Annotated in this window: 102 protein-coding genes, 1 tRNA gene and 4 pseudogenes (1 of these 107 cut by a window edge); 55 read left to right on the top strand and 52 right to left on the bottom strand. The window is 71.4% G+C overall.

Going from position 1 to position 112,326, the window contains the following annotated elements:
• From tmk to ACFYOB_RS19705, 4 genes are all read left to right on the top strand, one after another.
• On the top strand, positions 1 to 887 hold the end of the coding sequence (gene tmk / locus ACFYOB_RS19720; protein WP_388561109.1) for a dTMP kinase. It extends 2,320 nt beyond the left edge of the window; 887 of the gene's 3,207 nt are visible here — the last part of the coding sequence; its start codon lies beyond the left edge, outside the window; the stop codon is at positions 885 to 887.
• Positions 888 to 969: 82 nt separating this feature from the next.
• Positions 970 to 2,181, top strand: coding sequence for a DNA polymerase III subunit delta' (locus ACFYOB_RS19715; protein ID WP_388561108.1), 1,212 nt, complete (start codon positions 970 to 972; stop codon positions 2,179 to 2,181).
• A 249-nt stretch (positions 2,182 to 2,430) separates the two neighbouring features.
• Positions 2,431 to 3,999, top strand: coding sequence for an alpha/beta hydrolase (locus ACFYOB_RS19710; protein ID WP_388561107.1), 1,569 nt, complete (start codon positions 2,431 to 2,433; stop codon positions 3,997 to 3,999).
• A 124-nt stretch (positions 4,000 to 4,123) separates the two neighbouring features.
• Positions 4,124 to 4,197: transfer RNA gene (locus ACFYOB_RS19705), tRNA-Thr, on the top strand.
• Between the two features lie 974 nt (positions 4,198 to 5,171).
• Here ACFYOB_RS19705 and ACFYOB_RS19700 read toward each other — a convergent pair.
• The 5 genes from ACFYOB_RS19700 to ACFYOB_RS19680 form a co-directional block, all read right to left on the bottom strand.
• Complete coding sequence (locus tag ACFYOB_RS19700) at positions 5,172 to 5,582, bottom strand: hypothetical protein (RefSeq protein WP_388561106.1); 411 nt, start codon at positions 5,580 to 5,582, stop codon at positions 5,172 to 5,174.
• A 307-nt stretch (positions 5,583 to 5,889) separates the two neighbouring features.
• Positions 5,890 to 7,974, bottom strand: coding sequence for a HesA/MoeB/ThiF family protein (locus ACFYOB_RS19695; RefSeq protein ID WP_388561105.1), 2,085 nt, complete (start codon positions 7,972 to 7,974; stop codon positions 5,890 to 5,892).
• 31 nt (positions 7,975 to 8,005) lie between these two features.
• Complete coding sequence (locus tag ACFYOB_RS19690) at positions 8,006 to 8,563, bottom strand: hypothetical protein (protein WP_388561104.1); 558 nt, start codon at positions 8,561 to 8,563, stop codon at positions 8,006 to 8,008.
• Positions 8,564 to 8,669: 106 nt separating this feature from the next.
• Positions 8,670 to 10,088: a serine/threonine-protein kinase gene (locus ACFYOB_RS19685; protein WP_388561103.1), complete on the bottom strand. Its 1,419-nt coding sequence runs from the start codon at positions 10,086 to 10,088 to the stop codon at positions 8,670 to 8,672.
• Between the two features lie 495 nt (positions 10,089 to 10,583).
• Positions 10,584 to 11,438 carry an immunity 49 family protein gene (locus tag ACFYOB_RS19680; RefSeq protein ID WP_388561102.1) on the bottom strand — a complete coding sequence of 285 codons (855 nt, stop codon included), beginning with the start codon at positions 11,436 to 11,438 and terminating at the stop codon, positions 10,584 to 10,586.
• Positions 11,439 to 11,934: 496 nt separating this feature from the next.
• On the opposite strand from ACFYOB_RS19680, the gene ACFYOB_RS19675 reads away from it, so the two are divergent.
• Positions 11,935 to 12,168: a hypothetical protein gene (locus tag ACFYOB_RS19675; protein WP_388561101.1), complete on the top strand. Its 234-nt coding sequence runs from the start codon at positions 11,935 to 11,937 to the stop codon at positions 12,166 to 12,168.
• 157 nt (positions 12,169 to 12,325) lie between these two features.
• On the opposite strand, the gene ACFYOB_RS19670 is transcribed toward ACFYOB_RS19675, so the two are convergent.
• The 12 genes and pseudogenes from ACFYOB_RS19670 to ACFYOB_RS19615 all read right to left on the bottom strand — a co-directional run.
• Positions 12,326 to 13,216 (bottom strand): immunity 49 family protein, encoded by an 891-nt coding sequence (locus ACFYOB_RS19670; RefSeq protein ID WP_388561100.1) that lies wholly within the window; start codon positions 13,214 to 13,216, stop codon positions 12,326 to 12,328.
• On the bottom strand, positions 13,213 to 14,064 hold the full coding sequence (locus tag ACFYOB_RS19665; protein WP_388561099.1) for an immunity 49 family protein: 852 nt from the start codon (positions 14,062 to 14,064) through the stop codon (positions 13,213 to 13,215). The genes ACFYOB_RS19670 and ACFYOB_RS19665 overlap by 4 nt, the downstream gene beginning before the upstream one ends.
• Positions 14,065 to 14,206: 142 nt before the next feature.
• Positions 14,207 to 14,989: an immunity 49 family protein gene (locus ACFYOB_RS19660; RefSeq protein ID WP_388561098.1), complete on the bottom strand. Its 783-nt coding sequence runs from the start codon at positions 14,987 to 14,989 to the stop codon at positions 14,207 to 14,209.
• An 80-nt stretch (positions 14,990 to 15,069) separates the two neighbouring features.
• On the bottom strand, positions 15,070 to 17,853 hold the full coding sequence (locus ACFYOB_RS19655) for a hypothetical protein (RefSeq protein ID WP_388561097.1): 2,784 nt from the start codon (positions 17,851 to 17,853) through the stop codon (positions 15,070 to 15,072).
• Positions 17,850 to 18,263, bottom strand: a complete 414-nt coding sequence (locus tag ACFYOB_RS19650; protein WP_388561096.1) for a DUF6507 family protein — start codon at positions 18,261 to 18,263, stop codon at positions 17,850 to 17,852. The genes ACFYOB_RS19655 and ACFYOB_RS19650 overlap by 4 nt, the downstream gene beginning before the upstream one ends.
• 92 nt (positions 18,264 to 18,355) lie before the next feature.
• Positions 18,356 to 18,667 (bottom strand): pore-forming ESAT-6 family protein, encoded by a 312-nt coding sequence (locus ACFYOB_RS19645; protein ID WP_388561095.1) that lies wholly within the window; start codon positions 18,665 to 18,667, stop codon positions 18,356 to 18,358.
• Positions 18,668 to 18,705: 38 nt separating this feature from the next.
• Entirely contained in the window at positions 18,706 to 19,038 is a 333-nt protein-coding gene (locus ACFYOB_RS19640) for a hypothetical protein (RefSeq protein ID WP_328926890.1), read from the bottom strand.
• 117 nt (positions 19,039 to 19,155) lie between these two features.
• Positions 19,156 to 20,574, bottom strand: coding sequence for a DUF6177 family protein (locus ACFYOB_RS19635; RefSeq protein WP_388561094.1), 1,419 nt, complete (start codon positions 20,572 to 20,574; stop codon positions 19,156 to 19,158).
• 16 nt (positions 20,575 to 20,590) lie between these two features.
• A complete protein-coding gene (gene eccCa / locus ACFYOB_RS19630; protein WP_388561093.1) occupies positions 20,591 to 24,565 on the bottom strand; it encodes a type VII secretion protein EccCa in 3,975 nt (1,324 codons plus the stop codon).
• A 55-nt stretch (positions 24,566 to 24,620) separates the two neighbouring features.
• Complete coding sequence (locus tag ACFYOB_RS19625; protein WP_388561092.1) at positions 24,621 to 25,865, bottom strand: MinD/ParA family protein; 1,245 nt, start codon at positions 25,863 to 25,865, stop codon at positions 24,621 to 24,623.
• A gap of 60 nt (positions 25,866 to 25,925) precedes the next feature.
• Positions 25,926 to 27,281 carry a type VII secretion integral membrane protein EccD gene (gene eccD / locus ACFYOB_RS19620; protein ID WP_388561091.1) on the bottom strand — a complete coding sequence of 452 codons (1,356 nt, stop codon included), beginning with the start codon at positions 27,279 to 27,281 and terminating at the stop codon, positions 25,926 to 25,928.
• A 201-nt stretch (positions 27,282 to 27,482) separates the two neighbouring features.
• A pseudogene (locus ACFYOB_RS19615) lies at positions 27,483 to 27,791 on the bottom strand (hypothetical protein); the annotation flags it as partial.
• A 300-nt stretch (positions 27,792 to 28,091) separates the two neighbouring features.
• Between ACFYOB_RS19615 and ACFYOB_RS19610 the strand changes: the two are divergent.
• The 6 genes and pseudogenes from ACFYOB_RS19610 (at position 28,092) to ACFYOB_RS19585 (ending at position 32,531) form a co-directional block, all read left to right on the top strand.
• A complete protein-coding gene (locus ACFYOB_RS19610; protein ID WP_388561090.1) occupies positions 28,092 to 28,412 on the top strand; it encodes an acyl carrier protein in 321 nt (106 codons plus the stop codon).
• Between the two features lies 1 nt (position 28,413).
• Positions 28,414 to 29,157 (top strand): annotated as a pseudogene (locus ACFYOB_RS19605) (polyketide synthase); the annotation flags it as partial.
• 8 nt (positions 29,158 to 29,165) lie between these two features.
• Positions 29,166 to 29,984, top strand: a pseudogene (locus ACFYOB_RS19600) (VlmB-like protein); the annotation flags it as partial.
• Entirely contained in the window at positions 29,981 to 30,991 is a 1,011-nt protein-coding gene (locus ACFYOB_RS19595; protein ID WP_388561089.1) for a beta-ketoacyl-ACP synthase III, read from the top strand. The pseudogene ACFYOB_RS19600 and the gene ACFYOB_RS19595, both read left to right, overlap by 4 nt.
• Before the next feature lie 80 nt (positions 30,992 to 31,071).
• On the top strand, positions 31,072 to 31,311 hold the full coding sequence (locus ACFYOB_RS19590) for an acyl carrier protein (RefSeq protein ID WP_388561088.1): 240 nt from the start codon (positions 31,072 to 31,074) through the stop codon (positions 31,309 to 31,311).
• On the top strand, positions 31,311 to 32,531 hold the full coding sequence (locus ACFYOB_RS19585; RefSeq protein WP_388561087.1) for a beta-ketoacyl-[acyl-carrier-protein] synthase family protein: 1,221 nt from the start codon (positions 31,311 to 31,313) through the stop codon (positions 32,529 to 32,531). Before ACFYOB_RS19590 ends, ACFYOB_RS19585 begins: the two co-directional genes overlap by 1 nt.
• A 14-nt stretch (positions 32,532 to 32,545) precedes the next feature.
• On the opposite strand, the gene ACFYOB_RS19580 is transcribed toward ACFYOB_RS19585, so the two are convergent.
• Positions 32,546 to 33,325, bottom strand: coding sequence for a BTAD domain-containing putative transcriptional regulator (locus tag ACFYOB_RS19580; RefSeq protein WP_388561086.1), 780 nt, complete (start codon positions 33,323 to 33,325; stop codon positions 32,546 to 32,548).
• A 511-nt stretch (positions 33,326 to 33,836) separates the two neighbouring features.
• On the opposite strand from ACFYOB_RS19580, the gene ACFYOB_RS19575 reads away from it, so the two are divergent.
• Positions 33,837 to 35,288 carry an MFS transporter gene (locus ACFYOB_RS19575; protein ID WP_388561085.1) on the top strand — a complete coding sequence of 484 codons (1,452 nt, stop codon included), beginning with the start codon at positions 33,837 to 33,839 and terminating at the stop codon, positions 35,286 to 35,288.
• A gap of 13 nt (positions 35,289 to 35,301) precedes the next feature.
• The gene (locus ACFYOB_RS19570) at positions 35,302 to 36,132 is read left to right on the top strand and encodes an alpha/beta fold hydrolase (RefSeq protein WP_388561084.1); all 831 of its coding nucleotides are present in this window, start codon (positions 35,302 to 35,304) and stop codon (positions 36,130 to 36,132) included.
• On the opposite strand, the gene ACFYOB_RS19565 is transcribed toward ACFYOB_RS19570, so the two are convergent.
• A complete protein-coding gene (locus tag ACFYOB_RS19565; protein WP_388561083.1) occupies positions 36,084 to 36,923 on the bottom strand; it encodes a helix-turn-helix domain-containing protein in 840 nt (279 codons plus the stop codon). The two genes, ACFYOB_RS19570 and ACFYOB_RS19565, sit on opposite strands and share 49 nt — an antisense overlap.
• 120 nt (positions 36,924 to 37,043) lie before the next feature.
• Here ACFYOB_RS19565 and ACFYOB_RS19560 point away from each other — a divergent pair, with 120 nt between their 5' ends.
• The 4 genes from ACFYOB_RS19560 to ACFYOB_RS19545 all read left to right on the top strand — a co-directional run bounded on the left by ACFYOB_RS19560 (position 37,044) and on the right by ACFYOB_RS19545 (position 40,757).
• Positions 37,044 to 38,264 (top strand): serine hydrolase domain-containing protein, encoded by a 1,221-nt coding sequence (locus tag ACFYOB_RS19560; protein ID WP_388561082.1) that lies wholly within the window; start codon positions 37,044 to 37,046, stop codon positions 38,262 to 38,264.
• Positions 38,265 to 38,345: 81 nt separating this feature from the next.
• A complete protein-coding gene (locus ACFYOB_RS19555; protein WP_388561081.1) occupies positions 38,346 to 38,828 on the top strand; it encodes a GNAT family N-acetyltransferase in 483 nt (160 codons plus the stop codon).
• An 85-nt stretch (positions 38,829 to 38,913) separates the two neighbouring features.
• The gene (locus ACFYOB_RS19550; protein ID WP_388561080.1) at positions 38,914 to 39,426 is read left to right on the top strand and encodes a SigE family RNA polymerase sigma factor; all 513 of its coding nucleotides are present in this window, start codon (positions 38,914 to 38,916) and stop codon (positions 39,424 to 39,426) included.
• Positions 39,427 to 39,482: 56 nt separating this feature from the next.
• Positions 39,483 to 40,757 carry a hypothetical protein gene (locus ACFYOB_RS19545; protein WP_388561079.1) on the top strand — a complete coding sequence of 425 codons (1,275 nt, stop codon included), beginning with the start codon at positions 39,483 to 39,485 and terminating at the stop codon, positions 40,755 to 40,757.
• Positions 40,758 to 40,766: 9 nt separating this feature from the next.
• Here the strand turns inward: ACFYOB_RS19545 and ACFYOB_RS19540 are convergent, their stop codons facing one another.
• Positions 40,767 to 42,452, bottom strand: coding sequence for a bifunctional 3'-5' exonuclease/DNA polymerase (locus tag ACFYOB_RS19540; RefSeq protein ID WP_388561078.1), 1,686 nt, complete (start codon positions 42,450 to 42,452; stop codon positions 40,767 to 40,769).
• Positions 42,453 to 42,547: 95 nt separating this feature from the next.
• Here ACFYOB_RS19540 and ACFYOB_RS19535 point away from each other — a divergent pair, with 95 nt between their 5' ends.
• Positions 42,548 to 43,102, top strand: a complete 555-nt coding sequence (locus ACFYOB_RS19535) for a hypothetical protein (RefSeq protein WP_388561077.1) — start codon at positions 42,548 to 42,550, stop codon at positions 43,100 to 43,102.
• Here the strand turns inward: ACFYOB_RS19535 and ACFYOB_RS19530 are convergent.
• Entirely contained in the window at positions 43,099 to 43,935 is an 837-nt protein-coding gene (locus ACFYOB_RS19530; protein WP_388561076.1) for an NAD(P)H-binding protein, read from the bottom strand. The two genes, ACFYOB_RS19535 and ACFYOB_RS19530, sit on opposite strands and share 4 nt — an antisense overlap.
• A gap of 81 nt (positions 43,936 to 44,016) precedes the next feature.
• Between ACFYOB_RS19530 and ACFYOB_RS19525 the strand changes: the two genes are divergently transcribed.
• The 4 genes from ACFYOB_RS19525 (at position 44,017) to ACFYOB_RS19510 (ending at position 48,057) form a co-directional block, all read left to right on the top strand.
• Positions 44,017 to 44,412 (top strand): winged helix-turn-helix transcriptional regulator, encoded by a 396-nt coding sequence (locus ACFYOB_RS19525; protein WP_388561075.1) that lies wholly within the window; start codon positions 44,017 to 44,019, stop codon positions 44,410 to 44,412.
• Positions 44,382 to 45,596, top strand: coding sequence for a DUF2786 domain-containing protein (locus ACFYOB_RS19520; protein WP_388561074.1), 1,215 nt, complete (start codon positions 44,382 to 44,384; stop codon positions 45,594 to 45,596). Before ACFYOB_RS19525 ends, ACFYOB_RS19520 begins: the two co-directional genes overlap by 31 nt.
• 49 nt (positions 45,597 to 45,645) lie before the next feature.
• Positions 45,646 to 47,691, top strand: coding sequence for an FUSC family protein (locus tag ACFYOB_RS19515; RefSeq protein ID WP_388561073.1), 2,046 nt, complete (start codon positions 45,646 to 45,648; stop codon positions 47,689 to 47,691).
• 120 nt (positions 47,692 to 47,811) lie between these two features.
• Entirely contained in the window at positions 47,812 to 48,057 is a 246-nt protein-coding gene (locus ACFYOB_RS19510) for a DUF397 domain-containing protein (protein WP_030656519.1), read from the top strand.
• Between the two features lie 115 nt (positions 48,058 to 48,172).
• Here the strand turns inward: ACFYOB_RS19510 and ACFYOB_RS19505 are convergent, their stop codons facing one another.
• The gene (locus ACFYOB_RS19505; protein WP_388561072.1) at positions 48,173 to 48,691 is read right to left on the bottom strand and encodes an ATP-binding protein; all 519 of its coding nucleotides are present in this window, start codon (positions 48,689 to 48,691) and stop codon (positions 48,173 to 48,175) included.
• A 341-nt stretch (positions 48,692 to 49,032) separates the two neighbouring features.
• On the opposite strand from ACFYOB_RS19505, the gene ACFYOB_RS19500 reads away from it, so the two are divergent.
• The 6 genes and pseudogenes from ACFYOB_RS19500 to ACFYOB_RS19475 all read left to right on the top strand — a co-directional run.
• Entirely contained in the window at positions 49,033 to 49,911 is an 879-nt protein-coding gene (locus ACFYOB_RS19500) for a helix-turn-helix domain-containing protein (RefSeq protein ID WP_388561071.1), read from the top strand.
• Between the two features lie 89 nt (positions 49,912 to 50,000).
• On the top strand, positions 50,001 to 51,458 hold the full coding sequence (locus tag ACFYOB_RS19495) for an aldehyde dehydrogenase family protein (protein ID WP_388561070.1): 1,458 nt from the start codon (positions 50,001 to 50,003) through the stop codon (positions 51,456 to 51,458).
• Between the two features lie 57 nt (positions 51,459 to 51,515).
• Complete coding sequence (mrdA, locus tag ACFYOB_RS19490; RefSeq protein ID WP_388561069.1) at positions 51,516 to 53,603, top strand: penicillin-binding protein 2; 2,088 nt, start codon at positions 51,516 to 51,518, stop codon at positions 53,601 to 53,603.
• 91 nt (positions 53,604 to 53,694) lie between these two features.
• Positions 53,695 to 54,207: a DinB family protein gene (locus ACFYOB_RS19485; RefSeq protein ID WP_388561068.1), complete on the top strand. Its 513-nt coding sequence runs from the start codon at positions 53,695 to 53,697 to the stop codon at positions 54,205 to 54,207.
• 84 nt (positions 54,208 to 54,291) lie between these two features.
• On the top strand, positions 54,292 to 55,050 hold the full coding sequence (locus tag ACFYOB_RS19480; RefSeq protein WP_388561067.1) for a MerR family transcriptional regulator: 759 nt from the start codon (positions 54,292 to 54,294) through the stop codon (positions 55,048 to 55,050).
• A 119-nt stretch (positions 55,051 to 55,169) separates the two neighbouring features.
• A pseudogene (locus tag ACFYOB_RS19475) lies at positions 55,170 to 55,817 on the top strand (DedA family protein); the annotation flags it as partial.
• 133 nt (positions 55,818 to 55,950) lie between these two features.
• Here the strand turns inward: ACFYOB_RS19475 and ACFYOB_RS19470 are convergent.
• A complete protein-coding gene (locus ACFYOB_RS19470) occupies positions 55,951 to 57,591 on the bottom strand; it encodes a threonine/serine exporter ThrE family protein (RefSeq protein ID WP_388561066.1) in 1,641 nt (546 codons plus the stop codon).
• Positions 57,592 to 57,781: 190 nt separating this feature from the next.
• The gene (locus tag ACFYOB_RS19465) at positions 57,782 to 58,276 is read right to left on the bottom strand and encodes an inorganic diphosphatase (protein ID WP_030031597.1); all 495 of its coding nucleotides are present in this window, start codon (positions 58,274 to 58,276) and stop codon (positions 57,782 to 57,784) included.
• A gap of 141 nt (positions 58,277 to 58,417) precedes the next feature.
• Between ACFYOB_RS19465 and dacB the strand changes: the two genes are divergently transcribed.
• The 8 genes from dacB (at position 58,418) to ACFYOB_RS19425 (ending at position 66,858) form a co-directional block, all read left to right on the top strand.
• Entirely contained in the window at positions 58,418 to 59,872 is a 1,455-nt protein-coding gene (dacB, locus tag ACFYOB_RS19460; protein WP_388561065.1) for a D-alanyl-D-alanine carboxypeptidase/D-alanyl-D-alanine-endopeptidase, read from the top strand.
• 38 nt (positions 59,873 to 59,910) lie between these two features.
• Positions 59,911 to 61,056, top strand: coding sequence for a zinc-dependent metalloprotease (locus ACFYOB_RS19455; protein ID WP_388561064.1), 1,146 nt, complete (start codon positions 59,911 to 59,913; stop codon positions 61,054 to 61,056).
• A 205-nt stretch (positions 61,057 to 61,261) separates the two neighbouring features.
• Positions 61,262 to 62,293 (top strand): tRNA lysidine(34) synthetase TilS, encoded by a 1,032-nt coding sequence (gene tilS, locus ACFYOB_RS19450; protein ID WP_388561063.1) that lies wholly within the window; start codon positions 61,262 to 61,264, stop codon positions 62,291 to 62,293.
• A gap of 65 nt (positions 62,294 to 62,358) precedes the next feature.
• On the top strand, positions 62,359 to 62,919 hold the full coding sequence (gene hpt, locus ACFYOB_RS19445) for a hypoxanthine phosphoribosyltransferase (protein ID WP_328926917.1): 561 nt from the start codon (positions 62,359 to 62,361) through the stop codon (positions 62,917 to 62,919).
• A 216-nt stretch (positions 62,920 to 63,135) separates the two neighbouring features.
• The gene (gene ftsH, locus ACFYOB_RS19440) at positions 63,136 to 65,172 is read left to right on the top strand and encodes an ATP-dependent zinc metalloprotease FtsH (protein ID WP_328926918.1); all 2,037 of its coding nucleotides are present in this window, start codon (positions 63,136 to 63,138) and stop codon (positions 65,170 to 65,172) included.
• A gap of 75 nt (positions 65,173 to 65,247) precedes the next feature.
• Positions 65,248 to 65,856, top strand: a complete 609-nt coding sequence (gene folE / locus ACFYOB_RS19435; protein ID WP_388561062.1) for a GTP cyclohydrolase I FolE — start codon at positions 65,248 to 65,250, stop codon at positions 65,854 to 65,856.
• Between the two features lie 127 nt (positions 65,857 to 65,983).
• Positions 65,984 to 66,274, top strand: a complete 291-nt coding sequence (locus tag ACFYOB_RS19430) for a hypothetical protein (RefSeq protein ID WP_388561061.1) — start codon at positions 65,984 to 65,986, stop codon at positions 66,272 to 66,274.
• Entirely contained in the window at positions 66,271 to 66,858 is a 588-nt protein-coding gene (locus ACFYOB_RS19425) for a hypothetical protein (RefSeq protein ID WP_388561060.1), read from the top strand. The genes ACFYOB_RS19430 and ACFYOB_RS19425 overlap by 4 nt, the downstream gene beginning before the upstream one ends.
• On the opposite strand, the gene ACFYOB_RS19420 is transcribed toward ACFYOB_RS19425, so the two are convergent.
• The 6 genes from ACFYOB_RS19420 to ACFYOB_RS19395 all read right to left on the bottom strand — a co-directional run bounded on the left by ACFYOB_RS19420 (position 66,855) and on the right by ACFYOB_RS19395 (position 71,774).
• Positions 66,855 to 67,343, bottom strand: coding sequence for a DUF3180 domain-containing protein (locus tag ACFYOB_RS19420; protein WP_388561059.1), 489 nt, complete (start codon positions 67,341 to 67,343; stop codon positions 66,855 to 66,857). The genes ACFYOB_RS19425 and ACFYOB_RS19420 overlap by 4 nt on opposite strands.
• 54 nt (positions 67,344 to 67,397) lie before the next feature.
• Positions 67,398 to 68,006, bottom strand: coding sequence for a 2-amino-4-hydroxy-6-hydroxymethyldihydropteridine diphosphokinase (folK, locus tag ACFYOB_RS19415; protein ID WP_388561058.1), 609 nt, complete (start codon positions 68,004 to 68,006; stop codon positions 67,398 to 67,400).
• On the bottom strand, positions 68,003 to 68,362 hold the full coding sequence (gene folB, locus ACFYOB_RS19410; RefSeq protein WP_030010912.1) for a dihydroneopterin aldolase: 360 nt from the start codon (positions 68,360 to 68,362) through the stop codon (positions 68,003 to 68,005). Before folB ends, folK begins: the two co-directional genes overlap by 4 nt.
• Before the next feature lie 131 nt (positions 68,363 to 68,493).
• Entirely contained in the window at positions 68,494 to 68,937 is a 444-nt protein-coding gene (locus ACFYOB_RS19405) for a nuclear transport factor 2 family protein (RefSeq protein ID WP_388561057.1), read from the bottom strand.
• 22 nt (positions 68,938 to 68,959) lie between these two features.
• A complete protein-coding gene (folP, locus tag ACFYOB_RS19400; RefSeq protein WP_388561056.1) occupies positions 68,960 to 69,832 on the bottom strand; it encodes a dihydropteroate synthase in 873 nt (290 codons plus the stop codon).
• 91 nt (positions 69,833 to 69,923) lie between these two features.
• The gene (locus tag ACFYOB_RS19395) at positions 69,924 to 71,774 is read right to left on the bottom strand and encodes a phosphatidylglycerol lysyltransferase domain-containing protein (protein ID WP_388561055.1); all 1,851 of its coding nucleotides are present in this window, start codon (positions 71,772 to 71,774) and stop codon (positions 69,924 to 69,926) included.
• Between the two features lie 152 nt (positions 71,775 to 71,926).
• Here ACFYOB_RS19395 and ACFYOB_RS19390 point away from each other — a divergent pair, with 152 nt between their 5' ends.
• Entirely contained in the window at positions 71,927 to 73,036 is a 1,110-nt protein-coding gene (locus ACFYOB_RS19390; RefSeq protein ID WP_388561054.1) for an alpha/beta hydrolase, read from the top strand.
• Positions 73,037 to 73,084: 48 nt separating this feature from the next.
• Here ACFYOB_RS19390 and ACFYOB_RS19385 read toward each other — a convergent pair whose 3' ends face one another.
• Entirely contained in the window at positions 73,085 to 74,053 is a 969-nt protein-coding gene (locus ACFYOB_RS19385; protein ID WP_388561053.1) for an ABC transporter ATP-binding protein, read from the bottom strand.
• 142 nt (positions 74,054 to 74,195) lie between these two features.
• On the opposite strand from ACFYOB_RS19385, the gene ACFYOB_RS19380 reads away from it, so the two are divergent.
• From ACFYOB_RS19380 to ACFYOB_RS19365, 4 genes are all read left to right on the top strand, one after another.
• On the top strand, positions 74,196 to 74,897 hold the full coding sequence (locus ACFYOB_RS19380) for an ABC transporter permease (protein WP_328926928.1): 702 nt from the start codon (positions 74,196 to 74,198) through the stop codon (positions 74,895 to 74,897).
• A gap of 4 nt (positions 74,898 to 74,901) precedes the next feature.
• On the top strand, positions 74,902 to 75,573 hold the full coding sequence (locus ACFYOB_RS19375; RefSeq protein WP_388561052.1) for an ABC transporter permease: 672 nt from the start codon (positions 74,902 to 74,904) through the stop codon (positions 75,571 to 75,573).
• A gap of 32 nt (positions 75,574 to 75,605) precedes the next feature.
• On the top strand, positions 75,606 to 76,595 hold the full coding sequence (locus ACFYOB_RS19370; RefSeq protein ID WP_388561051.1) for an ABC transporter substrate-binding protein: 990 nt from the start codon (positions 75,606 to 75,608) through the stop codon (positions 76,593 to 76,595).
• A gap of 99 nt (positions 76,596 to 76,694) precedes the next feature.
• The gene (locus ACFYOB_RS19365; protein WP_388561050.1) at positions 76,695 to 77,654 is read left to right on the top strand and encodes a hypothetical protein; all 960 of its coding nucleotides are present in this window, start codon (positions 76,695 to 76,697) and stop codon (positions 77,652 to 77,654) included.
• A gap of 29 nt (positions 77,655 to 77,683) precedes the next feature.
• Here the strand turns inward: ACFYOB_RS19365 and ACFYOB_RS19360 are convergent, their stop codons facing one another.
• Entirely contained in the window at positions 77,684 to 78,274 is a 591-nt protein-coding gene (locus ACFYOB_RS19360; protein WP_388561049.1) for a TetR/AcrR family transcriptional regulator, read from the bottom strand.
• Positions 78,275 to 78,390: 116 nt separating this feature from the next.
• Between ACFYOB_RS19360 and ACFYOB_RS19355 the strand changes: the two genes are divergently transcribed.
• Positions 78,391 to 79,272 carry an NAD(P)-dependent oxidoreductase gene (locus ACFYOB_RS19355; protein WP_388561048.1) on the top strand — a complete coding sequence of 294 codons (882 nt, stop codon included), beginning with the start codon at positions 78,391 to 78,393 and terminating at the stop codon, positions 79,270 to 79,272.
• Between the two features lie 21 nt (positions 79,273 to 79,293).
• Here ACFYOB_RS19355 and ACFYOB_RS19350 read toward each other — a convergent pair whose 3' ends face one another.
• The 4 genes from ACFYOB_RS19350 to ACFYOB_RS19335 all read right to left on the bottom strand — a co-directional run bounded on the left by ACFYOB_RS19350 (position 79,294) and on the right by ACFYOB_RS19335 (position 81,974).
• Positions 79,294 to 79,629 carry a hypothetical protein gene (locus ACFYOB_RS19350; protein WP_388561047.1) on the bottom strand — a complete coding sequence of 112 codons (336 nt, stop codon included), beginning with the start codon at positions 79,627 to 79,629 and terminating at the stop codon, positions 79,294 to 79,296.
• A 70-nt stretch (positions 79,630 to 79,699) separates the two neighbouring features.
• On the bottom strand, positions 79,700 to 79,915 hold the full coding sequence (locus ACFYOB_RS19345) for a hypothetical protein (protein ID WP_388561046.1): 216 nt from the start codon (positions 79,913 to 79,915) through the stop codon (positions 79,700 to 79,702).
• Between the two features lie 39 nt (positions 79,916 to 79,954).
• Complete coding sequence (locus ACFYOB_RS19340; protein WP_388561045.1) at positions 79,955 to 80,812, bottom strand: arylamine N-acetyltransferase; 858 nt, start codon at positions 80,810 to 80,812, stop codon at positions 79,955 to 79,957.
• A 19-nt stretch (positions 80,813 to 80,831) separates the two neighbouring features.
• Positions 80,832 to 81,974, bottom strand: coding sequence for an NADH-quinone oxidoreductase subunit D (locus tag ACFYOB_RS19335; RefSeq protein ID WP_362394797.1), 1,143 nt, complete (start codon positions 81,972 to 81,974; stop codon positions 80,832 to 80,834).
• A 31-nt stretch (positions 81,975 to 82,005) separates the two neighbouring features.
• Here ACFYOB_RS19335 and ACFYOB_RS19330 point away from each other — a divergent pair, with 31 nt between their 5' ends.
• The gene (locus tag ACFYOB_RS19330) at positions 82,006 to 82,497 is read left to right on the top strand and encodes a PH domain-containing protein (protein WP_388561044.1); all 492 of its coding nucleotides are present in this window, start codon (positions 82,006 to 82,008) and stop codon (positions 82,495 to 82,497) included.
• Positions 82,494 to 83,888 carry a PH domain-containing protein gene (locus tag ACFYOB_RS19325; RefSeq protein ID WP_388561043.1) on the top strand — a complete coding sequence of 465 codons (1,395 nt, stop codon included), beginning with the start codon at positions 82,494 to 82,496 and terminating at the stop codon, positions 83,886 to 83,888. Before ACFYOB_RS19330 ends, ACFYOB_RS19325 begins: the two co-directional genes overlap by 4 nt.
• Positions 83,889 to 83,965: 77 nt before the next feature.
• On the opposite strand, the gene ACFYOB_RS19320 is transcribed toward ACFYOB_RS19325, so the two are convergent.
• Together ACFYOB_RS19320 and ACFYOB_RS19315 are read right to left on the bottom strand one after the other, a co-directional pair.
• The gene (locus ACFYOB_RS19320; protein ID WP_328926938.1) at positions 83,966 to 84,643 is read right to left on the bottom strand and encodes a response regulator transcription factor; all 678 of its coding nucleotides are present in this window, start codon (positions 84,641 to 84,643) and stop codon (positions 83,966 to 83,968) included.
• 17 nt (positions 84,644 to 84,660) lie between these two features.
• Positions 84,661 to 85,860 (bottom strand): sensor histidine kinase, encoded by a 1,200-nt coding sequence (locus ACFYOB_RS19315; RefSeq protein ID WP_388561042.1) that lies wholly within the window; start codon positions 85,858 to 85,860, stop codon positions 84,661 to 84,663.
• Positions 85,861 to 85,967: 107 nt separating this feature from the next.
• On the opposite strand from ACFYOB_RS19315, the gene ACFYOB_RS19310 reads away from it, so the two are divergent.
• A complete protein-coding gene (locus ACFYOB_RS19310) occupies positions 85,968 to 86,963 on the top strand; it encodes an SAM-dependent methyltransferase (RefSeq protein ID WP_388561041.1) in 996 nt (331 codons plus the stop codon).
• Here the strand turns inward: ACFYOB_RS19310 and ACFYOB_RS19305 are convergent.
• From ACFYOB_RS19305 to ACFYOB_RS19285, 5 genes are all read right to left on the bottom strand, one after another.
• The gene (locus ACFYOB_RS19305; RefSeq protein ID WP_388561040.1) at positions 86,960 to 88,039 is read right to left on the bottom strand and encodes a C40 family peptidase; all 1,080 of its coding nucleotides are present in this window, start codon (positions 88,037 to 88,039) and stop codon (positions 86,960 to 86,962) included. The genes ACFYOB_RS19310 and ACFYOB_RS19305 overlap by 4 nt on opposite strands.
• 47 nt (positions 88,040 to 88,086) lie before the next feature.
• Positions 88,087 to 88,569, bottom strand: coding sequence for a poly-gamma-glutamate biosynthesis protein PgsC/CapC (locus tag ACFYOB_RS19300; protein WP_388561039.1), 483 nt, complete (start codon positions 88,567 to 88,569; stop codon positions 88,087 to 88,089).
• Positions 88,566 to 90,170: a poly-gamma-glutamate synthase PgsB gene (pgsB, locus tag ACFYOB_RS19295; RefSeq protein WP_388561038.1), complete on the bottom strand. Its 1,605-nt coding sequence runs from the start codon at positions 90,168 to 90,170 to the stop codon at positions 88,566 to 88,568. Before pgsB ends, ACFYOB_RS19300 begins: the two co-directional genes overlap by 4 nt.
• Before the next feature lie 6 nt (positions 90,171 to 90,176).
• Positions 90,177 to 92,411: a cache and HAMP domain-containing protein gene (locus ACFYOB_RS19290; protein ID WP_388561432.1), complete on the bottom strand. Its 2,235-nt coding sequence runs from the start codon at positions 92,409 to 92,411 to the stop codon at positions 90,177 to 90,179.
• A 122-nt stretch (positions 92,412 to 92,533) separates the two neighbouring features.
• Positions 92,534 to 93,730, bottom strand: a complete 1,197-nt coding sequence (locus ACFYOB_RS19285; protein WP_388561430.1) for a CapA family protein — start codon at positions 93,728 to 93,730, stop codon at positions 92,534 to 92,536.
• A gap of 140 nt (positions 93,731 to 93,870) precedes the next feature.
• On the opposite strand from ACFYOB_RS19285, the gene ACFYOB_RS19280 reads away from it, so the two are divergent.
• The gene (locus ACFYOB_RS19280; RefSeq protein WP_388561428.1) at positions 93,871 to 94,854 is read left to right on the top strand and encodes a hypothetical protein; all 984 of its coding nucleotides are present in this window, start codon (positions 93,871 to 93,873) and stop codon (positions 94,852 to 94,854) included.
• 64 nt (positions 94,855 to 94,918) lie between these two features.
• Here ACFYOB_RS19280 and ACFYOB_RS19275 read toward each other — a convergent pair whose 3' ends face one another.
• A complete protein-coding gene (locus ACFYOB_RS19275; RefSeq protein ID WP_388561037.1) occupies positions 94,919 to 96,469 on the bottom strand; it encodes a M28 family metallopeptidase in 1,551 nt (516 codons plus the stop codon).
• A gap of 127 nt (positions 96,470 to 96,596) precedes the next feature.
• Positions 96,597 to 97,721, bottom strand: a complete 1,125-nt coding sequence (locus ACFYOB_RS19270) for a DUF5937 family protein (RefSeq protein ID WP_388561036.1) — start codon at positions 97,719 to 97,721, stop codon at positions 96,597 to 96,599.
• 51 nt (positions 97,722 to 97,772) lie between these two features.
• On the opposite strand from ACFYOB_RS19270, the gene ACFYOB_RS19265 reads away from it, so the two are divergent.
• Positions 97,773 to 97,973: a hypothetical protein gene (locus ACFYOB_RS19265; RefSeq protein WP_388561035.1), complete on the top strand. Its 201-nt coding sequence runs from the start codon at positions 97,773 to 97,775 to the stop codon at positions 97,971 to 97,973.
• Here ACFYOB_RS19265 and ACFYOB_RS19260 read toward each other — a convergent pair.
• From ACFYOB_RS19260 to ACFYOB_RS19235, 6 genes are all read right to left on the bottom strand, one after another.
• Entirely contained in the window at positions 97,957 to 98,694 is a 738-nt protein-coding gene (locus tag ACFYOB_RS19260) for a GntR family transcriptional regulator (RefSeq protein WP_388561034.1), read from the bottom strand. The two genes, ACFYOB_RS19265 and ACFYOB_RS19260, sit on opposite strands and share 17 nt — an antisense overlap.
• An 89-nt stretch (positions 98,695 to 98,783) precedes the next feature.
• The gene (locus tag ACFYOB_RS19255) at positions 98,784 to 99,593 is read right to left on the bottom strand and encodes a type III pantothenate kinase (RefSeq protein ID WP_388561033.1); all 810 of its coding nucleotides are present in this window, start codon (positions 99,591 to 99,593) and stop codon (positions 98,784 to 98,786) included.
• A 3-nt stretch (positions 99,594 to 99,596) separates the two neighbouring features.
• Entirely contained in the window at positions 99,597 to 100,565 is a 969-nt protein-coding gene (nadC, locus tag ACFYOB_RS19250; protein WP_388561032.1) for a carboxylating nicotinate-nucleotide diphosphorylase, read from the bottom strand.
• 2 nt (positions 100,566 to 100,567) lie between these two features.
• The gene (locus ACFYOB_RS19245; RefSeq protein WP_388561031.1) at positions 100,568 to 102,316 is read right to left on the bottom strand and encodes an L-aspartate oxidase; all 1,749 of its coding nucleotides are present in this window, start codon (positions 102,314 to 102,316) and stop codon (positions 100,568 to 100,570) included.
• Positions 102,313 to 103,308, bottom strand: coding sequence for a pantoate--beta-alanine ligase (gene panC / locus ACFYOB_RS19240; RefSeq protein WP_388561030.1), 996 nt, complete (start codon positions 103,306 to 103,308; stop codon positions 102,313 to 102,315). The genes ACFYOB_RS19245 and panC overlap by 4 nt, the downstream gene beginning before the upstream one ends.
• Positions 103,305 to 104,210 (bottom strand): Rossmann-like and DUF2520 domain-containing protein, encoded by a 906-nt coding sequence (locus ACFYOB_RS19235; RefSeq protein WP_388561029.1) that lies wholly within the window; start codon positions 104,208 to 104,210, stop codon positions 103,305 to 103,307. The genes panC and ACFYOB_RS19235 overlap by 4 nt, the downstream gene beginning before the upstream one ends.
• 98 nt (positions 104,211 to 104,308) lie before the next feature.
• Between ACFYOB_RS19235 and ACFYOB_RS19230 the strand changes: the two genes are divergently transcribed.
• From ACFYOB_RS19230 to ACFYOB_RS19200, 7 genes are all read left to right on the top strand, one after another.
• The gene (locus ACFYOB_RS19230; RefSeq protein ID WP_388561028.1) at positions 104,309 to 105,430 is read left to right on the top strand and encodes a threonine aldolase family protein; all 1,122 of its coding nucleotides are present in this window, start codon (positions 104,309 to 104,311) and stop codon (positions 105,428 to 105,430) included.
• A 207-nt stretch (positions 105,431 to 105,637) separates the two neighbouring features.
• Complete coding sequence (locus ACFYOB_RS19225; RefSeq protein WP_328926956.1) at positions 105,638 to 105,823, top strand: DUF397 domain-containing protein; 186 nt, start codon at positions 105,638 to 105,640, stop codon at positions 105,821 to 105,823.
• A gap of 67 nt (positions 105,824 to 105,890) precedes the next feature.
• On the top strand, positions 105,891 to 106,514 hold the full coding sequence (locus ACFYOB_RS19220) for a hypothetical protein (protein WP_388561027.1): 624 nt from the start codon (positions 105,891 to 105,893) through the stop codon (positions 106,512 to 106,514).
• Between the two features lie 14 nt (positions 106,515 to 106,528).
• Complete coding sequence (locus ACFYOB_RS19215) at positions 106,529 to 106,696, top strand: hypothetical protein (RefSeq protein WP_214930396.1); 168 nt, start codon at positions 106,529 to 106,531, stop codon at positions 106,694 to 106,696.
• Positions 106,697 to 106,804: 108 nt separating this feature from the next.
• Positions 106,805 to 107,302, top strand: coding sequence for a BlaI/MecI/CopY family transcriptional regulator (locus tag ACFYOB_RS19210; RefSeq protein ID WP_388561026.1), 498 nt, complete (start codon positions 106,805 to 106,807; stop codon positions 107,300 to 107,302).
• 11 nt (positions 107,303 to 107,313) lie between these two features.
• The gene (locus tag ACFYOB_RS19205; protein WP_388561025.1) at positions 107,314 to 107,844 is read left to right on the top strand and encodes an amino-acid N-acetyltransferase; all 531 of its coding nucleotides are present in this window, start codon (positions 107,314 to 107,316) and stop codon (positions 107,842 to 107,844) included.
• A gap of 166 nt (positions 107,845 to 108,010) precedes the next feature.
• Entirely contained in the window at positions 108,011 to 108,349 is a 339-nt protein-coding gene (locus tag ACFYOB_RS19200; RefSeq protein WP_388561024.1) for an Lsr2 family protein, read from the top strand.
• Here the strand turns inward: ACFYOB_RS19200 and ACFYOB_RS19195 are convergent.
• Entirely contained in the window at positions 108,328 to 108,912 is a 585-nt protein-coding gene (locus ACFYOB_RS19195) for an SCO3374 family protein (RefSeq protein ID WP_388561023.1), read from the bottom strand. The genes ACFYOB_RS19200 and ACFYOB_RS19195 overlap by 22 nt on opposite strands.
• Before the next feature lie 487 nt (positions 108,913 to 109,399).
• On the opposite strand from ACFYOB_RS19195, the gene ACFYOB_RS19190 reads away from it, so the two are divergent.
• Positions 109,400 to 111,925 (top strand): ATP-dependent Clp protease ATP-binding subunit, encoded by a 2,526-nt coding sequence (locus ACFYOB_RS19190; protein ID WP_328926962.1) that lies wholly within the window; start codon positions 109,400 to 109,402, stop codon positions 111,923 to 111,925.
• The last annotated feature ends 401 nt before the right edge of the window (positions 111,926 to 112,326 follow it).

Below are 112,326 nucleotides of genomic sequence, written 5' to 3'. Positions count from 1 at the left end.
AAGCCGCCCGCAAGGCGGAGGAAGCCCGGCTGAAGGCCGAGGAAGAGGCAAGGGCCCGGGCCGAGGCCGAGCGGCTGCGCGCCGAGGCGGAGGAGAAGGCGCGCGCGGCGGAGGCGGAGCGGCTGCGCAAGCAGGCCGAGGAGGAGGCCCGGCTGCGGGCCGAGGCCGAGGAGCGGCGGCTGGAGAAGCAGCGGCGGGCCGAGGAGGCCCTGCTGAAGGCCGAGGAGGCGCGCCGGCTGGCGGCGGCCGAGGCGGCCGAGGCCGCGGCGAGGGCTGCGGCTGCCGCAGCGGCGGCGGAAGCCGCGTCGGCGTCGGTGGCTCCTCCGGTTCCTTCGGCGCCGGTTTCGGACGGTCCGCATCCGGACGATGCCGTGACCCTCGAGACCCCGGCGCTCAGCCGGGTCGTCCGGCCGGACGACGTCACCCAGACCGTTCCGGTGCCCAAGGCCGATCTGTCGAAGCCGCCGGTCCGCCCGGCCGACGAGACGGCTGTACTGCCGCCGGTCCGCCCGGCCGACGAGACGGCTGTACTGCCGCCCGTCCGCCCGGCCGACGAGACGGCCGTACTGCCGCCCGTCCGCCCGGACGCCGGTGCGCCCGGCGCGGCCGGCCAGGCCCGGTCCGCCTCGCGGCCCACGGCCCGGCGCCCCGAGGAGAACCCGGCCGACCGGGTTCCGCCGGGCATCTTCCGGGACGGCGGCGGCGACCGGACGCGGGAACTCCCGGCCCTCGGTGACGACGGTCGCCCGCGCCGCCCGCGCCCGGACTGGGCCGAGGAGACCCCGCTGGACGACTTGCCGACGCTGGCGGACGAACTGCTGGGCCGCCGCCGGGACGACGAGTACGGGGACGGCGACGACGAGCGGGGTCCGCGCCGCCGCGGCTGATCGCGGCGGGACCCCGGCCGGGCCGGATTGTCAGTGGCGCGCGCCACAATGGGTGCACGGAGAGTGAAAGGCGGTGGGCGGGATGCCCGTATGGGACGACCTGGTGGGACAGGAGCGGGTCCAGGCGCAGCTGGCCGCCGCCGCCCGCGATGCCGACGCCCTGGTCACCGCCGTCTCGGACGGGACGCCGCCGCCCGCCGCGAACAAGATGACCCACGCTTGGCTGTTCACCGGGCCGCCCGGCTCCGGGCGGTCCACCGCCGCCCGTGCCTTCGCGGCCGCCCTGCAGTGCACCAGCCCCGACCGGGCCCTCGGCGGCCAGCCGGGCTGCGGGTTCTGCGACGGCTGCCACACCACTGTGGTCGGCACGCACGCCGATGTGGAGATCGTCCGTACCGATCTGCTGTCCATCGGCGTGAAGGAGACCCGTGACCTGGTCCGCCGGGCGCAGCTCTCCCCGGCCGTCGGCCGCTGGCAGATCATCGTCCTGGAGGACGCCGACCGCCTCACCGAGGGCGCGGGCAACGTGCTCCTCAAGGCCGTGGAGGAGCCCGCTCCGCGGACGGTGTGGCTGTTGTGCGCGCCCTCGCTGGAGGACGTGCTGCCCACGATCCGCTCCCGCTGCCGGCACCTGACGCTGCGCACCCCGCCCGTCGACGCCGTCGCCGAGGTGCTGGTCCGGCGCGACGGCATCGAACCGGCCGCCGCGGCGGCCGCCGCCCGCGCGACCCAGGGGCACATCGGCCGGGCCCGCAGGCTCGCCACCGACGAGGCCGCCCGTTCCCGTCGGGCCGCCGTGCTCAGGCTCCCGCTCCGGGTCGACGACGTGGGCGGCTGCCTGAAGGCGGCGCAGGAGCTGGTCGACGCCGCCGCCGAGGACGCGAAGCAGGTCGCGGAGGAGGTCGACACGAAGGAGACCGAGGAGCTGAGGGCCGCGCTCGGCGCCGGAGCGGGCGCGGGCAGCCGGATGCCGCGCGGCACGGCGGGCGTGATGAAGGAGCTGGAGGACCGGCAGAAGCGGCGCCGCACCCGCACCCAGCGCGACAGCCTCGACCTCGCCCTGACCGACCTCACCGGCTTCTACCGGGATGTGCTGGCCCTGCAGCTCGGCTCGTCCGTGGCCATCGCCAATGAGGAGATACGGCAGGACCTCGACCGGATCGCCCGCGCCTCGGGTCCCGAGCGGACGCTGCGCCGGATCGAGGCGATCATCGCCTGCCGGGACGCCCTGGACCGCAATGTGGCCCCCCTCCTCGCGGTCGAGGCGATGACGATGTCGCTGCGCGCGGGCTGACCGCTGATCCGACCACCTGCTGTGACCGCCGGTCCGACCCTGCTCTGACCAGCGGAGCGGGCACCGGAGCGCCGCGCCCGGTCCACGTCCGGTTGACGAGCTCACCCGTACGGGCGGACCGGCCGCCGACGGCGGGACCCACCCCGCCGGTGCCTGGCCCGCGCGGGCCCCGGAAGGCGCGCCGCCCTCCTGGGCCGGACGGCGGCGGATCACCTCCTGGCCCGGGCCGGCAGCACGTAGGCTCCAAGGATGGACACCAGTCGCCTGCTGCGTACCACCGGGATCGTGATCGCGGCCGCCGGGCTGCTGCTTTCCGGATGCACCTCGGGCGGGTCGGGGGGACCCCGGGCCGTCGCGTCCTCCGAGGAGGGCTCCGGTTCGCCGTCCGCCCGGCCGTCCCCCGATGCGGCGGCGCTGCGCCCGTACTACGAGCAGAAGCTGACCTGGCGCGACTGCGGTGTGCCCGGGTTCCAGTGCGCCACCATGAAGGCGCCGCTCGACTACGCGAACGCCGGCTCCGGCCAGGACGTCGACATCGCGGTGGCCCGCCGGCCGGCCACGGGCCCGGGCAAGCGGCTCGGCTCCCTGGTGGTCAACCCGGGCGGACCGGGGGGCTCCGGCATCGGGTACCTGCAGGCGTACGCGGGCATCGGCTATCCCGCGGCCGTCCGCGCCCGGTACGACATGGTCTCCTTCGACCCGCGCGGGGTGGCCCGCAGCAGTCCGGTGGAGTGTCTGACCGGCCCGCAGATGGACAAGTTCACGCAGGTGGACCAGACGCCGGACGACGCGGTCGAGCGGGCCGGGCTGGTGGCCGCGTTCAAGGAGTTCGCCGCCGGCTGCCAGGCGCGTTCGCAGAAGGTCCTTCCGCACGTCTCCACCGTCGACGCCGCCCGGGACATGGACCTGCTCCGCGCGGTGCTCGGCGACGAGAAGCTGGCGTACGTCGGGGCCTCGTACGGCACCTTCCTCGGGGCGACGTACGCGGACCTCTTCCCGGACCGGGTCGGACGGGTGGTCCTGGACGGGGCGATGGACCCCAGCCGCCCGGCGGTGGACCTGAACCGGGACCAGACGGAGGGCTTCGATACGGCGTTCACCGCCTTCGCCAAGGACTGCGCGAAGCAGCCCGGCTGCCCGCTCGGCACGGGCGATCCCGACGCGGTGGCGGACCGCCTGAAGGACTTCTTCCGCAAGCTCGACGCCCAGCCCGTACCGACCGGGGAGGAGGCCCGTCCGCTGGGCGAGTCCCTGGCGACCACCGGAGTGATCGCGGCCCTGTACGACGAGAGCGCCTGGCCGCAGCTGCGCGAGGCGCTCACGGCGGCGATGAACGGCGACGGCGCGGGCCTGCTGAGCCTGGCCGACAGCTATTACGAGCGTGATCCGGACGGCAAGTACGCCAACCTGATGGCCGCGAACGCCGCCGTCAACTGCCTGGACCAGCCCCCGGCCTTCAGCGGCCCGGAGTCGGTCGAGGCCGCCCTGCCGTCCTTCGAGAAGGCCTCCCCGGTCTTCGGCGCCGGCCTGGCATGGGCCTCGCTGAACTGCGCGTACTGGCCGGTGAAAGCCACGGGCGCGGCGAGGGCGCTGACCGCGAAGGGCGCCGCGCCGATCCTGGTGGTCGGCACCACGCGCGACCCGGCGACCCCGTACAAGTGGGCCCAGGCCCTGGCGGGCCAGCTCGACTCGGGCACCCTCCTCACGTACGACGGCGACGGCCACACGGCGTACGGGCGCGGCAGCGGCTGCATCGACACCTCGATCAACCAGTACCTGCTGGAGGGCAAGGTCCCGGCGGACGGCAAGAAGTGCTGACCGTTCGGCGCCCGATTCCCGGCCCCCGGAGAACCTGGTTCAGGGCACCCGTCCACACCCTGTAGACTTGGCGCCGCTGCTGATGAGCACACCTCTTCGGGGGAATACTTGTCTGACCAGCGGTGCCGCCTTAGCTCAGTTGGCCAGAGCAACGCACTCGTAATGCGTAGGTCTCGGGTTCGAATCCCGAAGGCGGCTCTGTAGAAGCCCCAGGACTCACTCGCCGTGACCTGGGGCTTTTGCTATTCTCCGGATCTTGCGCCGCCGTCGTGCACGGGCCGCCCGGGTGATCTCGGTCTCAGTTCTGGTTTCAGACACCGGATCCAGGCATGAACGCCTAGCCCATCCGGCGCATCGCCTCCCACGAGAGCTGCTCGGGACTGATGGCGGCGGCAAGTACGTGGCGGTCGCCGGCGTCAGGTAGCTGTAGGGCCGACTCGAGCGGTTCGTAGTCGTTGAAGGCAGTCCCGCACGGTCCGCCTCATCAACTCGCGGGTCCGGGCCAGTCTTGAGGGGGCGAGCTCCGGCCTGTTGACCTGGAGATTCGCGAAGACCTCGTCCAGGATCTTTTCGGTCCACCTAGCCTGCACGAGCCCAGCTTGGGCCATCCGGATCAGCAGGTCGCGCAGCGTGCTCGGGTGCAAGACGCAGGCGTCGTAGACGACGGTGAACGCCCCGGGGTCAGATCAGCCCCATCTCCTTGTTCAGGGCCGTGAGTTCGTCCGCGGCCCCCCGTCGCTTCCGGTCGTCTTGGCGCTGGTATCGGAGCAGCGACTGTGCCCTGATCCGGCGGTGTGTACCGACCTTCCGCTAGTCGATCTCTTCTGCCTCCAGCAGCCCGGTCAGGCACGGCCGCCACACGGCATTCGCAATGACCGCAGCCAAGGTCGTTCTGCTGCCGTGGCTGTGGTGCCGGGGGCCGAGCGGGTGCCCGGGGCCGGCCGCGTGGCCCGCCATGGCCTGACGTAGTGCGTACCCGCTCGGGCTTCAGCCCAGATCAGGGTGCTTCTGACCTGGGGAAACGGGATTTTGTGGCACAGGCTGGCACCAGGCGAGATGATCTTGTTGGGCTTCGTAGTGCGTAGGTCTCGGGTTCGAATCCCGCAAGCGGCTCAGAGGAACCCCAGGTCGCGTTGCTGCGACCTGGGGGTTTTCTGTTGTTCGGGGCTTCCCTACACCCGGATCCAGTACAGAAGGCCCGCGCTGAGCACCAGCAGCGCGGCTGTCAGCGGCCACAGGGTCAGCAGTGTTGGGCCGCTCGCGACCAGGGCTGCGAGACCGTAGAGCGCCACGGCCGAGCCCAGCAGGCCCTGGAGCGCGGCCGGCGTCCTCGCCACCCGTACGAGGAGGAGGAGCAGGACGGCGCAGGCCGGGTACAGCCAGGGGTAGTCCCGGCCGGGGCCCTGGAACAGCACGAGGTCGCGCACTTCGCCGAATCCGGCCCAGGCCGTCTCCCGCGCGGCCTGCTCGTGCGGGAACCGCCAGTGCACCGACAGTTCGGCCGCCTTCTGGAACGGGAGTGGCCAGTCGATCACGCGGAGGAACTGCCAGAGGAGGAGGGTCAGTGCGCCGGTCTGGCCCACTCCTGCGAGGCCGCCCAGCCCGGCACGGGACCGGGGCGAAGGCGGCGTGGGGCGGGCCGCTACCGGTTCCGGTTCCGGCCTGGGGCTGGGCCTGGGGCTGGGGCTGGGCCTGGGCCGCGGGGGTGGCGGCGGGGGAGTCGCCGGGGGCGCCGGAGGCACGGGCGGGCTTGCCGGTTTGCCGTATTTGAGCCGGGCTTCGCGGGCCCGGCGCATAGCCTCGGTCGTGTCGTCGGCCATGTCCCCTTACCTGTTCCCCTACTTGTTTCCGGGTTCCGTGTGCCCCGGGCGCTCGGGCACGTTGCCGGGTTCAGCGGTGGCGGCCGCCGGAGGCCCCGGCGTTCCGGCCGCGCAGCCGCTGCTCGTACGCCTCCTTCTGGCGCCTGGTGATCTCCGCGTCGTTACCCGCTCCAGCGTGCTCCCGCGGGTCGCTGCGCAGCGAGGGGTCCCCGCAGACCCGGCAGTCAGGTCGCCGCCGGGTACGTGGCCAGATGCTCTGGAAGGCGTACTGGCCGGGAACCTCGCCCAGTACCCGGGGGAAGAACCAGTGGTCGGGTTCCATGGCGAACAGCGCGAGTGAGAGGTCCTTGTGGAGCGGGGTGGCCAGGAAGCTGCCGATCCGTTCGCGGCCGCCCGGCGGGTGCAGCAGGGCCAGCGCGATCTTCGCGGCGGCCGCCGTCAGGTGGTGGATGTCGGTCAACAGGCCCGGTACGGCGTACAACCGGCCCGTGTCGTAGTTGGTGCGCGGCTGGTGGCCCAGATCGCCCAGGGACTCGCGGACCCCGCCCGTGGCGCAGGACCAGCACGGGGATCCGGGGGTGGTGAACACGACCTCGCCGCCCGACGCGCCCTCGTACAGCCCGACGAAGAGGGCCGGGCGGCCGACGAAGTACGCGAGGTGGTTGAGGCGCTCCTGGGCGTGGTTGTCATCGGTCGCGGCGATCACCAACTGGGCGTCGGCGATCCGCTGCTGCCAGGTGTGGTTGTCCAGCGCGGCGACCTCGCGCTTGAGGACGGTGACCTTCAGCCGCCGGTTCACCCGCTTCAGGCGGCGGGCGGTGGCCTTGGCCTTGTTCCGGCCGATGTCCCGTGTGCCGAACATCGAGCGGCCCAGGTTGGCCGGCTCCACTCGGTCGGGGTCGACCAGGGTGAGCCTGCCGACGCCCGAGCGGACCAGGACCTCGGCGAGGTAGCTGCCCACCGAGCCGACGCCGACGAGCAGGACGTGGCTGTCGGCGAGGGCGGGCGACAGCAGCCCGCCCGTACGGGCGAACAGCCCCGAGCGGGCCGCCCGGGTCCGGCCGATTCCCACCCGCATGGTGAGCCGGCGGATCCGTCCGGAGGGCCGTTCGGCGGGACGGGCCGCGGCGTCGGGGGAGACCGGCGAGGGCGCGGGATCGGGCGTTGGCACGGGTACGGGTACGGGTACGGGCACGGCTACGGGCGCCGACGCGTGCGGGTCGGGCAGTGAGTGCGGAGAGTGCGGAGAGGGAACGGAAGGCTGAGGGGACGGGGGCTCGGGCCGAGCGCCCGGGAGGGCGTCCCGGTGCACCGGACCGGAGGCGAAGGGTTCTCCGCCTCCCACCTGCGGCGGTTCGGTGGCGGCAGCGCCCGCAGCCGCACCCGCACCCGCACTCCCGCCCGCGTTCCGCAGGGCCTCCCGAAGCCGTTCCCGCTCCGGCACCCGGTGGTCCCAGGGCAACTCGATGACCAGCAGCTCCGGATGGTGTCCGTCGGCTCCGGCCTCTTCCAGCAGCAGCGGCGCCGTGACCGGGAAGTCGGGGGTGGCGAAGAGGTACCGGCGTGCCCCGGACCGGTTCCGCGGCAGCGGGACCCGTACGCCGGCCGCCCCGCCGACCACGCAGGTCAGCGGGTAGGCGTCGGACCAGGAGATGCCGGCCTCCCGGAGGGCGGCTGCCAGGGGCACGACCACCGGGCGCAGTGGTTGGAGCTGCACCCCGTGCGCGGTCCACATGGCCCCGAAGAAGGACATCCGGGCGTTCTCTACGGCGAGTTCGTGCCGGTCGAGCGGTGTGGTGAGGTCGTGGGTGACGATCGGGGCGATGTACCGCCCGAGGTCGGGAACGGCCTCCAGGGTGCGGCCGTACTCGCTGTGGTCCTGCCGGGAGGGGTACGGCATGCCGAGCGGGTGGGAGTGGACGATGCCCTTGAACCGGATCGGGCCGGCCGCCTCCTGGCGGCTGATCTCATCCAGCAGCCAGGCGGTGTTGCTGTACTCGACCCGTGTCACCTGCGCGTGGGCGTCGTGCACGAAGCCGGTCAGCACGTCGCGGCCGCGCAGCCCGAGCAGGGCGCCGCCCTGCTCGGGCCTGGTCCGCCCGATGTCCTTTCCCACTTGGTCGATCACGTAGTCGAAGACATGTACGGGCAGCACGGCATCGGTCCCTTCCGCTTCGGGCGGGCTGTTACTGCTTGCGGTTGAAGGGGAAGGGGTGGCCCATCGCGACGAAGTCCACGCCCAGGGCCCAGGCCGCCGAACGGGCGTAGGCCTCCTGGAGGGTGGGCTGGCCCGAACCGGGTCGTTCGGACAGACAGATCAGCCCGCTGGTGTAGAGGTGCACGCCGTGCGCGTCGTGGCTGGGGAGGGATTCCAGTTCGGGCTCGATGAGCCGTACCTGGTACTCGGTGCCGTTGAAGTGGGCGCACATCACGTACGTCCGATGGAACATCGTGGTGATCTCGTACACCCAGCCCTCGGCTCCGGGAGCGTCCTCGTAGTAGGTGTTGGCGGGAAACTTGGTCCGTACGACCTCGTACTCCCGGGCCAGTCGGTCTGGGGTGCCGAGGGCGGCGAAGGTGCTCTGCGGGACTCTCGACAGCGGGGCGTCGTCCTCGCCGCCGTAGCCGAGACGGACCTTGCCCTCGCGGTCGACGTAGACGTCCTGCTGTTGGCCCGTCGGCTTCTTGGACTGGCTGGCGAAGAAGCTGTCCCGGATCGCGTTGAGGTCGTACATGTCAGCCATGTTCGTCATCCCTCCCCAGGGAATGGTGGCGGTGCGGAGGTGAGGCAGTGCGGAGGTGAGGCAGTGCGGCGGTATGAGGCGGTACGGGGGCGGACTGAGCTGCCTCTCACTTCGGGTCGCGGTTGATCAGCTCCCACACCCGTACGGTTCTCGGATCGTCGGGTCCGTGCGCCGTCAGGTGGTCCTGGTAGAGGGCTTCGAACTCGGTGGCCGCGAGGGCCTGTTCGCCGGCCGCGGCCAGCCAGTGGGCCCGGTCGAAGCGGATCTCCGACATGCGGGGGTCGGCGGCGGAGAGGTCTCCGGAGACCGCGGTGAGGAGTTCCAGCAGGTGCTGCGCGGCCAGCGGGGCGTGCCCGGCCTCGCCCAGGTAGCGGGCCAGGTTGAGGGAGCATACGAGGGCCAGCTCGTCGTCGGCTCCGAGGACCTGGCGGGCCCGCGCGGCCACCGGGGCGAGCCGGTCGGCCGCCTTGGAGGGCATACCGGCCCGGGCGAGGGCCTGGGCGAGGTGCAGGACGATCAGCCAGCCGCTGCGGTGGTCGGAGGGGAGCACGCCGGCCGCGTAGTCGAGGACCTCGCCGAGCCGTCTGACCCGCTCGACAGGGTCGGGCTCCGCCTCCAGTACGGCGTTGCACCGGGCCTCGACCTCGGCCGCCGGATCGGCCGGCGGCCCGGGTGGCGGGGGCGGTGGCGGCGGGGTGCACGGGGTGACGATCACGGTCGGCACCGGGCTGACCGCCGCGCTGAGGGCGCGGAACAGCGCGGCCATCTCCCGGGCGTCGGCCGGGCGTTGGCCGGGGTTCTTGGCGAGCAGCCGGGTCACCATCACGTCCACGGCGGGCTGCACTTCCGGGCGCAGTGCGCGCACGGAGGGCACCACGGCGTGGCAGTGCTGCTTGGCCAGGGCTCCGTAGTCGCCGTGGGAGACGTAGGGCTGGCGGCCCGTGAGCATCTCGAACAGGACGCAGCCGACGGAGTAGAGGTCGGTGGCGGGGGTGACGGGCTCCAGGAGGAACCGCTCCGGGGCCATGTACTCGGGTGTGCCGAGGAGTTGGGTGGTGGCGGTGATGCCGGCGGCGTAGCCGAGCTCGCCGACGGCGGTGTAGGAGCGGGCGATGCCGAAATCGAGCAGGATCAGCCGGCCGGCGGGCTCCCGGACCATGACGTTGCCGGGTTTTACGTCGCGGTGGACGAGGTCCCGGGCGTGTACGGGGACCAGCGCGTCGCACAGTTGGGCGGCCCAGGCCAGCGCGTGGGCCACGGGCAGCCGGTGCCCTTTGGGGACGGCGGCGCGCAGGGTGCGGCCCTCGATGAACTGGGTGATCAGGTAGAGGTGCCAGGTTCCGGCCATCTCGGTCTCGTCCACGTCGTGGATGCGGACGACGTGCGGATCGTCGATGGCCGCGAGGATCCGGGCCTCGCGCAGGAAGCGGCGGGCCGCATGGGTGCCGCGGTCCGCGACGCGAAGGAACTTGGCGACGACGGTGCGGTCCAGCCGCAGGTCGTGGGCTTTCCAGACTTCTGCCATGCCTCCCGGGAAGTGCTCAAGTAACTCGTACCGGTCCAGTACAAGGCGCCCCAAAGGCGCGGGGTTCGTCCCCCGCATACCCGACATGGCTCAATGGTGGCACTTGCGCATTCATCCGTTGAGCGTATTCGTGAAACACGTCCGGCGGCTTCGTCGCGTCGACCGCGTCCGACGCGCTGCGGGACGGCCAACCCCCGTCGTCAGCCGCTGGACGACCTAAAGCGCGCGGGGAACGTCCTGGCGTCCAGCGCACCGAACGAGCGGAGACAGAACGCTGAGCTAACGGGATCGGGCCCGCCGTGGCCGCCTGCTGCGGCCCGTACTGCCCCGTAGCAGCTGACGCGGGGGCCTTCGGTGGTGAGCCGTCGGCGCTGCGGCAGGGAAGATCGAGGCTCTCGGGTCCAGCAGGCGGTGCCCCTTGGCGAGGGTGAGCGCGGTCGTCGACCGCCGGGACGGAATGACGGTTCACCACCACCGTCACGTTTCGCGCACCTGTTATGTGGGGAACTCGCCCACCCAGTCGCGGGTGAGGAGGTGGTGGGGAAGGTATCCCGATTCGACGTTGATCGGCATTTCACGGTCGCGTGCGTGGCAGGCGAGGGCCAGAGGGGCCAGGGCGAGGTGGCCGTCGGGCTTTTCCGCGCGCTGTTCGTCGACGGTCCAGTAGGCCTGGTGGAGTTCGAGGGATTGGACGAAGAACTCGTTGAAGCCGCTGGGGTTGTTGGTGATCAGCAGGTAGAAGAGGTTGATGGGCGGGGCGAGCACAGTACGGAGCAGGCCGTGCGGGGTGAGCGTGGCGACATCGGGCTGGGACATCTCGACGGCGAGGGTGAGCTTCTCCACCAGGTCGGGGCCCTGGAGCCAGTAGGTCTGGAGGGCGTCCACCCAGTGCCAGACGAAGGTGTCGTAGCCGCTGGATGAGATGCGGCTGAGCGGGACTTCCGCAAGTTGGGTCAGGCGCTGCTGGTCACGGCAGACCATGGCGAGCCAGAACGTGGTCAGCCACGCGCCCAGGTCGGCGAAGGCTGCCGGGCCTTCGGCCGGAAGCGTGCGCATCTCCCGGTTGATCCGGCACTCCACGGTGCCCTCGTCCGCGCCCACGGTGGCGAACACGGCCGAGCCCAGCTGCAGCGTGTTGACCACGGCCTCCCACGTCTCCAGCCGCTCCGCACACGGATCCACGGTGCAGCGCGCTCCGAGGTGCAGCAGCGCGTCGTTGAAGGCCGTGGGGAGTGAATGCGGGTACTCCTCCAGCTCGCTGATGTCCCGGGCCAGGCTCACCCAGAGACGCTCGGCCCATTCTTCTTCCGTGGCGCCGGGGGTGAAATGCCGACTCACGATGACGGTCACGGAAGGCTCCTCTTGGCTCTGTGGTCGCGAACGGTGGCGATTATGGGTGTTTCAATCCCGTCCGGAACTCGCCCACCCAGGAGCGCTTGAGCAGGTGTTGGGGAAGGTACTTCCACCCGACCTCGATCGGAATGTCCGCGTCGTAGGGCATGCACGCGACCGCGAGCGGGGCCAGGGCCACCAGGCGGTCGCCACCGAGGGAGCGGGCGTCGGTGGCAGTCCAGCCACCTCGTCCGAGTGGCCGCCCGTGGACGAGGCCCGGTCGGGGCCGCCGCCCGTGGAGCTGAGCCGTTTCTCGACGGTCCTTCTAGGCTAGGGACATGAGTGACCTGTATGCGGTGGACCTGGCCCTGAACCTCCGCGACTCGGTGCCGCCTGCCGTCCTCGCCGATCTGCGGTGGCACCTCGGTGAAGAGGAGCGAGCGGCGGACGGGGAACTCGACGTGTACCCCTGCTCGCATCGCGCGGCCCGGCAGTGCGCACCGGCGGTGTCCGGGTGGCGGAGCTCGCCAGGACCGCCAACGGGTGGGCGCTGACGGTACGGTACGAGATCCATGCCGAGCTCATGCCGGACTTCGATTCGCTGGCGGAACGTCTCGCCTGCCACTCCGATACCGAGGGTCCCATCGGCCAGATCCGTTTCTACGAGGAAGATGTCCCCGAGATGCTGATCAACAGATCGGGGACGCTCGTTCGGTTGCCGCTCGCCCCGAAGGAGACGCCGCAGTAGCAGCGTCGGTCCATGGCCGATGGATGGCCTCCTGCGGCAGGGCGCGGCCTGGCCGGGGGCCACCGGGCTCTGGAGGCGGGTCTCCGCCGCCGAATCCGGTACCGCCGCGTTTGTCGTTGGGCAAGCCCGGCGCAGGGTGCCTGTGGCTTTCGCGGTTCTACGCGTCGAATTCGCCGCGCCAGGCGAAATCGAGGAGGGCCTCGGGGAGGTAGCCGGACTCGACCTCGAAGGGGAGGCCGTTGGCCTTGGCCAGGCAGGCGATCGCCAGTGGGGCGAGGGCCACGACGCCCAGGATGTTGTGGGTGCGGTCCTCGTCTGCGGTCCAGTACTCCTTGTGCCAGCGGACGGCGTCGGCCAGGGCGTCGTTGAAGCCGGCGGCGTCGTTGCGCAGGTAGCGGTAGAGCATCATGATCGGCGGGTAGCGGAGCTTGCTCATCTCCTCCGCGTCGACGACGCGGGCCTGCTCGGGAGCACTGAGGTCCACGGCGCGCACGAGGTGGGTGCGCAGGTCGTCGCGGCGGAGCCAGAAGCTCTGGAGGGTCTCCACCCAGGCGTAGGTGTACTCGTCCAGCGTGCCGCCGAAGTCGCGCAGCAGGGACACCGGGATCCGTGCCAGCATGTCGAGGCGGGCCGCTTCGCGGCAGATCATCGCGAGGTAGAAGGCGTCGAGCCAGGTGTCCGCGTTGAGGTAGGTCTGGGGCCCGGTGGTGTCGAGGTGGCGTTCCTCCTGGCGGATCTTGCAGGTGACCGTCGTCTGGTCGGTGGTGGTGGCCGCGAAGACGGCCGAGTGCACCTGCATGGCCAGCAGCCAGGACTCCCAGGTCTCCAGCATGACGGCACCCGGGTCCGCGACGCAGCGGACGAGGGCGACGTTCAGCGACTCCATGATCGCGTCAGACCTGGAGTTGTGTGAGGTCTCGATCTTCTCCAGCGAATCGGCCAGGGACTCCTCCATGGTGGGGACCACTGCCATCCACCGGTCCTGCGGGTAGTCCTGGCGCGGCACATCCAGCACTCCGTGCCGTCTGCCCGGGGCGGAGCTCGTCACGTGGGGAATTCTCCGAGCCAGTTGCCGTTGAGCAGCACCGCGGGCAGGTAGTCGGACTCGACCTCGATCGAGATGCCGGCTTCCCGGGCGAAGCAGGTCATGGCGAGCGGAGCGAGCGCGACGAGGCCCGAGATCAGCTGCGACCGGTCCTCCTGTGTCCAGTACTCCCGGTGCCACTGCAGGGCGGCGTCGAGGGCGCGGTTGAAGCCCTCTGCGTCGTTGCGGATGACGCGGTGGAACATCTCCATCGGCGGGTAGAACAACCGGCCCACCGTCTCCGGGTCCGATGCCGTCTCCGGGTCGGTCCCGTCGATCGCGGCCACCAGCTTCTGGCCGAGGTCGGGGCCGCCGAGCCAGTAGGTCTGGAGGGTGTCGATCCAGGCGTACTCGAATTCCTGGGTGACGCCGCCGTTCTCCCGGAGCAGTGACAGCGGTACCCGGCACAGGGCGGTGATCCGGTCACGCTCCCGGCACACCACGGCCAGGTAGAACGCGGTGATCCAGGAGGCCGGGGTCACGTAGGGCTGCGGACCGGTGGCCTCTAGGGTGATGTCCTTGTGCGCGATGCGGCACTGGACGTGGGTCTCGGTCGTGGTCGCAGCGGCGAACACGGCCGAGCCGACCTGCATCGCGGTCACCCAGGCGTCCCAGGTGGGATAGATCGCACCCCTCGGGTCCATGAGGCAGTGTGCCTGGGCGACGAGGAGAGTGCTGTTCAGGGCCGAGCCGAGAGCGGTGGGACGTCCTTCCAGGCGGCCGATCCATGCCTCCGCGCGCTCCTTGAGAAGGGCGAGTGCCGCTTCCGTGTTCCCCGTAGGAAATGAGTGACGGGAGATGTTCGAGCGCAACGCGCCTCTCCTCAAAAGAACTGATACGTGTGCTGTCAGGCGTCGAATGCCTCTGGCGGGGCGAAGGCGAGGAGGACTCGGGGGAAGCAGTCCGGTTCGTTCGGGTGGTCCTGGCGGGACACGCTCAGGACCACCGGGCTGCTCACGTGGGGAATTCCCCGGCCCATGTGCCCTTGAGGAGGTGCTCGGGCAGGTACTCGGACTCGACCTCGATGGGGAAGTCGGCGTCCTGGGCCAGACAGGCCATCGCCAGAGGGGCCAAGGCCACCCATCCGTAGGGGGAATCGGCACGCCCCTGGTCGGACGTCCAGTACGCCTTGTGGGCGCGGAGCGCTTCTTCGAGCGAGCGGTTGAACTCCTCGTGTGAGCCGGTGGCACGCCACCGGAGGAGGTCCATGGGGGGCCACGAGAGCTGTGAGACATGGTCGTGGCCGGCGATGGACGGGAGGTCGGGGTCGGTTCCCCGGGCCGCTTCCATGAGCTTGTCGGCGAAGTCCGGCCGGCCCAGCCAGAAGGCCTGGAGCGTTTCGATCCAGGCGTAGTTGTACGCGTCGTAAACCGCCCCCGATTCGCGCAGCTTTGCCGGCGGAACGTTGCACAGGGCTGTGATGCGCTCTGCATTGCGGCAGATAACCGCCAGGTAGAAGGCAGTGGTCCAGTGGCCCGCGTCCACGAACGGTTCGGGATCCATGAAGGCCGGAACCGTGCGGGTCTCGTGGTGGATGAGACATTGCACGCTGGCCTCGGTCGTCGTGGCAGCGGTGAATACGGCCGAACCGCACTGCATGGCCGCGACCCAGGCCTCCCATGACTCCAGCCAGGTGGCGGTGGGATCGACCGCACTCCGTTCGTACGCGGTGATGAGGGCCGTCGACATCGCGTTCTCAAGGGCGAAAGGCGCCTTGTCGATTCGGTCGATCAACATCATCGTGTGTTCCGAGAGGGACGGCTCGCGGCCCGGAAGGTCCTGCCGGGAAATGCTGTGACGGGGAATGGCTGTAGCCACTAGCTCTGGCCCTCTTCCTTGAAGATCTTGAAGTACTGGAGCTCGCCACCAGCATAGGCGCCCGAATGATGCTTCGCCTGAACCATGACATACTGGACCTTTTTGTCCAATAGGGCGATTCGGAGCTTGATTGCAAGCTCCCGGTCCCGGCCGCCGCGTTCGAACATCTCGTCGACGATCGTGTGAGCGTATTCGAGCGTTCCCTGCCTGACCAGTCTGTTCGCGTTGGCGCCTACTCCCTGACGCCAAGCGAGTCGTCCGTCGGGCGCTTTTGCCTCGACGATCAGATAGTCGCCGTTCTTCAGCTGGTACAGCTGGTCGAAGGCACGGGAACCGTTGGCAGTGCTGGGGAGATCCGCGACTTCCACCGCGTCGCGGAAGACTTCCGGGATGACGTGGAACCGTGCTGAAGCCTCGCCCAGCTTCTCCCCGATCTTTGTATTGATCGGGGTGTCACCCATGGCATCCTTGGCCGCCTTCAGAGCGGCTGCGGTCTCTTCGGTCGGGTTGGCTTTGTGGGCTCGGTCTGCAACCCCGAACTCCGTATATTCCTTGTGCTTCTTGGCGAGGTCGTCGAGTGTGTTCTTCCGCTCAAGGCTGAGATTGTCGAGCGTAGGAGTTTTGGGCGTCAGGCGGAATTCCTCGGCGGGCCCATAAGGCAGTTCACTGGTGGATATGAATTTTCCATTGCCGACGTCCTTCAGAATGGGAAGGTACTGGCCGTCGACGATTTCATTCGCATGCCTGCGGTGATTGGCCGCGTCGTAGTACTTGGTGCGCCAGGCGGGGTCCTCATTGGCCAATCGGACGTGCTCGTCCTGGATGGCCTTGGCTTCTTCGGGGGTGCGCCGGACCAGTTGGTCTTCCTGGTTCGCGTTCCGTCCCGCGTTGCCCCCGCGCGCCGCGTCGTCCCCGCCGCCTGTGCCCGGGGTGTCAGGGTGGGCGCCGCGCGTGGACGGGGGCTGGTGGTTGCCGCCGCCCGTTCCCGTGCCGTCCGGGTGGCCGCCGCCTGCCCCGTCTGGGTGGGTGCCGCTGCCGGACGGGCCGTCCGGGGAGTGCGTGGTCGGGGTGTCCGGGTGGGGGCCGTTGCCGTGGGGGCCGTTGTTGAGGTCGTTCCGCGGCATGTTGTCCGGGGCGTGGCCGCCCGGGGTGTGGTCGCCGGCTCGGCCCGTGGGGGTGTTGTCGAGGCCGTGCGGGCCGCCGTGGGCGCCGTTGTCGATCGTGTGGAGGGGGTCCGAGATGTCGCTGCCGAGGCGGATGGCCTCGTCGCCGCCGCGGGCGCCCGCGCCCGCCATCGCCGGGACCTTCGCCGGGGCGGGGGTGTCGACCTTCGGGACGTCCACCTTGGGGACGTCCGCCTTCGGCGTGTCCACGATGTCCTTCGGGGCCTCGCCGGGGAGCTTCTTGCCGGCCTCGTCGTAGATGGTGCCCTCGAGGTCCATGAACTTCCCCGGGCCGTTACCGGGGAGCTTGACCGTGTCCGGGGGCAGGGTGGTCGTGCCCTCGGGGAGCTTGATGTTGCCGTCCGGGAGTTTGGTCGCACCTTCCGGGATCGGTGTGCCGTCCGGGAGTTTGATCGCGCCGTCCGGGAGGTGGACGGTGCCCTCGGGGAGGGAGATGGCCCCGTCGATGTTGATGCTGGGGACTTCGACCTTGCCCATGCCCTTGAGGGCGGCCATGACGTCGCCGATCTTGGAGATGCCAGCGCCGGCGCCCTTGAAGACGTACGTCATCGGGTCGACGTAGTGGCCCACCTTGCCCGCCGCCGAGAGGGCCTTGGCGACCGCGCCGGCCTTGCCCGCGCCGGCCGCCGCGCTGCCCGAGCCGCCCGTCGCGATGGTGGTGATCACGTTGAAGGTGACCGCGCCCGCCGCGCGGCCCGGGTTGGAGCTCCACTGGTCCCAGGCGAGGAGGGCCTTGCCGGTCTCCTTGAGGGCGGTGCGCGAGTCACGTACCCAGGAGGGGAGTTTGTCGTCCGGGAGGCCCATGATGAGGGGGCCGGCGCCCGGTATGGAGATGATCGCGAGGCCGGTGGCGAGTTTTGCCAGGCCCGTCCAGGACTGCTTGAAGGTGTCCCAGCCCTGGAGGCCGACGAGGCCGCCGAGGCCCTTGAGGGTGCCCCAGACGCCGTCGACGAAGAAGCCCTTGGTGAACTCCCAGGCGTGTTCCCAGATCTGCCAGGCGGGGATGTCCTCCTCGACCGCCTCGCCCCAGGGCAGGGTCTTGGCCTGCTTCATGGCCTCGGCGTCGTAGCCGTACATGCCCTTGCCGTGGGAGCCGTCGTCCTTGGTAAGGGCGGTGCCGCCCACCAGGGCGACGATCTTGGCATGGGCGGCACGTTCGACGTCCTGGAACTGGGCCCAGACCTCGGCGATCTTGTTGCGGCGCTCGAGGTTCTCGTCGATCAGGTCGCCGTCCCGGTCCCAGTGCTCGTCGTCCGAGACCTTGGAGCGGAAGGCTTCGGCTTCCTTTTTGAGTGAGTCGAGGCGTTTTGCGATCGGCTCCGCCTCGCGGGCGTAGGTGCCCAGGGCGCCGGCGATCGTGCACATGTCGGAGCTGATCTTCAGGCCCAGGTCGGAGACCGGCTTGGTCGTCGCGAAGAGCTGGTCGGCCTCCGGTGCCTGGTAGAACGCCGACAGACCGCCGAAGCTGCTGTGGACGTCGCTCGTCGCCGTCGCGATCGCCGCCCCGCCCGACGATATGGCCTTCACCTTGAGGTCGAGCTGCGCGAAGTCGCCTGTGAAGATGGGTACTTCAGCCGGATCGACCGGTGCGTTGCTCACTTCTGCTCCCCCGAGTGCTCGCGCAGGTACTGGAGGTTCACGGAACGGGCGGCGTCCTGGGCCGCCTTCGCCTGGTCCAGGTCGCCTTCCAGGTACTCGTTGGTCGCCGTCGCGGCGCCGCGCATGCAGGCCTCGATGCGCTCCGTCATTGACTTGAGTTCCGGCTTCCGGCGTTCCAGGTACTCACCGAGGGCGGCCGCCACCGGGCCCATGGCGTTCCGCGCCTGGCCGGGGGCCAGCGGGCCGACGACCTTCGACTGCGAGCCCATGATCGCCGTGCCGGCGAACTGCGCTGCCTGTGACATGTCCGTCAGCAGGGTGTTCAAGGCCTTCTCCAGTTCACCGGCGTGGTCGCCGACGGTTTTCAACTGGCCTTGCACGCCTTGCGGCTTGATGTCCCATGACGTCATCGACGACCCACCCCCGTGTAACCCGCTGCCCTACTGTCCTGCCGTACTGCCGTTACTGCCCTGCCGACCCGCTGAAACGATTCGGCTGAGGCTCAGCCGATGTTGTCGACCGCGGCCTTCGCCCGCTGCAGCGTCTGCTGCGCCGTACCGTCGTTCTTCTCCAGCGTCGTGTTCAACAGCTGGATGATGTTCTTGACCTCCTGCGACGCGTTCTTCCACCGCGTCTCCTTGGCGTGGTAGTCATCCGCCACACCATCCGCAGCGAAGTCCGACATCGCCTTCGCCACCTGCGCCTCACGCGCCGCGATCACCTGCTCCAGCTGACCGATCACGACCTTGATGTTGCCCTGCGCCTCCGTCGAAGCACCCACGTCGTACGAACGACGGTCCTTGTCACCAGCCATCACAACCACACTCCCCGCGAAGAAAACTCAGAACAAGATCAACGGCCCGAGAAACGGGCCGCATCGAAGTTCGCCGCCGACTGCTGCTGCCGCGCGTTCTCACCCTGCTCCTGGTCACCCGACCCGAAAGCCCGCTCCATACCCGACTGACCGCCCAGGATCGCCGCCAGCGAAGCGTTCAGCTCCTTCGCGATACCGTCCGAACGCGCCTTGAACGAGTCGAACGCCACCTTGCCCTGACCGTTGAACTTGCCCTCCAACGGCTGCGCAGCATCCACCAGCAGCTTGATCAACGTCCCCAGGTCCGTACTCGAATTCCGCGACCCCGACATCAGGCTCGTCAGAACCTGCGTCCCCATGTCGAACTTCATCCCACTCCCCCGCACACTCGAACGACCGTAAGTTTGACTAGTTCTATCAAATTACATCGCTGATGCAACGAGCAACGAGGCGGCCGTGACGCACTTATGACAAACAGCCAGGCGCCCTCACGAGCCCTTCAGATGCCTCATCAGCTGCTCGAAGTCGCTCCACCCCGACAGGTCCGACGGATCCCCGGGCAGCGGGTAGTAGTAGGCGGGACGGGCCTTCGGCCCCAGTCGCAGCGGCTGTTCGGCCAGCGGCGTACGCCGGGCCCGGTCGTCCGGCATCCGCCGGACCTCCTCGGAGCCCAGGACGAAGGCCAGCGGCACCCCCGGTCCCTCGAAGCGCGGCGGCACCAACAGGTCGCGGCGGGCTTTGCGGAGCTGTACGAGCATCGACTGGAGGTGGTGGCGGGTGACGAGCGTCTCGGCGGTGCGGTGCAGGGCGTCCAGCGGCAGCTCCTCGCCGGCCCCGTAGCCGAAGGCGAGGGTGACGCCCTCCGCGACGCCCGCCTTCGTGCGGCTCACACGGACCGTGGCGAGGCCGGGGCGATCCCGGCCGCCCACCACCACGAACCACGTCGGCTCGGGCGAGCGGGCGTGGGCGACGTCGGTCAGGCGGCCCGGCGACCAGGGCAGGTTCGCGGGCTCCGCCGTGCCCCAGCCCGACGGGAGCTCGCCGGTCAGCTCGCGCCACACCGTCTCCAGGGCCCCGCCGAGCACCAGCCGGTCGTCGGCGGGGTGGACCGTACGGAATGTGACGGCCAGCTGCCGTTCGCCCGTCTCCACGAGCTCCTGGTACGAGGCCGCGACCGGGGTCGCCGGGTCGTCCTCGGTGGCGTGCGGGGACACCAGCGTTCCGAACATGCCGTCCTGCCAGCGCAGCACCGCGCCCGAGAGGCCGTCGTAGTAGCCCTCCCGCTCATCCTGCACGACCCAACGCGAGGGCCAGCCCGGCATGTTCGACAGCACCGCCGGCGAGAGCCTCGTACCGGGCGGGGTCACGATCTGGATGCCCCGCTCCGCCGCCGCCGCGGCCCGGAAGGCGTCGGCGAGCCAGGCCGTCATGGCGACGACCGGGCGGTCCATGATGATCACCGCCACGCTGTGGGTCAGTACGTCGACGGCGGGCTGCGCCGCGGCGGGGGTGGGCGCGACGCTCACCCCGTCGGTCCGCACCACGTCCAGCGAGCGCGCCAGCTCCGGCGGCCAGGCCGACCCGCCCGCAAGGGTGGCGAGGCGGGCCGCGAAGGTCCCCGCGAGCCGCTCCGCGTCGGGGACGCCCGTGGTGGCACGGGCCTCGGTCCACCAGTATGGGACCCGCGGCGCAGTGGCCCCGAGCAGCCGCTCGGCCTCTCCCTCGACCTGGACCAGCAGCGGCGCCTCGACCGAGACCAGCGGCCGGCCCTGCTCGTCGCAGAGCTGGACGACGGCCCCCTCGCCCGTGGCGTTCACCAGCTTGTCCGGCCCCCCGGAGAGCAGACCCGCGAGCACCGCCGACGGGTCGGGCATCCGCTGGGTGAGGGCTATGACGTCCTTGGTCATGTGGTCCTGCGGCCCTTCACTCGGGGGTGTGGACGGTCTGGATCAGGCGGTTGGACTGGCCCCTGCGGATGAGCACGCCGCGGCCGGCGGGCTGCTGGGAGGCGTACACCCCGGGGAACAGCTGGCCCTCGCTGCGGTCGCCGGCCATGACGACCGCCGAGGCCCCCGATTCGCGCAGGCCCTGCACCAGCGGCTCGTACATGCCGCGCGAGGCGCCCGCGACGCGGCGCGTCAGGACGAAGTGCAGGCCGATGTCCGCCGCCGACGGGATGTACGGCACGAACGGGGCGAGCGGCGACTGTCCCGCCGTGGTGAGCACGTCGTAGTCGTCGACGAGGACCACGATCCGCGGCCCGCCGCCCCAACTGCCCGGCTCCAGGTCCTCCAGGGGTGCGCTGTCGTCGGGCAACCGCCGGTCCAGCTCGGTGGCGATGCCCGCGGCCAGCCCGGCGCACATCTTGGTGTTGTACGCGTAGCCGCCGTTGAACTCCTCCGGGACCACACCGCGCAGGCTGCGCCGCGGGTCCATGATGGCGAAGACCAGCTCGTCCTCGCCGTACCGCTCGATGAGGCCGCCGGCGATCGTCTTCAGCAGGTTCGTCTTGCCGCACTCGCTGTCGCCCATGACCAGCAGGTGCTGGTCGTGGTGGAACAGGTCGATGAGTACGGGCGCCAGTGCGCTCTGGTCGAGGCCGATCGGCACCCGCTTCGGCTCGGCGACCGGGCCGGGCAGCAGGTGCGGCTCCAGCAGGTGCGGCAGCACCCGTACCGGCTGGGCGGCGTCCCCGCTCCAGGTGGCGCGGATCGTACGGGCCGTGCGCTCCAGGACCGCGCCGAGCTCGGAGGTGTCGCTGAGCCCGTCGGTACGGGGTAGCGCCACCTGGGCGAAGAGCTTGCCGTCGGTGAGGACGCGGCCGGGCTCGTCGGGCGACAGGGTTTCGGCGAGCTTGCGCTCGATGCTGGACTCGCTGGGGTCGTTGAGGCGCAGTTCGAGGCGGGTGCCGAAGTTCGACTGGGTGGCTATGCGGACGTCGTTCCAGCGGAGCATGCCCGCGACGACGTGGATGCCGTAGCCGCCGCCGCGCTTGAGGATGTCGACGACCGCGTCGTCGAGTTCCTCGAAGTCGTCTCGCAGCGCGCCGAAGCCGTCGATGACGAGGACGATCTCCGCGGAGGCCAGTTGCGGCAGCCGGCCGGCCGCGTGCAGGGTGCGCAGCTGCTCGACGGAGTCGATGCCGTGCTCGCGGAAGAGGTCCTCCCGGGTCGCCAGCATGTTCCGTACCTCTTCGACGGTACGGGCCGCGCGCTCGCGGTCGGCGCGGCCCGCGATCCCGCCCACGTGGGGCAGGCCGGACAGGGCCTGGAGACCGCCGCCGACCAGGTCGAGGCCGTAGACGCCGACCTCCTGCGGGGTGTGGGTCAGCGCGAGCGAGAGGACGAGGGTGCGCAGCAGGGTGGTCTTGCCGGACTGCGGGCCGCCGATGAAAGCGGCGTGGCCGCCCGCGACGGTGAGGTCGAGGTACCACTCGCCCTGCCACTGCTTCGTCGGATCGTCGAGCAGCCCGAGCGGCACCATGAGCCGCCCCCGCCGCTTGGCGAGCTGCATTCCGCGCGCGCCCACGTCGAGGGGGCCGGCGACCGAGTCCAGGCTGATCGCGTCGGGCAGCGGCGGCAGCCAGATGCGGCGCACCTGACCGGCGGCGTTCTCCAGCTGCTCGACGATGACGCCCATCTCGGTCGGCCCGGTCTCGCGGCGCCGGGCCGTGGGCTCCTGGGGGCCCGCGCTGTCGGGCTTGGACAGGGTGTTGAAGGCCTCGTACTCAAGGGCGAGGGGACCTGTGTCCTCCTGTTCCGCGCGCTGTACGGGACCCCGGTAGGCGCCGGAGACGTAGCTCGCCTTGAACCGCTCGTAGTGGCTGGTGTCGACCTTGAGGAAGCCGAAACCGGGCAGCGGCGGAAGGTGGAAGGCGTCCGTGGTGTCCAGGACCGTGCGGGACTCGTCGGCGGAGAAGGTGCGCAGGCCCAGGCGGTACGAGAGGTAGGTGTCCAGGCCCTTGAGCTTGCCGCCCTCGATGCGCTGGCTGGACAGCAGCAGGTGCACGCCGATGGAGCGGCCGATCCGGCCGATGGACAGGAACAGGTCGATGAAGTCGGGCTTGGCGGTGAGGAGTTCACCGAACTCGTCGATGACGACGAAGAGGTGCGGGAGCGGGTCCAGGTCGGGCCGGCGGTCGGCGCGCAGGGCGGCGTAGTCACCGATGTCGGCGACGTTGCCCGCGTCCTTGAGGACCTGCTGGCGGCGCTTGACCTCGCCGGCGAGGGAGGCGTGGACGCGCTCGACGAGGCCGGCCTGGTTCTCCAGGTTGGTGATGACTCCGGCGACGTGCGGCAGGTCGGCGAACGGCGCGAAGGTCGCACCGCCCTTGTAGTCGACGAGGACCAGGGCGAGGTCCTCCGGCGGGTGCGTGGCCACCAGGGCGAGGACGAGGGTGCGCAGCAGCTCGGACTTTCCGGAACCGGTGGCGCCGACGCACAGGCCGTGGGGGCCCATGCCCAGCTCGGAGGATTCCTTCAGGTCCAGCAGCACGGGCTCGCGGGAGTCGCTGATGCCGATGGGCACGCGCAGGAAGGCACGTTCGCCGCGCGGGGCCCACAGGCTCGCCAGGTCGAGGCGGGCCACGTCGTCGATGCCGAGCAGGTCGGCGAAGTCCACGGGTCCGGACAGCGGTGCGTCGATGAGGGACTCGGCGGACAGGCGCAGCGGGGCGAGCATCCGGGCCAGGCCCTCGGCGAAGGGGATGCCCACCTCGTCCACGATGCCGTGGGCGCTGATGGGCTCGTCCTCGCGCAGGTCCTCGATGAGCACCTGGTCGCCGTCGACGGTGATCCGTACGCCGACGTGTCCCGGCTCCTGGATCCGCTGTTCGAGCAGGTGCAGGACGGTGACGCCCATGTCGCGCAGGCCCACCGCATCGTCGGGCCGGGGCAGTTCGACGGCGTCCTCGCCGTGTCCGTCGGTCACGACGAGCAGCCGGGAGGTCATGGACAGGGCGTCCCGGCCGGACAGTCCGCGGCGCACCTCGGCGGCGTAGGAGGCGCGGCGGCGCAGTTCCGGGCCGATCTGCCGGGCGAGCTGGGCCGCGGAGGGGGCGATCCGGCGGGCGGCGACGGGGCCGTCGAGCTGCTCGGTGTCGAGCAGGTGCGGCATCCACTTGGCCCACTCCCAGTCGGCGAGCCGGTCGCCGGGGACGGCCAGCGCGATGGCCACGTCGTCGGGGGCGTGCAGGGCGGCGGCCTGGACCAGCAGGGCTCGGGCGACGCGCAGGCAGTCCTCGCGGGGGCCGACGACGCTGATGTTGCCGACGCGGTCGAGCGGGACGGTGAGCGGGAGTTCGGTACCGCTGCGGAACCGGGCGGTGAGCGCGGAGGCCTCGTTGAGCATGAAGAGGTCGGGCGGCGTGAGGGCGGAGGAGCCCTGCTGGCCGATCTGCAGGTCGCGTACGGGCATCTCGCCGGTGCCGACGCGCACGCGCAGGAAGTCGCCGTCGGTGCGACGGCGCTCCCACAGCCGGGCCGGGTCGCGGACGATGTCGTACAGGGCGTGCGGTGGCGGGTTCAGTACGTCGGCGTGCTCGCCGCGCGCACGTTCCTCGCCGGCGAGTTCCTCGCGCAGGTCCTCCAGGTAGGCGAGATAGGCCTCGCGCTGGGTGCGGCGGGTGCGCTGGGCCTTGCCGCGCTGCGAGAAGAGGAGCGCGAGGGAGCCGACGACGGTGACGACGAGGATCAGCGCGCCGAGGGCGGCGAACTGGCTGTTGCGGACGACCGTCATCATCACGACGGACGACATGACTCCCGCCACGGGCATCAGCGACATCGCGATGTTGCCCGCCTTGCCCTCGGGGAGGTTGGGCGGGGCCTCGATGGTGCGTGCGGCGGGGGCGGCCGGAGGTCTGACGGTCCTGGCCGGGCGGTGGATCAGTCGGGTGCTCATCGTCGTCGTTCGCCAATCACGATCGGTCGCGTCACGGTCGGGCTCGGCATCTCGGTCAGTGGCGCTTCTGGGAGAGCTGGAAGACTTCCGCGGCGAGCCGGATGGCGGTCTTCCTGGTCGAGTGGGCGAGCAGTTCCGTACGGATGGGGCCGCCGGCCGCCAGGTGGCGGTCGTACGACAGGACGTGGACGGCCGCCCCGGTGGCCTGGAGGGTGCGGACCGCCTCGGTGAGGTCGATTCCCGAGTGCGGCGCCTGCTCGGTGAGCACGACGACCGTGCCGGCGATCACGTGCGGGGGCAGGCCCTGCATCCACTGGAGGACCGCGTACGTGCTGGCGACGCCGTCCAGGGTGGCGGGGGTGGTCAGGACGCGGGCCTGGGAGGCGGAGAGCGCGACACGGGCGACCTCGGCGGGCAGGGTCTCGCAGTCGACGACGGTCACACCGAAGTAGCGGCGGAGCGCGACCATGGCCCGCTCGTAGGACCGCAGGTCGAGCATCGCGCCGATCTGGCCCTGGCTGCCGGGCAGCAGCCAGGCGTTGTCGCGGAGCTGGACGAGGTAGCCGGTGATGTCGAGCAGCGACATCTGGGGTTCGACGATGTCCGCGACGTCGCCGGTCGTCCAGCGCAGCGTCTCGGCGCCGAGGCGGACCGGCAGCGAGCCGAGGGCCGGGTCGGCCTCGACGAATAGGACGGGGTCCTGCCGGTAGTGGGCGTACGTGGTGCCGAGCAGGGCCGCGACCGTGGACTTGCCGGCGCCGCCGCGGATGGAGGTGACGGCGATCTGGCGGCCGGTGGTCACGGGCTGCTGGAGCATCTCGGCCGCGCGGGTGGCCTCGGCGACCTCGCGGGCGGCGGATGAGGAAACGGTTCGCCGTACGGCGCGCACGGCGCGGGCGGCGAAGGGCTCACCGCGCCGGGGCCCCCGCACCGCCCCGGCGAGGTTCTTGTCGACGGCGGGCCGGGAGTCGGGCGTACGGACCCCCCGGGCGCCGGGAGCCGCCGGCTGCTGCCCCTGGGGGTACCCGTGGCCGGGGGCGGGCTGCGGTACGTGGCCCTGCGGTACGTGGCCCTGCGGTACCTGGCCCTGCGGTACGTGGCCCTGCGCCGGGCCGGGCTGCGGGGCGGCCGGGCCCGGGATACCGGGGGCCTGCGGGGGCACGCCGGTAGCCGGGGCCGGGCCCTGTGCCGACGGCTGCACGGGCTGCTGGGCGCCGGGGCCCTGCTGGGCGCCCTGCGCCGGGGCGCCGGCCCTCAGGTCGCGCAGGACATCGCCCTGCCAGTTGTCTTCGTTCGGCATGTCTGCCCCTGCCCCTCTTCTTCCGACCTGCAGCCCCGCCCGGAGCGCCTGCGCTTTGACTCAGAACTTGTTGAGCAGTTGCCCGTACACGCCGAACACCCCGACGGCGAGAGGGAAGAGCCCCACCATGCCGACCGATTCGATGAGGTCGGCGGTGCGCCGCAGCCGGACCTGCAGGTGCTCCGGCGGCTGCACCGCGAGGACGAGCAGCGGCAGCAGCGCCGCCACACCCAGGACGGCGAGCGGTCCGGTGCCCCCGGCGTGCTCGGTCCACAGCATCACGAGGCGTACGACGAGCAGGGCCGCGGCTGCGACCAGCGCGACGACCTCGGCGACCAGCGGGAAGGCCCGCGCCCTCGACAGCAGCACCACGGCGACGAGCGCCGGGAGCGCCACCGTCCAGACGGTGGGCTTCTCGGCGAGGGTCAGCAGCCAGCCGGCGGCCGCCGCCGAGATCGCGGTGACGATCGTCGCGAGGGAGAGCCCGCGGTGCGTGGCGGCGAGCGCGTTGCCCACCTCGTGGCGGCTGACGGAGGCACCGCCCGAGCGCCGGTCGTCGAGCGCGGTGAGCCCGGAGGCCATCAGGGCGAGCCGTGGCAGCAGACCGAGCAGCACCACGGAGAACAGGACCACGACCGCGCCGAGCCGGGCCGGATCGCCCTGGACGGCGGCGACCGCCTCCCACACGGCGGTGATCACGGCCGTGGCCACGGCGCCGATGAGCCCGCCACGGCCGAGCGGCGAGAAGTAGCCGAGCAGCACCAGCGTCAGGATGACCGAGCCCGCGACTGCGGCGAGCCGCACGATCCCCGACCAGTGGTGGGCGTCCGCGGCGGTCCACGCGGTGAGGACGCCCAGGCTGCCGGAGGCGAGCAGGAGGGCGGTCGCCAGGCCTCGGTTGGCCTGCCCGATCCGGGCGACGAGCGCACCGGCCGCCATCAGGACGAGCGTGACGACCGCGAGGGCGCCGGCCAGGGCGTCCAGCGCGAACTCGCGGCGGGCGAGCAGCCCGGCGGTCACCATGAAGGCCACGGTCGCCACCCCCGCACTGCCCCGCCGGGCGGCGGGACGCCAGCGCCAGGCCTGCAGATCGAGGTCGTCTGCCACCAGGTCGGTGACGTCGTGGACCACGGGTGCGGGCGGCGCGGAGTGGCTCCGGACGAGCCGCAGGACGGCGCCGTCGGATATCCCTGCCGACGCGAGGGTGCTGTCGTGCGGCAGCGCGGAACCGTCCGACGTGATCAGCTGACGGGTCATCGGGCGTGACGCGGCCCGGTCGTCGAGCAGATGCAGGATGTCGGGGAGCAGCTGCCCGATCGGAGTGTCGGAAGGGAGGACTATGTCGGCCCGACGCCGCTCGCCGATCAGGGTCACCCGGCTCAATTGCGCCCGGGAAGTCGTTGCTGTGCTCACCACTTACGGGAACCTATCATCGCGGGATTGCGACCTTTCGGGGCCAAGGGGACGTAGCTCTGCTGCCGGACTGTGAAATCTGCCGGATCTCCACGCGTTCTGCTTCCGCCCCTACGACTGCGACGGCTTGGGCGACTTGGGCGCGTGCGAGGAATGCGGCGCCGTCGGCGAAGCCGGGGACGTCGGCGACTGCTTCGGCGGCTTCGGCGATTTGGAGGGTGCCGTCGACGGTGACGGCTTCCCGGACTGCTGCACCGGACCCAGTTGCTGTTGCTGTTGTTGTTGCTGCTTCTGCTGCTCGGCCTTCTGCTTTGCGAGCGTGTGCTGGATGAAGGACCATCCGACGCAACCCGCGCACAGGACAGCCGCGATGGCGATGCCCGCGAACAGCTTCCCCAGCCGCTCGTCCGCCGTGCGCCGCGCCCGCTGCGCGCCGAACAGCAGCGCGTCCCTCATCCGGCGGCGGCGTACCGCCACCGACTCCAGAAGCTGGCTGTCGTAGTCCCGTGCCATCCGTCGTCCGTCGCCTCAGTCTCGGCTCTTCGTGCGCCAACAACCGCTCCGGGGCGCGGCCGTGCGCGCGCGGTATGCGAAGCCCCCTGCGTTTTGCCTCTGCAACATAGAGCATGGACCGCCGTCGAGCACACCCAGGCCGGTCTCGTCCCACGTCGCGGATCCGGCCGGGCGGCGAGCGGCGAACGGGGCGTCAGCCCTCGGTCAGTGCAGCGTCAGGGTGCCCTGTTTGTATCGCCAGGCATACCGAATGTCGCTGGGCGGTACGTTTCGCCCCTCACCGGAGGCGGGTGGACCGGGATGCCGGAACCCTTGAGTGTCGGCCTGCGGCTGCGCGAGCTGCCCAAGGCGGAATTGCGCGACGTGCTGGAAGCCCTCGTCGTCACCCGGTTCAAGCGGGTGTTGCTGATGGGCGACGACGAGGAGTTGGCGCTCGACGCCAGTTACTTCGACCTGGGGCTGACCTCGTTGCGCCTCGCCGAGCTGCGCAGGGGGCTGGAGGACGCCCTCGGCATCGAGATCGACGCGACCGTGCTCTTCAACAAACCGACGGTCGAGGAGCTCGTGGGCCATCTCGGCGCGAAGCTGTCCGGCAGCGGCGACCACATCAGGGAGGCGTGAGATGGCACGTGATTCCGAGGCCCCCGAGGCGATCGCCATCGTCGGGATGGGCCTGAGGTTCCCCGGCGGCTGCGACTCGGCCGACGACTTCGACGACCTGCTGCGGGCCGGCCGGTCCGGCATCCGGCCGCTGCCCGAAGACCGCTGGGACGCCGCCGCGTTCACGCCGTCGACGCCCGACGAGAAGGGGAAGATCCAGACCGACGGCGGCGGCTTCCTCGACCGCATCGACCTCTTCGACGCGCCGTTCTTCAACATCTCGCCCAAGGAGGCCCAGTACATCGACCCGCAGCAGCGGCTCGTGCTGGAGACCGCCTGGCACGCGCTGGAGCACGCCAACATCGATCCGAGCCCGCTCCGCCGGGGCAACGGCGGCGTCTACATCGGGGCCAGCTCCATCGACTACGCCCTGGAGACCGAGTCGCTGCCGTACGAAGCCGTGGACGGTCACCTGGCCTCCGGCATCACCATGTTCCCGCTGTCGGGCCGGCTGTCGTACTTCCTCGGCTGGCGCGGGCCGAGCATCAGCGTCGACACGGCCTGTTCGTCGTCGCTGAGCGCCCTGCACATGGCGGTTGCGGGACTGCGGGGCGGCGAGTGCGACATCGCCCTGGCCGGCGGGGTGAACGCGCTGCACCACCCGCGCATCATGGTCATGTTCTCGCACGGTCAGATGCTGGCCCGCGACGGGCAGTGCAAGACCTTCGACGAGGGCGCGGACGGCTACGTACGGGCCGAGGGCTGCGCGCCGACGCCGGGGTGCCGGAACTGCTGACCCGCCCCGGGCCCCTCAACGAGGCGCTCGCCCTGGAGTTCGGCTTCCGCAGCGTCGCCGAGGAGATCGCAACCCGGCTGCTCGGGCACTACGTGGCCATCGCGCCCGGGATCCCCGAGATGGAGTTCTACGCCACCCAGATGATCGACGAGGCCCGGCACTCGCGGGTGTTCCGCAACCACCTGGTGGAACTCGGCAGGCCCGCGGCGACCCTGCTGCGGGACATCGACGAGATGGCCGCCGACTACCGGCGCAGGGTGCTGGAGCCGGTGGAGGACTTCACCCTGGGGATCGTCCGGGACGAAGGGGACTTCCTCGGCGGTGTCGCCGTGTTCGCCATCGTCATCGAAGGGGTCCTGGCCCCCGCGGCCGAACTGAGCGAACGCAAGTGGACCCCCCTGTCGCCCGCCACCGGGGAGATATCCCGCGGCACGGCCATCGACGAGATCCGTCATCTGACCGTCGCCAGCACCATCCTCCGCGACCGGCTGCGGGAGCGTCCCGAAGAGCGGGCCGGGGTGCTGGACGTCATCAGGCGGGGTGTGCGGCTGTGGGACGAGATCCCCGACCGCGAGTTCGTCATCCACCGCGAGGAGCTCTTCCAGCAGGGCATGGCCGAACACGCCGACCTGATCGGGGACTACGAGATCTGGCCGGGCGTACGGATGCTCGACACCACCGCCGAGCAGCGCTACGACATGGCGGAGCGCTGGACCGACGAGATGGCCGAAGCCCGCATGGCGTACATGGAACTGCCCCTCGACGTGCTGGGCGGCGGGGCGGGGCGGCCGGCATGACAGCGGGCGCACCGGCCGCGGTGATCTGCGGCGTCGGCGGCTTCGTCCCGCCCCGGGTGGTGACCAACGAGGACCTCACGCGCCGCCTGGACACCACCGACGAGTGGATCCGCAGCCGTACGGGCATCGGGGCCCGGCACGTGGTCGAACCCGGCACCGCCACCTCCGACCTCGCGGTCGAGGCGGGTCGGCGGGCCCTGGTCTCGGCGGACGGCGAGGCCCCGGACGCGGTCGTGCTCGCCACCACCACCCCGGACCGGCCGTGCCCGGCCACCGCACCCGAGGTGGCGGCCCGGCTGGGACTGGACGGCGCCGCGGCGTTCGACGTCGCCGCGGTGTGCTCGGGATTCCTGTACGGACTCGCCACGGCCGGCGGACTCATCGCCTCCCGTACCGCCCGGCGGGTCCTGCTGATCGCCGCCGACGCCTTCACCACGATCGTCGACCCGGCCGACCGGGGGACCGCGGTCATCTTCGCGGACGGCGCCGGAGCCCTCGTCCTGCGCCCCGGCGAGCCGGCCGAACCGGGCGCCGTCGGGCCGGTGGTGCTGGGCAGCGACGGCCGGCTGGGCGACCTGATCGAGGTCCCGGCGGGCGGCTCGCGCCAGCGGTCCTCGGGGCGGCCGCCGGAGCCCGGCGAGGAGTTCTTCAGGATGCGCGGCCGCGAGACGTACCGGCACGCCGTGGAGCGGATGAGCGCCGCCTCGCGGACGGCTCTGGCGACGGCGGGCTGGGAGGTCGGCGACGTCGACCGGTTCGCCGCCCATCAGGCCAACGGCCGGATCCTCACCGCGGTGGCCGAGGAGCTCGGCGTGCCCGCGGAGCGCTCCCTGTCCAACATCGAGCGGGTCGGCAACACCGGCGCCGCCTCGATACCCCTGCTGCTGGCCCAGTCCGCGGCCGACGGCTCCCTCGTGGCGGGGCACCGGCTCCTCATGACGGCCTTCGGCGGCGGACTGGCCTGGGGCGCGGCCGCCTTGGTCTGGCCCGACGTCAAGGCCGGCTGACGGGCACCGCCCCGCAGCATTCGTACCTCCCGCACCTGACCCGCGTACCTGTACGCGTACCCGTACCCAAGGAGACCGAGATGACGAAGATGTTCGAGACGCTCAAGGAGATCCTGGTCAGCAAGCTCAAGGTCGAGTCCGAGCAGGTGACCCCCGAGGCCACCCGCGAGGAGGTCGAGCTGGACTCGCTGGCCGTGGTCGAACTCTCCTTGATCCTGGAGAAGGAGCTCGGGGTGGCCGTCAGCGACGACGAGCTGCTGGACGTGGACACCATCGGCGACATGGCGCTCCTGGTGGAGCAGCGGATGTCGACGGTCTGATGACCGCCACCGACACCGCGGTCACCGGACTGGGTCTGGTCACTCCCGGCGGCGTCGGTACGGAGGCGACCTGGGAGGCCGTTCTGGCGGGGCGGGCCACCGCGGCGCTCGACCCCGTACTCGACGGCCAACCGGTCCGGCTCTCCTGCCGCGTCCCCGGCTTCGACCCCGACGCGCTGCTCGGGGCCCGGCGGGCGCTGCGCCTGGACCGGTTCGTCCAGTTCGCCCTGGTGGCCGCCAAGGAGGCGGTGGCCGACGCCGGACTGGACCCGGCGACGTGGGACGGCGCCCGGGTCGGGGTCGTGCTCGGCTGCGCGGACGGCGGCCCGGGCACCGTCGAGGCGCAGCACCGCGCGCTGCTCGACGAGGGCCCGCGACACGTGTCCCCGCTGCTGCTGCCGATGCAGTTGCCGAACATGCTGGCGGGGCAGACCGCCATCGAGCTCGGCGCCCGGGGCCCCAACCTGGTGGTGGCCACCGCCTGCGCCTCCGGTGCCACCGCGATCGGCACGGCCCGCGACCTGCTCGCCCTGGACCGCTGCGACGTCGTGCTGGCGGGCGGCAGCGAGGCCATGATCACGCCGCTGGTCATGGCCGGCTTCGCCAGCATGGGCGCGCTGTCGCGGCGCGAGGACGACCCCGCGACCGCCTCGCGCCCGTTCGACACCGGGCGGGACGGCTTCGTCGCCGCCGAGGGGGCCGGGGTCCTGGTCCTGGAGCGAGCCGCCGACGCCCGTGCCCGGGGCGCCCGGATCCGGGCCCGGATCGCGGGGTACGGAGCCACCGCGGACGCCCACCACATGACCAGCCCGGACCCCTCGGGGCGCGGCGCCGAAGCCGCCGTGCGGGCCGCGCTCGCCGATGCGGGCGCCTCGCCCGGTGACGTCCGGCACGTCAACGCCCATGGCACCTCGACCCCGTTGAACGATCTCGCGGAGGGGCGGATGCTCGCCCGCGTGCTCACCGGCGCCCCGCTCGTCACCTCCACGAAAGGGGTGACGGGGCATCTGCTGGGCGCCGCCGGAGCCGTCGAGGCGGCGCTGGCCGTGCTGACCGTGGAGAGGTCGCTGATTCCGCCGACCGCCTCGCTCCAGGAGCTCGACCCGCGGCTCGACATCGAGGTCGCCACCTCCGCGACCGGCGGGCGCACCGCTCTGGCGCTGAGCAACTCCTTCGGCTTCGGCGGCCAGAACGCGGTCCTGGCCGTCGCCGCCACCTGACGTCGGACGGCCCGTCAGCAGACGGGGAAGGGCTGACGCAGCGACGGGTCCTGGTTCAGGATGTCGCGGAAGCGCTGCCGGAGCTGGACCGACGGCTCCATGCCGAGTTCGTCGACCAGCCGGCTGCGCGCCTTGTTGTACGCCTCGACTGCCTCGGCCTGCCGTCCGCACCGGTAGAGGGCCAGCATCAGCATCTCGGTGATCCGCTCCCGCCAGGGGTGGACGGTGCTCATCCGCTTGAGTTCCCCTATGACGTGGAACGGATCCTCGCACCCGATTCCGAGCCAGAGCTTGTCCTCCAGTGCCGTCATGTATTCCTCGTCGAGCTGGAGCGCCACGCTCTGGCACATGGGCCCGGCCGGTACGTCCTGGAGGGGCGAGCCCCGCCAGAGTCCGAGTGCCTCTTCCAGGAGTCCGTAGGCCCGCCGGGGATCGTCGGCGACGACCCGCCGGGATTCGGCGATCCGCCCGCGGAAGACGTTCATGTCGAGTTCGGCGGGGTCGATCTCCAGGGTGTACCCGGATGCGCGTGTGGCCAGGTGGGCGGGTGTGGCGGATGGTCCCGCCATCTTCTGGAGGGTTCCCCGGAGCCGGTAGATGTGGGCCTGCAGAGAGTTGTTGGCGGTCGGCGGCGGGCATTCGCCCCACAGTTCCGTGTAGAGCTGTTCGGCGGGTACGGGCCGGCCACCGCTGATGAGAAGGGCCGCGAGAAGTGTGCGCTGTCTTGCCCCGGGAATTCCGTGGAATTGACCGTCCTGCTGATAACCGACCGCGCCGAGTATTCGAAACCTCATTGGCTTGATTCTCCTTGGGCGTGCTCTGCGTGGGCATATCCTCGGCGGACCGGCGGCCTCTGTGGGGGGAGTGGCCCGCGTCATGGGTAGTTGCGCCTTACATCTGGGGATTCACGCTCGATTTCAAGATTGCCACGAAACTTCGCGGTCGAGGCAGGGTCTTTGCGGCTGGTCGACGGTTATCCGCCAGAGGAATGATCAACTCCGCGAAGCTTTGGGTGCATTTGGGGTAAATTCAGGGGTGGATTAACCCTCGGTGCAGGTGTCCGTCGGCCGATGCGCGCCCACCGTGCCCGCACCGTGAACCAGGTGCGCCGATCGTCGGGCCGGGAATGCCGAATGGGCATCCGGTAACCTCCCCGGCAAGAATGCGGAGGTCGCGGACAAGGTCGGGTGGCGTTTGGCCGGAACTGTTCATTACCTCGGACGTAATTGACGTGACGACCAGGACGGGCGGAAGCTGACTGCCCGTTGTAAATACCGGTTGAGCAAGCACGACTGGAGTCCTGGGATGACGTCAGAAGCAACTCCGTACACCGACACCAAGAGCGGCGCGGATACCGCCGGTGAAGGGCCGTCGTGGGGCGCCCTGGTGGTCGTCATGGTGGGCACCTTCATGACCGTTCTCGATTACTTCATCGCGAATGTGGCCATCCCCGCCATCCAGAGCGACCTGCGGGCCAGCGCCGCCCAGGCGCAGCTGGTCATCGTCGGGTACGGCGTGGCCTTCACGGCCGGTCTGATCACCGGCGGCCGGATCGGGGACCTCTTCGGGCGCCGGCGGATGTTCGCGCTGGGGCTCCTGCTCTTCGCGGTCGCCTCCGCCGCCTGCGGCCTCGCTCCCAACGCCGACCTGCTGGTGGTGGCCCGCGTGGTGCAGGGCGCCGCCGCCTCGCTGATGGTGCCCCAGGTCCTCGGCATCATCGGGACGGTCTACACCGGCCCGAGCCGCGTCGCCGCCTTCAACGTCTACGGAATGGTCGTCGGACTCGCGGGCGTCTTCGGGCAGTTGATCGGCGGCGTCCTGATCACCGTCGACATCGGCGGCCTCGACTGGCGGAGCATCTTCCTGATCAACGTGCCGGTCAGCCTCGTGGCCCTGCTCTTCGTCTCCCGCAGCGTCCCCGAGTCGAAGAACGCGGACGGCACCCGGCTCGACCTGCCCGGCGCGGTCCTGGTGACCGCCGCGCTGGCCCTGCTGGTGACCGCCCTCGTCGAGGGGCGCGAACAGGGCTGGCCGCTCTGGAGCTGGGCGTCCCTGGTCGTCTCCGTCGTACTGGCCGCCCTGTCCGCCCGGCACCTGCGCAAGCGCGAGCGGGAGGGACGCGGCCCGCTGATCTCCCTGGAGCTCTTGCGCAGCCGGGTCTTCTCGGTCGGACTGGCCGCCACCGTCACCTACTTCCTCGCGATGGGCTCGTTCTTCTTCCTGCTGGCGCTCTACCTCCAGCAGGGCCGGGGCCTGTCCCCGCTGGAGTCCGGCCTGCTCTTCCTCGCCCTGGGCGCCGGCTACTTCGGGGCCTCGCTGATGTCCGGCAAGCTGGCCGAGCGCATGGGCCGCCGCCTGGTGGCCTCCGGGCCGCTGGTCCTCGCCGCCGGATACGTACTGACCGGCGTCGCCGTCACCGTGAACGGCACCGACGGCAACGTCCTGTGGCTCGTCCCCTCCCTGCTGATCGCCGGCATGGGCATGGGAATGACCACCGGACCGCTCACCGGGCTGGTGCTGTCCGGCGCCGCCCCCGAGCACGCCGCCTCCTCGTCCGGAGCGGTCAACACCGCGCAGGAGGGCGGCGCCGCCATCGGCGTGGCCGTCGCCGGCACGGTCTTCTTCCCCGCACTCGGCGGGGCGGCGCTGGCGGCCGACTACCCGCACGCCTTCACCGTCTCGCTGATCCCCCTCGTCGTCTTCTGCTGCGCCGCGGCCGTCATGGTCCGCCTGATCCCGGCTCCCACCGCGGACTGAAGGGTTGTCCTCCATGCCGTACGTCACCGCGCAAGACGGTACGAACCTGTACTGCACCGACTGGGGTGCGGGCCGGCCGGTGGTGCTGCTGGGCACCGGGGTGATGAGCTCGCGCGTGTGGGAGTTCCAGGCGCCGTACCTGGTGCGGAGCGGCCTGCGCTGCGTCAGCTACGACCGGCGGGGCTGCGGCCGCTCCGACCGGCCCTGGGACGGGTACGACTACGACACCCTGGCCGACGACCTGGCCGCGGTGCTGGAGAGCCTGGACGTGTCCGAAGTGGCCCTGGTGGGCTGCGCGGTGGGGGCGGGGGAAGCCGTCCGGTACCTGGCCCGGTACGGCGCCGAGCGCGTCGAGCGGCTCGTACTGATCAGCCCGACGACGCCGTTCATCATGCGGACGGACGACAACCCGGATGGGGTCGGCGTGGAGCTCCTCGACGCGATGGCCGCGGCGATCGACGCAGACCGGCCGCGCTGGGCGGCCGGTCTGGCCGCGCCGTTCTTCGGTGGCGCGGGCGCCGGACCCGAGGACCTCGCGGTCTCGCCCGAGCTGGCCCGCTGGATGGCCGACCTGGCCCTGGACAGCTCCCCGCGGGCCACGCAGGAGATCTACCGGACCCTGTTCACCACCGACCAGCGGGCGGAGACCGCCGAGGTCGCCGTACCCACCCTCGTCATCCACGGCGAGAACGACCTGGCGGCTCCGGTGGAGCTGTGCGGAGCGCGCACGGCCGCGCTCATCGCGGGCAGCTCATTCATCCGCTACGAGGGGGCCGCCCACGGCCTCTTCGCCTCTCACGCCGACCGGCTCAACAAGGACATGCTGGCCTTCCTGTCCGGCTGACGCTCCGCGGCGGCCCGGAAGGCGGCAGCGGTGTGGGCGTCCGCCGGGTGCATCGTCTCCAGCGAGAGCTCGGCCACGGTGATGTCGGTGGCCGCGCCGAAGGTGGTGATCGTGCTGAAGAGCTTCAGTTCCGTGCCCAGCGCGCGGACCCGGATCGAGGCGACGATGGTGTCGGAGAGCTCTTGGCAGTCCTTCGCCGTGCGCGGGCCGTAACCCGTCACCTCGTCGTACAGCTCGCGCAGGCTCTCCCGGCCCGAGTACACGGACTGCCGGTAGAGCCTGCCGAGGAGGTGGCTGCGCCATTCGTCGACGTTGACCACTTGCCGGGCCAGGCCCTCGGGGTGGAGGCAGACCCGCATGACGTTGACGGGTGGGACGAGCAGGGCCGGTGAGACTTCCGCGAGGAGCAGTTCGGCACCGAGGTTCATGGCGACGATGTCCTCGTCGGCGTCGACGGCGAGTGCCGGATAGGGGGCGTGAGCGGTGATCAGCCGGTCGACCGCCTCGCGCACCACCTTGAGCCGCGGGGCTTCAAGTGGGGTTTCCTGGTAGAGCGGTGAATAGCCTGCGGACACCAGCAGGGTGTTGCGCTGCCGGAGCGGGATCTCCAGGCCGTCCGCCAGCCTGTGGAGCAGTGACCGGCTCGGCCGGGACCGCCCGGTTTCGACGAAACTGAGATGACGTGCCGAGGTCTCGACCTGAAGGGCGAGCTCGTGCTGACTGATCTTCCTTCGTCGGCGCCACTCGCGTAAGAGGGAGCCAACTCCGCCTTCTGTAATGGGCAGGGTCATGGGGCGAGCATAACCAGTACGGAGGCGATCACTCCTGCGGTCGCAGGGGTGCGGAGCCGGGTCTACGTTGGAAGGACCTGGGGGGCCGGGGCGTAGGCGTCGCGCGCTAGGAGGCCGGTCATGGTGACACGGTTGCGCAGGACAGTGGTCGGGGTGGCCGCGGCGGCCCTGATCGCCGTACCCCTGGGGACCGGGGCGGTGCACGCCTCGGACGGGGCGCCGCCCGATCCGTCGGTCTCGGCCCCGGTCTCACCTCAGCCTTCCGACGAGTTCCCGCAGCTCACACCCGCCGTGGCGGCCCGGCTGGACGCGGCCGTCAAGAAGGTCATGGCCGAGGCGCGGGTGCCCGGGGTGATGGTGGCCCTGTCGGCCCCCGGGAAGGGCCAGTACGTACGGGCCTTCGGCGTCGCGGACAAGGCGACCGGCGCGCCGATGGCGACCGACCTGAACATGCGGATCGGCAGCGAGACCAAGACCTTCACCGTGACCGCCCTGCTGCAGCTGGTGGACGAGGGCAAGGTGGGGCTCGACGACCCGATCGGGAAGTACGTGGACGGGGTCCCGAACGGCGACCGGATCACCCTGCGCGAACTGGCCGGGATGCGCAGCGGCTTGTTCAACTACTCCGAGGACGAAGACTTCTTCAAGGCCTTCACGAGCGATCCCGACCGGCCCTTCACCCCGCAGGAGCTGCTCGCGTACTCCTTCAAGCACCCGGTGCTGTTCCAGCCGGGCGCGAAGTTCTACTACTGCAACACCAACTTGATCCTGCTGGGGCTGGTCGTGGAGAAGGTGACCGGCGACAGGCTCGCCGACTACATCGACCGCGAGGTCGTCGCCGAAGCCGGACTGAAGCACACCCTGTTCCCCACCGGCGCGGAGTTCCCGAGTCCGTACGCGCACGGCTACACGAACCAGACGGCCTCCGGGAAGACCGAGGACGCCACGAACTGGAACCCCTCCTGGGGCTGGGCGGCCGGGGCGATGATCTCCGACCTCACCGACATGCGGAGCTGGGCGAAGACCCTGGCGACCGGGACCCTGCTGACACCCGCCACCCAGGCCGAGCGGCTGAAGGTGATCGACGCGCTCCCGGGCACGGGCTACGGCCTGGGCATCTTCAACGTCCAGGGCTGGATCGGGCACAACGGCTCCCTGCCCGGCTACCAATCGCTGACCGTGTACATGCCGGAAACGAAGGCCACGATGGTCGTGCTGCTCAACACGGACATCTCCTACCGGGGCTCCGAGCCGAGCACGCTGTTCGGCGAGGCGATCACGAAGATCGTCACCCCCGACCACGTGTTCACGCTCCCCGCCCAGCCCGTCACCGGCCACTGACGCGCCAGGACGTCCCCGACCGAGCCGCACTCGCGCGCACAATGGTTCCCGACGGCGCGGGAACGGACCAGGGAGACACACGTGATCGGTCAGGCGCAGGCGGCACACGAGGGGGCCGTCACGGTCCGCGCGGCGGGGGAGGCGGACGTCCCGGCGGCGGCCGCGCTGTTCCGCGGCTACCTGGACTTCTACGAGGTGGTCACCCCGGACCCGGACCGCCCGCGCGCCTTCCTGGCGGAAAGGATCGCGAAGGACGAGTCCCTCGTCCTGCTCGCCGAGACCCCGGGAGCCGGGGCGGTGGGCTTCGCACAGGTCTACCGCACGTTCTCGTCCCTCGCGCTGCGGCCCGTCTGGATCCTGAACGACCTGTACGTGGACCCGTCCGGCCGCCGCACCGGCGCGGGCCGGGCGCTGCTGCGCGAGGTGCTGCGCCTGGCCCGCGAGGCCGGGGTGGCCGGCGTACAGCTGGAGACCGCGTACGACAACACGATCGCGCAGGGGCTGTACGAGGCGGAGGGCTTCGTCCGCGACGAGTTCCACATCTACTTCCACGATCTGGGCTGAGCGGGCTGATCGGTTTACGGCAGGGGTGAAACATTCCCGCACCGCCGTCGCGTCAATGGGGTGAGACGGACGCGAGGGGGAGTAAATGCGGCAGGGTCGCAGGGACGGGTTCCGCGAGTTCGCGGCAGTCCGGTCGGGGCACCTGTACCGGTCGGCGTGTCTGCTGACGAGCGGGGACACACACCTCGCCGAGGACCTGGTGCAGGAGACCCTGGGGCGGATGTACCTGCACTGGGGGCGGATCTCCCGCATCGACAATCCGGCGGCGTACGCGCAGACGGTGCTGGTGCGGGCCTTCTTGACCCACCAGCGCCGACGGTCGGCGGGGGAGCGTCCGGTCGGGGAGCTCCCCGACCGGGGCGCGGCGGCCGCCGGCTCCGATCCGGCGCTGCGGCTGACGCTGCTGGAGGTGCTGGGGCGGCTGGCGCCGAAGGACCGGGCGGTGCTGGTGCTGCGGTACTGGGAGGACCGCAGCGTCGAGGAGACCGCCGACGCGATGAACGTCAGCTCGGCGGCGGTGCGCACGCGCACATCGCGGGCGCTGGGCCGGCTGCGGGAGCAACTCGGCGGAAGCCTCGCCGCGTTCGCGGAACTCTGAGACCGCCGGTCCGTTCCCCTTTCCTCACCCACCTGAAACGGAAGGTTTGGTTCCCCATGCCCTTTGAAGATGAGCTCGGCGAAGCGCTCCGGCGCGCGGGGGACGGTTTCACGGCCGACCGGCTCGCCCTCGTCGACGCCGGCGAGCAGCGCGGCCGACGGCTGGTGGCCCGCCGCCGGGCCGCGGTGATCGGCGGATCGGTGCTGGCCCTGGCCGTGATCGGGACGGCCGGCGCCTACTCCGGCGGGCTGCTCGAAGGCTCAGGCTCCGGCTCAGGCCAGGTCGACGTGGCGGCGCCGCCGACCCTGCCGAGCAGCGGGTCCGCAAAGGACGGCAGCTCCGACCCGAGACTGCACGGAACGGGGACCGGAGCGGTCACCGCCGACCAACTGCTCGCCGTGTTCAAGGAGCTGCTGCCCGGCGGGAAGCTGACCGACACCAAAGCGCGCGGCAGCGACGAGTCCCCGATGGTGTCCGGCGTGTACGACGACGGCGGCGGCGAGGCGGCCATCAGCGTCGGCCTCTCCCGGGTGGACCCGAACGGCAGCAACGCCCGCGAGCTGACCAAGTGCGGGGACAAGAACATCCAGGAGTACGACGACTGCACCAACGAGCAGCTGGCGGACGGCTCCAAGCTCCTGCTCTACAAGGGCTACGAGTACCCGGACCGCCGGGTGGACACCAAGGTCTGGCGGGCCGCACTCGTGACCCCGCAGGGCTTCATGGTCGACGCGTCCGAGTGGAACGCCCCGGCGGAGAAGGGCGCCCCGCTCTCCCGGCCCAACCCGCCGTTGACGACCGCCCAGTTGAAGGCCCTGGTCACCTCGGCCCTGTGGCACCCGGCGCTGAACGACCTGCGCCCGGCCGAGGTGGAGCGGGCCGCCCCGCCGGAGTCGTCGGTCGCGCTGACGTACATGAAGCCCGAGGCGGCCCTGGAGCTCCTGGTAGCCAACCACGGGATCCCGGTCGTCTCCAAGGGCGGGCAGGACTCCTCGTACGGTTACGTCGTGCTCGACGACGGCAAGGGCAAATCCCTGGTCCAGCTCAATGTGAGCAAGGACGAGAACACTTCGGGCTTCACGGGCGCCGGTGTCACCACGCTGCCCGACGGCGTCAAGATGAGGGTCACGCAGCGGCCCGCCGAGAAGGGCAAGGGCGTGGTCGACTGGACCGTCGACACCCTGCGGCCGAACGGGGTGCGCGTGGTGGTCTCGGCCTACAACACCGCCAACCAGAGCGGCACGGCCACCCGCGAGACGCCCGCGCTGACGCTGGAGCAGCTCAAGGAGCTCGTGCTGGACCCCGGCTGGAACCGGAGCCGGAACTCCTAGGCCCTGCGGTCACTTGGCGTCGGCGTAGCACTCCACGACCGCCGTCGTGAACGGGAACCGGACCGGGGTGTCGCCGAAGGCGATCCGGCCGGCCCGGTCACCGGCGGCGCGGATCGCCTCGGCGACGGCCCCGGCCTCCTCGGCCGGGCAGTGCACGATCACCTCGTCGTGCTGGAAGAACACCAGCTCGGCCCGCATCCCGGCGAGGGTCTGCCGCAGGGCGGCGAGCAGCAGCAGGGTCCAGTCGGCGGCGCTGCCCTGCACGACGAAGTTACGGGTGAACCGGCCGCGGGCCCGGGTGTCGGCCGAGGCGTAACTCGGGGTCCAGCCGCGGTCCTCCCGGTCCTCCCGGTCCTGCGGGATCCCGGCCTCGCCGTCGTCGGACTCCGCGGAGCCCACCGGCGGCGGGCAGGTGCGGCCCAGCCAGGTACGTACGAGCCGGCCCTCCTCGCCCGCCTTCGCCGCGTCGTCGACGTACGCCACGGCCCGCGGGAAGCGGCGGCGCAGCGCGGCCAGGTTCTTGAGGCCGTCCCCGGAGGTCTGCCCGTAGACGGCGCCAAGGACGGCGAGCTTGGCCTTGTCCCGGTCGCCGGAGAAGCCCTGGCGGGAGACGGCGGTGTAGAGGTCCTCGGGCCGGCCGGCCACCTCCATGAAGGCGGGGTCGCGGGAGATCGCGGCGAGCACGCGCGGTTCCATCTGGTCGGCGTCGGCGACGACAAGCCGCCAGCCCGGATCGGCGACGACGGCCCGGCGGATCACCTTGGGGATCTGCAGGGCCCCGCCGCCGTTGGTCACCCAGCGGCCGGTGAGGGTGCCGCCGGGAATGAACTCCGGGCGGAAGCGGCCCTCGTGGACCCAGTCCGTGAGCCAGCCCCAGCCGTGCGCGGTGTAGATCCGGTACAGCTTCTTGTACTCGATCAGCGGCTCGACGGCCGGATGGTCCAGCTCCTGGATCTCCCAGCGGCGGGTCGACTTGAGTTTGATCCCGGCCTCGGCGAAGGCCTTGATGACGTCGGCGGGCAGTTCGGGGCGCACGCGTCGGCCGAAGGCGGTCGAGATCCGGTCGGCGAGCTCGGCGAGGCGGCGGGGCTCGCCGCCGCCCGCGTACCGCTCGCCGAGCAGCTCGGTCAGCAGGGCGCGGTGTACGTCGGCCCGCCAGGGCAGGCCCGCGCGGTTCATCTCGGCGGCCACGAGGAAGGCGGCGGACTCGGCGGCCGTGAGCAGCCGCATCCGGTCGGGGTGGGCGGTGGCGTCGAGCCGTCTCGCCTGGTCGGCGTGGACGGCGAGCAGGGCGTCGAGGGGGACGGGCGTGGGCTGAGGGTCGAAGAGCGAGTCCTGCGTGCCGGGCTCGGCGGTGCGTTGCGGGGGGTCGGGCGGTACGGGGGCGTTGTTGAGCCGGGCCCAGGCGGCCGCCGCCGAGCGGGGCTCCCCGAACCGGCCCTCGTGGCCGAGCAGCAGCAGCTCGCAGTCCTCGATGTCGTGGCACCGCTCGACCCGCACCCCTGCGGCGAGCAGCCGGGGGTACACGGCGGTGGTGGACCGCCAGACCCACCGCGTCCCGGCCGGTGCGGCCCGCACCGCCTCGGCCGGCTCGCGCACGCTGACCCGCGCCCCGGCGCCCGGGTCCACGGGCGCGGCGTGCCACCACCCGTCGCCGTCCTCGGCGAGGGCCCACCGGGACGTGCGGTCGCTCATGGGTGCGAGTGTCCCACCGCCCTGTGACACTCCCCGCCCGCGCCGCGCTGCCGTCCGGGCTCCCCCGACGGCGTGCCCTAGGGCAGGATGCCTCGGTGAGCATCCACGTCTTCGCCGACTGGGGCCGGTTCCCGGACTCCGTGCCCGCCGCGGACGCCGCCGCGCCGCGACAGGTCCTGCCCGTCGCGGCCGTCAGGGACGCCGACCCCGCCGCGAGCCCGCCGGAACTGCGCACCGTCCCGGGTGACACGGTCTTCGTGTCGTCCCGGGACACCGCCAGGCTGGAACGGTTCTGCGCCGAGAACCGGATCCCGGTACGCCGTCGCCCCGACATCTGGGGCGACCTGCTCGAACCCTTCCTCGACACCTCGTTCGACGGCCGGCACCAGTCGGAAACCCTGGACCGGCTGGCGCGCAACGGGGTCGGGCGGGCCGAAGCGGTCCGCATCCGCGAGCGGGTCGGACCCCTCATGGCCGCCTTCAACGGCGTGCACCAGGACTGGTGCCACCTCGGCCTCGCCGACCTCCTCGACGCGGCCGCCTCCGATCTCGTACCCGCCGGACTGCGCGTCCGGCCGCAGGACCGGGCGGCCTTCCGCACCTGGGCGATGGAGATCGCCGACCGGCCCGGTCCGACGGACCCGGCCTAGGCGCGGGGAACCGACTCCGCGTACACCGACAGCGCGGAGCGCGGGGCACGGTCCAGGAGCTTCGGGAGGACGCCCGCGTCCGGGGTGTCCAGGAAGCCCGCGGCGATCGCCGAGTACGTCGCCACCAGCATCGGCACCTCGAACGGCTGCGCGGCCGTGCCCGCCAGTACGGCCCGGGCCTCGGACAGCGAGCCCGGGGCGTAGCGGGCCCCTACCGCGCCGGCCAGCTCCGCCCCGCCCAGCGCGCGGTCGCCGACCAGCTCGTACACCTGCCCGGCGTGCGCCTGCGGCGCCAGCGCCACCCGTACCGCGACCTCCGCCAGGTCCTCCCGGGCGACGGCCGCGAGCCGGCCGGTCCCCAGCGGCGCGGTGATCAGCCCGTCCGGGCCGGGCGCGGCCAGGGCCGCCAGCAGCTCCGCGTACAGCCCGTTGCGCAGGACGGTCCAGGTCAGCGAGGACTCGCGCAGGCGGCGTTCGGTCCAGCGGTGCGGGAGCGCGTACGGCAGGTGGTCGCCGGTCCCGGTGAGGCTGGTGTAGACGAGGTGGCGCACCCCGGCCCGCTCGGCCGCCGCGACCGCCGCCCCGTGCCGGGCGATGACCCGGTCGTCCTCCCCGTACCCGGCGGAGATGAGCAGAAGGGTGTCCACCCCCGCGAAGGCCGGGCCGAGCGAGTCGGGGTCGTCGAAGTCCACCCGCACCTGCCCGGCCCCGGTTTCGCCCCCGCCTTCGCCCCCGGCCGGAGCGCGTGTGCCGAACCGTACGTCCGGCCGGCCGGCCAGTCGTCGGGCCACCAGGGAGCCGAGTCCGCCCGAGGCGCCGGTGATCAAGAGCATGGGAAGTCCTTCGTTCGCCGCGTGGTTGGGTACACGGACATCGTGTGCGGACCGGCGCACGGAGCGTAAGGAGGCACTTTCATGTCACCAGGGCACACCGCGATAACCACCCCCGTGGTGAGCTGCGACGACGACTGCGGCATCCGCGACGTCCTCGACCGGCTCGGCGACAAGTGGTCCGTCCTCGTCGTCGTCCAGCTCGCGGCCGGGGTCCACCGGTTCAAGGAGCTCCAGCGCGCGGTCGACGGCGTCTCGCAGCGGATGCTCACCCTCACCGTCCGCCGGCTGGAGCGCGACGGGCTGGTCACCCGCACCGTGCACCCCACGGTGCCCCCGCAGGTCGAGTACGAGCTGACCGAGCTCGGCCACAGCCTGACCGTCCTGGTCAAGGGACTCGCCGACTGGTCGCTCGCCCACCGCCCGCGGATCGAGGCCGCCCGCCGGGCATGGGACGCGAAGGCGGACATGCCAAGCTGAGGGGTGTGAGAGACCTTGCCGAGACCGTCGACCGAGCCTTCGCCGCCGCCCTCTACGCCCAGGACGACACCGGGCTGGACACCGGGGCCTCGCTGCTCGCCGCCGACCCGGCGCGGTGGGGCGCGGTCGGGCGGGAGCTGCTGGCGCGCGGGGAGGCGTACGTACGGCAGGGCTGGGAGCGGGGCTGGCAGCCGGCCGACGTGCTCCGGCTGGTCCGCCGGGACCTCGAAGAGCGGCACCTGCGGATCACCGGGGACCTGATCGCCGCCGAGGCGCGCAGGTACGCCCGCCTCCCGGAGCGGTGGGGCGCGGCCGAGGTGTGGTGGACGAGCGACGGGGAGTACGCCGACCAGCTTGCCCGCCGCGAGAAGGCGGACCGGTTCACGCTGGCCACCGCCTGCCTGGAGGTGTTCCGGCTGCTGGTCCGGCTGCCCTCGATCGAACCGGTGGGCCCGCTGCCCGGTGACCCGGTGGACGCACTCGCCGAACACGCCCACATCGAGCCGCGGATGCTCGGCCGCATCCGGGCGCTGCTGGCGAAGGCCGAGGCCACCACCTTCCCGGAGGAGGCGGAGGCGCTGAGCGCCAAGGCCCAGGAGCTGATGGCCCGGCACACCGTGGACGAGGCGCTGCTGGCGGCGCGCGGCGGGGCTCCGGCGCAGGTCCCGGGGGCCTGCCGGATCGGGGTGGAGCCGCCGTACGAGGAGGCCAAGGCGGTACTGCTCGACGCGGTGGCCACCGCCAACCGCTGCCGGGCGGTGTGGAACAGCGGCTTCGAGTTCTCGACGGTGGTCGGCTTCGAGAGCGACCTGGAGGCGGTGGAGCTGCTGTACACCTCGCTGCTCGTGCAGGGCACGGCGGCGATGACCCGGGCGGAGGCCGCGCAGCGCGCCGGGGGACGCAAGCGGACCAAGACCTTCCGGCAGTCCTTCCTGCTCGCGTACGCCAGCCGGCTCGGGCGGCGGCTCGCCGAGACCGCCGAGAACGCGGTGAGCGAGGCCCCCGACAACCTGCCCGCCCTGGTGGCCCGCGACGTCGCCGTCACCTCGCGGGCGGAGGAGATGTTCCCGCAGACCACGACGACCCGGCTGCGCGGGGCGACCGATCTCGCGGGCTGGGAGGACGGCACGGCGGCCGCGGACGCCGCGCACGTGGGCGGCCGGAGCAAACCGCTGCCGCGGTGACCGGGGCTCAAATACGGCGTACTGGGGCAAAGCGGATACGCTCGGCCCCATGAGCTGGCTCCGGGCGCTGAAGGACACCGCCCGGTCGGGCGTGACGGTCGAGCGGACCCCGATGGAGCCCCTCCTCGCACTGCGCGCGGCCGTGGGGCTCGCCGTCGTCATCGGGGCCGGGCTCGCCCTGTTCGGGCCCGGCTCGGCGGTCAGCTCCGCCTTCGGCGCCTTCATGGCCGCGATCGCGACCCTCCAGAAGAGCTGGCGTCCGCGACCCGACCTCGCCCTCGCCTCCGGGCTGACCCTGGCCGTGTCCACCTTCGTCGGCTACGTCGTCGGGTCTTCCCACACGGTCCTCTTCCTGGCGCTGCTCGCCGCCTGGGCCTTCGCGGCCGGGATGATGTGGGCGGCAGGGCCCACCGCCGGGATCATCGCTTCCGGGAACGTCGCGGTCATGCTGGTGACCGTCACCCTGCCGACCTCCGTGCCGCAGGCCGCCGGGCACGCCGCGATGATCGCCGCGGGCGGGATGGTGCAGGCGCTGCTCATCGTGCTCTTCCCCGTCCGCCGCTGGGGCGCCCACCGCGACGCCCTCGCCGACGCCCTCGCCGACGAGGCCGACTACGCCCGTCGGCTGCGGCAGGATCCCGTCGCGCCCTTCGATCCGCAGCCGCTGATGAAGGCCCGGGACGCCGCCACCGTGACCGTGCGTCAGGCCCGGCGGCGTCCGGCCGAGCTGCACGGGGCGCGGGGGCTCGCGGAGAGGATCCGGCCGGTGCTGGCCTCGCTCGCCGATCCGGCCGTCGGCGCGCCCGCCGAAGGCCCGGCGCGGGCCCGGGTGCGCGAACTGCTCGCCGCCGCCGGGGCGGTCCTGGACGCCGCCGCGGACGCGATCCGCCGCGGGGATCCCGTCCGCCTCCCCGCGCCGGACCTGGCGGTCCTGAAGTCCCCCGACACGGCGGATCTGCTCACCGGCGCGCCGCTGCGGGCCGCGCGCCGGCTCGCCGCCCTGCTGGACGACGTACTGGAGACGGCCGAGCCGGGATCCGGGCGCACCGCCGATCCCGGGGAGTCGATGCTGCGGCCCACCCTGCCGGGGCTGGTGCCGCTGGGGTGGAAGGCCGTACGCGCCGAACTGCGCCCCGGGTCCCCGGTCCTGCGGCACGCCGTGCGCCTGACGGCCGTGGTCTGCGCCGGCTCCCTCATCGGCCAGGCGCTGCCGTTCGGGCACGCCTACTGGGCTCCGATGGCCTCCGTGATGGTCATGCGGCCGGACTTCTCCCAGACGTACTCGCGGGCCGTCGCCCGCTTCGCCGGCACCCTCGTCGGCGTCGCCGTCGCCACCGGGATCGTGCAACTGGCGCAGCCGGGGACGTACCTGTCGGGCTTCCTCGCCGTGGTGAGCGCGGGCCTGACGTACGGCCTGATGCGGACCGGGTACGCCGTCGCGCAGGTCTTCGTCTCCGCCTACGTCGTCTTCCTGCTCGGCATGGGCGGCGTCCGCTGGGACCAGACCGTGCCCGACCGGGTCGCCCTCACGCTGCTCGGCGGACTGCTCGCGATGATCGGCTACGCCCTCTACCCGGCCTGGGAGACCCCGCGGCTGCGGACCCGCCTCGCCGACTGGCTCGCCGCCTCGGGGCGGTACGGGGCCGCCGTGCTCGGCCAGTACGCCGACCCGGCCGGGGCCCGGCGCGCCGACGTCCGAGAGGCACTGCTGGCCGTCCGCGACGCCCGGGTCGCCTGGCAGGACGCGCTCGACCGGGCCGCCGGGGAGCCGGTGCGCCACCGGGGGCTGTCGCGGGCCGCCGCCGATGACGCGGGCGAGGCCCTGGCCGCGCTGGGCCGGGGCGTGATGCTCCTGGAGGCCCATATCCCGGACCGCGCGCACCCGCCGGTGCCGGGGGCGGCCGAGCTGGCAGGCGCGCTGCGTGCCGCCACCGAGGCGGGCGCGAAGGCGGTGCGCGAGCGCCGGATCCCGCGGTGGGACGAGGTCAGGGCGGTGCCGACGGCCTGGGACGCGCCCGGGGCGGGGGTGCTCCGCGGGGCCGCCGAGCAGCTCCTGGACTCGCTGGACGAGGTGTCGAACGCCCTTGGCCCGTAAGGGTGCTCCGTATCTGTGATCAGGGAAGCACCCCGCGTGCACGTGCATCTGCCCATGCATGCACCTATGAACACAGCTATGATCCAGTGCAGTTGACATCTGCACTATCGGGGGCTTCCTGTGGACCACGCGTACAACGGGATGGCAGCTGCAGAACTCGCTTCCTTGTTTGAGCTGACGTGGCAGAAGAGCAGACACAGCAACTCGCAGGGATCCTGCGTGGAGTTCGCGAAGCTGCCCGGCGGCGACGTCGCCATGCGCAATTCGCGCTTTCCGGACGGTCCGGCGCTCGTCTACACACCGGCGGAGATAGAAGCCCTGCTCCTGGGCGTCAAGGACGGCGAGTTCGATCACCTGATCGGCTGACGGAACAGCGCACCCAATCAAGCCGTGCACGTGCACTGGCCGGGAATGATCATTGCGATCAGTCCCGGCCAGTTGTCGTGAATCACGCGTGTGAATCGCCCGCTGGAGCGGCTGTTCAGTCCTGCAGGTCCCGGAGCAGGAAGAGCGCCCAGACCACCTTGCCGGTCAGCCGTCCCGCGAGCGGGTGCCATCCCCAGCTGTCGCTGTACGCGTCCACCAGGAACAGCCCGCGCCCGGACTCCAGGTCGAAGTTCTCCGCCGTCCGCTCGGGGGAGAAGGAGCCCCCGGGCCGGTCCTCGCTGGGATCGCGCACCGCGCACACCAGCCGGGTGCTCCACCGCATCAGGTGCAGCCGTACCGGCGGCTCCGACTCGCCGCCCGCACACCGCGATTCCTCGGGCAGGGCATGGCGCAGCGCGTTGGTGACGAGCTCGGAGACGACCAGCGACACGTCGTCGAAGCGTTCTTCGAGACCCCACTGGGTCAGTGTCGACCGGCAGAAGGAGCGGGCGCCCCGCACCGCTTCGAGCCGTGCGGGCAGAGCGCAGGAGGCGGACCCGGAGACAGCCGTGGGGTCGACCGGGGGAAGCCCCTGCCGTAACGGCTCGAGCATGGTCGATCCATTCGTCCCCATGCGAGGCACTCCCGGGATTCGCGGCCGGAGCGGTCAACTCCGTCCAGAAAGAACTGCGGGGTGGGTCCGCGGCGCCGGCGCGAAGGTGCACGCAGGTGCGCGGGGACCATCGTTCCGAATGGCGGAGCCGGATGCAAGGGCAGATGCACGTGCACGCGCCGGACCTGTCCGCTCCCGTGATGGTTCTTGCTCATTTCTTCCTACGCATCCTGACGGACTTCTTTTCCGGGAGCCCAGATTCCGTTACAGAACGAGTACGGACCGATGCGTTTTGGTGGCAGACTGCGGCCCTGGGGTACGGGGGTCCCTGGACGCGCACACACCACGCGCACGCCATTGCGATGGGGAGGGCAGTACTAGTGGCCGCAGAAGCGAGCGGTTCTGTGGTGCGCCGCATCCTCCTGGGCTCCCAGCTCAGGCGACTCCGAGAATCCCGCGGCATCACCCGTGAGGCGGCCGGCTACTCGATCCGCGCATCCGAATCGAAGATCAGCCGCTTGGAGTTGGGAAGGGTGAGCTTCAAGGCCAGAGACGTGGAGGACCTCCTCACGCTCTACGGAGTCACGGACACCGCCGAGCGCGAGTCCCTGCTGGGACTGGTCCGGGAGGCCAACGCGACCGGCTGGTGGCACAGTTACGGCGATGTGCTGCCCGGGTGGTTCCAGACGTACATCGGCCTGGAGGGCGCCGCCTCGCTCATCCGGATCTACGAAGTCCAGTTCGTCCACGGCCTGTTGCAGACCGAGGCCTACGCGCACGCGGTCGTCAAGCGCGGCATGCCCGGAGCCACCGCAGCGGAGATCGACCGCCGCGTCGCGCTGCGCCTGGAGCGCCAGAAGGTCCTCGTCTCCGAGAACGCGCCGGTCTTCCACGCCGTCCTCGACGAGGCCGCGCTGCGCCGCCCGTACGGCGACCGCGACGTCATGCGGGGCCAGTTGGAGCACCTCATCGAGGTCTCCCAGCGCCCCAACGTGCAGCTCCAGGTGATGCCCTTCTCCTTCGGCGGACACGCGGGCGAAAGCGGAGCCTTCACCCTGCTGCGTTTCCCCGAGTCGGACCTCCAGGACATCGTCTATCTGGAACAGCTCACCAGTGCCCTCTACCTGGACAAGGAAGAGGAAGTGGGGCAGTACAGCCGGGCGATGGAGCGGCTCCAGGCCGACTGCCCGGACGCGGACCGGACCCGGGATCTTCTTCGTGGCCTACTCCAACTGTCTTGATTCGCACGTAGTATGACGTCTGATCAGTGCATGATGACCGATCGGTCTCCGGTGCAGCGCACGGGTGCGCGCTCGCAGTAAGGGATGGCATGTCCATATTCAGCGACCTCGCTCACCAGTACATCGACGGCGAATGGCTGGCCGGCACCGGTTCGTGGGACATCATCGACGTCAATCCGTACAACGGTGAGAAGCTCGCCGCCATCACCGTGGCCACCGTCGAGCAGGTGGACCAGGCCTACCGCGGCGCCGAGCGCGCACAGCGGGAATGGGCCGCCACCAGCCCGTACAGCAGACGCGCGGTCCTGGAGCGCGCCCTGCGGATCACCGAGGAGCGCGAGAAGGAGATCATCGAGGCGATGATCGACGAGCTCGGCGGGACCCGTCCCAAGGCCGAGTACGAGGTCTACCTCGCCCAGGAGTTCTTGCGCGAGGCGATCCAGCTCGCCGTCCGCCCCGAGGGCCGCATCCTGGTCTCGCCGGTCGAGGGCAAGGAGAACCGGGTCCAGCGCCTCCCGGTCGGCGTGATCACCGTGATCAGCCCGTTCAACTTCCCCTTCCTGGTCACCCTGAAGTCGGTCGCCCCGGCGCTGGCGCTGGGCAACGCGGTGGTGATCAAGCCCAACCAGAACGCACCCGTGGTCGGCGGCGGGGTCATCGCCAAGATCTTCGAGGACGCGGGACTGCCGGCCGGCCTGCTCAACGTCCTGGTCACCGACATAGCCGAGATAGGCGACGCGCTCCTGACCCACCCCGTCCCCAAGGTCATCTCCTTCGCGGGCTCGGACCGGGTCGGCCGGCACGTCGGAGCGGTCGCGGCCCGCCATTTCAAGCGCACGGTCCTGGAGCTCAGCGGCAACAGCGCGCTCGTCGTCCTCGACGACGCCGACCTCGACTACGCGGTGGACGCGGCCGTCTTCAGCCGCTTCGTCTACCAGGGCCAGGTCTGCATGGCCGCCAACCGGATCCTGGTCGACGCCTCCGTCGCCGAGGAGTTCACGGAGAAGTTCGTCGCCCGCGTGCGGGCGCTGAAGACGGGCGACCCGCACGAGGCCGACACCCACATCGGCCCGCTGATCAACTCCTTCCAGGCCGACGCCCTGACCGCACTCGTGGACCAGGCCGTGGAATCCGGCGCTCAGGCACTCGTACGGGGTTCTACGCGCGGCAACCTCGTCGAGCCGACCGTCCTGACCGGTCTGCCCGAGGACTCCCCGCTGCTGGGCCAGGAGATCTTCGGCCCGGTGGCCCTGCTGGTGGTCTTCGACGGCGAGGACGAGGCCGTACGGCTGACCAATGCGACCCCGTACGGGCTGAGCGGCGCCGTGCACACCCGGGACGTGGAGCGCGGCGTCCGTTTCGCTCAGCGGATCGAGACGGGGATGATCCACGTCAACGACTCCACCATCGGGGACGAGCCGCTGGCCGCCTTCGGCGGCGAGAAGGCCTCGGGCCTGGGCCGCCTGAACGGCGAGGCCACCGTCGAGGCCTTCACCACGCAGAAGTGGATCTCCGTGCAGCACGGCCGGACGCGCTTCCCGTTCTAGCCGCCGGTCGCTCTAGACTCGGCCGGGCGTACGCGGCGCCGCCCGGGGGAGAGCAAGTTGAGCAACATACCCGAGACCGGCCGGACCCCACGGGTCCAGAACCGGCTCGTCGTCATCCAGATCGTGGTCTTCTCGCTCCTGCTCACGCTGGGCGGACGCCTCTGGTACCTCCAGATACGCAATGGCCAGGAGTACACCGACGAGGCGAAGAACAACCACGTCCAGCGCGTGGTCCAGCCCGCCGTCCGCGGCTCGATCCTCGACTCGCGCGGGGTCCCGCTCGCCGACAGCCAGACCCACCTCGTGGTCTCCGCCAGCCGCACCGAGCTGCTCGCGATGAAGGACAAGGGCAAGGGCGTCCTCACGCGCCTCGCCGGCGTCCTCGGCATGGACCCGCAGGAAGTCACCGACAAGGTCCGGCTCTGCGACGCCAAGACCAAGCAGCCCTGCTGGAACGGCTCCCCCTACCAGCCGATCCCGGTCAGCGCCGAGGCCACCACCGAGCAGGCGCTCCAGATCCACGAGCACGCCGAGGACTTCCCCGGCATCACCGCCGAGCCCACCGCCATGCGCCGCTACGCCGGCCCGGACGGGGCCAACACCTCCCAGGTGCTCGGCTACCTCTCGCCGGTCACGGACGAGGAGATCGCCAAGGCGAAGAACTCCGACTCCCCCTACCTGCGCTCCGACCAGGTCGGCCGCTCCGGCCTGGAGCGCACCTACGACAAGGAGCTGCGCGGCAAGGCGGGCATCACCCGCTACGAGGTGGACAACCTCGGCCGGGTCACGGGCCAGGGCCAGACCGACAAGGCGCTGCCGGGCTCGAACATCGTGACCTCGATCGACTCCCGCGTGCAGGCGGTCGCCGAGCGCGAGCTGAACAACGCGATGATCGAGGCCCGCAAGACGTACGACAAGAACACCCGCCGGAACTACGAGGCGGACGCGGGCGCCGTCGTCGTCATGGAGACCAAGACCGGCCGGGTCGTGGCGATGGCCTCGAACCCGACCTACGACCCGAACGCCTGGGTCGGCGGCATCTCCGCCAAGGACTACGCCGCGCTCACCGACAAGGAGTCGAACTACCCGCTGCTGAACCGGGCGATCCAGGCCCAGGCGGCACCGGGCTCCATCTTCAAGGTGGTCTCCTCGACCGCCGCGGTCAACGCCGGGTACCCGTTCAACAACCGCTACCCCTGCCCCAGCTCGTACTCGGTGGGCAGCCAGACCTTCACGAACTTCGAGTCGCAGGGCCACGGCGACATCACCATCGGCCGGGCGCTGGAGGTCTCCTGCGACACCGTCTACTACTCCATCGCGGACCAGGAGTGGAAGAAGGACGGCGGCATCAACCCGAAGAAGACGCCGAACGACTGGTTCTTCAAGACCGCCCACGAGTTCGGGCTGGGCAAGCCCACCGGCGTCGACCTGCCGAACGAGGTGAGCGGCCGGATCCCCGACCGCAAGTGGAAGCAGGACTTCTTCGAGGCGAACAAGGCCGCCTGGTGCCGGGACGGCAAGAAGAACGGCACCTTCGCCGAGAAGATCGCCTACGAGAACTGCCGCCAGGGCAACCAGATGCGCGAGGGCGACGCCATCAACTACTCGATCGGCCAGGGCGACACGCTCGTCACGCCGATCCAGATGGCCTCCGTGTACGCGGCCATCGCCAACGGCGGCACGCTCCACCAGCCCAGCATCGGCAAGGCCGTGGTGAGCGCCGACGGCACCTCGGTCCGGGAGATCGCGCCGAAGGTGCAGGGCAAGCTGCCGATGGACGAGAAGACCCGCGACGACATCGACGAGGCCCTCGCGGGTGTGGCCACCAACGGCAGCGCCGCCTGGCGCTTCGGCGGCTGGCCGCAGAAGCAGATCCCGATGCACGCCAAGACCGGCACCGCCGAGGTCCAGGGCAAGCAGACCACCTCGTGGTTCGCCTCGTACACCGACGACTACTCGATCGTCATGACGATCTCCCAGGGCGGCACCGGATCCGGCGCGTCGGGGCCGGCCGTCCGCAAGATCTACGAGGCGATGTACGGGCTCGACCCGACGGGCAAGCAGGACCTCTCCAAGGCTCTGCTCCCGCAGCCCGCCACCGCGCTCCCCGCTCTTCGTCCCGACGGGGAGGACGCGCCCAACTGAGGCCCCATTTAGGACGGGCTCTGACCTCAATGCTCCGTAGCGTGGTTCTTGTCAGAAGGCAGCGGTACCCAGCGGAAGTAGGCGATCGGCAATGGCTCAGGTTTCCATGGAGGTCCCCGGCGACGAGCGCGGCACGCTCCTCTCCTTCGTCGAGTCCCAGCGGACGGCGCTCCGCGAGTCCCTGCTGGGGCTGACCGAGGAGCAGGCCGCGAGCCGCCCCAGCGCCAGCGAGCTGTCCCTGTCGGGCCTGGTCAAGCACGCCGCCGAGGTCGAGCTGAACTGGCTGCGGATGGCGCAGCAGAAGCCGAACGAGCGGTACCAGGGGGAGCGGAACTGGGAGGAGGGCTTCCGGCTGATCGAGGGCGAGAGCATCCCGTCCGTCCTGGCCTTCTGGGAGGACGTGGCGCGGCAGACGGCGGACTTCGTCACCGGGGTCCCGAGCCTGGACCAGGTCTTCCCGCTCCCTCCGGCGCCCTGGTTCCCCAAGGACGCCAAGGTCTCCGTGCGCTGGATGCTCCTGCACCTGGTGGAGGAGTTCGCCCGGCACGCGGGCCACGCGGACGTCGTCCGCGAATCCCTCGACGGCACCAAGGCCATGGGCTAGCGGGACTGGTACCGAGGGGCTTGCACCTCACGTGGCGTGAGGACCCACAGTGAAGGGCGTACCCAACCGAGAGGAGCGGAAGCGATGGGCTACTCCGTGGGCCAGGTCGCCGGATTCGCCGGAGTCACGGTGCGCACCCTGCACCACTACGACGAGATCGGTCTGCTCTCCCCGAGCGGCCGCAGCCATGCGGGTCACCGGCGGTACGACGACGCCGACCTGGACCGGCTGCAGCGGATCCTGTTCTACCGGGAGCTCGGCTTCCCCCTCGACGAGGTCGCGGTCCTGCTGGACGACCCGGAATCGGATCCGCGGGAGCATCTGCGCCGGCAGCATGCCCTGCTGACCGACCGGATCGCCCGGCTCCAGCAGATGGCCAAGGCCGTTGAGCACGCCATGGAGGCGAAGAAGATGGGCATCAACCTCACGCCCGAGGAGAGGTTCGAGGTCTTCGGGGACAACGACCCCGAGCAGTACGCGGAGGAAGTGGAGCGACGCTGGGGCGGCACCGAGGCATACGCGCAGTCGCAGCGGCGGGCCGCCTCGTACACCAAGGACGACTGGAAGCGGATCCAGGAGGAGGGCGCCGACTGGGGCGCCCGCTACGCGGCGCTGATGGAGGCCGGCGAGCCCGCCGAGGGCGAGCGCGCGATGGACCTGGCCGAGGAGCACCGGCTGCACCTCTCCACCTGGTACTACGACTGCCCGTACGAGATGCACACGTGCCTCGGTGAGATGTACGTGGCGGACGAGCGTTTCACGGCGTTCTACGACGCGATGAGGCCCGGTCTCGCCGAGCACCTGCGGGACGCGATCATGGCCAACGCCGTGCGCAAGGCGTAGCCGCATCGTCACTCATACGACCCCCTCCGGGCTCTGGAACCGGGTGGGGGTCGTGTGCGTTGATAATTGAGACCGCCCGCTCCGCAGCATGCCCCCCGATCCAGGAGAGTCCGGAAATCGTGTACACGCTTGCGCTCGCCCCTGAGTGGCTGTCCCCGGACTATCTGATCTCGCACTTCGGCCTCATCGGCATCCTGGTCATCGTGTTCGCGGAGTCGGGGCTTTTCGCCTTCCTGCCGGGCGACTCCCTGCTGTTCACGGCGGGCCTGCTGGTCGCCAACGGCGAGTACATCAAGCAGCCGCTGTGGCTGGTCTGCACCCTGATCTCGGCCGCCGCGATCATCGGAGATCAGGTCGGGTACATGATCGGCAAGTTCTTCGGGCCGAAGATCTTCAACAGGCCGAAGTCGAAGCTCTTCAAGCGGGAGAATCTGGACAAGGCGCACGGGTTCATGGACAAGCACGGCCCGAAGGCCATCGTGCTCGCCCGTTTCGTGCCGATCGTCCGTACGTTCGCCCCGATGGTCGCGGGCGCCGGCTCGATGAAGTACCGCACCTTCCTGACGTACAACGTGATCGGTGGCATCGGCTGGGGTGCCGGTCTCACCATCGCGGGCTACTGGCTCGGCCAGATCGAGCTCATCAAGAACAACGTCGAGGCGATCCTGGTCCTGATCGTCCTCATCTCGCTCGTCCCCGTGATCTTCGAGGTCCTCAAGGCCCGCAAGGAGAACAAGGCGAACGCCGCCGCCGAGCCCTTCGAGGCCGACGGCTCCCAGATCCAGGGCCAGCGGCGCCGCCACGCGAAGCGCTGAGGCCCGCCTGTCGGCCCGTACGGCCCGTACGGCGCACGAACGCCCCGGAGGCCCCGCAAGGGCCTCCGGGGCGTTCTCGTGCCCCTCAGAAGCCGCGGGTCCGCTTCGCCGCGCGGCGTTTGGCGGCGCTGGCCGCCCCCGGGATGCGCATGAACAGCCGCGAGGTCTCCGACCCCAGGTTCACCCCGATCGCGATGGCGAGGGCGACGGCCGCGGCGTTCACCAGTGAGCCGAGGCCCTCGTTCAGCCGGTCCTCGGCGATCAGCAGCAGTCCGTAGTACGTCGCCGAACCGGGCAGCAGCGGTCCGATGGCCGCGGTCGTGTACGGCAGGGCGGAGGCGAAGCGGTAGCGGGAGAAGAGCTGTCCGAACAGGCCCACCAGCCCGGCGGCGATGGCGGTGGAGGGCACGGGTGGGATGCCGCCCGCGTAGTGCAGGGCTCCGAAGGTCACCCAGGCGACCCCGCCGTTCAGGGTCACGATCCACACGGTGGAACGTTCCTGCTGGAGCAGGATCGCGAAGGTGAAGACCAGCACCATCGAGGCCGCGATCTGCAGCGGCGGCCGCTGCTGGATCTGCAGGACCTCCTCCGGCCGCGGGGAGGCGTCGAACTGCAGCCCGACGTACAGGACGGCCAGCACGCCCATGATGATGCCGATGAAGAGGTACATGACCTCCAGCAGCCGGGCGGAGGCGGTGATGTAGAAGCCGGTCAGGCCGTCCTGCACCGCCGCGACCAGGGCCCGCCCGGGCAGCAGCGCGAAGAGTCCGCCGGTGATCACGGCGGAGGCCTTGACGTCGATCCCCGTCATGTTCAGCGCCACCCCGATGGCGGCGGGCGGCATCGCGGCGACCACGAACTGGTAGAACTCCGGCAGCCCGCGCCCGGCGCACAGCCAGGCCAGCCGGTCGCCGAGCACCGCCCCGACCACCGCCGCGAAGAACACCAGGACCCCGCCGCCGACCAGGGTGGAGGCCGCCCCGGCGAGCAGCCCGGCGGCGGAGGTGAGCATCCAGCCGGGGTACGGGTGGCGGTTGCGGCGGATCTCGGCGAGGCGCCGGTAGGCCTCCTCCAGCGAGACGTCGACCTCGTGGGCGCTGATGTCGTCCACCAGCCGGTAGACGGCCGAGAGCCGGTTGTAGTCGGTGCCGCGCCGGCGCACGGTCCGGTTCGCCGAGACCGGGTGGTCCACCAGCGAGGGCTGGTGGGTGATCGACAGCAGGGTGAAGGTGACGGTCGGCTCGCAGCGGTCCAGCCCGTAGGAGCGGGTCACCGCGAACATGGCGGCCTCCACGTCCTCGGCGCCCTCGCCGCCCGCGAGCAGCAGCTCGCCGATGCGCAGGGTCAGGTCGAGTACGCGGCCCACGGCGGGCCCGGCCTCGGTCTGCCGCTGCACCAGGTCGGGCACGGGCCGTACGTCGACCGGCATGCGCAGCATGGTGCGCATCCGGTCCTGCCAGGGGGACTCCTTCAAGCTGGGGACGGGGAACCCCTGGCCGGGGGTGTAGGCGGGCGGGGAGTGCGCGGCGCTGTAGGTGGCCGGGGTGGCGAAGGCCGACCCCTCGGGCTCGGGGTGCGCCGTCTCGGTGCCCGCCGGAAGGGCGAATTCCGAGGTGGGCTGGTCCTCCTCGGGCACCTCCGGCTCCATCCCGGGCGGCGGAGTGAAGGCGCTCCGCGCCTCGTCGGACTGGGGCTTCCGGTCCTCCACCCCATCGGCTTCCGCCACGCGCCCTCCAGTCCGTGATCACCCGCGCTACCAGTATGCGGAACCGTTTCCTCCCCCGCGTACCCCAGCCCGCGCCCGGATGCACTCCGGCCCCGGACGCGACGACGGGCGGCACCCCCGGAGGGGTACCGCCCGCAATGTCACAGGGGGCGCGGGGGAGTCCCCCGGCCCGTTACCGCCGAGCGCGAGCTCAGTGGTGGCCGCCCTGGGCCTCGAGGCGCTTGTACGAGGCCTCGATCTCGGCCTCGGCCTCGGCGCGGCCGACCCAGTTCGCACCCTCGACCGACTTGCCCGGCTCCAGGTCCTTGTAGACCTCGAAGAAGTGCTGGATCTCCAGGCGGTCGAACTCGGACACGTGGTGGATGTCGCGCAGGTGCTCGACACGCGGGTCGGAGGCCGGCACGCACAGCAGCTTGTCGTCGCCGCCCGCCTCGTCCGTCATGCGGAACATGCCGATGGCGCGGCACTTGATCAGGCAGCCCGGGAACGTCGGCTCGTCAAGGATGACCAGCGCGTCCAGCGGGTCGCCGTCCTCGCCGAGGGTGTTCTCGACGAAGCCGTAGTCGGCCGGGTAGCTGGTCGAGGTGAAGAGGCGACGGTCCAGACGGATCCGGCCGGTCTCGTGGTCCACCTCGTACTTGTTCCGCGAACCCTTGGGGATCTCGATGGTGACGTCGAACTCCACGTCCTGCTCCTCCATGATCAGCTTCATTGCTTCGAGACTGCATCGATACAAATGCACGCGCGTCCGGCCCAGCCGCCCAGCCCTGCCGGGTGGGGTGCCATGCTCGCGGCAAGACGCAGTGGTTAAGTGTCCCTCACGCATATGTGTGATCGCGAAAGGGGCTGGTCCGAGGTGCCATTGGTCAAGACGTGGCAGCTCATCGCGGGCTCGGCCGTCGCCGGCCTCGCCCTGTCGGTGGCAGTGGTGACCACCGCCGGTCCGTGGGACTCCGGCCAGCGTAAGGCCGAGCGGGACAAGGCTGCCTCCTGGGGCCTCACGGGTGGCGCAGATCACGGTGACGGGTCCCAGCCGAAGGCGGCCCCCAGCGCCCCCGGCGTGCTCGGCGCGATCGGCCCCGGTGCCCCGCGCAAGGAAGCGGCGGCCACCTCCGAGGGCCTCGCGGCCGCGCTGCGGCCGCTCCTCGCCGACCCCGCCCTCGGCACCGTCCGTACCGCCTCGGTCGTCGACACCGCCACCGGGCAGGTGCTGTACGAGTCGGGGGCGCGGGACGCGATGACCCCCGCCTCCACCATCAAGATCGCCACGGCCGCGGCGGCCCTGGCCGCCCTCGGGCCCGAGCACCGGATCAGGACCACCGTCGTGCCCGGCGCCGCACCCGGCCAGATCCTCCTCGTCGGCGGCGGCGACCCCTCCCTCACCGCCAAGAAGAAGAGCCCCGCCGGATCCGGCGGCAGCCTCGTCGCCCTCGCCGCCGACACGGCCCAGGCGCTCAAGGCCGCCGGCACCGACACCGTGAGCGTGGGCTACGACGACAGCCTCTACACCGGCCCCGCCCGCCACCCGATCGGCGAGAACCCCAACATCGCGCCCGTCACCGCCCTGGCCGCCGACGAGGGCCGGCCCGACGATTCCACCTCCGGGCCCGTGGACCGCACCGCCGACCCCGCCAAGGACGCCGCCCGCTCCTTCGCGGCCCTGCTGACCGAGCGCGGCATCAAGGTCACCGGGCAGCCGGCCCGGGCCGAGGCAGCGGACGGCGCCCAGCCGCTCGCCTCCACCCTCTCCACCCCGCTGGGCGGCCTCGTCGAGCGGATGCTGACCAACAGCGACAACGACATCGCCGAGGCCCTGGCCCGGCAGACCGCCCTCGCCTCGGGCCAGCCCGCGAGCTTCGAGGGCGGCGAGAAGGCCGTCACCGCCCGCCTCGCCGCCCTCGGCGTCGACGTGTCCGGCTCCCGCTTCGCCGACGGCAGCGGCCTGGGCCGGTCCGACAAGATCAGCGCCGGCCTGCTGACCGGGCTGCTCACCAAGGCCGCCGACCCCCAGCGTCCGGAGCTGCGCCCGGTCCTCACCGGACTGCCCGTCGCCGGGTTCACCGGGACCCTGCGCGGCCGCAACGCCGGCAGCTCCCCGGCCGCCGGCCTGGTCCGCGCCAAGACCGGCACCCTGACCGGCGTGAACTCCCTCGCGGGCACCGTCGTGGACCCGTCCGGCCGACTCCTCGCCTTCGCCTTCCTGACCGCGAACGCCGCGGACGGCCCGGCCGCCGAAAAGGGCCTCGACAAGCTGGCCGCGGCGGTGGCCGGCACTCCGTAGGGGGTCCGCGGAAGGGCCGGTCCACGTACGGTTGACGCATGACGAGCATCAGTGGTGCGGAGATGGTCGACTGGAACCTCGCGGTGGCGACCGCGACCCGGCTGGTGCGGCCCGGCCCGGAGGTCAGCCGGGACGAGGCGCGGGCCGTCGTCGCTGAGCTGCGCGGGCACGCCAGGACCTCGGAACGGCACGTACGCGAGTTCACCAAGATGATCCAGGACGGCACGCCCGTCGACGACACCCCCGTCCTGGTCGTCGACCGGGCCGGGTGGATCAAGGCAAACGTGGCAGGCTTCCGCGAGCTGCTCCAGCCCCTCCTCGGCAAGATGCAGGACCGCCGCGACAGCACCCCCGGCGCGGCCGTGTTCGGCTCCGTCGGCGGCAAGGTCACCGGCGTCGAGCTGGGCATGCTGCTCAGCTTCCTGGCCTCCCGGGTCCTCGGCCAGTACGAGACCTTCGCGCCGGTCTCCCGCGACCTGCCCGGCTCCACCGGGCAGGGCGGCCGGCTGCTGCTGGTCGCCCCCAACATCGTGCACGTCGAGCGCGAGCTGGAGGTGAGCCCGCACGACTTCCGGCTGTGGGTCTGCCTGCACGAGGAGACGCACCGTACCCAGTTCACGGCCGTCCCGTGGCTCCGCGACCACCTCGAAGGCGAAATCCAGACGTTCCTCGGCGCCACCGAACTGGACCCGGTGACCGTCCTGGAGCGCCTGCGCGATGCCGCCCAGTCCTTCGCGGGCGCCCGCCCCGACGCGGAGCGCGGCGAAGAGGGCCGCTCCCTCGTCGAACTCGTGCAGACCCCCGAGCAGCGGGAGGTGCTCGGCCGCCTGACCGCCGTCATGTCCCTGCTGGAGGGCCACGCCGACTTCGTCATGGACGGGGTCGGTCCCCAGGTGGTGCCCTCGGTCGCCGAGATCCGGGAGAAGTTCCAGCAGCGCCGGGCCAGCGGGGCGGGCCGCCTCGACGCCGTCCTGCGCAAGCTGCTCGGCCTCGACGCCAAGCTGCGCCAGTACCGCGACGGCGAGCGCTTCGTGCGCGCCGTCGTCGGCCAGGTCGGCATGGACGGCTTCAACCGCGTCTGGACCTCTCCGAACACACTGCCGACCAAGGCGGAGATCGCCCAGCCGGCGGACTGGGTGGCGAGGGTCCACCGCAAGGGGAGCGAAGAGAGCGAAAAGGCGTGACGCAGGGGGCGTAAACATGTCTCACTGGGGGAAGCAGCATCACCCGTCCGAGGGACCGTGGGCCGTGCAAGGGCGTGCGATGCTCGGGGAACGGCTCGCTTCTGTCACCATCGACGCACTCTGAGTGACATTCCCCGTCTTGTGGGGCAGCGGGCAGCACCCCCAAGCCTCCGAGGCATCCGAACACCATCGAAGGGCACCGGACATGGGTCCCCATCCTGCGGTCGCGGCGATACGCCTGGCGGTCCGCCGCGTACTCCACGACGTCCTCACCGACCTCACCGACAGTTCCGCCGACACCAGCGGGGGAGCGCCCCTGCCACTCGTCCTCGTCGCCTGCTCCGGCGGCGCCGACTCCATGGCTCTCGCCTCGGCCCTCGCCTTCGAGGCCCCCAAGCTCGGCATCCGGGCCGGCGGCATCACCGTCGACCACGGGCTCCAGGCCGGCTCCGACCTGCGCGCCGCAGAGGTCGTCACCCGCATGACCGCCCTCGGCCTCGACCCGGTGGAGTCCGCCGCCGTGCACGTCGGCCGCGAAGGCGGACCCGAGGCGGCCGCCCGCGACGCCCGCTACGGGGCCCTGGACGAGGCCGCCGACCGGCTGGGCGCTGCCGCCGTGCTGCTCGGCCACACCCGGGACGATCAAGCCGAAACCGTCCTGCTGGGCCTCGCCCGCGGTTCCGGCATCCGCTCGCTCTCCGGCATGGCTGAGGTGTCCGGCGGTCCCGGACGCAGCCACCGCTACCGCCGCCCCTTCCTCCAGATCGACCGGCAGACCGCCCGTAAGGCCTGCATGGTCCAGTCCCTCCCCGTCTGGGACGACCCGCACAACATCGACCCCGCCTACACCCGCTCCCGCCTGCGCCACGAGGGACTGCCCGCCCTGGAGAAGGCGCTGGGCAAGGGGGTCGTCGAGGCGCTCGCCCGCACCGCCCAGCTCTCCCGCGACGACGCCGACGCCCTGGACGCCTGGGCCGCCGAGGCGGAGACCGGCGTACGGGACGAGGACGGCCGCCTGGAGTGCGCGAAGCTGTACGCCCTGCCCCCGGCCGTCCGCCGCCGGGTGCTGCGCAGGGCCGTTGTCGCCGCGGGTTCCCCCTCGGGCTCGCTCTTCGCCCGCCACATCGAGGAAGTGGACCGCCTCATCACCGGATGGCGCGGTCAGGGCGCCATCAACCTGCCCGGCCGGGTCGAGGCCCAGCGGCAGGGTGGCAGACTGGTCATCCGGCAGGGCTGATTGGTGCTGAAACACGGCTGAGTCCTCCGGGGGCACCCCCGGAGCCCCGGTCGACAACGAAAGTGATGCGGGTGGACGAGAAGGACATGGGCGGCGACCTCCAGTCGGTGCTCATCACCAAGGAAGAGATCGACGCGAAGCTGGCCGAGCTGGCCGCGAAGATCGACGCGGAGTACGCGGGCAAGGACCTGCTCATCGTCGGCGTCCTCAAGGGCGCGGTGATGGTGATGGCGGACCTGGCGCGCGCCTTGTCCACCCCCCTCACCATGGACTGGATGGCGGTGTCCTCGTACGGCGCCGGGACCCAGTCCTCCGGCGTGGTGCGGATCCTCAAGGACCTGGACACCGACATCAAGGACAAGCACGTCCTGATCGTCGAGGACATCATCGACTCCGGTCTGACGCTGTCCTGGCTGCTGTCGAACCTCGGCTCGCGCCAGCCGGCCTCCCTGGAGGTCGTCACGCTGCTGCGCAAGCCGGAGGCCGCGAAGGTCGCGATCGACGTGAAGTGGGTCGGTTTCGACATCCCGAACGAGTTCGTCGTGGGCTACGGCCTCGACTACGCGGAGAAGTACCGCAACCTGCCGTTCGTCGGCACGCTCGCCCCGCACGTCTACGGCGGCTGATCCCGCTCACGCTCCTGTCCCCCTCCCCGGGGCGCCTCGGCGGGCTCCGGGGAACCTGGGGGCGATTCCCGCCGTTGGAGCAGGGGAAAGCGGGTCTGTCAGCCGTCCCACGAGGCCGCGGGTGACAATACAGGGGTACATTCCGAAGAACAGTCTTTACTCAGAGCAGCATTTACCTACGGGCAGGAGGGACGGGGTGCCTGGCGCCCCGTATGGATGGACGTGAAGCGATACTTCCGTGGGCCGGTCATGTGGATCGTGCTGGCCGTCCTCGCCGTGGTCGTGTTGATGAATGTCGTCGGCTCCGGCGGCGGCTACAAGTCGGTGGACACCAGCGAGGTCATCAAGGCGATCAACAGTGGCCAGGTGGAGACAGCCAAGCTGACCACCGGCGACAGCCAGATGATCAAGATCGAGCTGAAGAAGGACCAGAAGCTCGGCAAGCACGACGGCACCAAGTTCCAGGCCAACTACATCGGGGATCAGGGCGTACAGCTCGCCCAGAACCTCCAGACCAAGTACGAAGCCGGTCAGATCCCGGACGGCTACTCCGTCACTCCGGACAAGACCAGCCCGTTCCTGAGCGTGCTGCTCTCGCTGCTGCCCTTCGTCCTCATCGTCGTGGTCTTCCTGTTCCTGATGAACCAGATGCAGGGCGGCGGCTCCCGAGTCATGAACTTCGGGAAGTCCAAGGCCAAGCTCATCACCAAGGACACCCCGAAGACGACGTTCGCCGATGTCGCGGGCGCGGACGAGGCCGTCGAGGAACTCCACGAGATCAAGGAGTTCCTCCAGGAGCCGGCGAAGTTCCAGGCCGTCGGCGCCAAGATCCCCAAGGGTGTGCTGCTGTACGGCCCGCCCGGCACCGGTAAGACCCTGCTCGCGCGCGCCGTCGCGGGCGAGGCCGGTGTCCCCTTCTACTCGATCTCCGGTTCCGACTTCGTCGAGATGTTCGTCGGTGTCGGTGCCTCGCGTGTCCGCGACCTGTTCGAGCAGGCCAAGGCCAACGCCCCGGCGATCGTCTTCGTCGACGAGATCGACGCAGTCGGCCGGCACCGCGGTGCGGGTCTCGGCGGCGGTCACGACGAGCGCGAGCAGACCCTCAACCAGCTGCTGGTCGAGATGGACGGCTTCGACGTGAAGGGCGGGGTCATCCTGATCGCCGCCACGAACCGTCCGGACATCCTCGACCCGGCGCTCCTGCGCCCGGGCCGCTTCGACCGGCAGATCGCGGTCGACCGTCCCGACATGCAGGGCCGGCTGGAGATCCTCAAGGTCCACCAGAAGGGCAAGCCGGTCGCTCCGGACGTCGACCTGGGCGCCGTCGCCCGTCGTACGCCCGGCTTCACCGGTGCCGATCTCTCCAACGTCCTGAACGAGGCGGCCCTGCTGACCGCGCGTACGGACAAGAAGCTGATCGACAACCACTCGCTGGACGAGGCGATCGACCGCGTCGTGGCGGGCCCGCAGAAGCGGACCCGGATCATGTCGGACCGGGAAAAGAAGATCACCGCGTACCACGAGGGCGGACACGCCCTGGTCGCGGCGGCCTCCCCGAACTCCGACCCGGTCCACAAGATCACGATCCTGTCCCGCGGCCGGGCACTGGGCTACACCATGGTCCTGCCCGACGAGGACAAGTACTCGACCACGCGCAACGAGATGCTCGACCAGCTGGCGTACATGCTGGGCGGGCGCGCGGCCGAGGAGCTGGTCTTCCACGACCCGACCACGGGCGCGGCGAACGACATCGAGAAGGCCACCGCCACGGCGCGGGCCATGGTCACGCAGTACGGCATGACCGAGCGTCTCGGTGCGATCAAGTTCGGCGGCGACAACACCGAGCCGTTCCTGGGCCGCGAGATGTCGCACCCCCGGGACTACTCGGAAGAGGTCGCGGCGCTGGTCGACGAAGAGGTCAAGAAGCTCATCGAGACCGCGCACAACGAGGCCTGGGAGATCCTCGTCGAGAACCGCGACGTTCTCGACAACCTGGTCCTCGCTCTGCTGGAGAAGGAAACGCTGAACAAGGAGCAGATCGCCGAGATCTTCTCCACGATCGTGAAGCGCCCGGCCCGCCCCGCGTGGACCGGCTCCTCCCGCCGCACCCCCTCCACCCGTCCGCCGGTGCTCTCTCCCAAGGAGCTCCAGCTGACGAACTCGGCGAACGGCACGTCGGCGGCTACCGCCGTCACGCCGGTCTCCACGGAGAAGGGCATCGAGGTGGCCCCTGAGGACCGCCCGGAGGCCTGATCCACCCGGAATGGAAGCCGCGCCCCCCAGGTTCTAGCCTGGGGGGCGCGGCACTTTTACAGGAACGAGGAAGAGATGACGGACCCAGTGACCCTGACCGGCGATGAGGGCACGATCGGCGTGTTCGACGAGAAGCGCGCCGAGGCGGCGGTCCGTGAACTCCTGATCGCGGTCGGCGAGGACCCGGACCGCGAGGGCCTGCTGGAGACCCCGGCGCGCGTGGCGCGGGCGTACAAGGAGATATTCGCCGGCCTGTACCAGCAGCCCGAAGAGGTCCTGACGACGACGTTCGACCTCGGCCACGACGAGATGGTCCTGGTGAAGGACATCGAGGTCATGAGCTCGTGCGAACATCATCTCGTCCCGTTCCACGGCGTGGCCCACGTCGGCTACATCCCGTCCAACGACGGAAAGATCACCGGCCTGTCGAAGCTGGCCCGCCTGGTGGACGTGTTCGCCCGCCGCCCCCAGGTGCAGGAGCGGCTGACCACGCAGATAGCGGACTCCCTGATGGAGATCCTGGACCCGCGCGGCGCCATCGTGGTCATCGAGTGCGAGCACATGTGCATGACCATGCGCGGGGTCCGCAAGCCCGGCGCGAAGACCATCACGTCCGCCGTCCGCGGCCAGCTCCGCGACCCCGCGACCCGCAACGAGGCCATGAGCCTGATCATGGCCCGCTAGGCCGTGCCGGGGAGGGAGTGGGAGCGGCCCGCCGGATCTGGCGGCGGGCCGTCACGAAAACCTCGATGCGGGACACGGGTGTCAAGGAATTCTTGACAAGTCGGCCGCGTCAAGGTTTCCTTGACGCATGTTGATCTTGCATTCGAAGACACGGCACCGGGATCTCTTTCCCGCCACCGCATCCATGGCCGCCGTGCTGCCGCTGGCCGTGAGTCTGCCGGCCGTGACGGTGATGTTCGGCGACCGGTTCGGCAGCTTTGTCACCGTCGCCCTGATCGTCGTGGGCCTCGCACTCATCGCCTGCACGGCCGGCCTGGCCGCCCGAGCAGCGGCCCGCAACGACGCCGCCGCCGAACGGATGCGCCGTGACGAGGCAGTCCTCGACGCCCTCGAACCCCTTGCCGGACTGCGCCGATGAGTGACGAACCGTTGCTCCACCCGGTGGAGATGGACCGGATCCGCGAAGGGATCGCCGCAGCCGTACTCGGCGCCCCCGAGGGGCTGGCCGACTCGCTCGAACACGACGCCCACGGTTACCTGCGCCTGGTGGACGCCTCGCGCGTGGGCGCCGAGGAGGCGAGCCGGCTGCTGCGCGAGGCCGTTCAGGGCGCCAGGGCCGCCGGCCACAGCTGGGACACGGTGGGCCGTGTCCTGGGAGTGAGCCGCCAGGCCGCCCAGCAGCGCTTCGCGGGCAAGGCCGCGGGCCCGTCGGTGCCGCCCGCCGGGGGACCGAACGCCCCGAAGCGCCGCACCCTCAGCGGGTTGACCGCGTTCAACGAGATGGCCGCCCTGGAGGAGGCCGGCCGCGAGGGCTGGCACATGGTCGGCTACGGCCCCTTCTTCCACGAGGTGGAGGCGTCCGGCCACCCCTGGGAGCACTGCCGGATCACGCTCCCGTCCCTCGCGCGCCACCGGCGGATGGAATCGGAAGGCTGGATTCCGGTCGGCGCGGGATGGTTCCCGTGGCGGTACTACAAGCGGCCCGTCAACCCCGGCACCTAGGCGCGGGCCGGGGACTCGGGGGTGTGGTCGTCGCCCTCGGGGAGCTTGAGGACGTGCTCCAGGAAGAGGGCGGCGGCGATGACCGCCGCGCCCGCCAGGACCGAGAAGCCGGCGTACCAGGCCTGGTCGCGGCGGGCGGGGACGTCGAGGGAGTCGGTCAGCAGGAAGACGCCGACACCGCCGTACGCGCCGGCCACCAGGGCCGCCACCAGTGCGCTGGCCTGGCCGAAGACGACCGCGCGGGCCGCCATCAGCGGCTCCACGCCCTTGGCCCCCGGCCGTCGCTCGCGCTGCGCCTTGAGGCGGGAGCGCATCGACAGGGCCGTCGCCAGCAGTACCGCGGCGATGACGCCCAGGACGATCGGCGCGGCCAGCGGAACGCCCGGCAGCGTGCCGTACGCGTTCCACAGCCGGGCACCCGCCCAGGACAGGACCCCGGCGACGACGAAGATCCCCGCCAGGACCCCAGGCCTCAGTTGCTTCACGTGCCCGTTCCCCGCTTTCCGCGCCGATCCGTCAGGCAGTCCACAGGGTAACGACTACTCAGGGAGGCGGAGTTCCAGGTCCGGGCGCGGCGTCACTCCGGACAGGCCGATTCCGGCCAGGAGCGCGCCGACGGCGCCGTGGCCCGGGAGCTGCGCCTCCCCGTCGATGTCGTTCCAGGGGGCCAGCACGAAGGCGCGCTGGTGGGCGCGCGGGTGCGGCAGGGTGAGGACGGGGTCCTCGGAGATCACCTCGGCGTACGAGATGATGTCGACGTCGATCGTGCGCGGGCCCCAGCGCTCCTCGCGGACGCGGTCGAAGGCCTCCTCGATGGCCTGACCTCGCTCCAGGAGCGAGGACGGCGGCAGCGTGGTCCGCACCTTGACGACCGCGTTGAAGTACGCGGGCTGCGAGCCGGGCTCGACGCCCCACGGCTCGGTCTCGTACACGGGGGAGACGGCCTTGACCCGCATGCCCGGGGTGTCGCCGAGGGCGTCGATGGCGCCCTGCAGGGTCTCCAGCCGGTTGCCGAGGTTCGCGCCGAGAGCGATGACCGCCCATTTCGGGTTGGACAGGGTGGTGTCCGCCGCGTCGACCGTCTCCACGACGGAGGCGGGCACCGGCTGCACGGTGGGGTCGCTCTGTGTGTTCAGTCCGTTGTTCATGCGCGGCTCCGGGTGATCGTGATGGTCACGTCGTCGAAGGGGACGGTGATGGGCGCGTCCGGCTTGTGGACGACGACCTCGACCTGTGCCACCGCTTCGTGCTTGAGGCACTGCTGGGCGATCCGCTCGGCGAGGGTCTCGATCAGGTCGACGGGCTCTCCCTGCACCACGTCGACGACCTCCTCGGCGACGACCCCGTAGTGCACGGTCTTCGCCAGGTCGTCTCCGGCCGCGGCGGGCCGGGTGTCGAGGTGCAGCACCAGGTCGACGATGAAGGTCTGGCCTTCTTCGCGTTCCCGGGGGAAGACGCCGTGGTGCCCGCGAGCCTTGAGGCCGCGCAGCGCGACACGATCCACGCGAATCACTCCTGCTTTCGTAGGTGCTTCCGGTCCCGGGGCTGCCCGGGGCCATGGGCCTACGCCGAGTGCGGTCGGCGTCGTCCGTCTTCGAATTTACCTGCGAAACACCCCGGACCCCGCCGGAGGGGTCAGGAGGCGTCCTCCTCATCGTCCTCGTCGGACTCCGTGAGCACGGGAGAACCGTGGTGGGACCAGAGCCGCCAGCCCTCGGATGTGCGTCGGAACACATTCGTGGCGACGACCAGCTGACCGACCAGCGGGCCGAGCTCCCCGCCGTCCTCGGCGGGGCCGCCGCTGAGGATGTTTTCCGTACATGTCACCAGCGCGGTGTCGCCTATGACGGCGACCTTGGTGTCGGTGAGGAAGAACTGGATGTAGTCCGTGTGGGACATGATCAGCGCGTACGAGCGCAGCACCTCGCCGTGGCCGGAGAGCACCGGCCAGCCCGGGTGCACGCAGGAGATCTCGTCATCGAGCCAGAGCGCCGACAGTGCGTCGAAGTCCCCCCGCTCCATGGCCTCGTAGAAGGCCGTGTTGACCTCTTCGACCGCTTCGATGTCGGTTCTGCTCACAGGGCTCCTTCTCGGTCGGTGGTCACAGCGCTCCTTCCACGGCGCGGGCCACCCGAACCGCGTCCGCGGTCGCCCGTACCTCATGGACCCGTACGGCCCAGGCACCGTGGTGGGCGGCGATGGCGGAGACGGCGGCGGTGGCGGCGTCGCGCTCGCGGGCGGGCGGCGGGGCGGCGTCGGCGGCGCCGGCCAGGACCCGGCCGAGGAACCGTTTGCGTGACGCGGCGACCAGCAGCGGGAAGCCGAGGGCGCGCAGCTCGGGGAGGTGGGCGACCAGGGCCAGGTCGTGCTCGGCGTTCTTGGCGAAGCCGAGGCCGGGGTCGACGAGGAGCCGCTCGGGGGCGATCCCGCCGGCCACCACGGCGTCGATGCGGTTGCGGAGCTCGGCGGTGACCTCGGCGAGTACGTCCTCGTAGACGGCGAGGCTGTTCATGCCGTCGCTGAAGCCGCGCCAGTGCATGACCACGAACGGCACCTCGGCGGCCGCGACGGCCGGGATCATCCCGGGGTCGGCGAGCCCGCCGCTGACGTCGTTGACCAGGACCGCGCCGGCGGCGACGGCCTGCGCGGCGACGCTCGCGCGCATGGTGTCGACGGAGACGGTGACGCCCTCGGAGGCGAGGCCGCGCACGACGGGGACGACCCGGCGCAGCTCTTCCTCCTCGTCGACGCGGGTGGCGCCGGGCCGGGTGGACTCGCCGCCGACGTCGACGAGGTCGGCGCCCTGGACGACGAGGTCGAGGCCGCGCTTGACGGCCGCGGTGGTGTCGAACCAGCGGCCGCCGTCGGAGAAGGAGTCCGGGGTGACGTTGACGACGCCCATGACCGCGCAACGGTCCCACTCGGGCAGACCTGCGACCCGGCCCCTGCCGGTGGCTCCGCGCTTCGTGTTCATAGGTCCAAGGGTAGGGCTGACCTGGATACGCCAGGGCCCCGGCGCCTGTCGGCTGCCGGGGCCCTGGAAAACGTACGCACCGTACGGACCGCTACGCGGCCTGGACCTCGCGCTCCGCCTGGGCCGGGACCTTGGCGGGGGTGTGGTTGTGGGCGCAGGTGCGGACCGGCTTGGGGCCGCGCCGGCTGGCGAACAGCCGGGGCAGGGCCAGCGTGACGAAGCCCTCGGCCTGCATCACGGCGAAGCCGATGCGGGGCAGGTCGCGGGTGGTGCGGTAGACCATGAAGCGCGGCTCCCAGCGGGGGCGGAACTTCTCGTTGAACTTGTACAGCGACTCGATCTGGAACCAGCGGGACAGGAAGACCAGCAGGCCGCGCCACATCCGCAGCACCGGGCCGGCGCCGATCTTCTCGCCGCGGGCGAGGGCGGCGCGGAACATCGCGAAGTTCAGCGAGACCTTCTCGATGCCCAGGTCGGGCGCCTGCTGCAGTGAGGCGACGATCAGCAGCTCGTTCATGCCGGGGTCGGCGGCGCGGTCGCGGCGCATCATCTCCAGCGACATGCCGTCCTTGCCCCACGGCACGAAGTGCTGGATGGCCTTGAGGTCGCCGAACGGGCTGGTGTCGCCCTCCTCGACGCGGTGGGCGGTGGCGATGAAGCAGTCGCCGTCGCCCGCGTCGCCGACCCGGCCCAGTGCCATGGAGAAGCCGCGCTCGGTGTCGGTGCCGCGCCAGGCCTCGGCGGCGCCGCGCACCTGCTCCAGTTCCTCCTCGGTCAGTTCGCTGACCCGGCGGACCTTGGTGGTGTAACCGTTGCGCTCGATGCGCTTCACCATCTGGCGGACATTGCGCATGGGACGGCCGGAGAGGGAGAAGTCTTTGACATCGACAATCGCCTCGTCACCCAGCTCCAGGGCGTCCAGACCCGTCTCGCGGGTCCACACCTCGCCACCGGTCTCGCTGCAGCCCACGACGGCCGGGGTCCAGGAGTGGGCCTTGGCCTCCTCCATGAACCGCTCGATGGCGCCGGGCCAGGCCTCGACGTCGCCGATGGGGTCGCCGGAGGCGAGCATCACGCCGGACACGACGCGGTAGGTGACGGCGGCCTTGCCGCTGGGGGAGAAGACGACGGCCTTGTCGCGGCGGAGCGCGAAGTGGCCGAGCGAGTCGCGGCCGCCGTGCTTGGCGAGGAGTTCGCGCAGCTTGCCCTCGTCGTCGGCGGTGAGCCGCGCGGCCGGGTGCTCGGGGCGGAAGGCCAGGTACATGGTGGTGAGGGCGGTCAGCATGCCGAGCGCGCCCAGGGAGTAGCCGACGGTCCAGGAGACCTGGCCGGCGTAGTCGACGGGGCCCTCGAAGCCGAAGAGCCCGTACACGACGTGCGTGATCTGCTCGTACAGGCCGGGGTTGCCGACGACCCGCCCCGGGTGGACGTTGACGATGACCAGGCCGAGCCCGATGGAACCGGCGCTCATCAGCACGAAGTTCGCGAGCGCCTTCCAGCGGCTGCGCGGGTCGGGCAGCGCCTTGAATTCACCCTGGTGGCGCAGCAGCAGCGCGAAGAGCGCCGCCGCGATGACCACGCCGATGACCGAGTGCCGGTACGCGAACTGCGCCGCGGCGCCGGCCGGCAGCAGTACGACCGCCGCCCGCCAGGCCCGGCGCTTGCGGCGCTTGAGGCCGTGCGCGAGCAGCAGGAGCAGTACGCCCGCGCTGATGGCGAGGGCCGCGGCGAAGGGGCCGAACACCGGCAGCACTTCGGCCACCGCGTGGATCCGGCTGTGACGGAACCGCGGGAAGACTCCCGCCGCGACGTCCAGAAGGCCGACGATCATGACGGCCGTACCTACCAGGCCGGGCACCGACTCCGGCCGTGGGCCACGGAGGATTCGGCGTACCCCGCTCGGAACCTGTCCCGACTTATCGCCATCTATCCTGCTAGACATCGCTTCCCGTTGCTCCGCGAGAGATCATGTGGCCGAAGGCCGCGACAGCCTCCGGTGTGTGGTGCGTCCATTAGGACGACATCGACGGGGAGCGGGTTCACTCTTCCGCCGGAAATTTCCAGTCCTGCCATCAGAAAGTCGACTGACTGCTCATGGGTCTCACCAGTAACACGGTCCTGGCGCTGGCCATCATCGCCGGTGTGCTGCTCTTCGCAGCCACCGTCTGGTTCTGGCCGAAGCTCTCGGGCCGCACCTGGCGCGCGTTCGCCGGCCGGATCGGCCTCCTGCTGGCGACCCAGCTGGCGCTCTTCTCGGCTGTGGGGCTCGCGGCCAACAAGTCGTTCCTCTTCTACGGTTCCTGGGCAGACCTGTTCGGCCAGGAGACGTCGATGGGCAAGGTCGTCGACCACTCGATGAGCACCAAGGACATCAAGGTCGTGGACAAGCAGAAGCTGGACGTCCCCGGTGGCGCGAAGCCCCAGGTGGGCGGTCAGATCCTGAAGGTTGCCATAACCGGGCAGAAGTCGAAGATAACGAGCCCCGGCTACGTGTGGCTCCCGCCGGAGTACTTCCAGCCGCAGCACAAGGACCAGAACTTCCCGGCGTCCATCGTGCTGACCGGCTACCCGGGCACCGCAGAGAACCTGATCAAAGGGCTCGACTACCCCATGAAGGCCTTCAGCCTGTCCAAGGCGGGCAAGATGAAGCCGATGATCCTGGTCATGCTGCGTCCCACAGTGGCACCCCCTCGTGACACCGAGTGCGTTGACATACCCGGTGGCCCGCAGACCGAGACCTTCTTCGCGCAGGACCTGCCGCAGGCCATCACGGACACCTTCCGCGTCGGCAAGGACCCCAAGAACATGGGCTTCATCGGGAATTCCACGGGTGGATACTGCGCCCTGAAGATCGCCGCGCACTACCCGCAGACCTTCGGTGCAGCCGCGGGTCTGTCCGCGTACTACGAGGCCCCCGACGACCCGACCACCGGCGACCTGTTCCACGGGGACGACGCGCTGAAGAAGCGCGCCGACGTCCTGCACAGCATCGAGCACAAGAAGCCGACCGGTACGTCCTTCCTCGTCACCAGCAGCGAGACGGGCGAGCCGAACCTCGGTGACACCAAGAAGTTCGTCAAGCTGGTCAAGGGCCCGGACCGGGTCTCCTCGATCATCCTCGACAGCGGCGGCCACAACTTCAACACGTGGCGGCGCGAGATCCCGCCGATGCTGGTGTGGATGAGCAACCGCATCCAGGCCTGATGCCTTGGCCGTACCTGCGAAGGGCCCGACTCCGGTCGGGCCCTTTCGCTATGCCTCCTGCAACTGCGCCCGGCGCAGTGCCCGGTGGACCCCCTCCGGGGTCAGTACGCCGACCAGTTCGCCGGAGGCCGGGTCCGTGACGCCGATCCGGCCCGAGTCCTCCTGGAGCAGGGCGGAGAGCGCCTCGCGCAGCGTCGCGCCCAGCTCCACCACCACGGCCGGGGCCGGTGCCCTGCCCTCCGCCGCCGTCAGATCGGCCGCCTCGACCGGGGTCACCGCGAGCCGCTTGAGCCCACGGTCGGCGCCGACGAAGGAGGCCACGTACGCGGTGGCCGGGGCCCCGAGCACGGCAGCCGGGCGCGCGAACTGCTCGATGGTGCCCGCCCCGTAGACGGCCATGCGGTCGCCGAGCCGGATCGCCTCCTCCAGGTCGTGCGTGACCAGCAGGATCGTTTTGCGCACCGTCTTCTGCAGCGCCAGGAACTCGTTCTGCAGCCGCTCGCGCACCACCGGGTCCACCGCGCCGAACGGCTCGTCCATCAGCAGCACCGGCGGATCGGCGGCGAGCGCGCGGGCCACGCCGACGCGCTGGCGCTGCCCGCCGGACAGCTGCTCCGGGTACCGGCCCCCGTACACGGCCGGATCCAGGCCCACCAGTTCGAGCAGCTCGGCCGCCCGCGCACGCGCCTTGGCCTTCGGGGTGCCGATCAGCTGCGGCACGGTCGCCGTGTTCTCCAGCACCGTCTTGTGCGGGAAGAGCCCGACCTGCTGGATGACGTACCCGATCCGGCGGCGCAGCTCGACCGGGTCGGCGGCGGCGATGTCCTCGCCGCCGAGCAGGATCCGGCCGGAGGTCGGCTCGATCAGCCGGTTGACCATCTTCATCGTGGTCGTTTTGCCGCAGCCGGACGGTCCCACGAGCGTGACCAACTCGCCCTCCGCCACTTCGAAGGACAGGTCCTCGACGGCTGTCGTCCCGTCGGGGTAGCGCTTGGTCACATGCTCGAATCGGATCACTTCGCCATCCTTCCTCACCCGCACGCCGTGGTTGGCGAAGGCTTTATGAGGAGAGTGTTACGCGACTGCGAAGGAACACGGCCACTGTCGGTGCCGGGGGTTAGGGTCCTCTTGTACGTACGTTCGGGTGGGGGTGAGGGACATGGCCGGGCAGAACTGCCTCGTGGCGAACGACTGGATCTGCTGGGAGTACGTCTCCTCCCGCTCCCAGGAACTCACCGACGCCACCCTCGAACACATCTGGATCACGGGCGTGTCGGTCCTCATCGGCGTCGCGGTCTCCGTCCCGCTCGCCCTGCTGGCCCGCCGCGGCCGGCGCTGGGCGGCGCCCGTGCTCGCCTTCACCACGCTGCTCTACACGGTCCCCTCGCTCGCCATGTTCTCCCTGCTGCTGCCGGTGTTCGGACTCTCGGCGGCGCTGGTGGTGACCGGTCTGGTGCTGTATTCGCTGACCATCCTCGTCCGTAACGTCCTGGCCGGCCTGGAAGCCGTCCCCGCGGACGTGCGGGAGGCCGCGCGCGGCATGGGATACGGCCCCGGGCGGCTGCTGTGGCAGGTCGAACTGCCGCTGGCGCTGCCCGCGCTGCTCGCCGGGGTGCGGATCGCGACCGTCTCCACGATCGCGCTGACCACGGTCGGCTCCATCGTGGGCAAGGGCGGCCTGGGCAATCTCATCGCCCCTGCCGTGAACAGTTCCTTCAAGGCCCAGGTGCTCACCGCCTCGGTGCTGTGCGTGCTGCTCGCGCTCGTGGCCGACCTGCTGCTGCTCGGCGTGCAGCGGCTGCTCACGCCGTGGACCCGGGCGTCCGGCGCCCGGCCCGCGGGCTCCGGCAAGGAGGCCTGAGGTGATGGGAGTGCTGGGACAGGCCTGGGACTGGCTGGCGAACGGTGCCAACTGGTCGGGCGAGAGCGGCGTCTGGCACCGGCTCGGCGAGCACGTCTACGTCAGCGGGATCGCCCTCGCGATCGCCTGCGCGGTGGCCCTGCCCGTCGGCCTGTACCTCGGCCACCTCGGCAAGGGCGGCGCCCTCGCCGTCAACGTCTCCAACATCGGCCGGGCCGTGCCCGTCTTCGCGGTGCTGGCCCTGTTCATGGTCTCCCCCCTGCGCAACGCGGGTTACCTGCCCACCATCGCCGCGCTCGTGCTGTTCGCGATACCGCCGCTCCTGACGAACACGTATGTCGGCATGCGCGAGGTGGACCGGTCGGTGGTGGAGGCCGCCCGCGGCATGGGCATGTCCGGGAGTCAGCTGTTCCTCCGGGTCGAACTGCCGCTCGCCCGTCCGCTGGTGATGACCGGGCTGCGCTCGGCCGCCGTACAGGTCATCGCCACGGCCACGATCGCGGCGATGGTCGGCCAGGGCGGTCTCGGCCGGATCATCACCGCCGGATTCAACACGTACAACACCGCGCAGGTCGTCGCGGGCGCCCTGCTGGTGGCGGCGCTGGCGCTGCTGGTGGAGGGCGCGCTGGTGGCGGCCGACCGGCTGCTGCCCCGGCCGGCGGCGACGTCCCGCTGATCCCTTTCCCCCGCCTCGAACGGAGTACTCCCATGAGCAAGACCACCCGCGTCCTCGGCGCGTCCCTGGGCGCCCTCGCCCTGACGGCGTCGCTGGCCGCCTGCGGCGGCGACAGCCTGGAGAAGAGCAAGGACGGCGGCTCGGCGGCCTCCTCCGGGTCCTCCTCGGGCGGGGGCAAGGGCGCCCTGGTCATCGGCGCGGCCGGGTTCACCGAGTCCAACGTGCTGGCCGAGCTCTACGCGCAGGTCCTCAAGGACGCGGGCTACAGCACCTCCGTCAAGACGGTCAGCAACCGCGAGCTGTACGAACCGTCGCTGGAGAAGGGCGAGATCGACATCGTCCCGGAGTACGCGGCCACCCTCGCGGAGTTCCTCAACGCCAAGGTGAACGGCCCCAAGGCGCCCGAGGAGAAGCCGGTCGCGTCCAGCGACGTCGCGGCGACGGTGGCGGGCCTGGAGAAGCTCGCGGGCCCGCTCGGACTGAAGGCGCTGCCCGCGGGCGCGGCGGTCGACCAGAACGCGTTCGCGGTGAGCAAGGAATTCGCCCAGAAGAACAACCTGAAGACCCTTTCCGATCTCGGGGCGTCCGGGCTGAAGGTGAAGATCGCGGCGGGCGACGAATGCGCCGTCCGCCCCTTCTGCGCACCCGGGTTGACCAAGACGTACGGGATCCAGGTTTCCGGCATCGACCCGAAGGGCGTCGGCACCCCGCAGGCCAAGCAGGCGGTGAAGGACGGCGCGGACCAGCTGGTGCTGACCACCACCACGGACGCCACGCTCGACAGCTTCGGCCTGGTCCTGCTGGAGGACGACAAGAAGCTCCAGAACGCCGACAACGTGCTTCCGGTGGTCAACGGCAAGGACGCGGGCACCCCGGAGGTCGCGGCCGCCCTGGACAAGCTGACCAAGGCGCTCGCGACGGCCGACCTCGTCGACCTGAACCGCAAGGTGGACGCGGAGCGCGCCAAGCCGGCGGACGTGGCGAAGGCCTACCTGGAGTCCAAGGGCCTCCTCAAGAACTAGCGGTTACGCGGTCGATGCGGAAATGTGGGGCATCTGCTCGGGAAAGAGATTGCCGCGCGGGTACCCCACATGGCCTCTACGCCCTGTAAATTTCAGGCCATGCCCCGTGGACGCCACCGCAATCCCGAACCTCTGCACCGGCTGCTCACGCCGACGGCCGTCGCCGGTGTGTCCCTCGCCAGCGTCGGCGCCGCCTGGCTGCTCGCGGGCCCCGACGACGGCACCGCCCTGCGGCTGCTCGTGGCCCTCGCGGCGGCCGCCGGGGTCACCGGCGGCGTCGTGATGCGCGCCTGGGACCGCTCGGCGGGCCGCCGCGTCGCGGAGCTCGCGCGCGAGCGCGTCAAGGACGAGTGGAAGACGGACGAGCGGATGGCCGAGCTCGAATCCGATCTCGAAGAGGCCCGGGCGCTGCGCGCCAGGCTCGACGCCAAGCTGCGCGCCAAGCGGGTCGAAATCGCCGGGCTGCGCGGCGAACACGCGGCGCTGCTGCGGCGGTACGCGACCGCCGAGACCGAGCGGGCGAGCGCCCTGGAGGGCCGTCGGCTGCTGGCCATCGAGGTCTCTTCGGCCCCGGCGGCCGCGCCGAAGGAACTCCCGGTGGTCTCCGAGGAGCGCACCTCGGCGGGCGCGCCCACCTCGGTCGGCTACGCCCGGGCGCATGCGGCTCTGAGCGCGCTGGTCCGCAAGGCGCAGCCCCGGGAGCTGCCCGCGGCGCCGTCGGCCCCCGCGGCCTCGGTCCCGGCGCGCCGGCCGGCCGCGGCCGTGGCCCCGTACGCGGCGCAGCGGCGGACGACGTCCCGCGTCGAGGGCGGCTTCGACTTCTTCGGCGCCGCCAAGAACGCGGCGCAGGCCCGCGCCGCGATCGAGGCGGTCCAGAACGAGGACCTGGCCGACGTGGTCGGCGCCGAAGCCCTCGCGGTCCACGAGGCGGAGACGGCGCGGCCCCAGGCCGAGCCGACGGCTCCCGAGGCACCCGAGTCGGGCCAGGTCATCGACCTGACGGCCCACGACGAGACCGAGCCGATCGACGTCGTCCGCCTGCGCACCGCGATCTCGTAGTTCAGGACGTGGGGCCAGACGCGTAGGCCTCAGGCCGCGTACGAGGCCACCAGGCGGGCCAGGTGGCGGCCCGCGAGCAGGAGCGGGGTGCGGCTGCGGGTCACCTGGGAGGTCATCTCGGCGCCCTCCAGGGTGTTGACCACGGTGATCGCCAGATCGCGGGCCTCCGGCTCCGGGTAGCCCGACGCCAGGAGCTTGGCGGCCACCAGGTGCTGCCAGTTGGCGAAGGCCTGCGCACAGGCTTCCTGCAGGTCGGGCAGGCGCCCGACGGTCTCCAGGGCCGTGGCCGTGACGGGGCAGCCGTCCCGCCAGTCGGAGGCCTCCAGTGCCTGCGCGAGCAGCGTGGCGACGGCCTCGATCGCCTCCGCCGGGTCCGGGTAAGCGCCGAGCCCGGCGCGGAGCAGCCCGGCGAACTCCTCGTCGCCGAAGTGGATGGCGGCCACCGCGAGCTCTTGCTTGCCTCCGGGGAAGAAGTGGTACAGCGAGCCAAGGGTGGCTTCGGCCTCGCGGACGAGCTGTTTGACCGGGGTGTTCTCGTAACCGCCGTGCTGCATGAGGCGGGAGGCGGTGCGGACCAGCCGGTCGCGCGTCCCCAGTGCTGTCTTCGTCGCTGCTGCCATGGGCGAGGATCCTACCGTCGATTCCGGATAGAGCGTTCGTTCCAGTGCGTGCTACGGTCGCCCCGAGCGTTGGATAGAGCGTTCGTTCCAGTCGATTCGTTGGGGAGAGCTCCGTCATGAACCAGTTATCAACTGCCTGGGACACCACGGTCACCGTCGTCGGTCTCGGCCCCATGGGCCGGGCCATGGCCGCGGCCTATCTCGACGCGGGCTACGGGGTCACCGTGTGGAACCGCAGTGCCGGCAAGGACACCGACCTCGTGGCGCGCGGGGCGCGCCGGGCGGGCAGCACCGCCGAGGCCGTCGCCGCGAGCAGGCTGACCGTGCTCAGCCTCATCGACGTGGAGGCCATGTACACGGCCCTCGGTGACACCGACCTCGGCGGCCGGGTGCTGGCCAACCTGTCCTCTGACGTCCCGGACAAGGCCCGCGAGGCCGCGCGGTGGGCCGAGGCGCGCGGGGCCTCGTACCTCACGGGCGGCGTCAACGTACCGCCGGCCGGCATCGGCCGGGAAGGCTCGTCCGCCTTCGTCAGCGGCCCCGCGGAGGTCTACGAGGAGCACCGCGCCACGCTCGACGTGCTCGCCGCCACCGACTACCGGGGCGCCGACCCCGGCTACGCGCAGCTCTACTACCAGCTCAACATGATCCTCTTCTGGACCGCTTACACCGGCTGGTACCAGGCGCTCGCCGTGGCGCGGGCCAACGGCCTGACGGCCGCGGACGTCCTGCCCTACGCCGGGTACACGGCCGACGCGATGCGCGGCTTCTACGAGCACAGCGCGCCGCGCATCGACGGGGGCGAGCACGACGGCACGGACCAGCGTCTCGCCATGTGCGCGGCGAGCGTCGAGCACATCCTGCGCACCGCCGCCGACTCCGGTGTCGACACCGGGATCCTCGCCGCGCACGCCGATCTCTACCGGCGCGGGGTGGCAGCGGGCTTCGGCGCGGACAGCAGCTCGCGGCTGATCCAGCTGCTGGACACCAAGGAGTAGGGGAAAGCCTCCGCCTGAGGGTCAGGGGTAGGCCAGCACGACGAGCACGCCCGCGGCCTCCAGCAGCAGCTGCGCGCTGAGCGCGCCCCGCGCGACGCGCACCGGCGCGGCCATCGCCACGACGAGGGCCGGCACCACGGCGACGAGCAGGGCCCCGAAGGCGGTGGCCGGGAAGGGCACGCATTCGATGTCGTCGACGAAGCACCGGCCGCCCTTGTCGGTGGCCAGCAGCAGGACCTTCGCGACGAAGAGGGCGGGCAGGAACAGCACGGCGGCGATCCCCGAGCGCGTCCGGATGCGGACCGCGTCCTCGGACGGGGGCGCGGAGACGGCGGCGGGCTGCGGCTTCCAGGACATGGCCCCATCCTGTTCCGCGCCGGCGGTACGCAGATCCGCGCGGGTACTCAGCCCGCGCGGATCCCCGTACTCAGAACAGCGGCAGCTGCCCCGGATGGGGCGCCAGGGCGAAACCGTCGAGCATGGGCGCCGAGGCGCCCAGGACCACCCGGGCCCGGGAGCCGGGGCAGGACACGAGGTCGCCGCGGCCCCGCCCGGCCGGTGGATCGTGCCGGGCGATCCTCCCGGCGGTCACGGCGCAGTCGCGGCCGCAGGCGGGGCAAGCGCGACGGGGGGAGTGGGACATGCCCCAAGTCTGCCCTGTGGCACCGACATCGGCCTCCCCCTAGACGCTCCCCGGCCGGGCGGCGAGCCACGCCTGGTGTGCCCGGTCCACCCGGTTCCACAGCGCCGCCCGGTCCGCGGGGGTGAGGTCGTCCAGGTTCCGCCGGAAGACGCTCCCGATGACCTCGAAGAACTCCTCGGCGCCGGTCAGTTCGCGCTCGCTCGTCCCCTTGGCGCCGTCGATGCGGGTCAGGATCCGGCCGCGCAGCGCGTCGGAGCCCTCCGCGTCACGCCGCAGTACCGCGAAGGTCCGTACGAACGGGGACTCCCCAGCCGTCGAGAGCCACGTGTGCATGGCCTCGAAGTCGGCGGTCACGGCCGGGGCGTCACGGAAGTTCACCCGGGGCATGGGGCCGGCGCACTTGCGCAGCGTCCAGCCCGGACCCTCGCCCTCCAGCGGTTCCAGCCGCTCCAGCGCGTACCGGAACCCGCCCTGCTCGTACGCGCCCTCGCGCAGCGGCAGCGGTTCGTACGGCCCGTCGCCGAGGCCGGCGTCCACCCAGTACGTCGTCCCCTCGACGCGGACGGTCAGGGTGAGGTGCCCGCCGCTGATCCCGCGGTCCTCGGGATCGGCGTTGACGCCTCCGGCGTGCCGCGTCACCTCGTAGCCCAGGGATTCGAGGAGCAGCGCGAACCCGCCGTTGAGGTGGAAGCAGTAGCCCCCGCGCCCGGCGGCGAATCGCCGGGCGGACAGCTCGGGGTCGATGCCGGGCGGCCGGCCGAGCTGGATGTCGACGTTGTCGTACGCGATGTGCTCCAGGTGCGCCCGCTGAAGGGCGAACAGCCCTTCGGCGGAGGGGACACCGGGGTCGGTGATGCCGAGCCGGCTCAGGTAGCCGCCGTGTATGCCAGAGGTCATCCGGCAACCCTAGATCGGCCTACTTGTCGATGTCCCCGACGACGAAGAACAGCGAGCCCAGGATCGCCACCATGTCCGCGACCAGCTGCCCCGGCAGGAGCACGGCGAGGGCCTGGATGTTGTTGTACGAGGCGCTGCGCAGCTTCAGCCGGTACGGGGTCTTCTCGCCCTTCGAGACGAGGTAGTAGCCGTTGATGCCGAGGGGGTTCTCGGTCCAGGCGTACGTGTGGCCCTCGGGTGCCTTCAGGACCTTGGGCAGGCGCTGGTTGACCGGGCCGGGCGGGAGTTCGGCCATCCGGTCCAGGCAGGCCACGGCGAGGTCGAGCGCGTTGTGGGTCTGGTCGAGCAGGACCTCGAAGCGGGCCAGGCAGTCGCCCTCGGGGCGGGTGACCACCTTGAGGACGTCCTGGAGCTCGCCGTACGCGAGGTACGGCTCGTCGCGGCGCAGGTCGAAGTCGACGCCGGAGGCGCGGGCGATGGGGCCGGAGACCCCGTACGCGTGCACCGCCTCGGCGGACAGGACGCCGACGCCTCGGGTGCGGCCCCGGAAGATCTCGTTGCCGTGGACGAGCTTGTCGTAGACGTCCATGCGGGTGCGGACGTCGGCGATGGCCTCGCGGGCCCGGCCGAGCCAGCCGGCCGGGAGGTCCTCCTTGAGGCCGCCGACGCGGTTGAACATGTAGTGCATGCGGCCGCCGGAGATCTCCTCCATGACGGCCTGGAGCTCCTCGCGTTCGCGGAACGCGTGGAAGATCGGGGTGATCCCGCCCAGTTCGAGGGGGTACGAGCCGAGGAACATCAGGTGGTTCAGCACCCGGTTCAGCTCGGCCAGCAGGGTCCGCATCCACACGGCCCGCTCGGGGACCTCCATGCCGAGCATCCGCTCGACGGCCATGACCACGCCGAGCTCGTTGGAGAACGCCGACAGCCAGTCGTGGCGGTTCGCGAGCATCACGATCTGCCGGTAGTCGCGGGCCTCGAAGAGCTTCTCCGCACCGCGGTGCATGTAGCCGACCACCGGCTCGGCGCTGACGATCCGCTCGCCGTCCAGGACGAGGCGCAGGCGCAGCACGCCGTGCGTGGAAGGGTGCTGGGGGCCGATGTTGAGCACCATGTCGGTGCTCTCCGCCGCGCCGCCGATGCCGACCGTGGTCTCCGTCATGCGGGCATTGTCTCAGTCCTAGGGTGGGGGGATGGATACGGGGACGACGGGTGAGACGGACAGGCCCGAGTGGGTGGGGCTGCCGGGTGGGCTGCTCACGCTGCGGCGGCTGCTGCTGGTGATCTGGGGAGGCGTTCTCGCGGTGGCGACCGGCGTCGTACTGGGCCTGCTCGCCGGGCCCGCTTGGGCGGCCTTCGCGGGGTGCTGGCTCGTCGTCCTGGCCTGGGGGTGGGTGCTGCTCGGCCGGAACTGGCGGTCCTGGCGTTACGCCGAGCGCGCGGACGACCTGCTGATCAGCCGGGGCGTGCTGTGGCGGGAGGAGACCGTGGTCCCGTACGGGCGGATGCAGCTGGTCGAGGTGACCTCGGGGCCGCTGGAGCGGCGCTTCGGGCTGGCCTCCGTGCAACTGCACACGGCGGCCGCGGCGACGGACGCCAAGATCCCGGGCCTGGTGCCGGCCGAGGCGCAGCGCCTGCGCGACCGGCTCACCGAGCTCGGCGAAGCAAGGTCGGCGGGCCTGTGAGCGCCGGTCCGGAGGGCGGCGAGCCGGCGGTACCGTACCGGCCCGCCGCCGTGCCCGCGGGCGGGCCCGCCGCCGTGCCCGCGGCCGGGCCCGCGGGGTCGGCAGGTGAGCGGAGGCTGCACCTGCTCACTCCGCTGCGGCGCGCGTGGGTGCCCATCGCCGCGACCGTCGGCGTCATCGCCCAGCAGGGCGACCGGGCGGAGCGCTGGATAGCGGACCTGCCCGCGCTCCTGCGGGTGGCGGCGCTCGCGGGCCTGCTCCTGGTGTTCGGCACGTACGGATTCCTGAGCTGGTGGTTCACCCACTACGCCGTCACCGACACCGAACTGCGCATCCGCACCGGGCTGATCTTCCGGCGCACCGCGCACATCCGCCTCGACCGGATCCAGGCGGTCGACGTCACCCGGCCGCTGCTGGCCCGGCTGGCAGGGGTCGCCAGTCTGCGGCTCGACGTCATCGGCACCGAGGAGAAGGACGAGCTGGCCTTCCTGGGCGAGAAGGAGGCCGTGGCCCTGCGCGCCGAGCTCCTCGCCCGGGCGGCGGGCTTCGCTCCCGAGGAGGCGGCGCGCCTGGGCGAGGCCCCCGAACGGGAGCTGTTGCGCGTGGGCCCGCGCGACCTCGCCGTGTCGCTGCTGCTGAGCCTCGGCGTGTGGGCGGCGCTGGCCGGCGGGATCATCGCGCCCGTGGTCGCCTGGTGGATCAGCTCCAGCCCGTGGGCGGCCGTGGTCACCCTCCTGCCGATACTCGGCGCCGTCTGGTCCGCGAGCGCGGGCCGCTTCCTCGCCGAGTACGACTGGACGGTCGCCGAGTCCCCGGACGGGCTGCGCCTGGACCACGGACTGCTGGACCGGGTCCACGAGACCGTGCCGCCGGGGCGCGTGCAGACCGTACGGATCGTGGAGCCGCTGCTGTGGCGGCGGCTCGACCGGGTCCGGGTGGAGCTGGCCGTGGCGGGTTCGAAGAACGGGGTCCTGGTCCCGGTGGCCTCGCGGGCCGCCGCGTACGCCGTGATCGCCCGGGTCCTGCCGGGGGTGGACCTGGCGGCCCTGTCCTTCACCGGCTCCCCGGGGGCCGGTTCGCGCTGGGTGGTCCCGGTGTGGTGGAAGGGCTACGCCCTGGCCGTCTCGCCGGAGGTGTTCGCCGCCCGGCGCGGCCTCCTGTGCCGCCGTACGGAGATCGTCCCGCACGCCAAGGTGCAGAGCGTCCGCCTCACCCAGGGCCCCTGGGAGCGTGCCCGCGGCGTGGCCGACGTCCACGTGGACACCGGCGCGAACGCCACGGTCACGGCCAGGCTGCGGGCCGCGGACGAGGCCGCCGCCCTGCTGGCCGCCCAGGCCGCCCGGGCACGTACCTCCCGTGCGTCGGCCCGTCCGGACCGCTGGATGGCGTAGGGCCGGACGAGGGGTTGACCGCGGCACGGACGGCGTCCCCCGGGCCGGGCTGCCCGGGGGACGCCGTGCGGGGAGGACTACGCGGCCGGGCCGCCGCCCGCCCGGACCAGCCCCGTCTCGTACGCCAGGACCACGACCTGGACGCGGTCGCGCAGGCTCAGCTTCGTCAGGATGCGGCCCACGTGCGTCTTCACCGTCGCCTCCGACAGGACCAGCCGGGCCGCGATCTCGCCGTTCGACAGGCCCTGCGCCACCAGCAGCATGACCTCGCGCTCGCGCTCCGTCAGCCGCTCGACCTCCTTGTTCCGCGGCTCCTCGGTCGTGGTCGGCAGCATCGGGGCGAACCGGTCCAGCAGCCGCCGCGTCGTCGACGGGGCGACCACGGCGTCGCCGCTGTGCACCGACCGGATCGCCGCCAGCAGCTCGGCGGGCGGCACGTCCTTCAGCATGAAGCCGCTCGCGCCCGCCTTCAGCCCGGAGAACGCGTACTCGTCCAGGTCGAAGGTGGTCAGGATGATCACCTTCGGGTGCTCCGGCGGCTCACAGATCCGGCGCGTCGCCTCCACCCCGTCGAGCTTCGGCATGCGCACGTCCATCAGCACCACGTCCACCTTGGTGGCCCGCAGCACCTCCAGAGCCTCCAGGCCGTCGCCCGCCTCGGCGACGACCTCCATGTCCGGCTGGGCGGCGAGCACCATCCGGAAGCCGGTGCGCAGCAGCACCTGGTCGTCGACCAGCATCACTCGGATGGACATCCGTTACCTCGTCCTCTTCAACTCTTCTTCAAGGGAAGCAATGCGCTGATCCGGAAGCCGCCGCCCGGCCGCGGCCCGGTGTCCAGGGTTCCGCCGACCATACCGATCCGCTCGCGCATGCCGATCAGGCCGTGCCCGGCGCCGTCGGCGCCGCCGTCCTCGTACAACTCGTGTGCCGCGCCCCGCCCGTCGTCCTCGACGAGCAGGCCGAGCCCGTCGTCGAAGTAGACCAGCCGCACGCTCGCCTTCGCGTCGGGCCCCCCGTGCTTGCGCGTGTTGGTCAGCGCCTCCTGCACGATCCGGTACGCGGTCAGCTCGACGCCACTGGGCAGCCGCCGCGGCGCGCCCTCGACCTCGAAGTCCACCGAGAGCCCGGCCGCCCGTACCTGCTCGACCAGGACCTCGATCTGCTCGACGTCCGGCTGCGGCACGTAGTCCTCCGACTCCTGCGGCTCGCCGGTGCGCAGCACGCCCAGCAGCCGGCGCATCTCGGCGAGGGCCTGGCGGCCGGTGCCGGAGATGGTCTGGAGCGCCTCCTTGGCCTGTTCGGGGGCCACGTCCATGACGTAGGCCGCTCCGTCCGCCTGGACCACCATCACCGAGACGTTGTGCGCGACGACGTCGTGCAGTTCGCGGGCGATCCGGGCGCGCTCGGCGGCCACGGCCACCTTGGCCTGGGCCTCGCGCTGGTTCTCCAGCCGCTGGTTGCGCTCGATGAGCTGGGCGTAATAGGCCCGGCGGGTGCGCAGCGAGTCGCCCAGCACCCAGGCGAGGACGAACGGGACGATCATGAAGAGGGCGAAGAGGACGTTGTCGACGTCGTTCGTGCCCTTGTCCACGCCGTACCGCAGGAAGTAGAGCGGCGCGGCGGCCAGCCCCCAGCCCAGGGCGGTGCGCGACACCCAGCGCGGGACCTCGCTCGCGGCGACCGTGAAGAGGATGACGAGCATCGCGAAGTCGTAGAACCCGGCGACGATGCCGAAGGCCAGCTGGTAGAGCCCGGCGCCGAGGGTGAGCCAGAACATCGCCTGGGTCCACCTGCGGCGCAGCGCGACGGCGACGCTCAGGGCGACCACCGCCGGGACTGCTACGAGCCGCATGGAGGCGCTGAGGCCTTCGGACACGACGTTCACCATGGAGATCCCGAAGAAGAGGACAGCCCAGAAGCTGTCGACGCCCGTCGGGTGTCTGCGGAGGAAGTCGTAGAGGCGCTGCACGTAACCCAGAGTAGGGAACGCAGATAGGTGCTGGAGTCAACCAGAGGTGCGAACCTCGCGCCGGGCGAGTACTCCCCAAGGTGGACGGTGACCATAACCTTTGTGTGATGCGTGCTCAGGGAGAAGCTCAGGGGGACGGCGTGATTCCGGTCCGGTGGCGGGCGGCGATGGAGGCCGCGCTGTACGGGCCCGACGGTTTCTACGTGCGGCCGGGCGGTCCGGGTCCCGCCGGGCACTTCCGTACGTCCGTGCACGCGTCCGGGCTGTACGCGGGGGCCGTGGCGCGGCTGCTGCGGTGGGTGGACACCGAGCTCGGGCACCCGCAGGGGCTGGACCTGGTCGACGTGGGGGCCGGGCGGGGGGAGCTGCTGGCCGGGGTGCTCGCCGCGCTGCCGGCGGAGGTGGCCGCGCGGGTGCGCGCGTACGCCGTGGAGCGGGCGGAGCGGCCCGCGGGGCTCGACCCCCGGGTCCGCTGGGTCGCGGCGCCGCCCGAAGGGATCGCGGGGCTGCTCTTCGCGAACGAATGGCTTGACAACGTGCCGCTGGAGGTCGCGGAGGACGGGCGCTACGTCCTGGTCGCGCCGGACGGTACGGAGAGCCCCGGTGGCGCCGTCGACGGCGCGGACCTGGCCTGGCTGGAGCGGTGGTGGCCGGGCGGCGGGCGCGCGGAGATCGGCCGGGCGCGGGACGAGGCCTGGGCGGCGGCCGTGGCGAGCGTGGAGCGGGGTCTGGCGGTGGCGGTGGACTATGCCCACACCCGGGACGCGCGGCCTCCGTACGGCACCCTGACGGGGTTCAGGGCGGGCCGGGAGGTTCCGCCGGTCCCCGACGGCAGCTGCGATGTCACCGCCCATGTGGCCCTGGACGCGTGCGCGGGCCCGGGCTCGGTCCTGCTGACCCAGCGCGAGGCCCTCACCGCCCTCGGCGTCTCGGGCGCCCGCCCCCCGCTGGCCCTGGCCTCCACCGACCCGGCGGCCTACGTCCGCGCGCTCGCCTCGGCGGGCGAAGCGGCGGAACTGACCTCTCGTACGGGCCTGGGCGCCTTCGGCTGGCTGGTCCAGCCGGTCGGCATCCCGCCGTGGCCGCGGGCGGACCGGACCTAGAGCCGCTTCGCGCTGCGCAGGGTCGTCGCGTAGTAGCCGTTGCCGTCGAGGCGCGAGGTACCGCCCTTGTCACCGATGGTCGGGCCGTTGGCCTCCTCCCGGCTGGAGATGAAGATCTTGTGGCCGTCGGTGTCCGTGCCCAGGTAGATGCCCGTGTGGTCGAGTCGGTCCTTGGTTCGCGCGTCGAGCTTGAAGAACAGCAGGTCGCCCGGCTGGATCACGTCGATCGAGACGGGCCGGTCCTGCGCGCCGACCCCCTTGAGGGGCAGGATGTCCGCGCCCAGGGCGGCGCGGGCCATGCCGTTCGCGGTCCGCGGCAGGCCGGAGCCGGGCTTGTCGTCGGACAGGAGCGGGTAGCGGGCCCGGTAGCCGAAGACGGTGCGGACGAAACCGGAGCAGTCCATGGACCGGTACCTGGCCGTCTGGGGCTGCTTCTTGGTGCCGTCGCGGAAGGTGTACGGGGTGCCGAGGTAGTCGTAGAAGTCCGACTGCTCCAGGCGCAGGTCGTTGCCGACCGAGCCGGCGGGGTTGAGCGGGCCGAAGGAGGCGTCACCGGCGTACGAGGTGCCCTGCGCGTCCTTCTTCACCGGGGCCTGGTCGCCGTACTGGAACGCCATCGCGAAGATGTCGTCCTCCTGGCTCCCGAAGTACTTCTTGAACCACTCCTTGAACCACTTCTCGTTCTCCGCGCCCGGCTTCCACGCCTCCGGCATGAGGCGGACCCAGTTCTCGGTCACGACCCGGGTCGTGGTGTTGGCCGGTTCGGTGAAGGTGCGGCTCGGCCCGGTGAGGGTGGCCGTGCGGGCGCCGTCGGTGAAGGTGGCCAGCACCTGCCCGGTGCCGTCGCGCATCACCGACCGGTCGGGGCTCTGGAGGCGTTCCCACTTCTCGGCACCCGCCTCGCCCGCGCCGGCACCGGCCGCGATGTTCTGGTCGGCGACGACCTGGACGGCGGGCGCCTTGGCCTGCTCCTGTGCGCGCAGCGCGTACGTGAGGTACGCGCTGCCGGCCAGCAGCGCGAGCACGATGACCGCGTGCAGCGCGGAACGTGTGCGGCTCTTCGACTTGGCGGTCATGCGGGGGGCTCCGGGGCGGTTGAGGACGGGCGCGGGACTGTTCGGGGCTACGCGGCCGGCATGACGCCGAGCAGGATGCCGGCGGTCAGCACGACGTACGTCATGAGCGTGGCGCTGCCGGTGGCGAGCAGGGTGGCCCCCTTCGGCTGGCGGACCAGCTGGTAGCCGATCAGGCCCGGAACGATGAAGCCGAGGGTCTGGTTCGTGTAGAGGAGCGGGAACTCCATCTGGAGCACGATCACGACGGTGGCCTGGAGCAGGACGCCGAGCAGCACGACGGCCGCGAACAGCCGCTTGCCGTAGAGGATCACGAAGCGCTGCACGACGAGCGTCAGCACGTACGTCGTGACGGTCACGCCGACCACGAGGGCCGCTCGCTGGAGGTCCTCCAGGAGGGTCAGCGCCAGCCAGCCGGGGGTGATCATTCCGCCGGGGGAGAGGTTGGTCGTGAGGTAGCAGACGAGCGAGAACAGCAGACCCAGGGCAATGCCGATCGCGGCGATCTCGGGGGTGAGGACGGCGGGGATCAACGGGTTTCTCCTGGCTTGTGCCATTGCCCCTGTGGGGGGTTCGGGTGGATCTGCGGCTGCGGCTGCGGTGGCGGCAGTTGCTGCTGCTGCGGCCATGCCGGTACCGGCGTGGCGGCGCGGATGCCGTACGGGTCGGGGGCCGGGGCGTGCGGCGCGGCCGCGCCCGGCGCCTGCGCGTACCCGGCCGGCACCTGCGGGGCCCGGGCGTGGGGGACGTGGCCGTACGGGACCTGGCCGCCCGGGCCATGGGCGTAGGGGCCCTGGCCGTTCGGGCCCTGCGCGTACGGGTCCGCGCCGTACGGAGCCTGCGCGTACGGGTCCGCGCCGTACGGGGCGTCCGCGTACGGGTCGAGGGGGCGGGCGAACTGCCCCGTCGGCTCCTCCGGCCATCCGGGGTCCCCGCCCTCGGCGTCGTCCGCCTCGTCCGGCGGCAGCTCCGCGAGGTGCTCCAGCAGCACCTCGCCCTGCCCGTGGATGTTGCCGATGGCGACGAGCGAGGAGCTGGGGCCGAGGTGCCCCAGCAGCTCCCGCATGAACTCCTCGCCGTCGCGGTGGTCGCCGCCCAGGTCGACGGCGCGGTCGCGCCACTCGGCCGGGATCGCGTCGATGGCGCTCTTGGCCGGGTGGCCGATCACGAAGACCTTGTCCGGCCGCAGGTCGGGGATGATCGCGCCCATCTGGCCGTTGCGCTCGACCCGGTCGGGCCGGCAGTTGATCACGACGCTCAAGGGGCGTTCCACCGCACCCAGGTCCAGCAGCTGGTTGATGTTCATCAGCGTCGACTCGGGGTCGTTCGCCGCGAAGACGTTGGCGAACCGCAGCCGCTTCCCGCCGGGGGCCAGGTACCGCTCGACCGAGAGCACCCCCGGGTCCGGCGGGGCCTCGTACATCCCCCGCAGGGCGGTGTCCCGGTCGACGCCGAGGAGCTCGGCGACGGTGAGCGCGATGGCGACGTTCTCCTTGAAGGTGAACCAGCTGAAACCGCGCAGCTCCTCGTCGCTGACCGTGTCGGGGTCGGCGTACACCAGTCGGCAGTCGCGGGCGTCGGCCTCCTCCTGGAGGACGTCGAAGCGTTCCTTCTCGGCGGTGACGCAGATCCCGCCGTACGGCATCGAGCGGGACAGGGAGCGCGCGATGTCGTCGAGGGTCGGGCCCATCTCGGCGACGTGGTCCTCGCGGACGTTGCACAGGACGCCGATGGTCGACTGGATCAGCTTGGACTGGTTGATCTCCTGGAGCGCCGGCATGACCGCCATGCATTCCATGACGAGCGCGTCCGGCCGGTAGGCGGAGGCCCGCCGCACGATGCCGATCTGCTCCACGACGTTGGCGATGCCGAACTTGCGGTAGACGGGCTCCTCGGTGGCGTCCGGGTGGATGAACCGGGCCGCCGTGCCGGTGGTCTTGGCGACCGTGGTCAGACCGCCGCCGCGCAGCGCCCCCGCGCACAGCCGGGTGATGGAACTCTTGCCGCGGATGCCGTTGACCAGCACCCGGTTCGGTATCCGGTGCAGGCTGGCGAAGTGCCGCCGCTGCTCCACGATGCCCGCGACGAGCATGATCGCGCAGCAGACGAGCAGTACGCAGTAGAGGAAGAGCACGGGGGATCAGTTCCTTCCGGCCGGGGCGGACGCCCGCCCGCCGGCCTGCTTGCGCTGCTGCTGGAGCTGCTGGCGGATGATCTCCAGGCTGCGCGTCACGGCACCCACCTCGTCGTGGTGGCGCGGGTACAGCACCGTGCGCCGGTCGCCGTCGGCGAGGGCCTCGGCGCGCCGGGCGAGTTCGCGCAGCGGGGCGACCACGATGATCTGGAGCCAGCCCAGGCAGGCCGCGCCGACCGCGAAGCCGAGCAGGCCGGCGAGGACGGTGCGGTTCTGCAGGCTGTACTCGTGGATCGCCAGGCCCTTGGCGGACTGCCAGCTGACCACGGTCCAGTCCAGGGGCTTGGCGGCGCCGCCGCCCACGAACGGGGCGGCGGCCGCGATGACGTGGTCGCCGCCGCTGCGGTAGAGGATGCTGCCGGGCCGTGGGGACATGCCGACCTTGAGGGCGGAGCCCTCGACGAGGGCGTCGAGCCGCTCGTCGTCGAGCTTCTCGAAGGCGCGGTAGCCGCTGTTCGAGGCGATGATCCGGTGCTGGGAGTCGACCACCCGGATCTCTCCCAGACCCGGCCGCTTGAGCAGCGAGTTGACGAAGTCGATGCGGAACTCGCCGACGACCGCCGTGCCGCCTTGGCCGGGGATCTGGGCGGTGGCGACGACGACCGGCTCCTTGCCGCCGTCGTGGAGGGCGATCGGCTCCTTGCGGGGCCCCTTGCCACCGGCGGTCTGCGGTGTGCCGCCGGCCTGGGCGAGGACGTTGCCGGCGCCGTCGAGCACGTAAAGGGACGCGTAGCGCAGGTGTTCGCGGGTGGTGCGCTCCAGGACGGTGGTCATGTGCTGCGGGCTCGTGTCGTCGCCCATCAGCGAGGCGACGGACAGCAGGTCGGCCTGGCCCTCGTTGAGGGCGCGCCGGATCCGGTCGTTGAGGGTGTCGGTGCGCTCCCGCTGGTCGCTGACCAGCTGCTGCGGTACGACGACGTCCTCGCCGGCCCGGTTGACCAGCAGGCCCAGCGGCACGCACCAGGCCAGGAGCAGGACCCCGCACAGGGCGAGGAGCACGCGGGCGCCCGTGCGGCGCTTTCGCCTGCCGCGGGGGACGTGCGCCGGGTCCGCGTCGTCTCGCAGCTGGCCGCGCAAGCGCTCCAGGGCGGTCCCGATCCGGGCCGCCTCGGCCCCGCGGGGCAGGGACACCGGGCGGGTCAGGTCGCCGCGGGTCAGCCGCCGGCTCTCCAGGAACAAGGTGATCAGCGGGCGCTGCACGGTGCCGACGAGCAGGGCGACGACCAGGGCGCCGACCAGCAGCAGACCGCCGGCCAGGACCAGCCCGGCGAAGGCGTCGGAGGTGCGCGCGGGGTTCTGCGCGACGTTGACCATGGCGACGACGGTCAGTTCCAGGCTGGTGGCGGTGGTGCCGACGCCCGGTTCGGGGCCGGCGAGGCGCGCGTAGCCCGCGGCGGCGCGTTCACCGCCCCATTCGCCTCCCAGCAGGCTGCCGCTGACCCCTGGGAAGCCGCCGGAGCCGGGCTCCTTCGCGGTCAGGGGGTTGGCCCTGGTCCGTTTGGCCGCGGTCTTGGCGAAGGAGGCGAGCTGCTTGGTGTCGCGTTTGACGTCGGCGCGCTGGAGGTCGGTGAGGACCATCTCGGGCTCGGGGATGCCGTCGTTGCTGAGCACCGTGCCGTCGGATCCGACGACGGCGATGGACCGGAAGTTGCCGAGGCTGATGCCGGGGAAGCGCAGGCTGCTGGAGGCGACCAGCAACTGCTGGGGCTGGTCCTTCCAGGACAGCAGGGAGAGGGTGAGCAGCCGGGTCTCGCCGTTGGCCAGCTTGACCATGCGGGGGGCCAGGCCGCCTTCGCCGGAGAGCCGGGTGCGGTCGATCGCGGTCAGGGGGAGGTTCTCGCCGCGGGCGGCCAGCAGCCGGCCCGAGCCGATCTCGACGACCGCGGTGCCGCGCCACTTCTGGTAGACGCTGCCGATCTTGTCGAGCACGGCGTCGGGGGCGACGGGCTTCCCGGTGGAGAACAGGGCCGCGGCCCGGTCGAGGTCGGTGACGCTCTCGTCCAGCGAGGCGCGCAGGGCGATCGCGCCGTCCTCGGCGAAGTGCTGCTGGGAGGTGAGCACGGCCGCGGGCAGCCGGTCCTCGCGGACGCTTCCCAGGCTCAGCGCGGTGAACCCCGCCAGGGCGAGCAGCAGCACCGACAGCACGGTGATCGGCGGTCTGATGCCGCCGAGCAGTGACATGTCGGCCCTGCGGCCGGCCTTGCGCCGCCGCTGGTTGCGGGATGCGGCCACGGAGCGGGGTCCTTCCTGGACTGCGGGAGAGCGGGGGGTCGTAACTACGAGGGCCGGTGCGCCCGGTGGCGTTATCCGGGCAGCCCCCGCACGGGTCGCAGTCCGTCCTTGCCGGCGCCGCGGTTGAGCATGGTGCCCTGGGTGCGCTCGAAGGCCAGGCGATAGCGGGCGCGCTGCTCCGGCAGCAGGTTCTTGTCGTTCTGGAGGGCCTCCACGACGTCGACCAGGCGGTGGTCGCGTACCGGCTGGGTGTTCGTGCCGGGCAGGTCCGACCCCGGGTCGCTCTCGGGGTCCGGCGGGATGTCGGTGAAGGTGGGCACGAAGCGGGCCTGGACGTCCCACTTGCCGTTCTTCTCGCTGAACTCGAACCAGCCGATGGCGCCCTCCTCGGTCAGACCGCTGGGCACGTCGTGGCGGGCGAGCTGGTTGCCGAGGCCGTAGGCGACCCATGTGCCGTCGACCTTCTCCATCGGCTGCACGACGTGGGCGTGGTGGCCGATGACCAGGTTGATCCCGGTCTCCTTGGCGATCCGGCGGGCCAGTTCCAGCTGCGGGTTGCTCGGGTTCGGCTGGTGCTCGCGGCCCCAGTGGATGGAGAGGATCACCACCTCGGCTCCGGCGGCGCGGGCCTTCTTCTCGGCGGCGGCGATGGCCTTGAAGCTGATGAGGTTGGCCAGCCAGGGCTTGTCCTTGGGGACCTCGCGCCCGTTGAAGCCGAAGGCGAAGGAGATCTGGGCGACCTTGACGCCCTTGACGTCCAGGATCAGGGGCTTGTCGCTCTCGTCCTTGCTCCGGGCGGATCCGGTGTGCTTGAGGCCCTCCCGGTCCAGGGTGTCCAGGGTGCGGAAGACGCCCTCCGGGCCGTGGTCGAGGGTGTGGTTCGAGGCCGTCGAGCAGGTGTCGTACCCGACGTTCTTGATCGTCTTGGCGATCTGCGGCGGGACGAGGAAGTCGGGGTAGGTCTGGAAGGGGCCGTTCGGCTGGCCCAGGACCGGCTCCATGTGGCAGATGCCGAGATCGGCCTTGCTGATGACCGGCTTGACCCCCGCCATGATCCGGTCGAAGTCGTACCCCGTGTGCCCGGCCGCCTTGGCGTCCCGGGCGGCCTGGTCGGTCAGCTGGGGGTGGATGAGGATGTCGCCCGCGGCGGCGACGGTGAAGGACCGGCCCGCGCTCCTGGCGCCCGCGCCCGCCGCATCGCCCGCCGCCGGCCCCGGCTTCTCCTGAGCTCCGCCGAGGAGGCCGCATCCCGCGAGCGAAAGGCTCAGCGGGAGGATGAGGAGCGCGGCGCGGGTCAGGGCGGAGACCGGGCGGGCAGGGGCGATTTTCACTCAGCTATTTTCAGCCAGTGAAGACTGTGAAGTTCACAAAGGACATAACGATTGGTGCGATCGTCTGCGGCGTGATCATGCTGCTGGTGGCCTACGCCACTTTCGATCCAGCCAATTCGGTCGAAAAGGGAACCGCACCCGCTGCGCCCCCTGTGGCGCAGGACATAGACCTGCTCGACCGGGTCACCCGATTCGCCGCGGAATTCGGCACGACGGGCGGCTATCGCGCGCCCACTCAGGCCGAGAAGACGATCATCGTCGAGGGTATTTCCGCCCTTTTCGAGGGGAATGTCGACGCGGCGCGCTCCCGGCTGGCCGAGGTGGACTACAAGCTCGACACCTTCACCGACACGGCCGGCGGACGCCGCTTCGCGGAGGTCTCCGACGGGGCGGGCCGGTCCGGTTCGGCCACCCGGGGCTGGGGCCGTGTCTACGTCGACCTCGACGGACCCCCGCGCTGGTCGGTCCAGGTCCCGCACCCCGTCGCCGACCAGGGCACCGAGCGGCTCGGGGCCAGGGTGCTGCGCGGCGCCCCCGGCGGGGTCATGGTCATGGCGGGGGCCCACCGTACGGCGGGGACCGGCGCGGGCCCCGGGGAGGGCGCAGCCGGCGACGAGGCGGACGACGGGGGCGAAGGGGGCGAAGGGGGCGAGGGGGCGCCGGCCGACATGGCGCACCGCACCGACTCGGTCTTCCACGCCGTGATCGCGGAACTCGCCCGGCGCGGCCTGCCGGGCATCCAACTGCACGGCTTCGCCGACAGCTCCGTCCCCGGCACCGACTCCGTCGTCTCCACCGGTGCGGGGAGCCGGGCGGTCGAGGACGCCGAACGGCTGGCCGGAAAGCTGCACGGGCAGGGCTTCGACGTGTGCCGGGCGTGGTCCGCCACCTGCAAGCTGTCGGGCCGGACCAATGAGCAGGGCCGGCTCGCCGCCGAGCACGGGACCCGCTTCCTGCACGTGGAACTGAGCAGGACCACCCGCTCCGGCTCCCGTCGGCTGGACAAGGCCGCCGAGGCGATCGCGTACGTCACCGCGGGGTGGTCGCGGGGCGCCCCGTAGGAGACGGCGAAGGGGCCGGCACCCCGTGAGCGGGATCCCGGCCCCTTCGGCCACCTGGGTGTGACTACTGCTGGACCTCGTCGTGGCCCTCGTGCAGGCCGCCGCCGCTTCCGCCGCCGGGCGTCGGCGCGGAGACGACCGGCTTCGAGAGCGGGGCCAGGTCGAAGGCGTAGTGGCCGACCGCGTCCGCGATGACGTCGACGTTGATGTCGAGCGCCTTCTGGTCGATGTTCGTGATGTCGTCACCCTTGCCGTGGTAGTTCACGTCATAGGCGACGCCGGCCTGCCCGCCGAACTTCGCGGCCTCCTCCGGCGTCTTGATGCCCTCGGCGCCCGTGAACGTACCGCCCGACGGGATGCCGACCTCGATGAACGGGCCGTAGTCCGAGCGGCCGGAGAAGTCCGTGCCCGCGTGCGGGATCTTCTTGGAGTCGAGGAAGTCGTTGATCCCCTTCTCCAGCTGGGCGGAGCCCTCCGGGCCGGGGCCCGCGCCCACCCCGTCCGAGTTGTCGCCGTCGTACACGAAGTACGCGGAGTTCGGCGAGGCGATCATGTCGAAGTTCAGGTAGAGCTTGATCTGCTTCTTCTGCGCGTCCGTCAGCCCCGCGACGTACGCCTCGGAGCCGAGCAGGCCGTACTCCTCCGCCGACCACCAGGCGAACTTGACCTTGTTCTTGATCTTCGTCTGGCTGCTCGCGAGGCGCTGCGCGACCTGGAGGATGCCGGCCGAACCGGAGCCGTTGTCGTTGATGCCCGGGCCCGCCGCCACCGAGTCGAGGTGCGCTCCGAGGAAGACGGTGTTGTCCGCGTCCCCGCCGCGGGTCTCCGCGACGACGTTGTACGTCTTGCGGTTCTCGCGGAACTGGCGGATGTCGAGGGTGACCTCGACCGGGCCGGCCGCTGCGTCGGCGGCGAGCTTCTCGCCGTCCGCCTGGGTGATGCCGCCGGTCGGGACCTTGCCCGCGTTCGCGTCGCCGAGGGTGCCGTTCAGGGCGCCCGCCGTGTTGTTGTAGATGACCGCGCCGACCGCGCCGGCCGCCGCCGCGTTGGCCTGCTTGGCGGCGAAGGTGCAGCCGCCGCGCTTGACAAGCGCGATCTTGCCGGTGAAGGCGCCGGCGGCGAAGTCGCCGGGCTCGCAGCCGTTCGTACCGTCCGCGTCGACCGGCGCCACGGCGACCTGGGCGGTCACGCCCCCCTCGGGGGTGCTCGCCGTGTACGTCATCAGGTGGATCGGGACGTCGTGCGCGCCGCTGCCGTTCACCGTCAGCTTCTCGGCGATGGTCTCGACGTAGACGAAGTCGAACTCGTTCTTCGTGACCTGGTAGCCGGCCGCCTTCATCACGGCCTCGACGTACTTGGCGGACTGCTCGTGGCCCTTGGAGCCGGCGACGCGCGTGCCCTTGTTGTAGTCGGCGATCGACTGGAAGACCTTCAGGTGGCTGTAGGCGCCCTTGCCGGTCGCGTCCTTGACCAGCTTCCTGGCCAGCGCGTCACCACGCGCGGCGTCGCTCTGCGGGCTTCCGGTGGCACCGGCCGGCCCGGCGAGGAGCAGCGGGGAGACGAGGGCCGCGGCTGCCAGGGCGGCGGTTGCTGCGGCTATACGGCGAGAGGGCATGTAGGTCCTTTCACGGCAAAGTGCGAGCAGGCGAAACGGTGGACGCACGTTAAGCAGCGAAGAGCCACTCTGGCCAGAGTTTTAACTGATTCCGGTTCAGCAATTCCGCATATCGGCGAGCTTGCGTCTAACGGAGGATGCCCTCGATGAAGTCCGAACCGATGCGGGCGACCGCAGGCAGATCCAACTGATGTTGGGCATAACGCCCTTGACGCCGTGTATGGATCAGACCGGCCTTTTTCAATACCGCCAGATGCCGTGACACCTCCGGCGCGGTGATCCCGTACACGGTCGCCAGCTCGCTCGTCGTGTACGGGGCCCTGGCCAGACTCCGGCACAGCATCATCCGCATGGGATGTGCCAGTGCCTCCATCCGCCGCTGGAGCAGCTCCACCGATCCGGGCGCGGCCGCCAGTTCGGGGGTGCCGAGCGGGTAGTGGACCACCGGCCGCCAGCCCGGCGCGTGCAGCACCAGCAGGTGCGGCCAGCCGAAGTTGGTCGGTATGAAGACCAGGCCGGGGCCCAGGCGGGGGTCCATGGCGGTGGTCGAGCCGTCGACCATCTTGTCGGCGGTGATGGTGGTGCGGCCCTCGTCGACGCCGAGCGCGCCCGAGACCTCCTTCAGTGCGGCCGGCAGCCCCTTGCGGCGCAGAAGCTCGGTCTTGTGCCGGGCGTCGGCGCTCTGCCCGGGCTCGACGCGCTTCCAGGTCTCGGCGAAGAACGCCTCGTCGCAGTCCTCTAGGAGCCGCCGCATCCACACCCGGACGGCGGCGGTGTCGTCCAGCAGGCGCAGCGAGAAGTCCAGCTGGCGGGGGCCGCGGGCGGCGGCCGTCTCCAGCGCCCTGGCACGCGCCGCCGGGTCCGTGAGCGGGGAGGGCCAGCCGCCCTCGTTGTACAGGGCCAGCCAGCAGTGCTCCAGGGCGGCCATCACGAACCGTTCGTCGTCCAGCCGGTCGAGTACGTCGAGCTCCTCGGCCAGGGTCGCGGCGGGCAGTCCGGTCCCGCCGGGGACTCCGGCGAAGGGCATGAAGATGTCGGCGAAGGAGCTCCGCCACATGAAGTCGCCCTCCAGCAGCCGGTCCGCGAGGCACGGGTCGAGGGCGGCGGCGGTGGCGGTGGTCCAGGAGCTGAGCGCGGGGTGGTGGGCGGGCTGGGAGAGCGCGTGCAGGGCCATGCAGAGCTCCGCGAGCGGCGAGGGGGAGAAGGAGATCCGCTCGGCGGGGAGCCCGGCGATGTCGATGGTGACGCTCATCCGCCCATTCTGCGGGGTGCGCCCGGGCAGTCACGGGGAGAGGGTGGGCATATGACCGCAATCGAGCAATACCTCATCGACATCTACCGGGCGTCCCAGCACGGCGACCCGATGCCCCCGCCGCCGGGTCGGGACGATCTCGCCGTGGTCCGCGAGACCCGGTCGTACGAGCAGTTCCGGGCCGTACTGGACGGACGCCCGGGCAATCACCCCTGGTGGGCGGCACTGCGCAGGCTCACGGCCCGAACGTGATCTCGTACGCGACCTCCGCGCGCCGGTCCGCGACCATGATGTCGGCCGTCTCCACCGGGCGGCCGTCCGCCGCGTAGTGCGTCCGCTCGATCTCGGTGATCAGGTCGCCGACACTGATGCCGAGCAGATCGGCACGCGCCTGGTCCGCGCGCGCCGGCCGCGGGATCTCCGTCGCCGATACGACCGTCACCCCGATCGCCCGCATCCGCTCGATCACCCCGGCCCCCTTCAGCGGCCCGTTCTCCGGGAGTACGACCGGCGTGCGGTCCGTGACCGCCATCGGCTCCCACGACTCGCAGGTCTCCACCGGCCGCCCCTGGGACAGGAACGCGTACGAGGTGACCACGCACGGGTCCCCCGGGGCGATGGCCAGCCGCGCCGCGATCCGCTCCGGCGCCGGGGTGCGGGCCTTGGACCGCGACTGCCACGTACCGCCGCCGTTGTCGCGGCCGCCCGGGCCGCTCAGCCGCCGCAGCCGGGAGCGCGGGATCCGCATCCGCCGGCGCGGGCCCCGGACGTAGGTGCCGGAGCCGGCCCGGCCTTCGAGGAAGCCCTCGATGATCAGGAGCTCCATCGCCCGCTGCGCGACGCTCTGCCCGACCGCGTACTCCTCGGCGAACCGGGCCCGCGACGGCAGCCGGGCTCCGGCCGTCCATTCCCCGGCCCTGATCCGCTCCCGGAGCGCGTCGGCAATCTGCAAGTACGCAGTGTCACGAGGCATTTGGACAAGTTAACACCGCGCACATGCGCGTGCCCCCGGCTTCCGCACCCGTGAGCGGGAGGAGCCGGGGGCACTCATCTGCCGCCCCGTTACTCGAAGTTGGGCGCGTTGCGCTCGTAGACCAGCCGCAGGCCGATCAGCGTCAGCCACGGCTCGTGGTCGTCGATCACCGAGGACTCGCCGAGCACGATCGGCGCCAGCCCGCCGGTGGCGATGACGCGGACGTCGTCCGGGTCGCCGTTCGGGCCCGCCAGCTCCTTGGCCATCCGGGCGACGATCCCGTCGACCTGCCCCGCGAAGCCGTACACCACGCCCGACTGCATCGCCTCGACCGTGGACTTGCCGACCACGTTGCGCGGCCGGGCCAGTTCGATCTTCCGCAGCTGGGCGCCGCGGATTCCCAGTGCCTCCATCGAGATCTCGATGCCCGGGGAGATCACCCCGCCCACGTACTCGCCCTTCGCGGACACCGCGTCGAAGGTGGTCGCCGTACCCAGGTCGACCACGATCGCCGGGCCCCCGTAGAGCTCGACCACCGCGACCGCGTTCACGATGCGGTCCGCGCCGACCTCCTTCGGGTTGTCCATGAGGATCGGCACGCCCGTCTTGGTGCCGGGCTCCACGATCACCGCCGGCACGTCGCCGTAGTAGCGGCGGGTGACCTCGCGCAGCTCGTGCAGGACCGCCGGCACCGTCGAGCAGATCGCGATGCCGTGGATGCCGTCGCCCAGCTCGCTGCCGAGCATCGGGTGCATGCCCATCAGGCCCTGCATGAGCACGGCCATCTCGTCCGCCGTGCGCCGCGGGTCGGTCGAGATGCGCCAGTGCTCGACGATCTCGTCACCGTCGAACAGCCCCAGGACCGTGTGGGTGTTGCCCACGTCGATGGTGAGGAGCACCGGTTACACCGCCTCGCGCAGATCGAGGCCGATGTCCAGGATCGGCGAGGAGTGGGTCAGCCCGCCGACGGCCAGGTAGTCCACGCCGGTCTCCGCGTACGCCCGGGCGGTGTCCAGGGTCAGGCGGCCCGAGGACTCCAGCACCGCGCGGCCGGCCACCAGCGCCACGGCCTCGGCGGTCTGCGCGACCGTGAAGTTGTCCAGCAGGATCAGGTCGGCGCCCGCTTCCAGGACCTCACCGATCTGCTCCATGGTGTCGACCTCGACCTCGATCGGGACCTCCGGGAAGGCCTCCCGTACGGCCTTGAAGGCCTGCGCGACCCCGCCCGCCGCCACCACGTGGTTGTCCTTGACCAGCGCCGCGTCGGACAGCGACATGCGGTGGTTGACGCCGCCGCCGCAGCGCACCGCGTACTTCTCCAGCGCGCGCAGGCCCGGCGTGGTCTTGCGGGTGTCGCGGACCTTCGCCCCGGTGCCCTCCAGCACGTCCGCCCAGCGGCGGGTGGCCGTCGCGATGCCCGACAGGCGGCACAGGATGTTCAGCGCGCTGCGCTCCGCCGTGAGCAGGTCGCGGGTGCGCGAGCGTACGGACAGCAGCAGCTGCCCGGCCGTGACGGTGTCGCCGTCCTCCGCGTGCCGCTCCACCTCGAAGGCCTCCGTGCAGACCACGGAGAACACGGCCTCGGCGATGCGCAGACCGGACACGACGCCGTCCTCGCGCGCGACGAAGTCGGCCACCGCCTCCGCGTCCTCGGGCACCGTGGCGACGGTGGTGACGTCGACGCCGCCGTCCAGGTCCTCGGAGAGCGCCATGTGCGCGATGTCCTCGACCTCGACGGGGTCCAGGCCCGCGTCCGCGAGCAGCTGGGCCAGCGCCGGGTCGAGGCCGCTCTCCTCGCCGCCACCGCAGGCGCAGTCGTCGCCGCAGCCGCCGTCGTTCTGGTCGATCAGGGGAAGTTCGGGGGTGCTCACGGTCACTGCTCCAGGCTCTGGGTGCTCAAGGGGACGTGCACGGACGGGAAGTCCGCGGAGTCGGTGGGGGCGACGACCAGGGCGCGCTTCTCGGTCGCCGAGAGCCGGACGACGAGGTGGCGGCGCCAGACGGCGTCGTCCCGGTCCGGATGGTCCTCGCGCCAGTGGCAGCCGCGGGTCTCCACGCGCCGCTGCGCGGCCGCGACCAGCACCCGGGCCACGCACAGCAGGTTCGTGGCCTCCCAGGTGTCCACCCCCGGTTCGGCGGTCTTGCCGTGCGCTTCGAGGTTGTTCAGGGCGGTCGCGTACAGGCCTTCGAGGGCCTCGGCGGCCGTACGCAGCGACTCGGCCGAGCGCAGCACGCCCGCGCCGTCCGTCATGATCCGCTGGACCTCGAACCGCGCCTCGGCGGGCTGCAGCGGGCCGGTCGCGGGAACGGGTATGCCCGGGCCGTTGCCGGTGCGGGCCTGCGCGGCGATGTCGTCCGCGATCCGCTCCGCGAACACCAGCCCCTCCAGGAGGGAGTTGGAGGCCAGCCGGTTCGCGCCGTGCACACCGGTGCAGGCGACCTCGCCGCACGCGTACAGGCCGGGGACGGTGGTGCGCCCGTGCAGGTCGGTCCGTACGCCGCCGGACGCGTAGTGCGCGGCGGGCGCGACCGGGATCGGCTCGGTCACCGGATCGATGCCGTGCGCGCGGCAGGCGGCGAGGATGGTCGGGAAGCGCTGCTCCCACATCTCGGCGCCGAAGTGCCGGGCGTCCAGGAACATGTGCCGCGCATCCTGCTCCTGCATGCGGCGCATGATGCCCTTGGCGACGATGTCGCGCGGTGCCAGCTCCGCGAGCTCGTGCTGCCCCACCATGAACCGGACGCCGTCCGCGTCGACGAGGTACGCGCCCTCGCCGCGCACCGCCTCCGACACCAGGGGCTGCTGCCCCTCGGCGTCCGGGCCGAGGAACAGCACCGTCGGGTGGAACTGCACGAATTCCAGGTCGGAGACCTCGGCCCCGGCGCGCAGCGCGAGCGCCACCCCGTCGCCCGTCGACACCGACGGGTTGGTGGTCGCCGAGAAGACCTGGCCCATGCCGCCGGTCGCGAGGATCACGGCGGGCGCGTGGACGGCGCCGACGCCGTCGTGCTGGCCCTCGCCCATGACGTGCAGCGTGACACCGGCCGTCCGCCCCTGCGCGTCCTGCAGCAGGTCCAGTACGAGCGCGTTCTCCACGGTCTCGATGCCGGCGGCCTGCACGGCCTCGACCAGGGCCCGCGAGATCTCGGCGCCGGTGGCGTCGCCGCCAGCGTGCGCGATCCGGCGCCGGTGGTGGCCGCCCTCGCGGGTCAGCTCTATCTCCCCGGTCTCCGCGGAGGTGTCGAAGACGGCGCCGGTGGCCATCAGCCGCCGGACCGCGTCCGGGCCTTCGGTGACGAGCAGCCGTACGGCCGCCTCGTCGCACAGGCCGGCGCCCGCGACGAGGGTGTCTTCCAGGTGCTGCTCGGGGGTGTCGCCCTCGCCGAGGGCCGCGGCGATCCCGCCCTGGGCCCAGCGGGTGGAGCCGTCGTCGAGCCGTGCCTTGGTGACCACGACCGTACGGCGGCCCGCGGCGGCGCAGCGCAGCGCGGCGGTCAGCCCCGCGACGCCGGAGCCGACGACCACGACATCGGCGTCGAGCGACCAGCCGGGGGCCGGTGCGTGCAGCCGTATGCCGGTGCCGGCGCCGCCCGACTGGATGTCTCTGCCTGGGGTGCTCACGAATGTGCTCCGAATTCCAGTGGGATGTTGTCGATCAGCCGGGTCGTGCCCACCTTCGCGGCGACGGCCAGGACGGCGTGCCCCGTGAATCCGGGACCGGCCTCGGTGAAGTCCTGCGGGTCCACCAGCGCCACGTAGTCCAGCACGAGCGGCGGCTCGTGCCGGGCCGCCTCCTCCAGCACGTGCTGTGCGGCGGCCCGTACGGCGTCCGGCAGCCCGCAGCCCGCGACCGACACGGCGTGCGCGTCCGCGGAGGCGCGGATCTCGCCGAGCTTCGCCAGCGCGCTGGCGCGCTCGTCGCTGGCCGGGGAGGCCTCGGCGCGGGCCTGCAAAGCCGCCTGCGCGGCGAGCCGGTCGCGCCCGGCGAACAGGGCGCGCGACAGCGTCAGGGCGGTGCGCCGCTCGGCGGGGGAGAGGTAGCGGTTGCGGGACGACAGCGCGAGCCCGTCCTCCTCGCGGACCGTCGGTACGCCGACCACCTCGACGGGGAAGTTCAGATCGGTCACCATGCGCCGGATCAGGGCCAGTTGCTGCGCGTCCTTCTGGCCGAAGAGGGCCAGGTCGGGGCGGGTGAGGTGGAGCAGCTTGGCGACGACGGTCAGCATTCCGTCGAAGTGGCCGGGGCGGGTGGCCCCTTCGAGGCGCTCACCCATGGGTCCGGCGCTGATCCGCACCTGCGGGTCGCCGCCCGGGTAGACCTCCTCGATGGCGGGCGCGAACACCGCGTCGGCGCCCGCCTCTTCGGCGATCCGCCGGTCGGCGTCGAGGGTGCGGGGATAGCGGTCGAGGTCCTCGTTCGCCCCGAACTGCAGGGGATTGACGAAGACGGTGACGACGACCTGGCCGTCGGGGCCGGCCTGTTCGCGGGCGGTGCGGATGAGGGTGGCGTGCCCCTCGTGCAGGGCGCCCATGGTCATCACCACGGCCCGGCGTCCGGCGCGCGCGAGCTCGTGGAGCTCCTCGGCGGTGTGCAGCAGCAGTGGTTCGCTCATCGGGCGTCGCCGTCCTTGTCCGCGAGGACGCCGAGCAGGTCCTCGGCGAGCTCGGGCTTGAGCAGACCGTGCGCGAGGGCCCGGTCGGCGGTGGTCCGGGCCATGGCCAGGTATCCGGCGACCGCGGCGGGCGCGTGCTTGCGCAGCTCCGAGACGTGCGCGGCGACCGTGCCGGCGTCGCCGCGGGCCACCGGGCCGGTCAGGGCGGCGTCACCGGAGCGCAGCGCGTTGTCGAGGGCGGCGCCGAGCAGCGGGCCGAGCATCCGGTCGGGGTGCTCGACCCCGGCCGTGCGCAGCAGCTCCATCGACTGGGCGACCAGGGTGACCAGGTGGTTCGCGCCGAGCGCGAGGGCCGCGTGGTAGAGCGGACGGTTGTCCTCCGCGATCCACTCGGGCTCCCCGCCCATCTCGATGACCAGGGCCTCGGCGGCGAGCCGCAGCTCCTCGGGGGCGGTGACGCCGAAGGAGCAGCCGGCCAGGCGCTGCACGTCGACGTCGGTGCCGGTGAAGGTCATCGCGGGGTGCAGGGCCAGCGGCAGCGCGCCCGCGCGGCGCGCCGGGTCGAGCACGGAGGTCCCGTACCGCCCGGAGGTGTGTACGAGGAGCTGCCCGGGCCGGATCGCACCGGTCTCGGCGAGGCCCTCGACGAGGGTCGGCAGCGCGTCGTCCGGCACCGTGAGCAGGACCAGGTCGGCGAGCTCGAACACCTGCGCGGGCGGGACGAGGGGTACGTCGGGCAGCATCCGCGCGGCGCGCCGCACGGACGCGTCGGAGACGCCGGATACGGCGACGGGCCGGTGCCCGGCCTGCTGGAGCGCGCGGGCCAGTGCCGGGCCGACCCGGCCGGCTCCGACGACGCCGACCGTCAGCCGGGCAGGGCGTGGCTGCTGTGTTGGGTTCACGCGGGAAGGGCCTTCCGTTCCAGTCCGCGGGGGGTACCGGACGATACGCCGCCATGCTAGCTCCTGGCCTCTTTGGCCGGTCGGCGATGATTCGGGCCATGGACGAGGACAGCGAGCGCGAGAAGCGGCAGGTGGCGGCCTGGCGGGCGGCGGAGCGGAAGCTCTCCCGCTGCCTGCGCGAGCCGACGGTGGGCGAGCTGCTGGCGCAGCTCGCCGGAGCCCCGTACGACATGGACCAGCCGGCCGACGTGTACGGGGACGGGGTCGTCGACGCGCTGGAGCGGCGGGTCGCGGAGCTGCTGGGCACCGAGGACGCGGCGTTCTTCCCGACCGGGACCATGGCGCAGCAGGTGGCCCTGCGCTGCTGGGCCGGGCGGACCGGGAACCCGGTGGTGGCGCTGCACCCGATGAGTCATCCGGAGCGGTGGGAGGGGCAGGCGCTCTCGACCGTCTCCGGGCTGCGGGTGGCGCACCCGACGGTGGAGGCCCGTCAGCCGTCGGCGGCGGAGGTCGCGGACCTCGCGGAGCCGTTCGGCACGCTGATGCTGGAGCTGCCGCTGCGGGACGCGGGCTTCCTGCTCCCCACGTGGGAGGAGCTGGAGGCGCTGGTCGACGCGGCCCGGGAGCGTGAGGCGGTGGTGCACTTCGACGGGGCCCGGCTGTGGGAGTCCACGGTGCACTTCGGGCGCCCGCTGACGGAGATCGCCGGTCTGGCGGATTCCGTCTACGTCTCGTTCTACAAGTCGCTCGGCGGCTTGAGCGGGGCGGCGCTGGCCGGGCCGCGGGACTTCGTGGAGGAGACCAGGGTCTGGCGGCACCGGTACGGGGGCCAGGTCTTCCGGCAGTTCCCGCAGGCCCTGGCCGCGCTGACCGGGCTGGAGCGGGAGCTTCCGCGCCTGGAGTCGTACGTCGCGCAGGCGCGGATGGTGGCGGGCGCGCTGGGGCCGGCGTTCGCCGCGTCCGGGATCCCGTGGTTCCGGATCAACCCGGAGCTCCCGCACACGCACCAGTTCCAGGTGTGGCTGCCGTACGAGGCGGACCGTCTGGCGCAGGCGGGTCTGCGCCAGGCGCAGGAGACGGGGCGGGTCCTGTTCCGCAGCTGGTCCCGGGCCGGTGTACCGGGCCTCTCCCTGACGGAGGTGGAGGTCACGGCCCCGGGCCTGTCCTGGACGCCGGCGGACGTGGCGTCGGCGGTGTCGGAGTTCGCGGCGCGGCTGTAGGGCCCGGGGCGGAGCCCCAGCGGGTCCGGGCAGGGCCCGGTTTCGGGAAGGGGCGGGGCGCGGGAGGCTCCGCCGCGGCGGCACCGCCCCCACCACGGACGGGAGTGGTGCGAAACTCCGAATTACCGGGAAGTCAGCGGTTCCGGCCGGTCACGGGGATACCGTCCCTCCTGGAATGACCGGCGACCCGGGCCCGGAGGAGACACCATGACCGCTCAGCCCACGTGGCAGAAGTCCTCGTTCTGCGGTGAGGGGGACGCCTGCGTCTACGTATCCGCCGCACCCGGCACCCTGGTGCGCGTAGCCGACCACGCCGACCCCGCGCACCTCGTGCTCGCCACGACCCAGGCCGCCTGGGCCGAATTCCTCCGGGCGGTCAAGGAGACCGGCTGAGGGATCCGCCGCGCCGAGCCCGTTCACCCTCAGGGGTTTTTGTCCGATTAGCGCGTATCTTCGGCCTATGCCCACGCCTTACGGATCCCGCGGCGGCCTGGCGTTCAGCGCCGCTGAGCTGCACGTGCTCAGGCGCTCGCTCGCCCACGCCCTTCAGTCCTCCTCGGCCCCCCTGGCGGCCGAGGAGGTCCAGGACTGCCTGCGCCTCGCGCAGTCGGTGGACGACGTGGTCCAGGAGGCGGCCCGGCTCAGAGCCTTCCTCGCCGAGGATCTGGCCCGCTACCGGGGCGCTCTGCCCGGCAGCCTCTCCGGCTACCTGGAGCTGCTGCAGGACGCCCTGGCGGCCGGGTACGAGCCCGTGCCCGACGACCTCGCCGCGCTGCGGGCCCTGCGTGCCAACCCGGTCGCGGCCGCGGTGCTGGACCGCGCCCAGGCCGCCCTGGAGCGCTCCGTACGCCGGCGGCTGACGACCGCCCCCGCGCCCCGGACCCGGCTGCTGGCCCTGGCCGGGGGCAAGGACGGGCAGGGCCGGCAGCCGGGCCGTCCGGCGCCCCGGCCCGATGAGCCGCCGCGCCCCGAGCGGCCGGGGCGGCCCGAGCAGCCGGGGAAGCCCATCCCGACGCCCGGCGAGGTGTTCCCGCCGCGCCGCAAGCCCACCCCGCCCCCGGCGGCCGAGCGCACCGCCGTGTAGCTACGCTGATGGGCATGGACTACGTCTCCGCGCTCGTGCCCCCCGTCGTGATGGCCGCGTTCTTCATCGCTCTCGTCGTGACGATCGTGAAGAGCCAGGGCGGCGCCAACAAGGCCAAGGAGGACGCGGCGGTCGACGCCGTGATCGCCCGGGCCGAGGCCGCCCGCCAGCCCCAGAAGTAGAACCCTTCGGGTATCGGGCGCAGGGCCTCGGGCCCGGCGCCCGATTTTTTGCGCGTTGGCGGGTCGAATAGTCGGGCAATTACCCACAAGCCGCACTATCGTGCTGTTGTGCCTCGCCCCTTGGGAGAACTCGAAGACGCGGTGATGACGCGGGTGTGGCAGTGGAACCGCCCGGTCACCGTTCGGGAAGTGCTGGAAGACCTCCAGCAGGAACGGTCCATCGCGTACACCACGGTCATGACCGTTATGGACAATCTCCATCAGAAGGGCTGGGTCCGCCGGGAAGCGGAAGGCCGCGCCTATCGATATACGGCGGTCTCCACCCGTGCCGCCTACTCGGCCGCACTGATGAACGAAGCCTGGTCGACGAGCGACAACCCCGCGGCCGCCCTCGTCGCCTTCTTCGGCATGATGTCCGCGGAACAGCGGGAAGCCCTCAGGGACGCCGTTCGGATCGTCCAGCACGACGACGAGTCCGCCGAGTCGGCCGCCGAGTCCGCCGCCGAGTCGGCCGTCGAAGCCCCCGCCGAGGTGGCGGCCGAAGCCCCCGCGCCGGCCGAAGCCGAAGGGGACTCCGCCGAGCGTCCGGGCACACCGGGGCGATAACGTCCGGGGCCATGGGAGAGTTTTCCGCTGCACACGCAGAAACAGTGACGATCCGCCGTGCCCGCACCGGTGATGTTCCCGCGCTGAGGCGCCTGCTCGACCAGTACGTGCAGCAGCGGATCCTGCTCGACAAAGCCCCGGTCGTCCTTTACGAGGACATCCAGGAGTTCTGGGTCGCGGAACGCGACTCCGACGGCCAGGTCGTCGGCTGCGGAGCTCTCCACGTGATGTGGGAAGACCTTGCCGAAGTGCGCACTCTGGCGGTCGACCGCGACTTGAAGGGCGCGGGCGTCGGTCATCAGGTACTGGCGCAGTTGTTGCGGACGGCCCGCGAGCTCGGGGTGAGCCGGGTTTTCTGCCTCACCTTCGAAGTGGACTTCTTCGCGAAGCACGGCTTCGTCGAGATCGGGGAGACCCCGGTGGACACCGATGTCTACATGGAGCTCCTGCGTTCCTATGACGAGGGCGTCGCCGAGTTCCTCGGTCTCGAACGAGTGAAGCCGAACACCTTGGGTAACAGCCGGATGCTTCTGCACCTCTGAACGATCAACGCGGCTTTTCCGGCGGTCCACCCGCCTGTGGCCTATGTCCGAATCGCGCACGTTTCCCTCCCTGTTGCGGTCTCGAACCTCTCGCCGGGGGGTTTGTGTTTTCCAGGCAAAAGCGGTTTCCTTTCCGCGTACTGCTTTTCGATGAAAGGAAATCCCGGTGGCACAGAAGGTTCAGGTCCTTCTTGTCGACGACCTCGACGGTGTCGAGGCGGACGAGACGGTGACGTTCGCTCTGGACGGCAAGACCTACGAGATCGACCTCACCACCGCCAACGCTGAAAAGCTCCGCGGTCTGCTCGACCCGTACACCAAGGGCGGCCGCCGCACCGGTGGGCGCGCCACCGCGGCCCGCGCCAAGGGCCGCGCCTCCGCGACGGCCGGTAACCCGGACACCGCCGAGATCCGCGCATGGGCGAAGGAGAACGGTTACAACGTGAACGACCGGGGTCGCGTCCCGGCCGAGATCCGCGAGGCCTACGAGAAGGCCAAGGGCTGACCGGACCGGATCGTACGGCGCCGTAGGCGGGCGCGGTGGCACTCCGTCGCCGCGGCGGCCACCAGGCGTACGAGATCGGGCCGACGGGCGGGCCCGGCGCCTTCTCCGAGGCCCGGCAGGGCGGGCAGCAGCGCCTCGCAGCCCTGCTCGGGGGGTCGCAGCCACACGGCGGCTCCCCGGGGGTCAGGGGCCTCGCCCGGGGGCGCGGGGGCGGTGATCCGGCCACCCGCACCCAGGCCGGTGAGCTCCAGGTCGACCCCGCCCCACTCCAGCCAGTCGAGCAGCCCTTCCAGCTCCTCCGCACTCCCTGCGGCCACCAGGAACCGCATCCGGCGCCCCATGAGGGCCACCGGCCCGGTGGCGACGGGCCTGCGGAGCAGTGCCGCGCCGGCGTCGGACGGCAGCTCCAGTACGTCGAACCGGGACCCGGTGACGAGCTGGACGGGCGGGCCGCCCGTGACGGCCCAGCCGAGCACCCGCCGGTACCAGGAGGCGTACGCGGCTTCCCCGGTCGGGACGCGCGGCAGTGGGACGGTGGGGGCGCCGACGGTGCTGAAGGCCATGACCGGAGCAACTCCCCGAACGGCTCCGGGTTACGGCCGGGGCACCTCCCGGCGGCAGCCGGGAGAGTGACACACGGCACCCGGATCAATGCGGAACGTAAACATCCGCGGGGTGGAGTCCCACATTCGGGACGGAAGTGTGTTCGCCCTTAGCGGAGGGAACCGCTGCCGCGGGCATGGAGTGTCAGTCCTTACGGGTAAGACATTCCTAGTGGATCGGGGCGACACGCTGATTTGAGCGGCTTCCGTTCGCCATCGGCGTACACGCATGACGGGTATCTGCCTGGCCTGCGGGAACATCGTCTCGCACCATCGGGTTGGAGCAGTTGTCGGCTCTTCAAGCCGGTTTTCCTCGCAGATGTTGGGGTGAGCCGCGGACGGATGTCGGCAGTTGGAATGAGCTGTCCCGCCCCGCGGGACTAGCATGCGGAAGGACAGGGCGGGGACCGACCCCGAACTGCCCGACCGCTCTGAGGAGCGATAAACGATGTTCGAGAGGTTCACCGACCGCGCGCGGCGGGTTGTCGTCCTGGCTCAGGAAGAAGCCCGGATGCTCAACCACAACTACATCGGCACCGAGCACATCCTCCTGGGCTTGATCCACGAGGGTGAGGGTGTCGCCGCTAAGGCCCTGGAGAGCCTCGGGATTTCGCTCGAGGCTGTTCGCCAGCAGGTTGAGGAGATCATCGGTCAGGGGCAGCAGGCCCCGTCCGGCCACATCCCCTTCACCCCGCGGGCGAAGAAGGTCCTGGAGCTGTCGCTCCGAGAGGCCCTCCAGCTCGGCCACAACTACATCGGCACCGAGCACATCCTGCTCGGCCTGATCCGCGAGGGCGAGGGCGTCGCCGCCCAGGTCCTCGTGAAGCTGGGCGCCGATCTCAACCGAGTCCGGCAGCAGGTCATCCAGCTGCTCTCCGGCTACACCGGCGGAGGCAAGGAGTCGGCCACGGCCGGCGGCCCGGCCGAGGGTACGCCCTCGACCTCGCTCGTCCTGGACCAGTTCGGCCGCAACCTCACCCAGGCGGCCCGCGAATCCAAGCTCGACCCGGTCATCGGGCGCGAGAAGGAGATCGAGCGGGTCATGCAGGTGCTGTCCCGCCGTACCAAGAACAACCCGGTCCTCATCGGCGAGCCCGGCGTCGGCAAGACCGCCGTCGTCGAGGGCCTGGCCCAGGCGATCGTCAAGGGCGAGGTCCCCGAGACCCTCAAGGACAAGCACCTTTACACGCTTGACCTGGGTGCCCTGGTCGCCGGTTCCCGCTACCGCGGTGACTTCGAGGAGCGCCTGAAGAAGGTGCTCAAGGAGATCCGCACCCGCGGCGACATCATCCTGTTCATCGACGAGCTCCACACCCTCGTGGGTGCGGGCGCCGCCGAGGGCGCGATCGACGCCGCCAGCATCCTCAAGCCCATGCTGGCCCGTGGTGAGCTCCAGACCATCGGTGCCACGACGCTGGACGAGTACCGCAAGCACCTCGAGAAGGACGCGGCCCTTGAGCGCCGCTTCCAGCCGATCCAGGTGGCGGAGCCTTCCCTCCCCCACACGATCGAGATCCTCAAGGGCCTGCGCGACCGCTACGAGGCCCACCACCGCGTCTCCATCACGGACGAGGCCCTCGTCCAGGCGGCGACGCTGGCGGACCGGTACATCTCGGACCGCTTCCTCCCGGACAAGGCGATCGACCTGATCGACGAGGCCGGCTCCCGGATGCGCATCCGCCGGATGACCGCGCCGCCGGACCTCCGCGAGTTCGACGAGAAGATCGCGGCCGTGCGCCGCGACAAGGAGTCGGCCATCGACTCCCAGGACTTCGAGAAGGCGGCGTCTCTCCGTGACAAGGAGAAGCAGCTGCTGGCGGCGAAGGCCAAGCGCGAGAAGGAATGGAAGGCCGGCGACATGGACGTCGTCGCCGAGGTCGACGGCGAGCTCATCGCCGAAGTCCTCGCGACCGCGACCGGCATTCCCGTCTTCAAGCTCACCGAGGAGGAGTCCTCGCGACTGCTCCGCATGGAGGACGAGCTCCACCGTCGGGTCATCGGCCAGAAGGACGCCATCAAGGCGCTCTCGCAGGCGATCCGCCGTACCCGTGCGGGTCTGAAGGACCCGAAGCGCCCGGGTGGCTCGTTCATCTTCGCCGGTCCGTCCGGTGTCGGTAAGACCGAGCTCTCCAAGACGCTCGCCGAATTCCTCTTCGGCGACGAGGACGCGCTGATCTCCCTCGACATGTCGGAGTTCAGCGAGAAGCACACGGTTTCCCGTCTCTTCGGTTCGCCCCCCGGCTACGTGGGCTACGAAGAGGGCGGCCAGCTCACCGAGAAGGTGCGCCGGAAGCCGTTCTCCGTCGTCCTCTTCGACGAGGTCGAGAAGGCCCACCCGGATATCTTCAATTCCCTTCTCCAGATCCTGGAGGACGGTCGTCTGACCGACTCCCAGGGCCGGGTCGTGGACTTCAAGAACACGGTCATCATCATGACGACCAACCTGGGTACCCGGGACATCTCGAAGGGCTTCAACCTGGGCTTCGCGGCCCAGGGTGACACCAAGACCGGCTACGAGCGGATGAAGGCGAAGGTCAACGAAGAGCTCAAGCAGCACTTCCGGCCCGAGTTCCTCAACCGCGTCGACGACACGGTCGTCTTCCACCAGCTCACCGAGGAAGACATCATCCAGATCGTCGACCTGATGATCGCGAAGGTCGACGAGCGCCTGAAGGACCGCGACATGGGCATCGAGCTGAGCGGCGACGCGAAGCTCCTGCTCGCCAAGCGCGGCTACGACCCGATCATGGGTGCCCGGCCGCTGCGCCGGACCATCCAGCGCGAGATCGAGGACCTGCTGTCGGAGAAGATCCTCTTCGGCGAGCTTCGTCCCGGTCAGATCGTGGTCGTCGGCAAGGAGGGTGAGGGCGACGACGCCAAGTTCACCTTCCGCGGCGAGGAGAAGTCGGCTCTGCCGGACCTCCCCCCGATCGAGGCCACGGGCTCCGGCCCGGACCTGTCGAAGGGCGCGTAACCACCGCGGGGCGGTAGCAGTACGAAGGGCGGCCCCGGGACCGAGAGGTCCCGGGGCCGCCCCTTTTGCGCGAACGGGACCGTAGCGGCGCGCCTCGGAGCCGACCAGAGCCTGGCAGGGTTCCGCGCGGACTTCGCAGGAGGAGGCCGCCGCAGCGGGCCGGGAAGGGGCTCCCGCGCTCCGACAGCACCCGCCCGCGGCCCCTGGACGGTCTCCAGGCCGCCGCGCCGGTCGGGGGCCCTTCTCGGGCGGGCGGTAGCGGTTCTGCAGGCTGCGGTCCGGCAGCCGCAGGCCCCGCCCGCGGCCCTGGACGGTCTCCAGGCCGCCGCGCCGGTCGGGGGCCCTTCTCGGGCGGGCGGTAGCGGTTCTGCAGGCTGCGGTCCGGCAGCCGCAGGCCCCGC

The sequence above is a fragment of the Streptomyces sp. NPDC006463 genome (genome assembly GCF_042870715.1).
Lineage (GTDB): Bacteria > Actinomycetota > Actinomycetes > Streptomycetales > Streptomycetaceae > Streptomyces.
Note: the sequence above shows the minus strand (reverse complement) of the source record. Positions and strands in the feature narration are given on the sequence as shown.

Excerpts from the sequence above, each read along its gene's own strand:
- eccCa (WP_388561093.1), bottom strand. The coding sequence starts at position 24,565 with ATGAGCACCCGACTGATCCACCGCCCGGCCAGGACCGTCAGACCTCCG.
- ACFYOB_RS19550 (WP_388561080.1), top strand. The coding sequence starts at position 38,914 with ATGCGGCAGGGTCGCAGGGACGGGTTCCGCGAGTTCGCGGCAGTCCGG.
- ACFYOB_RS19190 (WP_328926962.1), top strand. The coding sequence starts at position 109,400 with ATGTTCGAGAGGTTCACCGACCGCGCGCGGCGGGTTGTCGTCCTGGCT.
- ACFYOB_RS19390 (WP_388561054.1), top strand. The coding sequence starts at position 71,927 with ATGGGTCTCACCAGTAACACGGTCCTGGCGCTGGCCATCATCGCCGGT.
- ACFYOB_RS19360 (WP_388561049.1), bottom strand. The coding sequence starts at position 78,274 with ATGGCAGCAGCGACGAAGACAGCACTGGGGACGCGCGACCGGCTGGTC.
- ACFYOB_RS19565 (WP_388561083.1), bottom strand. The coding sequence starts at position 36,923 with ATGACCCTGCCCATTACAGAAGGCGGAGTTGGCTCCCTCTTACGCGAG.
- folK (WP_388561058.1), bottom strand. The coding sequence starts at position 68,006 with ATGAACAACGGACTGAACACACAGAGCGACCCCACCGTGCAGCCGGTG.
- ACFYOB_RS19275 (WP_388561037.1), bottom strand. The coding sequence starts at position 96,469 with ATGCCCTCTCGCCGTATAGCCGCAGCAACCGCCGCCCTGGCAGCCGCG.
- ACFYOB_RS19425 (WP_388561060.1), top strand. The coding sequence starts at position 66,271 with ATGAGTGACGAACCGTTGCTCCACCCGGTGGAGATGGACCGGATCCGC.
- ACFYOB_RS19715 (WP_388561108.1), top strand. The coding sequence starts at position 970 with ATGCCCGTATGGGACGACCTGGTGGGACAGGAGCGGGTCCAGGCGCAG.
- ACFYOB_RS19335 (WP_362394797.1), bottom strand. The coding sequence starts at position 81,974 with ATGACGGAGACCACGGTCGGCATCGGCGGCGCGGCGGAGAGCACCGAC.
- ACFYOB_RS19195 (WP_388561023.1), bottom strand. The coding sequence starts at position 108,912 with ATGGCCTTCAGCACCGTCGGCGCCCCCACCGTCCCACTGCCGCGCGTC.
- ACFYOB_RS19650 (WP_388561096.1), bottom strand. The coding sequence starts at position 18,263 with ATGACGTCATGGGACATCAAGCCGCAAGGCGTGCAAGGCCAGTTGAAA.
- ACFYOB_RS19290 (WP_388561432.1), bottom strand. The coding sequence starts at position 92,411 with ATGTCACTGCTCGGCGGCATCAGACCGCCGATCACCGTGCTGTCGGTG.
- ACFYOB_RS19645 (WP_388561095.1), bottom strand. The coding sequence starts at position 18,667 with ATGGCTGGTGACAAGGACCGTCGTTCGTACGACGTGGGTGCTTCGACG.
- ACFYOB_RS19570 (WP_388561084.1), top strand. The coding sequence starts at position 35,302 with ATGCCGTACGTCACCGCGCAAGACGGTACGAACCTGTACTGCACCGAC.
- ACFYOB_RS19365 (WP_388561050.1), top strand. The coding sequence starts at position 76,695 with ATGCCCCGTGGACGCCACCGCAATCCCGAACCTCTGCACCGGCTGCTC.
- ACFYOB_RS19265 (WP_388561035.1), top strand. The coding sequence starts at position 97,773 with ATGACCGCAATCGAGCAATACCTCATCGACATCTACCGGGCGTCCCAG.
- ACFYOB_RS19525 (WP_388561075.1), top strand. The coding sequence starts at position 44,017 with ATGTCACCAGGGCACACCGCGATAACCACCCCCGTGGTGAGCTGCGAC.
- ACFYOB_RS19230 (WP_388561028.1), top strand. The coding sequence starts at position 104,309 with ATGGACGAGGACAGCGAGCGCGAGAAGCGGCAGGTGGCGGCCTGGCGG.
- ACFYOB_RS19640 (WP_328926890.1), bottom strand. The coding sequence starts at position 19,038 with ATGAAGTTCGACATGGGGACGCAGGTTCTGACGAGCCTGATGTCGGGG.
- panC (WP_388561030.1), bottom strand. The coding sequence starts at position 103,308 with ATGAGCGAACCACTGCTGCTGCACACCGCCGAGGAGCTCCACGAGCTC.
- ftsH (WP_328926918.1), top strand. The coding sequence starts at position 63,136 with ATGGACGTGAAGCGATACTTCCGTGGGCCGGTCATGTGGATCGTGCTG.
- ACFYOB_RS19455 (WP_388561064.1), top strand. The coding sequence starts at position 59,911 with ATGACGAGCATCAGTGGTGCGGAGATGGTCGACTGGAACCTCGCGGTG.
- ACFYOB_RS19560 (WP_388561082.1), top strand. The coding sequence starts at position 37,044 with ATGGTGACACGGTTGCGCAGGACAGTGGTCGGGGTGGCCGCGGCGGCC.
- ACFYOB_RS19610 (WP_388561090.1), top strand. The coding sequence starts at position 28,092 with ATGCCGGAACCCTTGAGTGTCGGCCTGCGGCTGCGCGAGCTGCCCAAG.
- ACFYOB_RS19345 (WP_388561046.1), bottom strand. The coding sequence starts at position 79,915 with ATGTCCCACTCCCCCCGTCGCGCTTGCCCCGCCTGCGGCCGCGACTGC.
- hpt (WP_328926917.1), top strand. The coding sequence starts at position 62,359 with ATGCGGGTGGACGAGAAGGACATGGGCGGCGACCTCCAGTCGGTGCTC.
- ACFYOB_RS19480 (WP_388561067.1), top strand. The coding sequence starts at position 54,292 with ATGGGCTACTCCGTGGGCCAGGTCGCCGGATTCGCCGGAGTCACGGTG.
- ACFYOB_RS19625 (WP_388561092.1), bottom strand. The coding sequence starts at position 25,865 with ATGCCGAACGAAGACAACTGGCAGGGCGATGTCCTGCGCGACCTGAGG.
- folP (WP_388561056.1), bottom strand. The coding sequence starts at position 69,832 with ATGAACACGAAGCGCGGAGCCACCGGCAGGGGCCGGGTCGCAGGTCTG.
- ACFYOB_RS19585 (WP_388561087.1), top strand. The coding sequence starts at position 31,311 with ATGACCGCCACCGACACCGCGGTCACCGGACTGGGTCTGGTCACTCCC.
- ACFYOB_RS19355 (WP_388561048.1), top strand. The coding sequence starts at position 78,391 with ATGAACCAGTTATCAACTGCCTGGGACACCACGGTCACCGTCGTCGGT.
- dacB (WP_388561065.1), top strand. The coding sequence starts at position 58,418 with ATGTGTGATCGCGAAAGGGGCTGGTCCGAGGTGCCATTGGTCAAGACG.
- ACFYOB_RS19545 (WP_388561079.1), top strand. The coding sequence starts at position 39,483 with ATGCCCTTTGAAGATGAGCTCGGCGAAGCGCTCCGGCGCGCGGGGGAC.
- ACFYOB_RS19320 (WP_328926938.1), bottom strand. The coding sequence starts at position 84,643 with ATGTCCATCCGAGTGATGCTGGTCGACGACCAGGTGCTGCTGCGCACC.
- ACFYOB_RS19710 (WP_388561107.1), top strand. The coding sequence starts at position 2,431 with ATGGACACCAGTCGCCTGCTGCGTACCACCGGGATCGTGATCGCGGCC.
- ACFYOB_RS19575 (WP_388561085.1), top strand. The coding sequence starts at position 33,837 with ATGACGTCAGAAGCAACTCCGTACACCGACACCAAGAGCGGCGCGGAT.
- ACFYOB_RS19380 (WP_328926928.1), top strand. The coding sequence starts at position 74,196 with ATGGCCGGGCAGAACTGCCTCGTGGCGAACGACTGGATCTGCTGGGAG.
- ACFYOB_RS19685 (WP_388561103.1), bottom strand. The coding sequence starts at position 10,088 with ATGGCAGAAGTCTGGAAAGCCCACGACCTGCGGCTGGACCGCACCGTC.
- ACFYOB_RS19590 (WP_388561088.1), top strand. The coding sequence starts at position 31,072 with ATGACGAAGATGTTCGAGACGCTCAAGGAGATCCTGGTCAGCAAGCTC.
- ACFYOB_RS19395 (WP_388561055.1), bottom strand. The coding sequence starts at position 71,774 with ATGTCTAGCAGGATAGATGGCGATAAGTCGGGACAGGTTCCGAGCGGG.
- ACFYOB_RS19485 (WP_388561068.1), top strand. The coding sequence starts at position 53,695 with ATGGCTCAGGTTTCCATGGAGGTCCCCGGCGACGAGCGCGGCACGCTC.
- ACFYOB_RS19375 (WP_388561052.1), top strand. The coding sequence starts at position 74,902 with ATGGGAGTGCTGGGACAGGCCTGGGACTGGCTGGCGAACGGTGCCAAC.
- ACFYOB_RS19270 (WP_388561036.1), bottom strand. The coding sequence starts at position 97,721 with ATGAGCGTCACCATCGACATCGCCGGGCTCCCCGCCGAGCGGATCTCC.
- ACFYOB_RS19305 (WP_388561040.1), bottom strand. The coding sequence starts at position 88,039 with ATGACCGCCAAGTCGAAGAGCCGCACACGTTCCGCGCTGCACGCGGTC.
- ACFYOB_RS19495 (WP_388561070.1), top strand. The coding sequence starts at position 50,001 with ATGTCCATATTCAGCGACCTCGCTCACCAGTACATCGACGGCGAATGG.
- ACFYOB_RS19580 (WP_388561086.1), bottom strand. The coding sequence starts at position 33,325 with ATGAGGTTTCGAATACTCGGCGCGGTCGGTTATCAGCAGGACGGTCAA.
- ACFYOB_RS19330 (WP_388561044.1), top strand. The coding sequence starts at position 82,006 with ATGGATACGGGGACGACGGGTGAGACGGACAGGCCCGAGTGGGTGGGG.
- ACFYOB_RS19350 (WP_388561047.1), bottom strand. The coding sequence starts at position 79,629 with ATGTCCTGGAAGCCGCAGCCCGCCGCCGTCTCCGCGCCCCCGTCCGAG.
- ACFYOB_RS19215 (WP_214930396.1), top strand. The coding sequence starts at position 106,529 with ATGGACTACGTCTCCGCGCTCGTGCCCCCCGTCGTGATGGCCGCGTTC.
- ACFYOB_RS19310 (WP_388561041.1), top strand. The coding sequence starts at position 85,968 with ATGCGTGCTCAGGGAGAAGCTCAGGGGGACGGCGTGATTCCGGTCCGG.
- ACFYOB_RS19225 (WP_328926956.1), top strand. The coding sequence starts at position 105,638 with ATGACCGCTCAGCCCACGTGGCAGAAGTCCTCGTTCTGCGGTGAGGGG.
- tilS (WP_388561063.1), top strand. The coding sequence starts at position 61,262 with ATGGGTCCCCATCCTGCGGTCGCGGCGATACGCCTGGCGGTCCGCCGC.
- ACFYOB_RS19690 (WP_388561104.1), bottom strand. The coding sequence starts at position 8,563 with ATGGCTGACATGTACGACCTCAACGCGATCCGGGACAGCTTCTTCGCC.
- ACFYOB_RS19280 (WP_388561428.1), top strand. The coding sequence starts at position 93,871 with ATGCTGCTGGTGGCCTACGCCACTTTCGATCCAGCCAATTCGGTCGAA.
- ACFYOB_RS19370 (WP_388561051.1), top strand. The coding sequence starts at position 75,606 with ATGAGCAAGACCACCCGCGTCCTCGGCGCGTCCCTGGGCGCCCTCGCC.
- ACFYOB_RS19520 (WP_388561074.1), top strand. The coding sequence starts at position 44,382 with ATGGGACGCGAAGGCGGACATGCCAAGCTGAGGGGTGTGAGAGACCTT.
- ACFYOB_RS19540 (WP_388561078.1), bottom strand. The coding sequence starts at position 42,452 with ATGAGCGACCGCACGTCCCGGTGGGCCCTCGCCGAGGACGGCGACGGG.
- ACFYOB_RS19530 (WP_388561076.1), bottom strand. The coding sequence starts at position 43,935 with ATGCTCTTGATCACCGGCGCCTCGGGCGGACTCGGCTCCCTGGTGGCC.
- ACFYOB_RS19220 (WP_388561027.1), top strand. The coding sequence starts at position 105,891 with ATGCCCACGCCTTACGGATCCCGCGGCGGCCTGGCGTTCAGCGCCGCT.
- ACFYOB_RS19430 (WP_388561061.1), top strand. The coding sequence starts at position 65,984 with ATGTTGATCTTGCATTCGAAGACACGGCACCGGGATCTCTTTCCCGCC.
- folE (WP_388561062.1), top strand. The coding sequence starts at position 65,248 with ATGACGGACCCAGTGACCCTGACCGGCGATGAGGGCACGATCGGCGTG.
- ACFYOB_RS19505 (WP_388561072.1), bottom strand. The coding sequence starts at position 48,691 with ATGGGGACGAATGGATCGACCATGCTCGAGCCGTTACGGCAGGGGCTT.
- ACFYOB_RS19515 (WP_388561073.1), top strand. The coding sequence starts at position 45,646 with ATGAGCTGGCTCCGGGCGCTGAAGGACACCGCCCGGTCGGGCGTGACG.
- ACFYOB_RS19340 (WP_388561045.1), bottom strand. The coding sequence starts at position 80,812 with ATGACCTCTGGCATACACGGCGGCTACCTGAGCCGGCTCGGCATCACC.
- ACFYOB_RS19500 (WP_388561071.1), top strand. The coding sequence starts at position 49,033 with ATGGGGAGGGCAGTACTAGTGGCCGCAGAAGCGAGCGGTTCTGTGGTG.
- ACFYOB_RS19635 (WP_388561094.1), bottom strand. The coding sequence starts at position 20,574 with ATGACCAAGGACGTCATAGCCCTCACCCAGCGGATGCCCGACCCGTCG.
- ACFYOB_RS19260 (WP_388561034.1), bottom strand. The coding sequence starts at position 98,694 with ATGCCTCGTGACACTGCGTACTTGCAGATTGCCGACGCGCTCCGGGAG.
- ACFYOB_RS19205 (WP_388561025.1), top strand. The coding sequence starts at position 107,314 with ATGGGAGAGTTTTCCGCTGCACACGCAGAAACAGTGACGATCCGCCGT.
- ACFYOB_RS19595 (WP_388561089.1), top strand. The coding sequence starts at position 29,981 with ATGACAGCGGGCGCACCGGCCGCGGTGATCTGCGGCGTCGGCGGCTTC.
- ACFYOB_RS19660 (WP_388561098.1), bottom strand. The coding sequence starts at position 14,989 with ATGTTGATCGACCGAATCGACAAGGCGCCTTTCGCCCTTGAGAACGCG.